Raw genomic sequence first — 112743 nt, forward strand, 5'->3', positions numbered from 1 at the left:
TGGCGGGCGGGCGTGGAACTCCGTATTGGGCTCGATGGTGAGCTGGTACCAGGACAGGTGGCCGGGGTCGAATGCCAGGGCTTGCTCAAGATCACTCAGTGCCTGTTCAGGTGTCTGCCCCGGCAGGCCGTGCATCAGGTCCAGGTTCACGCGGGGAAAGAGCCCGATGGCGGCTTCGGCCGCACGCTCGGCTTCATCCGGGCTGTGAATCCGGCCCAGCCGCTGCAGATGCTCGGCATTGAAACTCTGGATACCGATCGACAGGCGGTTGATCCCGGCCGCACGGTAGCCTTCAAACCGTGCCTGCTCGAAGGTGCCCGGGTTGGCCTCCAGCGTGATTTCCGCATCGGACTCCAGGGCGATCCGTGAACGGATGCCATCCATCAGGCGCTGCAGGGCGGCGGCGCTGAACAGGCTGGGCGTTCCCCCGCCGATGAAGATGGAGCCCAGGGGGCGTTCGGCCGCATGACTCAGTTCGGCGCTCAGGTCATCCAGCAGGCTGTCCACATAGGCCTGCTCGGGCAGTGTTTCGGGGGCCGCATGGGAGTTGAAGTCACAGTAGGGGCATTTGCGGACACACCAGGGGATGTGGACGTACAGCGAGAGGGGTGGCAACTGGCTCATGTGTGTTTGAGCCAGGGGCCGATGGCATCGATGAACTGGCGTACCGCCTTGCCGCGGTGGCTGTACTGCTGCTTCTGCTCCGGGTTGAGTTCGGCACTGGCACAGTCGAGCTCGGGCACCCAGAACAGCGGGTCATAGCCAAACCCGTTGTGGCCCCTTGGCTCGGTCAGAATGCGGCCTTCCCAGGTGCCCTGACAGATCAGCGGCGTCGGGTCTTCCGCATGACGCATGAACACCAGTACGCACTGGAAGCGGGCGCTGCGTCTGTTTTCAGGTACCTGAGCCAGCGCCTGCAGCAGCTTGGCGTTGTTTTCGTCATCGCCGCAGCCCTCTCCGGCATAGCGTGCGGAGTAAATGCCCGGGGCCCCGTTGAGGGCATCCACTTCCAGCCCCGAGTCGTCGGCCAGCGCCGGCAGGCCGGTGATTCGGGCGGCATGGCGCGCCTTGAGGATGGCGTTTTCCACAAAGCTGAGACCGGTTTCGTCCGCGTCATGTACCGCAAAGTCGGATTGGGGCATGACTTCGATACTGAGCGGGGCAAAGATTTCACCAAACTCTTTCAGTTTGCCGCGGTTGCCGCTGGCCAGAACAATCTTGTCAATCATGGGGTGCCTTGTTCAGTCGACGTAGAAACGCTGGTCGAATTCGATGGTGTAGGCCGGCTTGTTCGGGTCCGGCTGCACGTTGAGGTCGATGTTGAGCAGCTCATCTTCGGTAAAGCGGAAGCTGCCGATGTAGTAAAGTGCATCGCCCTCGTCGATCTTCTTGAACTCCAGTTGCTGTGCCTGGTTCAACAGGTTGGCGGCCTGCCCCGAGACGATGGCGCTCACCGGTTTTTTGCTGCCGTCATTCTGAATTTCCAGCACGGATACATTGACCAGTGCGCGATACTGACTGCGGACCAGCCCGTTGCGCTGCGCCACTTCCGGGGTGATGAAGCTGGAGTTGAAGGCGTTGTAGTGGATTTCGTAGCGACCATCCGAGATGGACTGCTCGGCCATCGCCAGCGGGGCGAACAGCGTTGCGGCCAGCGCCAGCAGGCGTACGGCGGGGGTTTTAAACAGGTGCATTCCGGTGTCCTCCTCTGTTCTGCGTCCTAGCGGGTAATGCGATAGATGGCGATTTCACCCAGCATATTGGGCCACAGCTTGATCCACCAGCGGTGACGGTGGCTGTGGTCGACGACGGTACGTTCAAGAATTTGGATATTGCGGTCAACACAGAGTTCCTCAAAGTCCTTGAAGGTACAGAAGTGGATGTTCGGTGTGTTGTACCAAGTATAGGGCAGAAACTTGGACACCGGCATCTTGCCGCGAAACGCCAGATATCCGCGCGCACGCCAGTGGGCAAAGTTGGGGAAGGTGACAATGCACTCGCGGCCGATACGCAGCATCTCGTCCACGATCTGGTCGGGGCGATGCATGCTCTGCAGGGCCTGAGTCATGATGACGGTATCAAAGCTGTCGTTGGCGATGGATGCCAGGCCGTCGTCGATATCCTTCTCGATCACGTTGACGCCGTTTTCCACACAGGCGGTCAGGTTGTCGTGGTCGATCTCAAGACCGTATCCGGTTACGTTTTTCTCGGTCATCAGGTGGGCCAGCAGCTCACCTTCACCGCAGCCAAGGTCCAGCACCCGCGAATCAGGCGCGATCCACTCGTTGATGATTTCCAGATCAGCGCGCATTGTCGTTTTCTCCTTTTGACTGGGGCAGGGCGTCGGCAATGCGGTTCATGTAACCGCCAAATACTTCCATGTAGCGTGGAATGGGGATGAGGAAGGCATCATGCCCTTGGGGTGCGTCGATCTCGGCATAGCTGACATCCTTGCGGGCTGCCACCAGCGCGTCGACCAGCTCCCGTGAGCGCTCGGGCGAGAAGCGCCAGTCCGTGGTGAAGGAAACCACCAGGAAACGGCTGGTAGCCGGAGCCAGCGCCGTTGCAAGGTCGTCGCCGTGGTCGCCGGCCGGGTCGAAGTAGTCCAGCGCCTTGGTCATCAGCAGGTAGGTGTTGGCATCGAAGGAGGAGGAAAAGCGCTCCCCCTGATACTGCAGATAGGATTCAACTTCAAACTGGGGGTTGAAGTCGAAACTGATCTTGCCGTCTTTCAGCTCACGGCCGAACTTGTCGCGCATGCCGTCATCGGACAGGTAGGTGATGTGACCGACCATGCGGGCCAGCATCAGACCGGTGCGAGGCACGGTGTCCTGCTCGTAGTAATGCCCCTTGTGAAACTCCGGGTCCTTGGAGATGGCCTGGCGTGCCACTTCGTTGAAGGCGATATTCTGGGCGCTCAGCTTGGCGGCCGAGGCGATCACGACACAGTGACGCAAACGCTCCGGATAGGTGATGGACCACTGCAGCGCCTGCATGCCGCCCAGACTGCCACCCACCACGGCAGCCCACTGTTCGACGCCCAGCCGGTCGGCGAGACGGGCCTGACTGTGCACCCAGTCCTGTACCGTCATGATGGGGAAGTCGGGGCCATAGGGCTTGTTGGTATCCGGGTTGATGCTGTTGGGGCCGGTGGAGCCGTGGCACCCGCCCAGGTTGTTCAGGCTGACCACGAAAAAGCGGTTGGTGTCGATCGCCTTGCCGGGTCCGATAGCCGAGTCCCACCAGCCGGGCTTGCGGTCTTCCATGCTGTGGTAGCCGGCGGCGTGGTGGTGTCCGGACAGGGCGTGGCAGATCAGTACCGCGTTGGAGGCATCGGCATTGAGTTCGCCGTAGGTCTCGACCATCAGGTCCCAGCTGTCCAGCGTACGGCCACAACTGAGGGGCAGGGGCTGTTCAAAATGGAACCGCTGAGGGGTGACCAGACCAACGGAGTCTTCAGGTATTACTGCAGGCATGAGGCTGTCTCGCTATGAAAGGTACATGGGTCGCTCGTGTCACAGGTGAGGAGGTGTCGAGCATCACATGTCGTAGTGCAGCACACGGCAGTGCAGCAGAAACCTGGCGGTATACACGTCCGAATCCTTAGTCAGTCCCGTGAGATATCAAGGGCATCGGGCCAGTGGCCCGGTGCGGTTATACGTACTCGTTTTTCGCGTCCCAGCTCACCGCTGATGATCTGAACATCGCGTTTGGGGACACCAAAGGCCTTGGCCAAAAAGCGTATCAGGGCCGTGTTGGCACGGCCCTCAATGGGCGGGGCCGCGATCCGGATCTTGAGACTGTCACCGTGGCGGCCGGCAAAGGCGTCATTGGAGGCCTTGGGCTGCAGGTGACAGCGCAGGATCAGGTCGTCGCCCTGCCATTGATAATACGCTGTCTCCATCTTAGAACGCCAGCAGGCGGCCCAGCTGGGACTGCAGGATCTGGATCACCAGAAAGATCAGGATGGGCGACAGGTCCAGCCCGCCAATCGGAGGGATGACCTTGCGTGCCAGTGCAAACAGGGGCTCGGTCAACTGCAGCAGCAGTTGTGGTGCCGGGTGTGGACTGTCCGGCGAAACCCAGCTGATGATCACCGCCCCGATCACGGCCCAGAAGTAGATGGTGAGAATGCTGTCGATCACCCCGACCACCGAATAGGCCAGCAGCTGAACGGCCGTCAGGGCACCGCTGATGTTGGCCAGGCTGACGATGATCAAGAGGGTGACGGCTTTTACCGCTACCGCCAGTACCAGCGGTGAGGCATCGAACCGTCCGCGGGGGCGGAACAGCATCTGCAGCGGGCGCACCGGCGGCTGGGTCAGCCTGACCACGGCCTGAGAGATGGGGTTGTAGTAATCGGCCCGTGCCAGTTGCAGCAGGAAGCGCAGCACCAGTATGAACGCATAGAGCTCGCCCAGGGTGCGAATAATCAGTGTAATCGGGTCCTGTCCCATGATCGGTCCTGTGTGTCGGTTAGGGGTCAGTCTTTGCAGAGCTCGTCAGCCATTTCCACCGCACGGTCGCGGCAGGCGGTCATCGCCTTTTCGACCATTGCTTCCAGCCCTTCGGCCTGGAAGGTCTTGATGGCACGTTCAGTGGTGCCGTTGGGTGAGGTGACCCGGCGACGCAGCTCGGTCGGGTCCACATCACTGCTGCTGGCCATGCGTGCAGCACCCAGCGCGGTTTGCAGGGTCAGGCCGCGCGCCGTTTCCTCACTCAGCCCCAGGCGGGTGCCGGCAGCGGTCATCGCTTCCATCATCAGGAAGTAATAGGCCGGGCCGGAGCCGGAAATGGCCGTGACGATATCCAGCTCCGCTTCAGTCTGAACCCAGAGCGCAACGCCAACCGCTTCCAGCACCTGAGTTGCCTGCTCACGCTGCAGGTCGCTCACCCGGGCGTTGGCAAACAGACCGCTGGCTCCGGTTTGGACCAGAGACGGGGTATTGGGCATGCAGCGAACCACGGCCGCGTCGCCGCCCAGCCAGCGGTCCAGTGCGTCCAGGCTGATTCCGGCCGCGATGGAGACAAACAGCGGGCGGTGTGTCTGAGCCGCGCCGGCCAGTGCGTTGACAACCGTCTTCATGATCTGGGGCTTGACGGCCAGTACCACGATATCGGCCGCGGCAACGGCTGCCTGGTTATCGGTGGTGGTGTTCAGCCCCTGTGCGGCCAGGTCCTCAAGGCGAGCCGCATCGGGCTCTGCCGCCCAGATACTGGATGCCGCGAAGCCGTTTTCAAGCAGACCCCCGATGATGGCGCGGGCCATGTTGCCGGCCCCGATAAATGCGATGACAGGTTGTTGGCTCATGTAACGACTCCTTGATCAGGCCTGTGAGTTGGGGGATGTGTTGGGGTAGTGGCGCGGTCCGAACAGTGCCGTACCGATACGGACGATGGTGGCGCCCTCTGCAATGGCGGCGGCCAGGTCACCGGACATGCCCATTGAAAGCGTATCCAGTTGTGGCAGCTCGGCCTGCAGGGCTTCCAGCTGGCCTCGCACACGGGCAAAGGTGGCACGCTGGCGGTCCGGGTCGGTTTCCGGCTCCGGGATGGCCATCAGGCCACGCAGGGCCAGTCCCGGCAGTGCGGCAACCTGCCGTGCAAGCGCCGGCAGCTCTGCGGGTGCGCAGCCGGACTTGCTGTCCTCGCCGCTGATATTGACCTGCAGACAGATGTTCAGCGCAGCCTTGTCGGCAGGGCGCTGTTCGGATAACCGGCGCGCAATTTTCAGGCGGTCGACGCTGTGCACCCAGTCAAAATGCTCGGCAATGGCGCGGGTCTTGTTTGACTGAATCGGCCCGATGAAGTGCCAGCACAGCTCCAGATCCGCCAGCGCCTCGATCTTGTCCAGCGCCTCCTGCAGGTAATTCTCGCCAAATGCGACCTGGCCACAGGTGTGCAGCTGGCGTACTTCATCGGCGGTACGGGTCTTGCTGACGGCCAGCAACTGCACCTCTTCAGGGGCGCGTCCGGCGTTTTCACAGGCTTCGACGATCTGACGACGAACGCTGTCATACTTGTCTGCTAACATAATCACCTATGATTAATGTTAATGACGGCTGTCATTGGCAGGTTATGCCTATTCTGCTAGAACACTAAAGTTTAATAGAAGCTGCTCCGGATCTCGACTGCTTATGGATATTACAGAACTTTTATCATTCGCCGTACAACAGGGTGCCTCCGATTTGCACCTGACCGCCGGCATGCCGCCAATGATTCGTGTCGACGGTGATGTACGCCGAATCAAACTGCCCGCGCTGGAGCACAAGCAGGTGCATACGCTTGTCTATGACATCATGAACGACAAGCAGCGCAAGGATTACGAGGAGAACTACGAAGCCGACTTCTCCTTTGAGGTGCCCAAACTGGCCCGTTTCCGTGTCAACGCCTTTAACCAGCACCGCGGGGCTGCCGCTGTCTTCCGAACGGTTCCCAGCAAGGTGCTGACCATGGAAGACCTGGACATGGGCAAGGTGTTCCGGGATCTGGCCGAGCAGGCCCGAGGTCTGGTACTGGTGACCGGTCCTACCGGCTCCGGTAAGAGTACGACCCTGGCGGCGATGGTGGACTATGTCAACGAAACCCGTTCTGACCATATCCTGACCATCGAAGACCCGATCGAATTCGTGCACGAGAGCAAGAAGTGCCTGATCAACCAGCGTGAGGTGCATCGTGATACCCACAGCTTTGCCAACGCGCTGCGCTCGGCACTGCGTGAGGACCCGGACGTGATTCTGGTGGGTGAGATGCGTGACCTGGAAACCATCCGGCTGGCACTGACCGCAGCGGAAACCGGTCACTTGGTGTTCGGCACCCTGCACACCACCTCCGCGGCCAAGACGATCGACCGTATCATCGACGTGTTCCCGGCGGCGGAGAAGGATATGGTGCGCTCCATGCTGTCCGAATCCCTGCAGGGTGTTATTTCCCAGACCCTGCTCAAGCGGGTGAAGGGGGGCCGTGTGGCGGCACACGAGATCATGATCGGGACGCCGGCGGTGCGTAACCTGATCCGTGAGGACAAGGTGGCGCAGATGTACTCCGCGATTCAGACCGGTGCGGCCTACGGCATGAAGACACTGGATCAATCGCTGACCGAGCTGATGCAAAAGGGTATCATCTCCAAGGAACTGGCGCGCGAGAAAGCGAAAAACCCGAGTGCCTTCTGAGCCTGAGCAAACAGGAGTGAGACAGTGGATTTTACCCAACTATTGAAAGTCATGGTGGACCGGGGCGCGTCCGACCTGTTTGTCACGGCTGGCGCGGCGCCCTCCATCAAGATCGATGGCACCATTCGTCCCCTGACCAAGGAGACGCTGAAGCCGAGTCAGACCCGTGCGCTGGTGTACAGCACCATGAACGACAAGCAGTTGGCAGAATTTGAAGGCACCAGCGAGTGTAACTTTGCCATCAGTGCACCCGGCATCGGACGTTTCCGTGTCAGTGCGTTCATGCAGCGCAATACGCCGGGGATGGTGTTGCGTTCGATCAACACGCACATTCCCAGCATGGACGAGCTGAACCTGCCGGACGTGCTGCGGGATCTGTCCATGACCAAGCGTGGTCTGATTCTGTTCGTGGGCGGCACCTCGACCGGTAAATCGACCTCGCTGGCATCGATGATCGACTACCGCAACGATAACCACGCCGGTCACATCATCACCATCGAAGACCCGATCGAGTATATCCACAACCACAAGAAGAGCATCATCACCCAGCGTGAAGTGGGGATCGATACCGAATCCTTCGATGTGGCGCTGAAAAACACCCTGCGCCAGGCGCCGGACGTGATCCTGATGGGTGAGATTCGGTCGGCGGAAACGATGAAATATGGTCTGGCGTTTGCGGAAACCGGGCACCTCTGTCTGGCGACGCTGCACGCGAACAACGCCAACCAGGCACTGGACCGCATCATCTCCTTCTTCGGCCCCGAGCACCACGATCAGGTCTGGATGGACCTGTCGCTGAACCTGAAGGCGATTGTGGCCCAGCAGCTGCTGCCGACCGTGGATGGCAAGGGCCGCCGTGCCGCGATCGAAGTCATGATCAACACGCCGCTGATTCAGGATCACATCCGCAAGGGTGAGGTGCATGAGATCAAGGAAGTGATCAAGAAGTCCACCAACCTGGGCATGCAGACCTTCGACCAGGCGCTGTTCAACCTGTATCGCGATGGCGTGATCACCTACGAGGTGGCGCTGGCCCATGCCGATTCGGCCAACGACCTGCGCCTGATGATCAAGCTGGATGCGGATACCAACGGCAAGGCAGATGTGCCGAAGGAATCCGATATGCCAAGCTTTACGCTGCAGGATGACGATGATGACCTCAACCTGGAAGGCGAGATCGACGTCAAGGGCATGTAACTGCGGCGCATGACCGTTGCCACAAAAAAGGGAGCCCCCTGACGGAGGCTCCCTTTTTTCATGCCGTGAAGTGATCAGCGGCGGAACACGATACGCCCGTCCATCAGGGTCGCGTTGACCCGGCCTTTCAGCGTCTGGCCGAGGAAGGGGGTGTTCTTGCCGGCGGATCTCAGGGTGTCGTCACTCACCACCCATTCGGCGTTGGGGTCGAACACACAGATGTCCGCCTGAGAGCCGATTTCCAGCGTGCCGGCCTCAATCCCCAGAATCCGTGCCGGGGCCGAGGTCAGCGTCTCGATCAGCTGGGGCAGTTCGATCAGCTCCTGCTCGATCAGCGACAGGCTCAACGGCAGCAGGGTCTCCAGACCGCTCATGCCCGGCTCGGTGGCGGCAAAGGGCGCCTGCTTGGCGATGGGGTCATGTGGCTGGTGGTCGGAGCAGATCGCGGCGATGGTGCCGGTCACCAGCCCCTGACGCAGGCCGGCTCGGTCGAGCTGACTGCGCAGCGGGGGCTGCAGGTGGTAGGCCGCATTGAAGCCGCTGACGCTTTCGTCGGTCAGCAGCAGGTGGTGCACGGCCACGTCAGCCGTGACGTTGAGGCCGCGTTCGCGTGCCGCCTCGATCATGCGGACCGAACGTTCGCAGGAGAGCTGGCCGAAGTGGGCCCGGACACCGGTCTGTTCGACCAGCAGGAGGCAGCGCGACACTTCGATGGTTTCGGCGGCTTCGGGGATGCCGTTCAGGCCCAGCCGGGTCGAGGTGGTGTCATCGTGCATGCAGCCGCTGGCAACCAGCGTGTTGTCCTGCGCCTGGAACACCACCAGCAGATCATGGGTGGCGGCGTATTCCAGACAGCGCAGCAGGGTCTGGCTGCTGCTGAAGCCGTTACGCATGTTGGTAAACGCGACACAGCCGGAGCTGGCCAGGCCGTGCAGGGGGGCCAGCTGTTCGCCTTCAAGCCCCTGGGTCAGCGCGCCCATCGGCAGCACACGGGCAAAGCCCACGTCGGCTGCCCGGTCCTGAATCATTTCGGCCACGGCCGTGGTTTCGACGATGGGCTGGGTGTCCGGTGTCACCACCAGCGTGGTGATCCCGCCGGCCGCCGCCGCCGCGGTTTCACTGGCGATGGTGCCCTTGCGGGTCTGGCCCGGCTCACGCAGTGTGGTGCACAGGTCGATCAGGCCCGGACAGACGATCTGGCCCTGGGCGTCGATCACTTCGTCCGCTTCAAAGCCGGCGGGGGCTTCCCCCAGTGCGGTGATTTCGCCGTTCTGAATATAGAGGTCCGCCACCTGATCCCACTGCTGGGTCGGGTCGATGACGCGTCCCCCCTGAATCATAATGTTCATGCCTGCTCCTCCTGATCCGATTCACCCCGCTGTGAGAGCTGTCCGCTCATCGCCTTGGACATCACGGCCATGCGAACGGCGATGCCGTTGGTGACCTGATCCAGAATCAGGGAGCGCGGCCCGTCGGCCACTTCCGATTCAATCTCGACGCCGCGGTTGATCGGGCCCGGGTGCATGACCACGGCATCGGGCTTGGCATAGGCCAGCTTGTCGCGGTTCAGGCCGTAGAGCTTGTAGAACTCGGACTCGCTGGGCAGCAGGGCACTCTGCATGCGCTCCTTCTGCAGACGCAGCATCATGATCACGTCCACATCGCGCAGGCCCGGCGCCATCTCGGTGTAGACTTTTACACCCAGTGCTTCGATATGGCGCGGCAGCAGCGTTTTGGGCGCAATCACGCGGATCTCGTTGGCACCCAGGGTGCGCAGGGCATGGATCTGCGAACGGGCCACACGGGAATGCAGAATATCGCCCACAATCGCCACCTTCAGGGGCGCAAAGTCGCCCTTGTGGCGGCGGATGGTCAGCATGTCCAGCATCGCCTGCGTGGGGTGTGCATGGCGGCCGTCACCGGCATTAATGACGGCCACGTTGGGGGTCACGTGCTGGGCAATGAAGTGGGCGGCGCCGCTATCGGAGTGGCGCACTACGAACATGTCCGCGTGCATCGCCTCCAGCGTCATCAAGGTGTCCTTGAGGGTTTCCCCTTTCTTGGTGGACGAGGTGTTGATGTTCAGGTTCAGCACGTCCGCCGACAGGCGCTTGGCGGCCAGCTCAAAGGTCGAGAGGGTGCGGGTGCTGTTCTCGAAAAACAGGTTGGCAACGGTCTTGCCGCGCAGCAGCGGGACCTTCTTGACCTGCTGCTGGCTCATGTCCACAAAGGAGTCTGCGGTATCCAGAATTTCGGTCAGCAGTTCACGGGGCAGTCCTTCCGTGGTGAGGAAGTGACGCAGCTGTCCGTCGGCGGTCAGCTGAATGCTGTTCGGGTCGTTGGCCTCAGGCATGGTGATGTCTCTTGTCGGTTCAGTCACGCTGGCGAATGGTCAGCGACAGGGGATCGGGTCCGTTCAGTTTGACGACCTGGTCGGGGCCGAGGGCAAGAGTGCCGCCGATAACATCCGCCTGAATCGGCAGCTCGCGGCGCTGCAGGTCGAGCAGGGTGATCAGGCTGACCGAGGCCGGGCGACCGTAGTCGAACAGCTCGTTCAGGGCTGCGCGGATGGTCCGGCCGGTCATGATCACGTCGTCCACCAGGATGATATGGCGCCCCTCTGTCGGGCAGGGCAGCTGGGTCGGCTGCACTTTGGGGTTGATGCCGGCCTGGGTGAAATCGTCGCGGTAGAAACTGATATCCATGACGCCCAGGGGGCTGCTCAGCTCCAGCTGCTGATGCAGGCGTTCGGCAAGCCAGACGCCGCCGGTGCGGATGCCGATCATCAGAGGGTCATCCAGGCTGCGGTGGCTGATCAGGGCGCGGGTTTCGCGTGCCATCTTGTCGAGCAGCGCGTCAACGCTCAGAGTGCCCGATACCATAGAGGTCCTCCAGTCGGGTGTGGCTTGGAATGCGTTCGTCGGTGTTGAACCAGTCTTGCAGGATGAGCTGGGCTGCCAGCCCGTCTACGGACTCCTGCTTGAAGTTGGTACCGCCGCCGGCATCCAGGTGGATGCGCTTGGCTTCGGCCGTGGTCAGGCGCTCGTCGCAGAGAAAGCAGGGAAGCTGGTACCGGTCCTGAATACGGTTGGCGAACTTGCGCGCCCGGCGTGCCATCTCGCTGATGGTGCCGTCCATATTCAGGGGGATGCCCACGACCAGGGTGTCGGGTTTCCACTGCTTGATCAGGGCGTCGAGTGCGTCCCAGTCAGGAATGCCGTCGCGGGCCCGGATCGGATCGATCGGGTTGGCGCTGGCGGTCAGGCTCTGGCCAATGGCCAGACCGATGCGGGTGGTGCCGAAGTCAAACCCCAGCACCAGTTGAGTGTCACAGCTCATCCAGTCGTTTCTGTCAGGCGTGTCCGGCGTGTACCGGCAACAGGTTCAGATTGATGCCCAGTGTGGCCGCTGCGGCCTGCAGGCGGTCCTCAAGGGGCAGGTAAAAAAGTATATCTGAATTTGCCGGACAGCTTAACCAGAGGTTGTCACGCAGTTCCTGTTCCAGCTGCTCGGGGCCCCAGCCGGCGTAGCCCAGTGCAACCAGAAAGGTATCAGGGCCTTCGCCCCGTGCGATCGCTTCCAGAATGTCGATAGAGGTGGTCAGGCTCAGTTCGTCGTTGATGGGGTGGCTGGACAGCCATTCCTGGCCCGGTTCCTGGCGGTGCAGCACGAAGCCACGGTCATCGCGGACCGGGCCGCCGTTGAAAATCGGCCGCCCTGACAGAATGCCGGTGTGGTTTTTCAGTTCCAGATGTTCCAGCAGGTCGCACATGCGGATACCGCTGGGCTTGTTGACGACGATCCCCATGGCGCCATATTCGCTGTGGTCGCACAGGTACACCACCGTGTCAGCAAAGGTGTCGTCATGCTGGTGTGGCATGGAGATCAGGAAATGATCGCGCAACGATGTGGGTGGCTGTGTCATGGTGGTGAGCTCTGCGTTGCTGGGTGACAAGTTAGGCTTAGTACACCCGGGCCTGTTTCTCAAATCGCCAGGTACGAATGATTTCAAGTCGATCCACCTTTTTTCGCATCTCGACCGGAAAACTCTGGAAGGGTGACGCCAGCTGGACGATGCGAATGGCTGCGTCATCCAGGATCGGGTGACCGGAGGAACTGAGAATTTCCACGTTCACCACCTTGCCGTCCGGGTTCAGTGCGACCAGCATGCGCAGGCGGCCCTGAATGCCCTGGCGGCGGGCCTGATCGGGATAGTTCAGGTTGCCGACGGTTTCGACACGACGACGCCAGTTGTCCAGATAGGCCGCGTATTCATGCTGGCGCGTGGCCGCCGAGGTCAGTCGCAGCACGCGTGGCTTCTGGGAGCGGGTTTCGCGCTGCAGGTCGAGCTGGGCCTGAAGGCTGGCCATCTCGAGGCTGCGGGCAAGCAAAGAGGTCGATGCTGAAGGGGTGGTGGGCGCGGATGGCGCGGCCTGCTGTTCGCGCCGGCTGTCCGGTTTGGGTGACGGCGTACGCTGCACCACCTGTGCCTTGGGTTTGGGGCTGTCGGTCCCTGCCTGTACCTGTGCATCCGGAGAGGGCTCGGGCGCGGGGGCCGGTGGCTGTGGCTGTTCACGAGCCGTATCGGGGGCCGGGGGTTGCTGGGCGGCCTGCAGGTTGGGGCTGTCGCTGGCGAGCGGTGCCTGCTCGGTGGTGGTGGGCGTGGCTACCACGTCTTCGGTGCCACTGCCGGCCTGGTTGTGCTGGGCAATGAAGTCCGCCTTCTCCGGCGCGTCTTTCTGCGCATGCTGGGCCAGGGTGACATCGAGGGTATGCTGGGGTGGCTTGCGCTCGGGCAGCGAAAAGCCGAGCGCAAGCAGCAGGACGCCGTGTACAGCCGCCGCCAGGAACAGCATGAAACCGAAGTTGTCGCTGTTCAGGTGGTGCGAGAGCGGCAGACGGGCGCCCGGCGTGCTCATCGTGAGGCCAGTTCCTGCTCGATACAGTTCATCAGCTCCATGCCGATGTCGAGGTTGAACTGATCATCCAGCTCACGGATGCAGGTGGGGCTGGTCACGTTGATTTCGGTCAGGTAATCCCCGATCACGTCCAGACCGACAAACAGCAGCCCCCTTTCACGCAGGGTCGGACCTACCTGTTCCGCGATCCAGCGGTCGCGATCACTCAGCGGGCGGCCTTCGCCACGACCACCGGCGGCCAGGTTGCCACGGGTTTCGCCGGCCATGGGGATACGCGCCAGAGCATAGGGAATCGGTTCACCGTTGATCATCAGAATGCGCTTGTCACCCTGCTTGATCTCGGGAATGTACTTCTGTGCCATGATGGTCTGGGTACCGTGTGCGGTCAGCGTCTCGATGATCACGCCCAGGTTGGTGCCGTCTTCACGGACATGGAAAATGGACGAGCCGCCCATGCCATCCAGCGGCTTGAGGATGACGTCCTTGTGCTCGGCGTGGAACTGGCGGATCAGGTCGGCACGACGCGTGACCAGCACCGGCGGGCAGCACTGCGGGAAGTGGGTGGCGAACAGCTTTTCGTTGAAATCACGCAGGCTGCCGGTGCGGTTGACGATCAGGGTGCCCTGCGCTTCGGCCATCGCCAGCAGGTGAGTGCTGTAGATGAACTCGTTGTCGAACGGCGGATCCTTGCGCATCAGGATCACGTCCAGGTCGGTCAGGTCGCGGGTGACATACTCACCCCGCTCGAACCAGTTGTTCGGGTCCATGGCGACCTGCAGCGGTGCCATCTGCGCCTTGACCTGTCCATCACGCAGGAACAGGTGCTGCTGCTCCATGTAATGCAGTTCCCAGCCCTTGCGCTGTGCGGCCCACAGCATGGCCAGTGAGCTGTCTTTTTTGTAGCTGATGGCTTCGATGGGGTCCATCACCACGCCGACTTTAAGTGTCATGCTGATTTCCTGTGCTGAATAGGATGTCAATCTTACCCCAGGTCACCCCAGAGGTAGTGCAAAATGGCGCAGGCCGCGACCGGGGCGGTTTCCGTACGCATCACGCGCGGTCCGAAGGCGACCGGCTGGAAGCCTGCGGCCAGTGCCGCGTCCACTTCGGCCTCGGTCAATCCGCCCTCGGGGCCGATCAGCAGGGCGACCGAACCCGGTTTTTCCATCGTCTGCAGGGGCTGAGCGGTATGGTGGTGCAACACCAGCTTCAGATCGGCGTCGACCTGCTCAATCCAGCTCTGCAACGGCGATACGCTTTCGATACGGGGCACGCGGGTGCGCAGGCTCTGTTCGCAGGCGCTGATGGCTACCTGCTGCCAGTGACGCAGTCGCTTGTCTTCACGGTCGCCCTTGAGCTTCACCTCACAGCGTTCGCTGGTGAGCGGCGTAATGCGGCTGACGCCCAGTTCAGTGGCCTTCTGTACCGCAAAGTCCATGCGCTCCCCGCGCGACAGTGTCTGGCCCACGTGGATCTGCAACGGGGATTCGACCGCAGGGGTTTCGGTCTGTTCCAGCTCGGCAAATGCACTGCGCTTGCTCACGTCCACCAGCCGCGCCAGGCACTCTACGCCTTCACCGTTGAAGACACGGATGGGGTCACCGTCGTTCATGCGCAGTGCGCGCACAACGTGCTGGATGCTGGTATCGGACAGCTCGATCCGGGTACCGGCAGAAAGTGTCTGGGCTTCGTAGACGCGGGGTATGCGCATGGCGGTCCTGCTGACTGAAAAGTTCAGCGGCTATTATGGCGCAGGGCGGGCGACGGATGCCAGTGAGGCAGATTGTCGTATGTGCAGAGCGGTGTTTTCGCGGGCGGAGCGAGCTCCCGCAGTCAGGCTGTGGGAGCACACTCCGTGCGCGCAGGGCGCTGAGGCTTAGAGGCCTGCAGCGTCCTTCAGTGCGGCGGCCTTGTCGGTCATTTCCCAGGGGAAGGCCGTGAAGGTGTCGTCGCCGACGGTCATTTCAAACGGATCGCGCCCGAAGTGGCCATAAGCCGCGGTCTGACGGTACATCGGGTGCAGCAGATCCAGCATGCGGGTGATCGCGTAGGGGCGCAGGTCGAAATGCTCGCGCACCAGTCCGATAATCTTCTCGTCACTGATCTTGCCGGTACCGAAGGTATTGACGGACACGGAGGTCGGCTCGGCTACGCCGATGGCGTAGGACACCTGGATTTCACAGCGGTCCGCCAGGCCGGCGGCCACAATGTTCTTGGCTACGTAACGACCGGCGTAGGCCGCGGAGCGATCGACCTTGGACGGGTCCTTGCCGGAGAAGGCGCCGCCACCGTGGCGGGCCATGCCACCGTAGGTGTCCACGATGATCTTGCGGCCGGTCAGACCACAGTCACCCACCGGGCCACCGATGACGAACTTGCCGGTCGGGTTGATGTGGAATTGGGTACCCTTGTGCAGCAGTTCCGCCGGCAGGACGTGCTTGATGATCAGCTCCTGCACCGCTTCCTGCAGGTCTGCCTGGGTAACGTCCGGGTTATGCTGAGTGGACAGAACCACCGCATCGATGGCCACCGGCTTGCCGTTTTCGTAGCGGCAGGTCACCTGGCTTTTTGCATCGGGGCGCAGCCAGGGCAGCAGGCCGGACTTGCGTGCTTCGGCCTGACGTTCCACCAGACGGTGGGAGAAGGTAATCGGCGCCGGCATCAGCACGTCAGTTTCGTTGGAAGCGTAACCGAACATCAGGCCCTGATCGCCTGCACCCTGATCTTCCGGCTTGCTGCGGTCAACGCCCTGAGCAATATCCACGGACTGCTTGCCGATGATGTTGATCACACCACAGGTTTCGCCGTCGTAGCCCACATCCGAAGAGGTGTAGCCGATATCACAGATCACGCTGCGAACCAGGTCTTCCAGGTCGATCCAGGCAGAGGTGCTGATCTCGCCGGAGACAATGGCAACACCGGTCTTGACCATGGTTTCACAGGCCACGCGGGCGTACTTGTCTTCCGCGATGATGGCATCCAGCACCGCGTCAGAAATCTGGTCGGCGATTTTGTCCGGGTGTCCTTCAGACACGGACTCGGATGTGAACAGGTTGTATTCGCTCATTTCCGGAAACAATCCTCACTGGGGTTCTCAGGTGCGCCCGCGCAGAGATCCGGGCGACGCAATAGACGTTGGGTCAAACCGGCTATTTTAACGTCAGCCCCGGGCGCTTGCATAATGATCACCCGCTTTTTACTTGAAATTTTTGCGTTCAGAGCATGAAAAACCTTCCAATTGCGCATTTCGATTTGAAGCTGGTCGCTATCTGGGTGAAAATTGCGCTTCAAAATTTCACGAATCCGTAAACCTCAGTTGGGTCCAGCCCCAGGAGTAGATGAATGTCCTCTCGTCGAGAACTTGCCAATGCGATTCGCGCATTGAGCATGGACGCCGTACAAAAAGCCAAATCCGGTCACCCGGGTGCCCCGATGGGCATGGCGGATATCGCCGAAGTGCTGTGGAACGATTTCATGAAGCACAACCCCGGCAACCCGCACTGGTACGACCGTGACCGCTTTGTGCTCTCCAACGGCCATGGCTCCATGCTGATCTACTCGCTGCTGCACCTGACCGGCTATGACGTGGGTATCAACGACCTGAAGAACTTCCGTCAGCTGCACAGCAAGACTGCTGGTCACCCGGAATACGGTTACTGCCCGGGTGTTGAAACCACCACCGGCCCGCTGGGTCAGGGCATCACCAACGCCGTGGGCATGGCGGTGGCTGAAAAGGCGCTGGCGGCACAGTTCAACCGTGACGGCCACGAGATCATCGATCACTACACCTATGCCTTCATGGGCGATGGCTGCCTGATGGAAGGTGTCTCCCATGAAGCCTGTGCCCTGGCCGGCACGCTGGGTCTGGGCAAGCTGGTTGCGTTCTGGGATGACAACGGCATCTCCATCGACGGCGAAGTGGAAGGCTGGTTTACCGACGATACGCCGGCACGCTTCGAGTCCTACGGCTGGCAGGTGATTCGCGATATCGACGGTCATGACAGCGACCAGATCCGTGAGGCGATCGAGCAGGCGCGCGCCAACACCGAACAGCCGACCCTGATCTGCTGCAAGACCATCATCGGCTTCGGTTCACCGAACAAGCAGGGCAAAGAGGATTGCCACGGTGCGCCGCTGGGTCACGACGAAATCATGCTGACCCGTGACCAGCTGCAGTGGGCGCACCCGGAATTTGAAGTGCCGGAAGAGCTGTACGAGCTCTGGGATGCCCGTGAAGCCGGCAGCCATGCCGAAAACGAGTGGAACGAGCGCCTGAGCGCCTACAAGTCTGCCTACCCGGAACTGGCAGATGAGCTGCTGCGCCGTCTGTCCGGCGAACTGCCGGCTGACTTCTGTGAGAAAGCCGATGCCTGGATCGCTGAGGTGGCTGAAAAGGGTGACACCATCGCGTCCCGCAAGGCGTCACAGAATGCCATCGAAGCCTTTGGCCCGATGCTGCCGGAATTCATGGGCGGCTCGGCCGACCTGGCCGGCTCCAACCTGACCCTCTGGTCCGGCTCCAAGGGCCTGACCCGTGACGACGCCAGCGGCAACTACATCCACTACGGTGTACGTGAGTTCGGCATGAGCGCCATCATGAACGGCATCGCTCTGCACGGCGGCTTCATTCCCTACGGTGCCACCTTCCTGGTATTCATGGAGTACGCCCGCAACGCGGTGCGCATGGCCTCCCTGATGAAGCAGCGTGTGCTGTTCGTGTATACCCACGATTCCATCGGTCTGGGTGAAGATGGCCCGACCCACCAGCCGGTTGAACAGATTGCCAACCTGCGCCTGACGCCGAACATGGAAACCTGGCGCCCCTGTGATGCGGTTGAATCCGGTGTTGCCTGGAAAGCGTCCGTGCAGCGTACTGATGGCCCCAGTTCACTGATCTTCTCCCGTCAGGGACTGCCGCATCAGCAGCGCGGCGGTGACCAGATCGCAGCGATCGAGCGCGGTGCCTACATCCTGCGTGACACCGACGGCACGCCGGACGCGATCCTGATCGCCACCGGTTCCGAAGTGGCGCTGGCGATGGACGCGGCTGAAGCTCTGGCGGCCAAAGGCAAGCAGGTACGCGTGGTGTCCATGCCCTGTACCGAGCGTTTCGACAAGCAGGACGCTGCCTACAAGGAACAGATCCTGCCGGCAGCCGTGACCGCACGTGTGGCCGTGGAAGCGGCACATGCCGACTTCTGGTACAAGTACGTCGGCCTGAACGGCGCCGTTGTGGGCATGCGCAGCTTTGGTGAATCCGCTCCGGCGGGTGAACTGTTCAAGTACTTCGGCTTCACTGTCGACAACGTTGTCGAGACCGTTGAAGGTCTGCTCTGAGTGGAACTCCGGGGGCCTCGTGCCCCCGGCAGTCTGATGACCCCATGAGCTATCGTATCGCGATCAACGGTTATGGCCGTATCGGGCAGGGTGTCCTGCGAGCCCTCTATCAGCGCGGACTGGAGTCCGAGCTGCAGGTTGTGGCGATCAACGAGCTGTCGGACCTGGACACGCTCACCTACCTCACGCGCTATGACACCACCCATGGTCGTTTTCCCAAGCCGGTGGATAACGATGGCAGTGCGTTGTTGATCAACGGTGACCGCATTCAGGTCTTCAGCCAGTCGGAACCCGAGCAGGTGCCCTGGGGCGAGCTGGGGGTTGATCTGGTGCTGGAGTGCTCCGGGGCGTTCAGAACCCGTGAGGATGCCGAGCGGCATCTGCACAGTGGTGCCAAGCGCCTGCTGTATTCGCACCCGGCGCAGGCCGATATCGATGCCACCATCGTGTTCGGCTACAACCAGAGCAGTCTGAAGGCGGAACACCGTATCGCCTCGGCCGCTTCCTGTACCACCAACTGTATCGTGCCGGTGCTGGACCTGCTGGATCGTCATTTCGGGATCGACAGCGGGGTGACCACGACCATTCACTCGGCGATGAACGACCAGCCGGTGATCGACAGCTACCATCGCAGCGATCTGCGTCTGGCACGCAGTGCCATGCAGTCGATTATTCCGGTGGATACCGGGCTGGGCCGCGGGATTGATCGCCTGTTGCCGCACCTGGCGGGCCGCTTTGAATGCCTGCATGTGCGAGTGCCCACGATCAACGTTTCGCTAATGGACCTGTCGGTCAACCTGCAGCAGGATACCGACCCGAGCAGTGTGAACGCCATGCTGCGTGCGGCGGCTGACAATGAACTGGCCGGTTTGCTGGGCTATACCGAAGAGCCGCATGCCTCGATGGACTTCAACACGGACCCCCACTCGACCGTAGTAGACGGGACCCAGACCCGTGTGTCGAGTGGACGGCTGCTGAAGCTGATGTGCTGGTTTGACAATGAATGGGCGTTTGCCAACCGGATGCTGGATGTATCCCGTTACTGGCTGACGCTCAAGGACTGAATCTCTGAATCAACAAACACAGGAACACCTCTGATGAGCGTATTGAAGATGACGGATCTGGATCTGGCCGGCAAGCGCGTGCTGATCCGTGAAGATCTCAATGTTCCGGTCAAGGACGGTCAGGTGACCTCCGATGCCCGCATTCGTGCCTCCCTGCCGACCATTGAACAGGCCCTGAAAGCCGGTGCCAAAGTGATGGTGATGTCTCACCTGGGACGTCCGACTGAAGGTGAGTACGAAGAGCAGTATTCGCTGGCGCCGGTGGCGGAGTATATCGGCAAGCTGCTGCAGCGCCCGGTGCCGCTGATCAAGGATTGGCTGGACGGCGGTGTCGAGGTGGACGAGGGCGAACTGGTCCTGCTGGAGAACGTTCGCTTCAACCTGGGCGAGAAGAAGGATAACGAAGAACTGTCACGCCAAATGGCCGCGCTCTGCGATGTCTACGTGATGGATGCCTTCGGTACCGCGCACCGTGCGCAGGCCTCGACACATGGTGTTGCGAAGTTTGCACCGGTTGCCTGTGCCGGTCCTCTGCTGGCCAATGAGCTGGATGCGCTGGCCAAGGCGCTGGATAAGCCGGCCCGTCCGATGGCGGCGATCGTCGGCGGCTCCAAGGTCTCCACCAAACTGGAAGTGCTGAATGCGCTGTCCGAGAAATGTGACCAGCTGATCGTGGGTGGCGGTATCGCCAACACTTTCCTGGCGGCAGCGGGCAAGCCGGTCGGCAAGTCGCTGTGCGAGCATGACCTGATTCCGGCGGCGCAGGCGCTGATGGAAAAGGTGAACATTCCGTTGCCGGTGGACGTTGTGGTGGCGAAGGAGTTTGCCGAGACTGCGGAAGCGACCATCAAGTCGGCCGACGATGTGGCCGAGGACGAAATGATTCTGGATATCGGCCCCGAGTCTGCCAGGAACCTGGCGGAGCTGCTGACCAGCGCCGGTACCATCATCTGGAACGGCCCGGTGGGCGTATTTGAATTCGACCAGTTTGGTGAAGGCACCAAGGCGCTGTCACTGGCCATCGCCGACAGCAAGGGCTTCTCCATCGCAGGGGGCGGTGACACCCTGGCGGCGGTGGATAAATACGACATCGCTGATAAGATTTCCTACATCTCCACCGGCGGTGGTGCTTTCCTCGAATTCGTTGAAGGCAAGGTGCTGCCGGCTGTTGCGGTACTGGAAGAACGCGCAGCCAAGTAAGATTTTTGATTAACCAATTTAAAGGGTGAAACCATGGCTCTGATCTCCATGCGTCAGCTGCTGGACCATGCCGCCGAATACGGCTATGGCATTCCGGCGTTCAACGTCAACAACCTGGAGCAGATGCGTGCGATCATGGAAGCGGCGGCCAAGACCGATTCGCCGGTGATCGTTCAGGCCTCTGCCGGTGCGCGCAAATACGCGGGCTCCAACTTCCTCAAGCACATGATTCTGGCAGCCATCGAGGAATTCCCCGATGTGCCGGTGTGCATGCATCAGGACCACGGTACCAGCCCGGCGGTGTGCCAGCGCTCCATCGCGCTGGGCTTCTCCTCCGTCATGATGGACGGTTCTCTGGGCGAAGATGGCAAAACTCCGACCAGCTACGAATACAACGTGGACGTAACCCGTCGTACCGTCGAAATGGCACACGCCTGTGGCGTATCCGTGGAAGGTGAACTGGGCTGCCTGGGCTCGCTGGAAACCGGACAGGCGGGTGAGGAAGACGGTATCGGTGCCGAAGGTACCCTGTCTCACGACCAGATGCTGACCGATCCGGATGAAGCGGCTGACTTCGTCAAGCAGACCAACGTGGATGCCCTGGCCATTGCCTGTGGTACCTCGCACGGTGCGTACAAGTTCACCCGTCCGCCGACAGGCGACATCCTGGCGATCGATCGCATCAAGGCGATCCATGACCGCATCCCGACCACTCACTTGGTGATGCATGGCTCTTCGTCCGTGCCGCAGGAGTGGCTGGCCGTGATCAACCAGTTTGGTGGTGAAATTCCGGAAACCTACGGTGTGCCGGTCGAGCAGATCGTTGAAGGGATCAAGTACGGCGTGCGCAAGGTGAATATCGATACCGATCTGCGCCTGGCCTCCACCGGTGCCGTGCGCCGATTCCTGGCCGAAAACCCGGCCGAGTTCGATCCGCGCAAATTCCTCAAGGCGACCATGCAGGCGATGACCGAGATCTGTGTTGCTCGCTATGAAGCCTTCGGCACTGCGGGTCATGCCAGCAAGATCAAGGCGGTGTCGCTGGAAGACATGTCCGAGCGTTACATGACCGGTGAGCTCGACGCCAGGATCAACTGATCGGCCTCAGAGAGACCCCGAAACCCGGCTCCGGCCGGGTTTTTTTATGCCTTCAATACTGAGTGTTACCGAATAGGTACACTGTAACCTTTTGAAAATAAATGATTATTTGCAATGGGTCTTCATTTGTCTGCAAAATGCCGACACTTAACCGGGGATGAATGGTTTCAGCAGGCGAAGAAAACCGTTAATCATCCAGTAAGTATTTGAAAATTAACAAAATATATAACTTGGCACAGGGTTTGTAACAGGGCCGGTGAGTGTAATTAATGGAGTAAGCACAATGATACGTTTCACCCTGGTTCTCACCCTGATGCTGACCTTCATCGGCCTGCCGATGGCACTGAAACCCTTCCTGTTCCAGTCAGAGCCGCGTCTGGTGATTCTCAATACCGACGAGACGCCTCACGTGGTCAACCCGCGTGTGACCGAGCGGGTGACGCCAGTCGATGCCCAGCCGATGGAAGGGCCGCAACTGACCCTGTATCGCCCGTTTGCGGACGAGCTGATGGCGGCAGACTCCTGATTCGGGGGGGCAGCGCAGTCTCCGGAACTCGTCTGCAGCGCACTGGCAGGGTATCCTTGGCACCCCCTGAAGAAGTGTCGTAAAAGGATCCTCATGGTTTATCTTGTTGCCGTAACCCTGCTGTGGGCTGTCTCGTTCAGTCTGATTGGCGAATACCTGGCCGGTCAGGTTGACAGTTATTTTGCCGTCCTGACCCGTATCCTGCTGGCGGCGATGATCTTTATTCCCCTGCTCCGGCCTGCCCGGTTGCCCGCCGGGCTGATGGCCGGGGTCACGTTGGTGGGGGCGTTGCAGTTCGGCCTGACCTATATCTGTCTGTATCAGTCCTTTGAGTACCTCAGCGTACCCGAGGTGTTGCTGTTCACCATCTTTACGCCCTTGTATGTAGCGCTGATCGACAACCTGCTGCAGCGCCGCTTCAGTCTTGGACCCTTGGTGTCCACGGCGGTGGCAGTGCTGGGTGCGGCCATTATCCGCTATGACGGCGTCAGTGATGACTTCATTCATGGCTTCCTGTTGCTGCAGCTGGCGAATATGGCGTTTGCCGCCGGCCAGGTGGGGTATGCACACCTGGTGCGTCACTATCAGGTCGAAGGGCGGGAGCTGTGGCACAGCTTCGGCTTTTTCTTCGTCGGGGCGTTCCTGCTGGTGCTGCCGGCCTGGCTGCTGCTGGGCAACCCTGAACGCATGCCGCAAACGGCATTGCACTGGGGTGTACTGGCCTGGTTGGGACTGGCGGCTTCCGGACTGGGCTTCTTCTTCTGGAACAAGGGCGCAACGCTGGTCGATGCGGGGACGCTGGGCATCATGAACAACGCACTGGTGCCTGCAGGGCTTGTCGTGAACCTGCTGATCTGGAACCGTGATGCCGATCTGCCAAGGCTATTGATTGGCGGTGCCGTGATCGCTCTGTCGCTGTGGGTGAATGCGCGCTGGAGCCATTGGGTGGGTGTACGCTCCAGGTGGGCCTGACGGCTACACTATACTCAAGCAAACGTTGCGAGGGGCTTAATAGTGCGTTGGCAAACCGATACGGATCAAGGTGTACATCTCTCCGAGCTGATCAGTGCCCTGTCGCACGCGCTGGATATGACCGAGGGGCAGCCACCGGGCCATTGTATGCGGTGCTGCTGGATTGGCATGCACCTGAGCGAACAGCTCTCGCTGAGTGAAGAGGAGTGCTGGGAGCTCTATTACACTCTGTTGCTCAAGGATTTGGGGTGTAGCAGCAATGCAGCTCGCATTTGCGAACTGTACGGTGCCGATGATTTGAGCTTCAAGCGTGATTTCAAATGGGTGGATGGCAGCCTGGGGCAGGTGGTTCGTTTCATGCTTCAGCACACCGGGCGCAATGAAAGCATGGCCAATCGTGTGCGTCGGCTGCTGAAGGTAACACGTGAAGGCGAGCGATTTGCGGATGAGATGATTACCACGCGGTGTGAGCGTGGTGCCGCCATTGCGCGTGATCTTGGCTTCAGTGAGGCAGTGGCTCAGGGCATTCACAGTCTGGATGAGCACTGGTCCGGTCGCGGGCGACCTGAAGGGCTGGAGAGTGAAGCCATTCCGCTGTATTCACGCATTGCTCTCCTCGCCCAGGTGGTGGATGTCTTTCATACTGCGGCCGGTCCAGAGGCAGCTCTGAAAGAAGCACGCGCCCGCAGCGGCCAATGGTTTGATCCTGCTTTGGTGGCTGCCTTGGATACCGCCGCCATTCAGCCCGGCTTCTGGGAAACGCTTTCCAGTGATCATTTGCAGGCGCAGGTGCTGTCCCTGTCACCCAGGAGTCATCGTATCGAGGTAGATGATGATTACCTTGATCGTGTGGCGGCTGCCTTTGGTCAGGTTGTGGATGCCAAAAGCCCCTATACGGCCGGTCATAGTGAACGTGTGGCTTTGTACACTGACATGATCTCGGATGACCTGGGGCTGGAGCCGGCACGCAGGCGGTGGCTTCGTCGTGGAGCCTTATTGCACGATGTCGGAAAACTGGGCGTGAGTAACAGTATTCTGGACAAGCCCGGCAAACTTGATGATGAGGAGTGGGCGCAGGTTCAGCAGCACGCGGGTTTTACCGAGGACATTCTGGGGCGCATAGCGGCTTTTGCGGCATTGGCGAGAACGGCAGGCGCACACCATGAAAGGCTGGACGGAAAAGGCTATCCACGCGGGCTGACAGCTGACGAAATTTCACTGGATACGCGCATCATCACAACCGCCGACATCTTCGATGCCATCACGGCAGAGCGTCCCTATCGAGGGGCGATACCCGTCCCCAAGGCGTTGTCCATCATGGAAGAAAGCCTGAATACGGCGCTGGACAGTCGGTGTCTGGAAGCACTCAAGCGTGCACTTGAACGGCTGGAACTACAGGGTGAGGATACAGTGTTGGGTGCCTGAGGAGGGACAGAACCAAAAGGCTCTGTCCCGGCGTCTACTCAGTGTACCAGAGCTGATGCACCTGCCAGCGGGCGGCGCGGTTTCAGCAGGCTGACCACGTTCTTGTACATGGACTTGAGGGCGTTGGCCAGCATTTCAGCGCGTTCGCGGCGCGCCTGTTCAACATAGTAATCCACGTCTACCATACCTTGCTGTGTCATTACCATGCGGTTGTAGTCGGACATTTTAGAGTAGAGCTCCTTAATTGGCTGTTGATTTCGGAGCTAATACTAAGGTCTAATCGAACGGACGACAAAGGATTCATTTTCAGGCTATAGTTGAAAAAAACTAAACAGTCCGGAGAGCACCGCCATTCGCCGTTTACCGCCGCTTAATGCCCTGCGCAGCTTCGAGTCTGCAGCCCGCCTGCAAAGCTTTAATGAGGCGGCCGATGAGCTGTGCGTTACCCCGTCTGCCATCAGTCACCAGATCAAGTCGCTTGAAGAATTTTTAGGTTTGAAACTGTTCCGCCGGGAGCGGCGGCAGGTGAGTCTGACCGCAGCCGGTGAGCGTTATCTGCCCTCCATCCAGCTGGCGCTGGACGAGGTCGAGAGTGCTACACGCCGACTGATGACATCACCCAACCTCAGCGCCGTTAATATCAGCGTGGCGCCCGCGTTTCTGTCGCGCTGGCTGGTGCCCAGGATCAGCCGCTTTCAGGAGCAGTATCCGGATGTGGAGCTGCGCTTCAGTGCGACCACCGGTTATATCGACTTTGTGCACTCGGACACGGACATGGCCGTGTATTACGGGGAGGGCAACTGGAGCGGTGTGGATATTCATTTTCTGCGCCATCTGGCCTCAACGCCGGTGTGCAGCCCACGCCTGATGGAAGGCCCGACCGGTCTGAGCCGACCGGAAGACCTGTTGCAGAAAACGCTGATTCACGTGAGCGGCCGACGGCAGGAGTGGTCACAGGTACTGCGGCAGCTTGGTGTTCGCGCTACGGGCCTGACCCGTACCATGTCGTTCTCCAGTACGGCACTGGCGGTATCGGCGGCGATAGAGGGGATCGGCATCGCCCTGGCAGACAAGGCGCTGGTGCAGCGAGAGCTGGAGTCCGGACAGCTGGTAGTGCCCTTTGATATCACGCTGGACAAGCCCAAGGGCTTTTATCTGGTGTATCAGGAAAAACGCCCCCTGACCTATGGCATGGAGGCGTTTCGTGACTGGATTCTGGCAGAGATGCAGCAGGACATGGCCCCGCCGAGCGGGGCCACCCCGGCCGCTACACCTTGAAGCGGCCCAACTGCTGGCTCTGCTTCTGGCTCAGCTCGTTCATGGTGTGACACAGGCCGGTCTGTTCTTCGGCTGCTTCCGACACCTGCTGACTCAGATCCCGAATATTGGTGGTGTTGCGGTTGATCTCCTCGGTGGTGGAGCTCTGCTCTTCCGCCGCGGTCGCAATCTGCACCGTCATTTCGTTGATGGACTGAATGCTGTCACGGATGCTGGCCAGAGATTCGCTGGCAGTATTGGCGTGACTCTGGGTTTCCAGCGCACGATCCGTGTTGTCACGAATGCTGGACTCCGCCGTTGCAACCCCTTGCTGAAGCTGCTCGATCATGCCGCGAATCTCGGTCGTGGACTGCTGGGTACGTGACGCCAGTGCCCGGACCTCATCGGCCACCACCGCGAAGCCACGGCCCAGATCCCCGGCGCGTGCTGCCTCAATGGCCGCGTTAAGGGCGAGCAGGTTGGTCTGCTCCGAGATATCCACGATGGTGGTCAGGATAGACTCGATGTTGTTGCTGTAGTGGGTCAGCTGGGTGATGTTCTCCATCGCCTTGTTCATGTCGGTGACCAGCGTATCGATGGCATGGCGTGTCTCATCGACCACCTGAGCGCCGTCCTGTGCCGAGCTGTCAGCCTGGCGCGCCGCTTCGGCAGTGGTTTGGGCGCTCTGGGCCACTTCCTGAGCCGTGGCAGACATTTCATGCATGGCGGTGGCCAGTTGGTCCAGTTCACTCAGCTGCTGGCGAATGTAGGAGGTAGAGGTGGACGCCGAGTCGGCGGTATCCCCCGCTTTGCCTTGCATGATATCCGCCTCGCGCTTGATCTCGGAGATCAGCTCCTGCAGGTAGTCGATAAAGCTGTCGAAGGCGCCGGCCAGCACACCGAATTCGTCCTTGGTGTTCAGGTTCAGGCGTTTGGTCAGATCGCCTCCGCCCTGGCTGATTTCATTCAGCGTGGTGCTGAGTGTGCCAAGCGGCTTGAGGATGCGCTGCATCAGCAGATAGAGCACGGCGCAACTCAACAGGGTGCTGAGTACCGCACCGACGATGGCCCACATGCCGAACTGATTGGCTTCAGCCATCACCTTGCTCTTGTCCAGCATGACACCGATCAGCCAGTCGCTGCCCGGCAGATTTTCGACCGGCGTAAAGGCGGTCAGGTGTTCGTTGCCACCGATGCTGACAGGTTGCAGAGTATTGGAGAGCTGCGGCATGGTCTGGTTGTCGATCAGGGTGTTGAACGTTTTGCCGTTCAGCTTCGCATCCGGGTGGCTGATGATCTTGCCGTCCCGGTCGATCAGGAAGGTGTAGCCGGTGTTGTTGAAATTGACCTGGTTCAGCGTATCGGCAATTACCTTAAGGCTGATGTCGCCACCAAACGCGCCTTTAAATTCACCCTTATCAGTCAGGTTGGTGACGGCCGAAATCAGGATTTCGCCGGTGGCTGCATCGGCATAGGGGTCGGTCAACACGGCCTGGTCGTTGTTACGGGCATAGGGGTACCAGGGGCGCTTTCGAGCATCCCAGCCTTCCGGGTTCCAGCTTGGGTCATTGGTGATGGGTGCGCCATCAGTGTCCAGACCACCAAAAACCAGAAGGAAATTTTCCTTCAATACCTGGGAGGAGAACACCAGCTCAATGGTATCCATGCTGAAGTCCTGGTCGATGGTCTGTGCCATCAAATCAATTAGACCCAGTCGGGCATTGAGCCAATAGCTGATTTCGTGACTGAGCGTATTGGCAGACTCGCGAACATTATCGGCGGCCGTGTTGTACAGCGCATTGCGCACCGAGTTGTACTGGAACAGCGAGAAAGCAGTGAATGCAATCACCACCACCAATGAAGCCGCCAGCGCGACTTTATGAGCAACCTTCATGTGTGGAACCCCTTTTAATCCGTTTTGTGGATGCAGGCGGGACCTTCCTTGGCGTGACCTGAGCTTTCAGTAAAGTTTAATGCGCCCATCTGCGCAAATACGTAGCCAACCCGGTACATTCAACGGGCTGTGACTGTCCTTTCGGCACCTGATATCAAGGATGGTCGATTCTCGGCCGTTAGACAAAGTCTGCAGTGATTGCGCACCGGTCGGGCGGGCATACGTCTAAAGTCTAATTTGTATCACAGTGACACCCATGCCGACAGAGGTGTGTGAAAAAAGTGACAGTTGGTTAATATGTTCATTGAATGTCGGAGCGCCCGGGCATGTCATTCTGCGTAAAACATTGGAGTCAGGCGGGTGGGCAAGAATAGAATGGGCACATCTTTTGTGCACAGGTGAAGCATGTCGACGACTAACAGCCAGCCCTTTTATCAGCTGACCCCCGATACCGTGATCGATGCCGTCGAATCACTGGGGTATTGGTGTGATGGCCGCTTTCTGGAACTGAACAGTTATGAAAACCGCGTCTATCAGGTGGGCCTTGAAGACGATACGCCGCTGATTGCCAAGTTTTACCGCCCGGGGCGCTGGAGTGATGCGCAGATTCTGGAAGAGCACCAGTTCTGTTATGAGCTGGCGGAGCAGGAGCTGCCGGTGGTGGCGCCGATCCGGTCCGAGTCCGGCGAGAGCCTGCTGCATTTCAAGGACTACCGCTTTGCGCTCTATCCACGACGTGGCGGGCGCGCGCCCGAGCTGGCCGACCCCGATCATCTGTTTCGTCTGGGGCAGACCCTGGGGCGCTTTCATCTGGTCGGGCAGACTCGGCCATTCACGGAACGGCCAGCACTGGATATCCGGTCCTACGGTATCGACAGTATTGAGCTGATTGCGCGTGACTTTATTCCGTCCTCACTGCGAGATGCGTACACCAGTCTGGCAGAGGACCTGTTAAGCGGTATCGAGGTCTGTTACCGGGCAGCGAGGGATATCCGCTCAATCCGCGTGCACGGAGACTGCCACGGCGGCAATATTCTCTGGCGCGACGATACGCCCAACTTTGTCGATTTCGATGATGCGCGCATGGCGCCTGCCGTACAGGATCTCTGGATGTTGCTGACCGGTGATGATCGCCAGCAGCAACAACTACAGCTGTCCGAGGTTATCGAGGGCTATACGGAGTTTGCCGAGTTCGACCCGCGCGAGCTGCATCTGGTGGAAGCCCTGCGTACGCTGCGCATGTTGCACTACAGTGCCTGGCTGGCGCGCCGCTGGGACGACCCGGCGTTTCCACGCAGCTTCACCTGGTTCAATACGGAACGGTACTGGGGTGAGCACATCCTGCAGTTGCGCGAGCAGCTGGCGGCCATGCAGGAGCCGCCACTGACGCTGCTGTAGGGGTTAACGCGGCGGGTCGAGCTGGTTGTTGATGCTGGCATTGACGCGGAACCAGCCGGCGATGCTGAAACGGTCGGTCTTGGCCGGCAGCACTTCATGCGGGAAACGCTCGCTGAGGAAGATCACAAGCGTGCCCATGCGCGGCACCACTGTTGCGATGGTTGCGTCGCTGTCCGGCTCGGGCCAGATCAGCAGTTCGCCGCCCTGTGTCTCGTCCCATTGAGGGTTGAGGTAGAGCACGGTGGTCAGAACGCGGTTGGTTTGCCCCCGAAAGGCATCCAGATGGCGTGCATAAAATGCCCCTGCCGGGTAGTGGGCGAAGTGGGCTTCGTAATCAAACAACCCCATGAACAGACGGCGGTTCAGGCCCTCGCGAAGCCCTTCCATCCAGTCCAGATAGGCTGTTTCGGCCGGATGCTGACGGTTCAGCCAGCGGATCTGATCACGGCGAATGCGCCCGTGCAGCTGGTGGTCCTGATCACGGCCAATGCCGGCCCGGTGAAAGGCGTCATCGTCCTGTGCGCGTACATGCTGGTAGAGGTCCTGTAACAGGCTCTCCGGCAGCGCGGATGGCAGAATCAGATAGCCGTTTTCGACCAGTTCATCAGCGATTCGGTCATACAGGCTGGAGGTGAGGTCGAGTTCGAGCTCGGGGGGTGAATACACGCATGCATCCTCCTTGTTGGAAGATGACTGTATACTGTGAATAGCGTCTAATGTCAGCAAAAATTCAAGCAAACAGGTGATAAATGTCATCTTCTTTCTGTAAGTGCCTGATCCTCAGTATCCCCCTTTCACTGTTGGGGTGTACCGAAAGTGCTGTTGGCGAGAAGCAGATGACGGTCAAGGCATCGGCCTACAATTCAGTGGTTGCGCAAACCAATGACAATCCAACGCTGGCAGCCTGGGGTGACCGGCTCAAACCCGGCATGAAAGCCGTGGCCGTTTCACGGGATCTGATCAGGCAGGGGCTGACCCATAACACGCTGATCGAAATTGAAGGTCTGCCGGGCAAGTACCGCGTGCTGGACAAGATGAACAAGCGCTGGACCCGCAAGATTGATATCTACATGGGGAAGGACGTGGAAGCCGCCCGCGAGTGGGGCGTGCGTGAAGTGAAGATTCGCTGGACGCCCCAACCCACTGAAGGCTAGTCAGGGCTCGATGCGCTGGCCGTCCCAGGCGAAGACCTGGCCGCTCTGCTCCGGCGTCAGACCATCGAGCACCCGCAACAGGGATTCGGCCGCGAATGTCGGCGTAAACAGCTTGCCTTCGGGGACGCGGGCCTGAAACGGCTGTGACAGCGGCGTATCCACGGTGCCCGGGTGCAGCCCGGCGACCACCAGTTGTGGCCAGCGCCGTTTGGCTTCGATAGCGGTACAGCGCAGCAGCATGTTGAGCGCCGCCTTGCTGGCACGATAACTGTACCAGCCACCCAGCCGGTTATCCCCGATACTGCCAACGCGAGCCGACAGTGCCGCAAACAGGGCCCGCCTGTCTTTGGGCAGCAGCGGAATCAGATGCTTGGCCAGCAGCGCTGGGCCCAGGGCGTTAATCTGCATCTGCTGATGGAAATAGTCCGGTGTCAGTGCCCGCCAGCTTTTTTCCGGCTGTTGATCCTCGGTATGCAGCATCCCCGTGGTTGTCAGCACCAGTTGAGGACTCTCATCCGACAGCTGCCGTGCGGCCGCAGCGATACTGGCTTCGTCAGTCAGATCTATCTGCCCCAGCCTGAGCCGGTCGCCATGCCGGGCCTGCAAGGCTTCGGCATCCGCGGGCCGGGTGCGTGACAGGGTGTACACCCGGCTGACCTGGGTATCGTTGAGCAGACAGTCCAGCACTGCACGGCCGATCCCGCCGCTGGCACCGACCAGCACCACACAGACGGGGGCCTCAAAGGCGGTCAGCAGGCTCATAAAGCCTCCCGGTAGTGGTTGAAGATGGTATGCACATCGACCTGTGCCCCCAGCCGTGCGGCGAGCATGTACAACCCGCCCATCTTGCGATGCAGGAACAGGACATCCGCTGGCGGTGTATGCCAGGCCTCGGGGTTGCTGCTGATCGCCATGCCTTGCGCATGGATGCGCTGGGCCAGGTCAGAGGTGCCGAAATCGTAGGGGCCGGGCGTGCGCAGGGGCTCGGTGGCTTCCATGAAGATATCCAGCACCACCTGGCGGTTGGCGGCGTCGTGACGTTGGCCGAAGAAGCCCAGCTGTTCCAGTGCCGCACCCAGTGCCGCTGCATCCTGATCCGTTGCGGCACAGATTGCCCGGCCGTACTGACTGACGAACTCGGCGGAAAAATGGCGTACAGCACCAAAATCCAGCAGTACCAGCCTGTCCTGCTCCAGGTTGTACTGGTAGTTGGCCGGGTTGGGGTCGGTTTGCACAGTGCGCAGCTGGAACAGCTCACAGAAGAACAGCTCCAGCAGCAGCGCCGGAATGTGGTGTTGCAGACCCGGTTGCCGATCGGCGGCATCGGTCAGGCTGATGCCGTCGAGAAAATCCATGCACAGCATCTGTTCGGTGGACAGCTCGATATCGACGCCGGGCAGGGCCAGTGCGGCACGGTGGCGGAACTGTGTCAGCGCGTCGGCATAGCTCAGCAGTGCTTGCTGCTCATGCAGGTAATCGGTCTCCAGCCGCAGCTGGTGCTTGGCTTCCTCAACCAGCGCATCGATATCCAGATCTCGTGGCAGCAGGCCGCTCAGGCGCAGCAGTGAAACCACGTTGTCGATATCACTGTCGATGCTGCGACGGACCCCGGGGTACTGAATCTTGATCGCCAGCTCACGCCCCGCGTGGGTTCGGCCCCTGTGCACCTGACCGATGGAGGCGGCGGCCACCGGCTCGAAACTGAACTGGGCCAGACGCCGATCCCAATCCTGGCCCCAGTTCTGTTCCAGCACGTCCACCAGCTGGGCGGCCGGCATGATGACGGCATCATCGCGCAGACGCTCCAGTACGGCAGCCAGTTCCGGTGGCAGCAGGGCACCGGAGTCCATGGAGATCAACTGACCCAGTTTCATCGCCGCTCCGCGCATGCGAGCCAGTTTGTCAGCCACCTGTTCCAGGTTCCTGCGGCTGAGCAGCAGCTCGGACATCACGGGGCGTTGGCCGCGCAGCCAGTGCTTGCTGCTCTCCGTGACCAGGTTGCCCGCGACCCTGCCGGCCAGTCCGGTCAGGCTGGCCATCCGCGAAATACGGCTGCTGGGCACTGCGGCTGCACGTCTTGGCTTGTTATCGGCTGAGTTCATTCGGTCTCCTGAGCATCCGGCCCGGGTCTGTCTGAGGTATGATGCAGCTTACGCACAGGTGTGTGGTTTGGATGTATCAGCAAGGTGGTATCGCAGCGATGGAGTACGAGTTTCGGCAGGACCTGTACGGTCAGCCAGAAGCCATTGTGGAATTGGAGCAGGCACTGTTCGGGCGCTGGCTGGGTGAGGCGTTGGGCGCGGATCTGGCACAGGCTGAGGCGCTGCTTAAGCAGGCGCTGTCGATACAGCAGACGCGCCGGGGACAGCATGTATGGCATGGGCGGGAGCTGAGCCTGCAGCTGGATACCGACAGTGCTCGGGTCTGGCTGCATGCCGAGGATGAAGCATCGCTGCTGGATGAGGGGTTTGGCTGGTCCGATGCGGAAGCCGAGGCCGGTCTGGACGACTTTATCGAGCTGCTGCAGGGTTGGATGGATTATATTCGGGATTGCGGCTAGGCAGTGACGGGAATTCACTGCTAGAATTCCGAGTAATTCACTCAGCTATAGTGTAACGGAGAGCAGATCATGAGCATTCAGATCGGTGAAACCATCCCCAATGTAGAGTTGCGCGTCATGGGTGCCGAAGGCCCGGAACCCGTCAATACGGCTGACCTGTTCGCAGGCAAGAAGGTGGTTTTGTTTGCCGTACCGGGCGCATTTACGCCGGGCTGCTCCCTGACACACCTGCCGGGCTTCGTGGTCAAGGCTGACGAAATCAAGTCCAAGGGCGTCGACAGCATCATCTGTACGGCGGTCAATGATGTGTTCGTGATGGACGCCTGGGGCAAGGATCAGAATGCGGACGAGATCATCATGCTGGCAGACGGCATGGGTGATTTTGCCAAGGCACTGGGACTGGATCAGGACCTGAGCGCCGTTCAGTTCGGTGTGCGCAGCCAGCGTTACGCCATGATCGTGAATGACGGCAAGGTCGAGCTGCTGAATATCGACGAGAAGGGTATCGACAAGAGCAGCGCCGAGACCATTCTGGCGGCACTCTAAGCGCCGACCCTTCGGTTAGTAAGAACGCCGACCTGTGCAGGCAGGTCGGCGTTTTTTATGGGCGTCAGCTCAGGTCCAGTGCCCGCGCATGATGACGCAGGTGGTCTTCGATAAAGCTGGCGATGAAGAAGTAGCTGTGGTCGTAGCCCGGCTGAAGACGCAGCTCCAGCGGATGACCGGCTGCCTCGCACGCCGCTTTGAGCGCCTCGGGCTTGAGCTGCGTCTGCAAAAAGTCATCGGCCTCGCCCTGATCCACCAGCAGGGGCAGTTTCTCGGTGGCGTTGGCGATCAGCTCACAGCTGTCCCAGGCGCTCCAGCTGGCGCGGTCTTCGCCCAAGTAGCCGGTCAGGGCCTTTTCACCCCAAGGGCAGTTCATCGGGTTGCTGATCGGCGCAAAGGCTGAAACGGACGCATAACGGCCCGGGTTTTTCAGGGCGCAGATCAGGGCGCCGTGTCCGCCCATGGAGTGGCCGCTGATGGCGCGCTGGCGGGTGACCGGGAAGTGCTGTTCGATCAGTGCCGGCAGTTCGTCGGTCACGTAGTCATACATGCGATAGTGTGCGGACCAGGGGGCCTGGGTGGCGTTAACGTAGAAACCGGCTCCGGAGCCGAAGTCGTAGCTGTCGTGCTCACCGGGCAGGTCGGTGCCGCGCGGGCTGGTGTCCGGCGCCACGATGGCCATGCCCAGCTCGGCGGCGATCCGTTGTGCACCGGCTTTCTGCATGAAATTCTCATCGGTACATGTGAGGCCCGACAGCCAGTAGAGCACCGGCACCGGTTGGGTTTGCGCCTGTGGCGGCAGGTAGATGGCAAAGATCATCTCCGTACCGGTGGCGGTTGAAGTGTGTTTGTAGCGCTTGAGCCAACCATCGAAGCATTTGTTACTGGCGATCAGCTCGGGGGCTTGTTGTGACATGAGTGGTCTCCTGAGTTAGGTATGCGTTCTGATCGAGTATGTCGATTGGTGCGGGCTTTGGAGGCGACACTGTCGCTCGACACGCGGTAAATCCGTCCCTGGACGCTCGGTGGCGCCATCCCTGGCGCCAGCGGTCGATCAACAGCATCGCCTCCACGCTCGTCAGTTCTGTGCCAGATCCGACGTGAGACTTGAACCTGCTATCCACTTCCCATCTTCAGTAATGCAGGGCTGGCACAGACTATCGATGGACGGGGTGGCCTCGTCTGGCTGACCCTCTGCCGCCAGGGATGGCGGCAGGGAGCCCCCATGGATGGGTTTACGGCGTGTCAGACAGATGAGGTGACCACGGCCAAGGGCACCACCAGAATCGCCGCCAAATCACTGATCGAACAGAATCACCGAGCGGATGCTCTTGCCTTCGTGCATCAGGTCGAACGCCTTGTTGATATCCTCAAGGCCCATGGTGTGGGTGATGAACGGATCGATCTCGATCTTGCCGTTCATGTAGTCCTCAACGTAGCCCGGCAGCTGGCTGCGGCCTTTCACGCCACCGAAGGCAGAGCCTTTCCAGACACGGCCGGTGACCAGCTGGAACGGACGGGTCGAGATCTCTTCACCCGCACCGGCCACGCCGATGATGATCGACTCACCCCAGCCCTTGTGGCAGCACTCCAGTGCCTGACGCATCACCTGTACGTTGCCGATACACTCGAAGGAGTAATCCACACCGCCGTCGGTCATGTCGACGATCACCTGCTGGATCGGGTCGGAATAGTCCTTCGGATTGATGCAGTCGGTGGCGCCAAACTGACGTGCCATCTCGAACTTGTCTTCATTGATGTCGATGGCGATGATGCGTTCGGCTCCGACCATGCGGGCGCCCTGAATGACCGACAAACCGATGCCGCCGAGGCCGAATACGGCCACGGTGGAGCCCGGCTCAACCTTGGCGGTATTTTTCACCGCCCCGATACCGGTAGTGATGCCACAGCCCAGCAGGCAGACTTTCTCCAGCGGCGCATCCACGTGGATCTTCGCCAGCGAAATTTCCGGTACCACGGTGTACTCGGAGAAGGTGGAGGTGCCCATGTAGTGGTAGAGGGTTTCGCCGTTCAGCGAGAAGCGGCTGGTGCCGTCCGGCATCAGGCCCTGGCCCTGAGTCGCACGTACGGCCTGACACAGGTTGGTCTTGCCGGAGAGGCAGAACTTGCACTTGCCGCACTCGGCGGTATAGAGCGGGATCACGTGATCGCCCGGTTTCAGCGTGGTCACGCCGGGGCCGACTTCTTCCACCACACCGGCACCTTCATGGCCCAGAATCGAGGGGAAAATGCCTTCCGGATCAGCGCCGGACAGGGTGAAGGCATCGGTATGGCAGACGCCGGTGGCAACGATGCGCACCAGTACCTCGCCCGCCTTGGGGCCCTGAACATCCACTTCTTCGATTGTGAGCGGGTCGCCTGCTTTCCAGGCAACGGCAGCGCGTGATTTCATCTTGCATCTCCTGTTTCGTTGATGGATGCAGTCTAGTCCCGGAATGGCACTGTGATAATGGCACCAATCGAAAAGCATTTTTGCTCAGCAGCAATAATTCTGGCATATAGAGGGCAACCGGGAGTGCGGAGAGCGACATGCGAAACTGGGAAGCGATAGAAGCCTTTGTGGAAGTGGTGCAGCAGGGCAGTTTTTCGGCGGCGGCACAGAAGCTGAAGGTCTCCCCCTCGCATGTGAGCCGGCTGGTGGCGCGTCTGGAGGCGGAGCTGAACACACCGCTGCTGTACCGTACCACCCGCAAGTTCCGCCTCAGTGAAGCCGGTGAGCGTTACCATCAGCACTGCCGTGATCTGCTGCAGGGCTTCGCGGCGGCAGAAGAGTCGCTGGCGGGGTACCAGGCGGAACCCTCGGGGACGCTGAGGGTGACCTGTGCCACCACCTTTGGCGAGCGTTTTCTGGCACCGCAACTCAATGACTTTGTGCTGAAGTACCCCCGCATCCATCTGGATCTGCATCTGACCAATCGCCAGACTGACCTGATCAGCGAAGGCTACGATCTGGCCGTGCGGATGGGCACGCTCAAGGACTCCTCACTGCTGGCGCGGCGACTGTGTGACCGGCGCGAGTACCTCTGTGCCAGCCCCGAGTATCTGTCCCGTCACCCCATGCCGCATACCCTGTCCGAGCTGAGCCGACACAACTGCCTGCAGGGATCGAATACGACCTGGCTGTTCAGCGACAATGGACAGCGGCGGGAATTGAAAGTAAGTGGCAACTGGCGCTCCAACTCGGGGCCGGCGCTGCTGGATGCGGTGCGCAAGGGGCTGGGGATCGCGCAGTTGCCGGACTACTACGTGGAGCCGGCGCTGGCGCGGGGGGAACTGGTCTCCATGCTGGAGCAGTACCGCTATCCGTTCAGCGGTGTCTGGCTGGTATATCCACAGGCACGGCAGCGTTCGCCCAAGCTGCAGCTGCTATGTGATTTCCTGCTGGAACGTTTTGCCAAGGGGTTGCCCTGGTAGGGCTACTTCACATCCAGCAGCTTTTCCGAGGGCTCGCGCGGGTGCTCCTCCCAGCGAATGCGGATGCTGAGCTGATGGCGGGTTTCGTCCTCACTGGCGGATACCTTCAGGTGCAGCAGGCCTCCCGGCGTCAGCTCCAGGGTCTGGTCGCCGTCACTGAATTCCAGCTTGCCCTTGCCCAGGCCGCGTGCGATGGCCTTCAGGAGCCCCTGAATGGACTTGCCGTCCTGATAGGACTCATGCACGAATTCGTTTTTGGATGGCATGTCGGATCTACTACCTCGCCGCGTTGAACGTCTCGGGGCGGAACACCTTGGCGAACGGGTAATCGTTACTGATGCCGAGGATATGCCGCTTGGGATGAATGATCGTGGCACCACAGCCCACGCCACGCAAGCCCTCCTGCCTGCGTGAGTGCCGGTCCAGCGTAATATCCGCTTCCAGGTGCAGCAGCCCCTGCTGCAGTGCCAGCCGCTGTCCGCGGGTGCGATTGATATGGCCGTGCACCAGTGCGCGGATACCGCTGCTCTGAACGGCTTCGACACCGGCCTCGGTCAGTGGCAGGTCGGCGGCACGGTATTTGGTCCTGAAGGTGTTGGCCAGCGAGCTGTAGTAGAAGCTGAACAGATCCCCCTTAAGTGCCTTGCGAAAGCGCTTGTTGACCGTTTTTAGGCCGCGCCGGGCGATCAGTGCTCCCATGGCATCATCCAGCCCCGCATGCAGAAACAGAAAAGAGCCTCGCTTGCGCACCAGTTGCATGCGTTTGAAGAACCAGTAGAACTCGCCCCTGGGCTTCAGAAACAGCTTCTGACAATGCCGGGCCACGGCGTAGACGGTACGGATATCCATGCCGGCGGCTTCACAGTGACGCTCGAAGCTGTCCGCCTTGCTGCGCATCTTTTTCAACTCCCGGGCGATGCCGGCTTCGGTCAGAATGCCGCGGGCATGGTCGGGAAAACGCTCGAACCAGTCTTCACCGGGCAACAGTCGTTTGCGGCAGGTGTCGGCATCAGGAACGCCCTTGAGCCAGTTCCGACCGGGCTCGGCATCCAGTACCTCGCGAAACAGCGGGATCACCTTCTTGCCCATGCGGGCGAACAGGTGCGCATTGCCGGTGTGGCGCTTTTGCTGCATGGATCTCAGGCCCATCATCAGGCGCAGATCATGGTTGCCGGCCAGCAGCGTGACGCTGGCGCCGGTGTCATACAGCCGCTTGAGGCTGCGCAGCATCTGCAGATTGCTCGGTCCCTTGTCGAGGCAGTCACCCCCGATAATGAACTCGGCCTTGCGGCCTGCCTTGGTCAACGTGAAGTGACCGCTGCCTGCGGTGTCCTTGAGCTTCACGCCACCACTGGCCACCAGCGAGGCCTCGAATGCCTGTGGATCGGCGTGCGGATCGGAGATGAAGATCACCGGTCGCCTGGGCCAGTGCCAGTCGTCATCCAGCTGCAAATTCGCCGAGGGGCTGGTTAGATTGCGCAGGCTGCTGTCGGCCGATCCCTTTTCCAGCGGCCAGTCACAGCAGGTGAGTGGCAGTCGGGCACGAATGTCGGCGTGCTCGGGGCGGGACTTGATGGTGGGCAGAGCGGGGCGCGGCATGGCATCCTCGGGCAGCAACGCCCTGTTCAGTCGGGGCGTTCGGTGGTTTGGCGCTGTTTCCAGTCGCCACTGTGGTGGCGCCAGCCGGACAGCGGGTTCTGTTCCAGCACCACGGGCCGGGCGTGGTACATGCTTAACCGCCTAATATCGTCGAATTGTATGACATTCAGATGATAGGCCGCGTGGCGAAAGGCGGCGCCGTGTCCGAACAGCAGCTGCAGGCCGGGTGTTTCACTGGCCGCACAGAGGCGCAAATGTCCGGCCACACGGGCACCGGCCTCCAGCAGGGATTCGGCCCCTTCCAGTGGCAAACGGTAGTGGCTGTTGGACTTCCAGTCGGCGGGTGGCGCGTCAAAGCGCGGGTCCCGGGCCAGGATCTGCTCGATCTCGCCGATGGTCAGGTTGGCGGCGGAGCCCAGGCGGCGTTCACACAGGTCCGATACGCTGGTCAGCCGCGGGGCCGAGGGGAAATAATCAGCCAGCTCGTCCATAAAGATCTGTGCAGTCTCCCAGGCACGCAGCAAGGTTGAACAGTGCACCTCGGGGCTGAGTAGAATATCCTCCCGATCCAGCCAGTCACCCCAGCGCCGCGCCTGCTCACGCGCCTCGGCGGCACCTGATTCGGTCAAGGGATAGGGTTGCAGCGCGCTCGGTGTATCGGGGCGCTGCTGGTAGTCACCGTGGCGAATGAGGGCGAACAGTCTATTCATGGTGCAGGCGCTCCTGCAGGGCCTGAATCAACGGCTCAAGCCCGGTAAAGTTGCTGTGCCGGGCGGCGTCTTCCGGGCTGATCCACTGACACAGGCGGCTGTCATGCCACCACTTGTCGTCTGCCGGGGCCGCCGTCACCTTGAGTGGGAACAGGGTGATGCGACACTCCCCACCCCACTTGGCATGCCTGATATCGCCCAGTGGAACGGGGTCGATCTCGCCGCGAATGCCCATCTCCTCCAGTGCTTCCTTCTCGGCCGATTCGGCCGCGCTCAGGCCCGGCTCAACGATCCCCTTGGCCAGCTTCCAGCGTGGGTTGTTGACGCTGCGGAACATGAGCAGCTGCAGCGTGCCCTGCTCAAGCCGGTATGCCAGCACACCGGACTGGGTGTAGTAGTAGGCGGGGCGGTCGCGCCAAAGGGTTTGGCCGTTGAACTGCACATCAAACTTCTGTGGCAGGCTGCGGGGGCGCACCAGTTGTTGCAGCTGCCAGCAGCCCGGTGCCAGGCTCTGCTCGGCACTCAGGTGGGCGAGGGTCGCGGTGGGCATCAGCTTGCCGTCTTCGGGAATGGCGAGTGGCTCTTCCAGCAACTGCTGCAGCAACTGTTCCAGCCCCGGATTGTGTGCCACCAGCAGAGCGCGCTGACAGCGTTTCAGCAGAGGCTGCAGGCTGTTCCACATCTGCTCCGGTGTGGCGAGATAGAGGCTGTCGTCGAACTGAATGCGCGGGGCGGGAATGCCCATCACCTTGGCACATTTCTCGGCGGTCAGGCGGGCGCGCTCGGCGCCGGAGCTGATAATGCAGTCCGGCTTCAGGCCCTGACGCTCGAGCCAGTGGCCGATCCGCTGAGCGTCCCGTTTGCCACGGGTTTTCAGTGTGCGCGGATAGTCGCCCTGTGGGTGAGCGGCTTCGGCCTTGCCGTGTCGAAGCAGCAGCAGTTCAGCCATGCGTCAGTCCCTCCCGTGCATACCAGTGGACCAGATGGTCAAAGTCGGCACGGCCACTGGCCTCATACACATTCAGACGGCTGAGCCGCTCCCGATAGTCGGCTTCCGGCGGCAGGGTGGGGGCCGACAGAAACTCGCCCGCCGCATTCTGATAGAAGGCGCCCGGGGATTTCATGATGCCGGGCAGCAGGTCGCTGCGCGCCTCGAGGTTGACTGGCTGGATCTGGCAGGGTTCATCGCTGGCCGGAGACCAGTTGAGCAGGATGAGGTCGTGCAGCGGAGCGCTGAGCACCAGGCTGCCGGGGCCATAGTAGTCTTCCACCGGCACGTCGGATTTGAATTCCAGCTCCCAGAGCGCTTCGGGTGTGAGCGCGCCAAATTCGGCCTGACGGGCCGGGCTTAGAATCGGGCGCAGGCGCGGGTTGTGCAGCAGCGTCCCCGGGTTCACCCGAGGCAGTTTGGCCACGCCGGTGCCTGTCAGTCCGGTCGCGGTGGGAGACACGAACAACCGGTCGTTGGTGATAAAGCGCGCTTCGGGCAGCTCCATCAGGCGCAGCATCAGGGTCGATTTGCCACCGCCGGAGCTGGCCGCCACCGCTACCCCGCGCCCGCCCACGGACAGGGCCGCCGCGTGGCAGATCAGGCCGCCCTGTTGTTGCAGGTGGTTGATATGCTGGTTGTTGATAAAGTTGACCGCCTGCGCCAGATGTTCCTGCGCCGGTCCGATCAGAACCGGATCCTGCTGGCGCTGCAGCATCAGCATGCCGGTCTTGACCTTGCGAATCAGGCGCTGGCCGTGGGGCAGATCGACCACCGCTTCCTTGAGACCGCTCTTGCCGGTTTCGCGTGGCCAGTCACGCCAGTCCAGATCCGGTTTGATGGCCGGCTGATCCAGCATCCAGATCTGAACCTGCGGCCTGGTGTGTGTCTCTGAGGGCTGTGGATAACTGCGATAGTAGTGGCGCAGGGCGTCGATCAGCGCAGGACTGTTACTGTTGACCTGCAGCCGGAAGTCTTCCAGTCGCAGCTGGAAGGCTGCAGTACATTGGGCCTTGGCGGCTTCCAGTGCCTGAGTGTCGAGCGGGTTGTTCAGCATGCCTGCTCCTGTTCCAGCGTGTGCAGAATCCAGTCCCGGTAGGCGGCGGCTGCATCGATCCCACAACCTTCCAGCGCACCACGGAAGCCGCCAAAGGCCGAGACTTCAAATACCACGGGGCCCTCATCGGTCAGCGCAATATCCACGGTGGTGAAGTCGAGTTCAAAACAGCCTTGCGCACGTTGGCCCAACTCGATCAATGCCGCGTCCGGCTCAAAGGCTTCGTAGCGACCGCCACTGTGAATGGTGGTATTCCAGGCATCGCCGCTGCCCACCCGAGCGTAGGTACAGAGGTAGTTGCCGCCCACGAATACCATGCCCAGGTCTCGCCCGGACAGGTCGAGTTTCTTCTGAATGTAGAGCATGGGATTGTCGGCTGCAAAAGCCTCAAGCCGGGCTTTCAGGTCGGCATCACGGACGTCCAGCAGCGTCATGCCGCGTGCCTTGGTGGAATAGAGCGGCTTGAGTACGGCGCTGCCAAAATCTTCCACGGCGGTTTGTGCAGCCGACAGCGATTCGGTCACGCGCGTCGGCGGCAGGGGGATACCGGCACCGGACAGGCTTTGTGTGCCACTGAGGCGGTCAATCAACTGCAGCAGACTGCGGCAGGGGCTGAATACGCGCACACCCGCCTGCTCGGCACGGCGCAGCAGTTCAATGCGGTCCAGCGTCGCCGGGGTGTAGACCTCGCTGATCTTTTTCACCACTAGGCCATCCAGCTCGGTGAGGTCGGTGCCTTGATACAGCAGGCGTCCAGTGTCCAGTTGCAGTTCCACCTGGGCCATATCGATCACCAGCCGGAAGCCGGTGCTGGTTTCAAGAGCGTCGGCCAGGGCTTCGGTAGACCATTTGCCGGGGACACCGACCACGCCAATACGCAGATTACTCAAGGAACAACTCCTTCAGGGGCAGTTTGAAACGGGTTTCCTTGCCGGGCCTGGTCGCGCTGATCTGTTCCATCAGGTAGAGCGCGCGCAGATACATGCGTCCGGCCAGAGACTTGTCGAAGATGAATCGGGTTGAGGTGATAAAGGAGCGTGCCAGACCGATCGCCAGACGCAGATCAAAGGTGTCATCCTGCTGCTGGCGGGCAAAGCGGCGACAGGCCGTGAACAGGGCACGGGCCACGGCCATAAGGCGGCGCCGGCGTTCGGGCTCCAGAATCTGTAAGCGGTAGATGGACACCATCAGTACCGAGATGTCCTGACAGTAGTCCAGATAGCGTGAGCGGTGCAGGTCGATAAAGAAAATCCGCTTTTCGGTCGGGTCGTAGATGATGTTATCCACATTGAAATCCCCGTGGATATAGACCGAAAAGGGCGGCGGGCAGCGCGCTTCCACTTCTGCCGTCTGGTTGACCAGTGACTGCAACGAGGGCAGCGTTTCGCCGCAGATCTGCCGGGCCGGGCGATCAAACTCCGGGTGCACCGACAGTATGGCCGGCAGACGCTTGTCGAGCTGGCGCATGAATTGCGCCGGCTCCGGTGTCTTGTTGCGGGTTTCGCGCCAGATAGAGCGCAGGGTCCGCATCAGCTGACGGCTGGCCTGCTCCAACAGCTGCTCGTCGTCGGCAAACAGCAGGGACTCAAGCGTCTGCCCCGGCAGATGTTCGATCAGCATGGAGGCCGAGCCATCCTTCTCGGAGTGCGCGAGGATGCGGGGTGCCAGGCCGGGATAGATCTCGTGCCAGCTTTCCACGCCCTGCACTTCCTCGACTACCTTGCCGGGGTCACCTTCCTTGTAGATCGCCAGATAGCGGCTGGAGCCGTTCTTGCGAATGCCGGCAATGGCGCTGCCGGAGCGGGTTTCGGCCAGCGTACTGATATCCAGTTTCTTGAGCGGTTTTTGCAGCTCGGCGGCGGCCTGTCGGATGTGCGACAGGTTGGACAGGTTTACGCTCTGCCCCAGGTTGGCGGACAGAATCGCCTCGGCCATCTGCTCCAGCGCCAGTACCATCTGGCGCAGGGAGAAACAGGCAAACAGGGACGACAGCAGCCGGGCCGGCTCCTCCGTCGAAGACTTGATGAGCAGTTCCCGTTGCAGTGTTTCGCAGGTTTTCAGCATGCGGTCGCTGCGCTGCTTCAGACGCACCGCCGCGTGGGTATCCGCCTCGAACAGGCCGGGCTCGATCAGTTCCAGCGCAGAGATGATGCGTTTCACCAGGCGACGGAACTGTTTGCGCTTGGGGGGCGTGGGCAGTTCCTTGTCGGCGTGCCGGGCAAATTCGCGCATGCAGCCGCGGGCCGCATCGGTCAGGTGTTCCAGTGCCTGGGCCAGATTATCCACCGCCCGCATGCGCACTTCCTGCTGCACCGGCTTGCGGCTGCGACTGAGCGAGCGCACGGTGCCGCGTTGTACGCGCATGCGCAGGTTACTGACATAGCCACGGCGTGATTCCAGTGTGGCCAGAGGGCCCATCGCCGGGGCGCGGAAAAAGTGCGCCAGTTGCTGGAGCTGGGTGTCGACCTCGCTCACCAGAAAATGGAGGTTTTCCTGTATGATCTGACTCAACGCACTCATGGATGCCGGCTGCCACAACAATTCGCGTGTCACTATACGTTAATGTACTCGACCCTAACATGACAGGAACATGACGTTGGCGTTAAAGCTGGTACTGGCGAGAGAGAGGATTGCATGCCCCGTTTCCTGATGACGCGACCGGTTCAGATACCGGACACCCTCAAACTGACGCGCTACCAGAAACTGCCGGAGCTGGGCCCGCGGGTCCTGTTTTTCAGTGGCGGCTCGGCGCTGAACGGACTCTCCCGCACGCTGAAAGCGTACACCCACAACTCCATTCATCTGGTGTCGGCGTTTGACTCCGGTGGCAGCTCGGCAGTGTTGCGCAAGGCGTTCGACATGCCCGCCGTCGGGGACCTGCGTTCGCGTCTGATGGCGCTGGCTGATGAAACCGTACTGGGGCACCCGGAGATTGTGCGCCTGTTCAGCTACCGCCTGCCGAAAGAGGCCGACGCCGACAGCCTCAAACACCAGCTCAACCGTATGGAACAGGGCAAGGATCCGCTGGTGCGCTGTATCCCCAACCCCATGCGCAGCCTGATCTGCCATCATCTGGGCTACTTTCAGCAGGCGATGCCGGACGGGTTTGATCTGCGCGGGGCCAGTATCGGAAATTTGATCCTTACCGGCGGGTATCTGAACAACAACCGCACCCTGGATCCGATCATTTTCCTGTTCTCCCAGCTGGTCAATGTGCGGGGCACCGTGCGCGCGATCTCGGGGGATGAACGCCAACTGATGGCAGAGCTGGAAGATGGTTCCTGTGTGATCGGGCAGCACCTGTTGACCGGCAAGGAGGTGGCGCCTATCCGCAGTGCCATTCATCACCTGTCACTGGTGCGGTCGCAGAAAAAGCCCAAGCCGGCCGGCTCCAAACTGCGCAAATCCAACCGTAAGCTGCTCGCTTCGGCTGAATTGATCTGTTATCCGCCCGGCAGCTTTTACAGCAGTCTGGTCGCCAACCTGTTGGTCAGCGGTGTCGGAGAGGGCGTGGCGGATAACCCCTGCCCGAAAATCTACATTCCCAACCTGGGGCAGGACCCGGAGCAGTTCGGGATGACGCTCAGGCAACAGGTGGATGCACTGATTGCGTATCTGCAGGCGGATCTGGCAGAGCCGGTTCCGGTCTCTCGCCTGCTCAATCTGGTGCTGCTCGACAGCCGTTACCTGTCGGGTGTGGACGAGACGTTCAAGGCGCATCTGGATACACTCGGTATCCAGCTGGTTGATATGGACCTGACGGATCCGGCGCAGCCGGAGGTGTACGACAACGAGAAGCTGGTGTCGGCGCTGCTGTCGATGACCTGAGTGGCGGGCATAAAAAAGCCGCCCCGGAGGGCGGCAAAGTCAGCAAGTCGCTGAAGAGAGATAAGGAACACTGAACGGATCTGATCAGTTGCGGATCAGGTGATCGAAAGCACCCAGTGCCGCGGTGGCACCCGATCCCATCGAGATCACGATCTGCTTGTACGGTGTCGCGGTCACATCCCCGGCGGCGAATACACCCGGCATGGAAGTGGCACCGTGGCTGTCGATCACGATTTCGCCACGCTCGGTCAGCTCCAGGCTGTCTTTCAGCCATTCGCTGTTCGGCATCAGACCGATCTGAACGAAGATACCGGCCACATCCAGCACGTGGGTTTCGTCGGTGCGACGGTCCTTGTATTTCAGACCGATCACCTTGTTGTCATCGCCCAGTACTTCAGTGGTCATCGCCTGCTTGATGATGGTCACGTTCGGCAGGGACTCTGCTTTTTTCACCAGTACATCATCGGCGCGCAGGGTATCGGCGAACTCCAGTACGGTCACATCTTTCACGATACCGGCCAGGTCGATCGCCGCTTCGATGCCGGAGTTGCCACCCCCAATCACGGCAACGCTCTTGCCCTTGAACAGCGGGCCGTCACAGTGCGGGCAGTAGGCGACGCCCTTGCCACGGTACTCCTGCTCACCCGGTACGTTCATTTCACGCCAGCGGGCACCAGTGGCCAGAATGACACTGCGGCTCTTCAGCGTGGCACCGCTGGCCAGCTCTACTTCGATCAGTTCATTTTTGGTCAACTTGGCCGCCGACTGCTCGGTGATGATGTCGACTTCATACTCTTTAACGTGCTGCTCCAGGCTCGCAACCAGTTTCGGGCCTTCGGTGTAGGGCACGGAGATGAAATTCTCGATACCCAGCGTATCCATCACCTGGCCACCAAAACGTTCGGCCACGACACCGGTGCGGATGCCCTTGCGTGCGGCGTAGATGGCAGCAGAGGCACCCGCCGGGCCGCCACCGACGACCAGTACTTCGTACGGATCGCGTTCGTTCAGTTCAGCGGCCTTTTTCTCGGCAGCACCGGTATCCAGCTTGTTCACGATCTCGGACAGGGTCATGCGGCCCTGGCCGAAGTGTTCGCCGTTCAGGTAGACGGACGGTACGGCCATGATCTGACGCTCATCCACTTCTTCCTGGAACAGGGCACCATCGATCATGGTATGAGTGATGTTCGGGTTCAGGACCGCCATCAGGTTCAGTGCCTGCACCACATCCGGACAGTTCTGGCAGGACAGCGAGATATAGGTCTCGAAGTGGAACTCACCCGGCAGGTTGCGAATCTGCTCCTGCAGCTCGGCGTCCGCCTTGGACGGGTGACCGCCTGCCTGCAGCAGCGCCAGTACCAGCGAGGTGAACTCATGGCCCATCGGGATACCGGCAAAATTGACGCGCGGCGCTTCACCTGCGGCGCCTACGGCCATGCTCGGTGCACGGCGGTCATTGCCGGCCTTGACGCTGATCTTGTCAGACAGCTCGGCAATTTCACCGGCGAGCGTTTCCAGCTCACGTGATTTGTCGGTGTCGTTTGTGGTCAGGCTCAACTCGATCGGAGCCACGATGTTCTGCAGGTAGGTGTTCAATTGCTGCTTCAGGTTTGCATCCAACATAGCGAGTGTTCCCTCAATACCAAAAGTTCAGTCTTAGTCCTCGAATGGGCTGTCCGCCTGGTGGATCTCCTGTTGCGGCGGTGGTGCTCATTCCGAATATGTGGCTATCTTAACTACTTGATTTTCATGCGTGAAATTAATCGTAGTTAATAGGTTGATAGCTTTGTTTAATCACGAAATCAGCGCATCATAAATTTGGGTCATACATACAAAAACGCCACCCAAAAAGGGTGGCGCATGTGCGAGCCTTGCGGCTCGCGATCCGATCTGTCACTGGCCAGTGCTCGCCAGAGACCAATACGGATTTAGATCTTGCCGACCAGGTCCAGAGACGGAGCCAGAGTCGCTTCACCTTCTTTCCACTTCGCCGGGCAAACTTCACCCGGGTGAGCAGCAACGTACTGAGCGGCTTTAACCTTGCGCAGCAGGTCGTCAGCGTCACGGCCGATGCCTTCAGCAGTGATTTCAACTGCCTGGATAACGCCTTCCGGATCGATCAGGAAGGTCGCGCGGTCTGCCAGGCCCTGGCCTTCACGCATAACACCGAAGTTGTTGGTGATAGTACCGGTCTGGTCGCCGACCATGTAGTACTGGATCTTGTTGATGGTTTCAGAAGCGTCGTGCCACGCCTTGTGGGTGAAGTGAGTGTCGGTAGACACGGAGAATACTTCAACACCCAGTTTCTGCAGCTCTTCGTACTTGTCTGCAACGTCGCCCAGCTCGGTCGGGCAAACGAAAGTGAAGTCGGCCGGGTAGAAGAAGAATACAGCCCACTTGCCTTTTACGGTTTCTTCGGTGATTTCAACGAACTCACCATTTTTGAACGCAGTCGCCTGAAACGGTTTGATCTCAGTGTTAACGATACCCATGTGATTGAATCTCCTGAAGATTTACTGGGTTGCTGTGAAAATATGTGGCTATATTAGCCCGTGAGTCGCGATTCGTGAAATTGATGATGTCGATAGGGGTGATAGTTAAAGGCTATAAATCTTTCTATCGCCCATCCATGCATCGCATCCTAGTATGCTCGGCTAATTGACAAGATGCCACCTTCGCACACTCACTCAGGCCCGAACATGGCCCGGTGCAGCAGGCCGAAATGTTGAAAGGTGTAATCGGCCAAATGAGCATAGTCGGGCAACTCGGTAAAGTTGACCAGACAGGCACTCATGTGTGCGTTGCGGCCGGCTTCCAGATCATATCGATAATCGCCCACCATCAGCATGCTTTGCGCGGGCAGTGCGAAATCCCGCGCAATCTGAAGCAGAGCATCAGGATCAGGCTTGGGTTTGGACTGCTCGCGTGTGACCACACGCTCAATCGGAATGTCGTTGCGCGCCATCTTAAGTCGGGTGGACTGCTCTGAATTCCGTGTCACGATCGCCATCGGAATCCCCTGCGCATCACATCTGTCCACGAAGGCCTTCGCACCCGGTATCCAGTCAGACTGTTCGGCGTCACGCTGCTCGTGGCGATGAATGACTGCCATGGCTGCCTGTTGTTTATGCTCAGGTAAACCCTCTAGAAACGTCAGCACATCCGCTTCGGGCGGGCAGCCGATCTCCTGCTTGATCGCCCGAAAATTCAGTGAGGACGACACCAGTGTGCCGTCCAGATCGAAAATAATGCCTTGGATGTGTTTCACGGTGAGGCCTTGAGGTCTGGTCGCTTGAGTGGCAAGAAAGACTATTTCTCTTTCAACTCTTATGCTTACGTGGGCATTGCAAGGATTGGTTCATGTGATGGAACACCCCGATATTAACGGTCTTTGAGTATCTGTATTGGTTAGGGTCCTTGGTCACTAGGTACTTGTGCCATCAAGGCTGCTATTAATGAAGATCTGTTCTCGGTGCCAGTCCATCAAGCGAGCGTCAGGGCTGAATCGTTCAGGTAATTCAATGGCTTGCCCCTCAAGGTTGTAGAAATTTGCAGTGATAGCAGGGTCCGTTCTAGTTAGTTGTGGCGAGACAACTAAGCGCCAGTTCTCATCAAAGGTAATCAACCCCTGATCAAAAGCCCGGTCGTAGAGTGCAGACAAACAGAGCCCGTTGCTTGGGTTCAACCGATTAGCGGGATCTTGGCTCCAGGGCACGATATGACTGGCAATTAATAGGCGTTCTTCGGAAAGCCCGGTCAGACAGCAACGATTAGCATAACTGGACAGTACAGCACGTCTGAAAAAGGACTGCCCCACACGTTGTTGAATGACTTGTGGACGGGTAGTACCCGCCCGTATTTCTGTGGTGTTGAGCTCTAACGCCTCGGGCGCGGATGTTTTTGTTAAGCCTGCTTTGATTTGATCGCATTCCAGTACAAGTCCTTCCCAGTCAGAGTGGAAAGCGTCCCAAGTTTCACGGTCTAGCTTCGAAGCGTTGCTAAAGCCCTTTCGGCCCGATGCAAGAATCGCCGGATCCAAGCTGGCCAGGTTCACCAGTTTCATTGCGACCGCAGAAGGGGTTCGGCCAATCAACTGAGCCAGTTCGATAATAGCCGGATTATTCCGGTGCAAGCGGCCATAGGGCAGCTGGCAGTAAAGGTGAAAGGCGAGTTTAACTTCGTTAGGTGTCCAATCATTCCGTGACATCGAGGCTCCGTTATTCATGTGAACGGCTTTTGTAATAGTCAGAAGCTTATCATGCTGTTTGAACGCCCCTTGTTTCAACTCATCCACACCCATTCCCCACCCAAACTTATTCACACCTGCATCGCAAATAAAATCTGTTGATATCTTCATTGAAGTGGGGCGCTGTTTCTGTTCCATTTTTTCGAGGGCATGAAACTTACCCCCAGAAACCTTGAACACCTCTGTGGAAAACCTCATGACAACTGTGCTTCGATCATCTCTTAACCCCTTGAAATACGGGGTTTGCAGAAATGGTCAGGGTTTATTCAATTCGTGTTCAAAAATGGATGCACGGACAAAACCTTGCGCGAAAGTCAGAGCTAAAGCTGTGCACAAGCCTGTGTCTACCTGTGTACTTTCCTGTGTGTGAAGTTATGCACTGATTAGTTTATGACCGACCCTGGCCGGTAAGAGGAGGGGGCTCTGTGGTATTTCCATTGCCAATAGCTATCATGGATAAAGAAACTATAAATTTAAATAAATAGTCAGGGTTTATTAGGATTAAGTCATCAATAGCTCAGAGGAGATGCACCATGACCTTGATTTTACGTTACTTGAATACCGCTTCTGCCAACTCTCAGGTGCCTTCGCGTGAGAGTCATTCACAGGAGGCGTCAAAGCCGGTGTGCACGGAGTGTAATTACGCTGACAATTACTACGGAGACCAGGTTTGCGTGGCCGGGTCACGTTGAGTGGCTGGGTCTTCAAAGTAGATCACTCGGTTACGGCCGGCATTCTTGGCTTCATAGAGCGCCTTGTCGGCCTGTCGCAGCAGCGTTTCGGCTGACACGCTGCCCGCCTGTCCGGTGCTCAGGCCTGCCGAGAGTGTAACGGGGCCGATGGGCAGGTTGTTGAAATGGAAGTCGGCCGCTTCCACCGTTGTCCGGAGCTGTTCGGCCCGGGCTTTGGCGTCCTCAAGGCGGGTGTCCGGCATGACGATCACGAACTCTTCACCGCCGTAGCGGCAGATAATGTCACTGCTCCTGAAGGTGGAAATCAGCTGCTGTGCCACCTGTTGCAGCACCTTGTCGCCGGCGGCATGCCCAAAGGAATCGTTAAGTCGCTTGAAGTGGTCGATGTCGCAGATAACCAGTGAGATATCCGACTGGTTGCGTGCGCCGCGGGCCAGCTCGTGCTCGAGCATCTGATCCAGATAACGGCGGTTGTGGACACCCGTGAGGGCGTCTTCGTATGAAAAGCGGCTCAGAGCCTGCTGCAGCGCCACCTTGGACAGGGTCAGGTTGATGCGCTCGATGCCACGCGTAAACAGGATTTCCAGCGTGTAGGGGCTCAGGTTGTCAAACAGGCCGATATCCGGGTCCAGGTTAAGCCAGAGCATGCCGGTCTGCACCCCTTCATCCCCGGGCGTGTCATAGTGGATCGGGAAGCGTTTCCAGTGCTGACTCGGCGCTTTGAAGCTGGCGGGGTCCAGCTGCTCGGGCAGGTGCTCCTCGCTGTCCCATTGTGCGACGCGATGCAGCTGGTAGTCGTTGTTATCCTGTAAATAGTAGGCACCGGGCACCGGCGAGCAGAGCCCGCGGATCTGATCACTCAGACATTGCAGCGCCTGGTGAATGTCCCCGGTGGATTCCATGCTGGCGACCAGTTCATCCAGCGTACCGCGCTTGCGGTTGCCAAACTCCAGTGCCTTGACGCGTCGGGCGTCCTGTAGCGCCATTTTTTCCAGCTCCCGGGTGCGGTCGTTGACCCGCTCTTCAAGGCTCAGGGTCAACTGCGACAGGGCACGTCGGGTTCGGTTGAAGTGATGCACAGACAGCGCTATCAGGGCGAAGGCAAACACCAGTGAGCCCCAGCCGACCGGTACGTCCATCCAGGGAGCCCAATTATGTGCCACGGCCATATCCCACAGCAGCAGGGCCGTGAGCAGTCCGGTGGCCAACAGCAGCGTGCGCTGGTCAGGGGTGGCGTTGCGCCATTGGCGTGTTACCACGAACAGCATGGGCGGAATGCAAAGGGTAAACAGCAGGTCGAACGGAGGATAGGTGTTGGCCACGCTGGTCAGGCCGATGGCGGAGAGCAGCATGGCCGCCGAGAAATAACTGCCAAAGACCAGCATCAGCAGGTTGAACAGGCGTCTGTGATGTGGGCCGTACCAGCTGCGCAATAGCATCAGCAACGCAATGGGCAGCAGGTAATAACTGCCCGCTTCCACATAATCCCACATCAGTGGCTGGTTCAGTATCAGTTGCTTGGCCTGGCTGCCACTGAGCGCAAGCCCGGCGTTGCAGACCGAGAACAGTGCCAGTGCCAGCAGGTTTTTGCGTTCTGCATTGAGCAGGGCAAACAGCAGGCAGAGCAGGCCGATCAAGAGGCTGAAGGCGGTGATCGTCAGTCCATCGAACGATTGCTGCAGCACCTGCTGGTAGAGCTTCATCCGCTCCATGATCTTGACCTCGCCCCAGAGGCCGATGTCCAGATAGTTGCTGAAAATACGGAAATAGATCGGTTTCCCGGCCGCGTTCTGTGGCAGAGGGATCATATGCCAGGGCCAGCCCTGAAAGGTGCCCTGGCCTTGCTCATCAAACTCACCGTAATGGTAGATGCGCTCGCCCTCCAGGTAGACCTCCACAATCAGGTCAACGCTGAAGATATACATCACCGGGTCGTTCAAGTTGCCTTCAGGCAACACCGTGCGATACCAGACGTTTTGTCGGTCATTCCGGTCGGGTGGGTTGGAGGGAAAGTCGATGCTGTGCCAGGCATCCGGGGCCGGCTCAAGGGTCCAGGCAGGTACGTCGTTTACGAAGGGGGAATCACCCCAGCGATATTCCCAGTTTTGATCCAGCTGCACGGGCTCGGCGCCCAGGCGGGCGCCAAATAACAGACAAAAGGAGGCCAGCAGCGCAAGCACCGCAATAATGGGGGGCCGGTGTCCTTGTCTTAAAAAGCGCATCAGCGGGTCTTGTACCTGCCGTTCCTGATACCCGCAGTATATACCCTTACTGTGAAAAGGGTGTGAATGAGAAACGCGAAGTCTTCATCGGTTAATCAACTCGACAGGGCTCTCCCTGTTCCTGCGCTGCCTTTGCTTCACACAGGCGGCTCGCCAGCTCGTTGAAGCCGTATCCACCCGGTCGGTTCATGATCTCATGGGGGTGAGCCTGCATCCGGGGGAGCCAGGGATGAATGTTGGCCACGCCGAAGGTGTGTTTCAGATAGGCAAACATGGATTCGTCATTGGCCGAGTCACCGATGTAGGCAACTTCCTGCTGAATGCGCTCATCATCCAGGCCAAACCGCTCCTTCAACAGCCGCTCGGACATGGCCTGTTTACTGTAATCACCGAACCAGGCATTGATATGAATCGAGCTCACTCGTGCCTGAGCACCGGCCTGGTGAAAGGTGGAGACGACCTGCTGCAGCTGATCGGAGGTGATGCCCTGAACGTCCTGATTGTAGTCCAGCGCGACATCGGCCAGACGGTACGACTGGTCTTTCGCCAGTGTGATGTCGGGCACTCGACACAGGGCGGCTTGTGCCAGTGTCAGCAGGGTCTGCTGGCGTTGAGCACGCAGGCTTGGGTCATCCCAGCTTTGCAGCGCTACATGGCCCTGTGGATCGCGGTGGAAGTAGAAGGCACCGTTTTCACCGATCACGGCCGGGATGGGCCAGAGGCGTATCATCTGGTCACACCAGCCGGCACAGCCTCCGGTCACCGGCACAACGGTGATCCCGGCATCAGCCAGCCGGTACAGGGCTGAGAGGGTTTCCGGCAGCAGACGCCCATCGGTGGTGAGGGTGTCGTCCACATCGGTCAAAAGATAGCGAATATGGCTGAGGTCATGCATCCATCTGCCCTCCGGTTTGAATGAGGCCCACAGCGTGTTCCCGAAGTGCATGTTCCAGCTGAATGTCAGGCAGAGAATCGCATACCAGCAGGTCGATGCTGTCGAACCCGGCCACCTTGACCATTGGGCTACGGCTCCATTTGCTGGCATCGGCCAATAGCACGCGTTGACGGGCGTTGCGCAATATGGCGCGGCTTACGTTCGCTTCCTGGGGGTCAAAATCCAGCACGCCATCGTTCGGATGCAGGCCACCGGCCCCGACAATGCCGAAATCGACCCGGTACTGGTCCAGAGTGCGGGTAACCGGTTCGCCCACCATGTCGCGGTCGTTATGGCGCAGGTGGCCTCCGATCACCAGTACCTGAATCGCCGGGTATTCACAGAGGACACCGGCCACATCCAGGTTGTTGGTCAGCACACGCAGGCGCTGGTGTTGCGATAAGGCTCGGGCCAGGTGGGCGACGGAGGTGCCGATGCCCAGCATCAGGGTGGAGCCATCGGGAATACGCGCGGCCAATGCCTGCGCCATCTTGTGCTTGACGCCCGCATTGAGCTGTTCGCGGCTGCCGTAAGACAGGTTCAGGGCACTGGCGGGCAGGCTGACGCCGCCATGAATACGTCGCGCCAGCCCCAGTTCGCAAAGCTGATTCAAGTCCTTGCGGATCGTCTGGGTGCTGACCGAAAACTGTTCGGATAGCTGTTCGACCTCAAGTTCACCCCGGTGGTTGAGCAGGGCAAGGATGTGGTCCTGGCGTTCATTCAACATCATGAATCTCGTTAAACCGTTGCGGATAGTCAGTGATCACGCCATCCAGCCCCCAGTGCCAGAAGGACGCGATCTCGGCAGGTTCATTGGCCGTCCAGCAATACAGCTTGAGTCCGCTTTGCTTGATGGCCTGTACGCGCAGATAGTTAAGCTGGCGCCAGTGAACGTGCAGGCTGAACAGTGCCAGCTGCTGTGCCTGCTGATGCCAGTCACAGGGCAGGTCATCCACCAGCAGGCCACGGCGCAGGAGTGGGGCCTGCAGCTGGCATTCCGCCAACAGGGAGCGACTGAAGCTGGAGATCAGCAACTGCTCGCTCGGGAAGGCGGTTTGGTCCAGTGCTGCCAGCACGGCGGATACCAGGGTCGGTGCAGGCAGGCCATGATCCTTGATTTCCAGATTCAGACCGAGTCCAAGCCGGTGCAGCAGGACAAGCGTGTCGGTCAGAAGGGGCAAGGGCTCAGTCGGCCAGTCTGGCAGCCGTGCTGCCATATTCAGGCCATCCAGTTCGGCCGGCAGGCACTGTTGCAGCAGTTCATTGCGATTACCGCAGCGGCCAGTGGTGGCGTCATGGCTCACCACCGGTGTGCCATCGGCCAGCAGGGTGACATCCAGCTCGATCCAGCCTACGCCGATCTCGGCCGCCTTGCGAAAGCCGCCCAGGGTGTTTTCCGGGGCCAGACTGGGCACACCGCGGTGGCCCGTCACGCGGGACGGGGTGTTCAGTGAAGTCATCTTTCAGTTGATCCGTTGTTGGCGTTGGGCGCAGAACAGGTGGAGTTCATCGCAATTAAATCCCAGGGATAACCGTGTGCCGAGCGCACAGCTGTGACTGCCCTTGAGACGCACAATCAGTTCCTGATCCAGCCCCGGCACCTTGCCATGCACCAGCGTATCGGCTCCCAGCTGTTCCAGCAGGCTCACGTCCAGTTCAATGCGATGTGGGTAGTCCGGACCGCGATGAAGGTGCTCGGGTCTCAGGCCCACGATCACGTCGCCGTTGAAATTCACCTTCTGTTTCAGCGGAATGCTCAAATCGCCCAGGCGCAGATGGTTGTCGGCCAGCACGCCGGAGGTGAAGTTCATGCTGGATGAGCCGATAAAGCCCGCCACAAACGGGGTTTGCGGGCGCTGGTAGACCTCCAGTGGTGAACCTATCTGCTCTGCGCACCCGGCGTTCATCACCACCAGACGGTCGGCCAACGTCATGGCTTCGGTCTGGTCATGGGTTACATAGACGGTGGTGGTGTTGAGTCTGCGCTGCAGGCGCTTGATTTCGATCCGCATCTGGCCACGCAGCTTGGCATCCAGGTTGGACAGGGGTTCGTCAAACAGGAACACCTTGGGCTGACGCACGATGGCACGGCCCATGGCGACCCGCTGGCGCTGGCCGCCGGAGAGCTGGCGCGGTGTTCGGTCCAACAGGTGCCCCAATTGCAGCATCTCGGCGGTGGACTCCACCTGCTGACGAATCTGCACCTTGGGCACCCCGCGATTGCGCAGGCCGTAGGCCATGTTGTCGAACACACTCATGTGCGGATAGAGCGCGTAGTTCTGGAACACCATGGCGATATCGCGCTGCGCCGGTTCCAGCCGGTTTACCTGCTGCTCGCCGATGTGCAGATCGCCATCGGTGATGCTTTCCAGCCCCGCGATCATGCGCAGCAGGCTGGACTTGCCACAGCCGGAAGGGCCGACCAGTACGATCAACTCGCCGGGTTCCACATACAGGTTGAGACTGTGAATGGCCTGATGGCCGTTGGGATAGGTTTTGCCAATATTGGCCAGCGATAGATTGGACATCATTATTTCTCGGTTTCAACCAGGCCCTTGATAAACAGGCGCTGCATCAGAATGACCACCAGCACCGGTGGCAACATGGCCATCAGCGTACTGGGCATGACCAGGTGCCAGGCGACTTCGGCATCGCCGACAGCCAGCATGCGCTGAATGCTCATCACCACGGTGTAGTAGTGCTCATCGGTGGTGATCAGCAGCGGCCAGAGGTATTGGTTCCAGCCGTAGATGAACATGATCACGAACAGCGCCGCCAGATTGGTGCGTGACAGTGGCAGCAGGATGTCGATGAAGAAGCGGATTGGCCCTGCGCCATCCATGCGCGCCGCTTCGATCAGTTCGTGTGGCACCGTGAGGAAAAATTGGCGGAACAGAAAGGTCGCCGTGGCACTGGCGATCAGCGGCAGGATCAGGCCGGAGTAGGAGTTGAGCAGACCCAGGTCAGCCACCACTTCAAATGTCGGCATGATGCGTACTTCCACCGGCAGCATCAGGGTGATGAAGATCAGCCAGAACGACAGCATGCGAAAGCGGAAGCGGAAAAAAACGATGGCGTAGGCGGCCAGCATGGAGATCAGCAGCTTGCCGATGGTGATGCCCAACGCCATGATCAGACTGTTACCCAGCATGCTGATCAAATTCACGTTGAGCGTTTTCTGACCGGTTTCCAGCCCCAGCGCCATGGCGTAGTTGAGCACAAAGCGATCGCCGGGCCAGAGTGGCACGGTGCCGCTGTTCAGGGCTTCCGGGGCATGGGTGGAAGCCACAAAGGCGATCCAGATCGGAAAGGCCACCACCAGTACACCCAGACACAGAATCAGGTGACTGATCAGATTAAGCAGAGGACGGTTTTCGATCATCAGTACTGCACCTTGCGTTCGATATAACGGAACTGCACCACGGTGAGTGCGCCGACAATGGCCATCAGGATCACCGATTGGGCGGCGGATGAGCCCAGATCCAGACCGTTGAAGCCGTCATCGAACACCTTGTACACCAGGATGCTGGTGCTGCCGCCGGGGCCGCCCTGGGTCACGGCGTGGATGATGCCGAAGGTATCGAAGAAGGCGTACACCACGTTGATCACCAGCAGGAAGAAGCTGGTGGGGGAGAGCAGCGGGAACAGAATGGTCCAGAAGCGTTTCATCGGTCCGGCGCCATCGAGTGCCGCGGCTTCAATCAGCGAGCGCGGGATCGCCTGCAAACCGGCAAGGAAAAACAGGAAGTTGTAGCTGATCTGTTTCCAGGCGGCGGCAATGATCACCAGCAGCATCGCCTGGTCACCGTTGAGAAAATGGTTCCAGTCGTAGCCCAGCTGCTCCAGAAGATAGCTGAGAATGCCGATGCTGGGGTTGAACATGAACATCCACAGCACGCCGGCCACGGCAGGGGCCACAGCGTAGGGCCAGACCAGCAGAGTGCGATAGACACGGGCACCGCGAATCACCTGATCGGCCATAACGGCCAACAGCAGTGCACCGCCCATGGACAGAGCAGTGACGCCGATACTGAAAATAAAGGTGGTGGCAAAGCTGCGGTGATAGATCTCATCCTGCAGCAGCACACTGAAATTCTCGAACCAGACAAACTCGGTGGACAGGCCAAAGGCGTCCTCCATCAGGAAGGACTGCCAGACTGCCTGAGCCGCGGGCCAGAGAAAGAACACCAGCGTGATCGCCAACTGCGGCAGCAACAGCAGCCAGGGCAGCCAGCGATGGTTGAATACGGGTTGGCTTTGCATGGAATCTCCGAAACGTGCAGAAACGGCAGGGCCGACTGGCCCTGCCTGTCACGGTATTAGCCGTTCTGACGCTCGAACTTGCGCAGCAGCTTATTGCCACGCTCAACCGCACGGTTCAGGGCGGCTTCGGCGCTGTCCTTGCCGGACCAGACGTTTTCAAGTTCTTCGTTGATGATGTCGCGAATCTGTACGAAGTTGCCCAGGCGCAGGCCCTTGGAATTGGCGGTCGGTGTGACAGAGGTCATCTGGGTGATCGCCACGTCGGTACCCGGGTTCTGAGCGTAGAAGCCCTGCTCACGGGTCAGCTCGGCCGCATCATGGGTGATCGGCAGGTAACCGGTGAACTGGTGCCAGTCGGCCTGGATTTCCGGGGACGACAGGAAGCTGTAGAAGCGTGCTACACCCTTGTAGTCATCCTTGTCATGGCCCTGCAGGGTCCAGAGGGTGGCGCCGCCGATGATGCTGTTCTGCGGCTGCTCGATCGCCTCACCCCAGGTGGGCAGCTGAGCAACGCCGAACTCGAAGCCCTTGGCGTTGTTTTTCACCCCGGCGTAAGAGGCGGAGGAGTTCATGTACATGGCACATTCGCCGCTGTAGAACTTGGGCGCGCTGTCAGAGCGACGACCGCCGTAGCTGAAAATGCCTTCTTTCTGCCAGTCGGCCAGCTGCTGAACGTGTTTCACGTGCAACGGGCTATTGAACGCCAGTTCCGTGTCCAGACCGGCAAAGCCGTTGTTTTCGGTGGCGAAGGGTACGTTGTGACGGGCGCTGAAGTTTTCCAGCTGCACCCAGGACTGCCAGCCGGTGGTGAAGCCACAGTCGTAGCCGGCTTCCAGCAGCTTGCGACCGGCTTCGCCCATCTCTTCCCAGGTTTTGGGCGGCTCGACACCGGCCTTGGCCAGGGCATCCTTGTTGTAATAGAGCACCGGGGTGGAGCTGTTGAACGGCATGGACAGCATCTTGCCGTCGTTGCTGGTGTAGTAGCCGGTGACAGAGGCGAGATAGTCACGGGGGTCGAACGCCTGACCGGTATCTTCCATCAGCTGATACACCGGATAGACAGCGCCTTCGGCGGCCATCATGGTGGCGGTGCCTACTTCGAATACCTGCACAATGTGCGGCTGTTCCCTGGCGCGGAAGGCTGAAATCGCCGCCGTCATGGTCTCGGTGTAGTTACCCTTGAACACGGGGACAACCTGGTAGTCATCCTGGCTGGCATTGAACTTGTCAGCGATCTCATTGATCTTCTCGCCCAGTTCGCCGCCCATGGCGTGCCACCACTGAATCTCGGTTGCTGCCTGTACCTGTGCCGCCATCACTGACAATGTCAGTGCTCCCACTGTCTTGCGCAACATGGTTTCGCTCCATCCATTTGTTTAGAACAGCCATCAGGGCGAGCAACGTGTGGCACCGCCCGGTTCGAGATGCATTGCAACAAATGGATGTTTCATTTGATTGTCAGTCTGCTTTCAAATGAAAGTCAGTCTGGTGACAGCGGTGTTAAGTGAAGGCAGGTGCGGGTTCGCTGGCCTGTTCCAGCTCCTTCAGAGTCGCGTCCAGCACCGGCGAGATGGGGGCGTCCAGCTTGAGGCTCAGCAGTTCATCGGCACGGGTCCTGCCGAGTGTGAGGGCGGCGATGGGTTTGTTCCATTCGCTGGCGCGGCGGCAGAAGCGGAAACCGGAATAGACCATCAGTGAGGAGCCGATCACCAGCAGGGCATCGGCCTGCTGAAGCGCTTCCAGAGCATCCACGACGCGCTGTTTGGGTACGTTATCGCCGAAAAACACCACATCAGGCTTCAAGATGCCGCCGCAGCTCGGGCAGCCAGGAATACGGAAACCACTGAAATCCACTTCCAGGTCTGCATCGCCGTCCGGAGCGGTGGCGGCGCTCAGTTGGGTAAAGTCGGGGTTAAGCACTCCACTGCGTTCGTGCACCTCATCCCGGGTGCATGTGAAGTCACAGCTCATGCAGATGACACGGTCAGAGCGTCCATGCAGGTCAATGACGCGCTGGCTGCCGGCACGCTGGTGCAGACCGTCCACATTCTGGGTCACCAGCAGGTCGATATGCCCTTGCTGCTCCAGTCGGGCCAGGGCGGCATGCGAGGGGTTGGGCTGTGCATCCCGCATCACCGGCCAGCCCACCAGACTACGGCCCCAGTAGCGCTTGCGGGTATGCTCGCAGCGCATGAAATCCGGGTGCTGCACCGGCTGCTTGCGTTTCCAGTCGCCATTCTTGTCGCGGTAGTCGGGGATACCGGAATCGGTACTGATGCCAGCGCCGGTCAGTACCAGCAGGTGTGGATGGCGATGGATGAAGTCAGTCAGTTCAGAGTGAGGCATGGTCGTATCCGTTTAAGCTCTGACAGTTCGGTGTGCGCCGGTCAGCTGCCTTATGGTAGCAAGGGACTGCTTCAATGCTCCATATAGATCAGCTCATCCACCGGATAACCGGCTTCGCGTGCTGTGTTGACCAGTTGCTCCAGCGTCTCTGTATCCATCTGTGGCGAACGTGAAAGTATCCACAGGTAGTCCCGATCCGGGCCGCTGACCAGCGAATATTGATAGTCTTCGTGGTCCAGCGCCATGATCACGTAGGCGCCATAGAAAGGCCCGAAAAAGGAAACTTTCAGGTAGCCGGTATCAGGGTCCTCGACAAAGTAGGCCTTGCCTTCGGCTTCGCGCCATTCTTTCTTTTCAGCATCATAGCCCCGGTTGATCACCCTGACGCCACTATCCTCACGCAGGCTGTACTGTGCCTGCACCTGACTCAGGCCACGCTCGAACGCATGATCGAGCCGAGCAATTTCGTACCAGGTGCCCAGGTATCGGTCGAGTTCAAAGTTCTGCACCGGTTCGACACGGTCCGGCAGGCTGGTACAGGCGGTGAGCACCATCAGCATCAGCCCTGAAAGCAGTGCGCGCATGAAAATTCCTCGCATCGGTAGGTCATGATCTCAGCTTAGTTGCTATACGCCGGCGTCAGGATCTGGACCATCCCGGGAACAGCTGCTCGCAAAGTTTCGATCAAATTGATCAATAGGGCTGCGTTGATGGCCCCTGCAGGGTGTATGAAAATATTCACCATCAGTATGTGGCCGGTCATCAGGCCTGCCGCCATGCGACCGAGCAATTTTAAGGAGTCTGCCCATGTCCGCGCGTCAACCCACCCTGCTTGTCCCCCACGGGGCCGGTCCCTGTTTCTTCATGGACTGGAATCCAGCCCACGCCTGGGACCGGATGGCCGAATATCTGAGCACCATTCGTAATCATCTGCCGGAACCGCCCAAAGCGATTCTGATGGTATCGGCACACTGGCTGGAAGCGGAATTTCGGGTTACCACCCATGCCAGCCCTGAGCTGATTTATGACTATTATGGATTCCCCAGGCACACCTATGAGCTGACCTATCCTGCTCCCGGCGACCCTGCGCTGGCGCAGCAGGTGGTGGATCTGCTCGGTGAGGCAGGGCTGGCGGCATCCGGTGATGCGCAGCGCGGCTTTGACCATGGCATGTTTATTCCGCTGAAACTGATGTTTCCCGCCGCCGATATCCCGGTGGTGCAGCTGTCGCTGCGACAGGACATGGACCCCGAAGTTCACGTGAAGGCCGGACAGGCGTTGGCCTCCCTGCGTGATCAGGGGGTATTGATTGTGGGCAGCGGCATGAGTTTTCATAACATGCAGGGGTATGGCGATCCGCGCTTTGGGCCGGTGTCCGATCTGTTTGACCACTGGCTCAAGCAGACGGTTGAAGCCCCTGCCGCGGAACGCAATCAGGCTCTGAGTCAGTGGTCCGAAGCGCCCAATGCACGGCTGTGTCATCCGCCGCGGGCGGAAGAGCACCTGATTCCCTTGATGGTGGCCGCCGGTGCCGCAGGCGACGATGCAGGTCGTCAGGTGTTTACCGACCGGGTACTGGAAACCCGGCTGTCCGGCTTTCAGTTTGGCTAGAGGAGCAGGCATGTCCATTCAGGTCGCGGTCTATGGCACGTTGAAACGGGGTCAGAGCAATCACCATTATCTGGCGGGCGCCGCGTTTCGTGGCGAAGCCCGACTGGAGGGTTTTGCACTCTACGATCTGGGCCCCTGGCCAGCCGTGAAGCAGGCCAGAGGGGTGGTGCAGGTGGAAGTCTTCCAGGTGGACGCCGAGATGTTTGCCGCGCTGGATCAGCTGGAGGATTACTGCGCCCATGCCCCTGAAACCGGCCTTTATGACCGCATTGAAGTGGACACGCCCTATGGCCGGACCTGGCTGTACCTGTACAACCACGAGGTTCAGCCCGAACAGCACCTGCCCGGGGGCAACTGGGTCGGGCGTCAGGGCTCCATCCAGCGCTGAATCCAGCGTCGTACCGGGGAATCTGCCTGCATCGCTTCAACGGCGCCCATGCGATAGTGCTCGGTGTAGGGTTTGAATCCGGCTCCCGGCATGCGGTCGTAGGGGCAGTCCTCGGTCGGGTCCACATACAGAATGGTGGCTGCGCCGCTGCTGCCCTGCCAGGCCTGGAGGCAGAACTGCACCACCGACTCGCTGCTGCCGATCACCAGCACCAGGTCGTGTCGGGTCAGGGAGTTCATCAGCTCAAACAGGTCGCGATAGACCGGTGCGACCTCGCCGAAAAACACCACATTGGGTTTGAAGTGGGGCGGGTGCGCCGCATGATCAAACGCCTCGTAGCCGATCGGCTCGATCCTGCCGTCCGCCAGGTTGACCAGCTCCAGCAGGTTGCCGTGGATATGCTCGACCTGAGGGCTGCCGGCCCGCTCGTGCAGGTCGTCCACATTGGTGGTCATCAGGCGTACCCGTTCACCATAGGCCTGTTGCAGCTCAGCAAGGGCGCGATGAGCGGCGTTGGGCTCGACTCCACGCAGGGCAGTGCGACGTGCATTGTAGAAGGCGTGCACCAGAGCGTAGTTCTGCTCGAAGGTGTCGATGTTGCAGACTTCGTCGATGCGGTGGTTATGCCAGAGGCCGTCAGGGCCGGTGCGAAAGGTAGGGACGCCGGACTCGGCGGAGACGCCGGCGCCGGTAAAGATGATCAGGCGTTTTTGCATGGGGCTGGACCTCGTTGTTGCGCCTGTTCGAGTGTACCAGCCCTGTGGATGAAAAGTGCACCGGTAACCGGGGCTACCGGTGCAGGTTGAGACCCGATCAGCTCAGGTTGTAGATAAAGACCACCAGTACGGCGATCGGGGTCACGAACTTCAGGGTGTTGTACCAGAGGCTGAAGCCACCGGCAGACAGCGAAAGTTCGTTTTCCAGAGCCTGCTTCGACATGAACCAGCCGACCAGTACCGCGACCAGCAGACCGCCCAGCGGCAGCAGGATGTTGGCGGTCAGGTAATCCAGCAGGTCGAAGATGGTCTTGCCCTCGAACATGGCAAACATGCCCAGCGGGGTGACATCAGACCAGAGGTTGAGCGACAGGATAGAAGCGATGCCCAGTGCCCAGCAGACAAAACCGGCGATCAGGGTACTGATGGTACGGTTCATGCCTTTCTGCTCTTCCAGCCACTCCACCAGCGGCTCCAGCAGTGAAATGCCGGAGGTCCAGGCTGCAAATACCAGCAGCACGAAGAACAGGGTTCCGAACAGGGTGCCCATCGGCATCTGGCCGAACGCCAGCGGCAGGGTCTGGAAGATCAGGCCCGGACCGGCCCCCGGCTCCATGCCGTTGGCGAAGACGATCGGGAAGATGGCCAGACCGGCCAGCAGTGCCACACCGGTATCCATCACGGAAACGGTGATGGAGGCCTTGGCGATGGAGACGTTTTTCGGCAGGTAGGAACCGTAGGCCATCATCACGGCCATGCCGAGGCTGAGGGTGAAGAAGGCGTGACCGAGCGCGACCAGCACGCCGGAGGTGGACAGCTTGGAAAAGTCAGGCTGGAACAGGAAGCTGACCGCCTGGCTGAAGTGACCGGAGGTCATGGCATAGCCGACCATGATCAGCAGCAGTACGAACAGACCTGGCATCAGGATGCTGGTCGCACGCTCAAGACCGGAGCTGACCCCGCGGGCGACAACCACCATTACCAGTGCCATGAACAGGGTGTGCCAGCTGAGTAGCGTCATCGGGTCGCTGAGCAGGCCGGAGAAGATTCCGCCCACGGCTTCGGCGGTCTGTCCGCTGAACTGGCCCGATGCGGAGGTGCCCACATAGGACAGCGCCCAGCCACCGATAACTGAGTAGAACGACAGAATCAGGAAACCGGCCAGAACGCCCACGGCGCCCACCAGTTTCCACAAGGGGTTGAGCTTGTCCCGCTCGGTGATCAAACGCAGACTGTTGACCGGGCTGCGGCCACCTCGGCGACCGATCAGCACCTCTGCCATCATGATCGGGATACCGACCGCGGCAATACAGATCAGATAGACCATGACAAAGGCCCCGCCACCGTGCTCACCGGTGATGTAGGGGAATTTCCAGATGTTGCCCAGCCCGACGGCCGAGCCGGTTGCGGCCAGAATAAAGGCCAGTCGTGAGGACCAGAAACCACGTTTGCTGACGGTGCCCTCCTGGACACCGGTCGCGGTGGCGGAAGAAGAGTAGGACATAGCTGTCTCCTGCTTGGGTTTTCTTGTTTTCGGGGGACAGGAGCCGACCGGAGCCGGCTCAAGTATGAATGTTCAACACCTCAGGCAATCAGCCGGCCTTGGCCAGCGTGCTGTCCTGCTGTGCGGGAACATGGTCAAAGCGCTCTTCGGCCAGCTCGTTGGCGATGACGCCGGCGGGGCGGGCATCACGGTCGGAACGGACAAAGATTTCGCTCAGGGTGTCGCCGATGGTTTCCACGTGGGTGCGGACCGTCTCCGGCTCATAACCGGTGCGGCTGTGGAACACATCGATGATGCCGCCGGCATTGATGACAAAGTCGGGGGCATAGAGGATGTCGTGCTGCATCAGCAACGCATCGTGATCGGGGCGTTCAAGCTGGTTGTTGGCGGCACCGGCCACCACTTTGGCCTGCAACTGGGGAATGCTGGTGTCGTTCAGTACGGCACCGAGGGCGCAGGGCGCGACCACATCCACCGGCAGACGCAGGATCTCGTCGGCGCTGACCGGAGTTGCGCCGAACTCTTCCACCGCACGGTCCATCTGATCCTGATGGATGTCGTACACCCAGAGCTGGGCACCGGCTTCGTGCAGGTGGCGCGCCAGTCGGTAGCCCACGTTGCCGATCCCCTGTACCGCAACCTTGAGGCCGGTCAGATCGGTGCGGCCGAGCTTGTGGCGCACGGCGGCTTTCAGGCCGACAAAGGTGCCGTAGGCGGTGGCCGGCGAGGGGTCGCCGTCGCTGGGTTTGCCGTCAAAGCCGATATGTGCGTCCACACCGGCGACCTGAGTGGTATTGCGGCCCATGATCTTCAGATCTGCCACGCTGGTGCCTGAGTCCTCGGCGGCGATGTAACGTCCGCCCAGCTGCTCCAGGCAGCGGCCCATGGCTTCCATCAGCTCTTCAGTCTTGTGCTTGCGCGGATCGCCGATGATGACGGACTTGCCGCCGCCCAGATCCAGGTTGGCCAGCGCGGACTTGTAGGTCATGCCCTTGGACAGGCGCAGCACATCACGCAGGGCTTCCTCGTCACTGGCATAGGGGAACATGCGGCAGCCACCCAGTGCCGGGCCGCGTGAGCTGTTGTGAACGGCCACAATGGCCTTGAGTCCGGTCTTGGGGTCGCTCAGAAAGCAGACCTGTTCGTGGTTATCGAATTCGGGATGTGAAAATACGTTCATGGTGTTTCCTTCAAAATCAGTGGCCCCGCAGTGCCGCGCAGGCACTGTTCAGGGCGAAAAATCGGGTGTTGGCGTCTCGGTACCGTCGGTCAGGCAGTGGCCCCATCCAGATCAGCCGTTTCAGCGCCGAGCGCGCTGCGCAGTTGCGCACGCTCCTGCCGGGCGGCCTCATAGGCGGCTTCCTTGACCGGGCCATAGCCGCGGATTCGGCTGGGCAGGGATGCCAGCGTGCGCGCGGTGGCCAGCTGGTCTGCGTCCAGATGCTGAATCAGCCAGTGGATATCGGCCTCGTACTCGCGGATCAGGTTGCGCTCCAGGCGACGGTCCGCGCTGTAACCGAACAGGTCCAGCGGGGTGCCGCGCAGGCCTCGCATGCCGGCCAGCAGCTTGAAGCCGCGCTCCATCCAGGGACCGAACTTGAGCTTGCGCGGGCGACCGCCTGCCTTGTTGCGACTGAGCAGCGGGGGTGCCAGGTTGAACTCCAGCTCGTAATCGCCTTCAAACTCTTCCTCCAGCTGGCGGCGCAGGCTGCCGTTGCTGAACAGGCGCGCCACTTCGTACTCGTCCTTGTAGGCCAGTACCTTGGCGTAGTTCTCGGCGACCGCCCGAACCAGAATGGCGTCACCGCCCGCTTTCGATTGAGTCGCCTGCTCCACCTTGCGCACCAGTGATTCGTAACGTTTGGCCAGACGGGTGTTCTGGTAGTCGACCAGATGGCGCTTGTTGCGCGCGATCACATCTTCCAGCGAGTCCAGCACCTGCAGCGGGTTGCCCTTGGGTTTGGGGAATGCCAGTGCCTGCACCGCGTCCAGATCGTAGGCCGCACGGCGACCCCAGAGGAATGCCAGCTTATTCTTGTCCACGGCCACGTTGTTCAGTTCGATGGCACGCTCGATCGATTCCGCTTTCAGCGGCAACAGCCCCTGCTGGTAGGCGAAACCGACCGTGAACAGGTTCACCGCCATGCCATCACCCATCAGGGCCTTGGCCAGTGCGCCGGCATCGAAGAACCAGCTGCCGTCTGCGCGGCAGGCCTCACGGATGCTGGCTTCCATGGACTCGCCCGGGTACTGCAGGTCCGGGTTGCGGGTAAAGGCAGCCGGCATGGCGGTTTCGGTGTTCACCACGCTGCGCGAGAAGCGGTTGTCCAGCTTGGCCAGCGCCTCATCGCTGGCGGCTACCATCAGGTCAAACGCCAGCATCAGATCGGCTTCACCGGCGGGGATACGCACGGCATGGATATCCTCCTGACGGTTGCCGATACGGATATGGCTGACCACGGCACCGAATTTCTGCGCCAGACCGGCCTGATCCAGCACCGCCACGCCCTTGCCTTCCAGATGCGCGGCCATGCCGAGCAGGGCACTCACGGTGACCACACCGGTGCCGCCCACGCCGGTCATCAGAATGCTGTAGGGATCGTGCTCGCCCTGGTAGCGGGGTTCCGGCAGTGCATCAAAGGCCACGTCCTGGCTGACGCCGGCGGGCTTTTTCAGTTTGCCGCCCTTCACGGTGACAAAGCTGGGGCAGAACCCGCGCACGCAGCTGAAGTCCTTGTTACAGGCGGACTGGTCGATGCTGCGCTTGCGACCCTGTTCGGTCTCCTTGGGCAGAATCGACAGGCAGTTGGACTGGATACCGCAGTCGCCGCAGCCTTCGCAGACATCGGCGTGGATCATGACGCGCTGGTCCGGGTCCACCATGCTGCCGCGCTTGCGGCGACGGCGCTTCTCGGCGGCGCAGGTCTGATCGTAAATGATGACGGAGCAGCCTTCGATTTCGCGCATTTCGCGCTGGATCGCATCCAGATCATCACGGTGATGGAAGGTGGTGCGGTCGGCGAAGTCGGCCCGTGAGGGGTACTTGTCGATATCGTCGCTGACCACCGCGATGCGGCGCACCCCTTCACCGTAGAGCTGGTGACTGATCTGCTGCACGGTGAGTGTGCCGTCGACGGGCTGACCGCCGGTCATGGCCACGGCATCGTTGTAGAGAATCTTGTAGGTGATGTTGGCACCGGACGCGATGGAGGCGCGGATCGCCAGCAGGCCCGAGTGGAAGTAGGTGCCATCGCCCAGGTTCTGGAACACGTGCTTTTGCGAGGTGAAGGGCGCCTGGCCCAGCCAGGTTACGCCTTCGCCGCCCATCTGGGTGAAGGTATCGGTGCCGCGCTCCATCCAGGTGGCCATGTAGTGACAGCCAATCCCGCCCAGCGCACGGCTGCCTTCCGGGACCTGAGTGGAGGTATTGTGCGGGCAGCCGGAGCAGAAGTGCGGGGTGCGTTCCAGTCGCTCGCGCGGCTGGGCCAGGCTGGATTCCTTCTCGGTGAGAAAATCCAGACGTTCACGCAGCTGATCGGTGCAGTAGCGATCGCGGATGCGGCTGGCGATGGCGCGTGCCACCATGGCCGGCGTCAGTTCGGAAATGGAGGGCAGCAGCTCCATACCCTGCTCATCGCATTTTCCGATGATGCGCGGGCGCTGCTGGTCCTGCCAGCCATAGAGCTGGGTGCGGATCTGATCTTCGATCAGGCCGCGTTTCTCTTCCACCACCAGAATTTCTTCCAGCCCCGAGGCAAACTCGAAGATGCCCTCCGGCTCCAGCGGCCAGGGCATGGCGACCTTGTAGACGCAGAGACCGATCGTTTCACGCTCGGCTTCGCCCAGCCCCAGATCGGACAGGGCCTGAATGACATCCAGATAGGATTTGCCGGTGGTGACGATGCCGATGCGTGGCTGGCTGGCGCTCAGAACCGTCTTGTCGAGACGGTTGGCGCGGCAGAACGCCTTGGCGGCGGCCAGCTTGTAGCGATGCAGGCGTTCTTCCTGCTGCAGCGGCTTGTCCGGCCAGCGTGCGTTGAGGCCATCTGCGGGCAGCTCCACGTCGGTCGGGATCTTGATGTCGATGTGGCTCAGTTCCAGATTGGCGGTGATGGAGGAGTCCATCACTTCCGCCAGTGCCTTGAAACCGACCCAGCAGCCACTGAAGCGTGACATGGCCCAGCCATAGAGGCCCAGATCGAGAATTTCCTGTACGCCGCTGGGGTTGAGGACCGGCATGGAGGCATCCATGAAACCGTAGTCGCTCTGATGCGGCAGAGTGGAGGACTTGCAGGCATGGTCGTCGCCCGCGATGGCGAGGACGCCCCCGTATTGGGAGGAGCCGGCGGCATTGGCATGCTTGAATACGTCGCCGGTACGGTCGACGCCCGGCCCCTTGCCGTACCAGAGGGCAAACACGCCATCGTATTCGGCGCCCTCGAACATGTTCACCTGCTGGGAACCCCAGACGGCGGTAGCGCCCAGGTCTTCGTTCACACCGGGCAGAAAGTGAACCTTGTGCTGTTTCAGGTAGTCCTTGGCTTTCCACAGGACCTTGTCAAAGCCGCCCAGTGGCGAGCCGCGGTAACCGGAAATAAAACCGGCGGTATTGAGGCCGTTCAGCTGATCGAGCCGGGCCTGCAGCAGCGGGAGTCGTGCCAGTGCCTGGCTGCCGGTCATGTAGACCGGGCCGGATTCGCGCTCCCATACGTCGTTGAGACTGACATCACGCATAGCGTCACCTTTTTCCTAAGAGGCCGGATGCAGACACAGGGGTGCCCTGACCGGACCGTGAACCGGAAACTGTTGGAACGGATTCAGCAGAGCATCAGACGCAGGTGGTCTGAGGCTTGGGCGTCAGTGCGCCGGCGAATCCTGTGGAAAAAGATGAAGCTGGAGGTGAAACGGATAGACTGCGCCCAGTGCGCAGCAGGGCTGGAGAAGCCATGTGCAGTGTCATAGTGAAATCCTCTACCACCTGCCCGGATCACGGTGCTGGCGGCTTAATCTTGTTTTTGTTGTACGGATTTTGGCCGTATTGGCGATTTCGGTGTCCGATTGCCCTTATGGGGATCGAACGCAAATTAACCTAGAGACTTTTCCATGCAGGGTCAATGGCTATTTTGTGACCATGACAATCACGGCAACATGAACCTCTCAACGTGTCGGTGGAGGCGGTGCCGGGCGCAGGGGTATACTGACGCGCACGCAAACAGACCGAAGAGAACACAATGCTGGACCTCTCCATCGGCCCTCTCAGGGTGCAAACACTGGTAGAACAGTTTGAGATGCTGGGCGCGACCGCGGTCGTGCAGGGGCCGGTTTTGCAGGTGTCACAGCAGGACTGCCACTTCGCGTTCTGCTGGGAAGAGGCCCCCGGGGACTGGTGCACGCGGTCGCTGGCGATGGCACCAGAGATGCCTGTGCTCATCATCAGCCTGGATCAGGCACTGGCAAGTCTGCAGGGCAGCGGTGCTGACGCATCGTACTGTCGCCTGGTGCAGGTCGACACGGCAGAAGCGGCGTTTGCGGCCCACCGGCAGGCGCTGGAAGCGGGGGAGGTTGAGCGCGTGCTGTTCTGCCTGTCGGTACAGGACAGTAACAGTACGCTGGTCTGTGATTACATCGTCTGACGGCCGGGGCTGCAGGCAGCCCCGGGCTCGGCAGAATCAGGCCGCCGGTGTTCGACTCTCGTCCTTTTGCTGCTCCACCGGCTTATGGGTTTCACCCAGCACCTCGGCCAGGGTGCCGCGGGTCAGTTGACCGGTAAGCTGACCATCCTCATCCACCACCGGTAGCGGGTAGTCCGCGTCCAGCGTGTTGGGGATCACGGTTTCCAGCACCGCATGCGGGTCCACCGGTTCCACATCCTCGTAGAGTGCGGCATCGAGCTTGGCGTCCTTGTTGTCCTGATAGGCCTGCTCCAGGCGTTCGGCCTTCACCACGCCCTGATAGCCGCTTTCATTGACCAGATAGCCATAGTCACGCCCGAAGCCTTTCATCTGGCTCAGTGCATCGGCGATGGTATCGGCCGTGATGCGGTAGGCCGGGTCTTTCATCACCGTTTCCACCGTCAGGGCACGCGCCCGGTTCACATCGTGTACGAAGGCTTCCACGTAGTCGGTGGCCGGGTGCAGCAGGATCTCTTCCGGCTCGCCCTGCTGGACGATCTCACCATCCTTGAGAATGGCGATGCGGTCACCCAGACGCAGGGCCTCGTCCAGATCGTGGGTAATGAAGATGATGGTCTTGTGCAGTTTCTCCTGCAGCTGGACCAGCTGGTCCTGCATTTCCGAGCGGATCAGCGGATCCAGCGCGGAGAAGGCTTCGTCCATCAGCAGAATTTCGGCATCGGTGCAGAGCGCTCGAGCCAGGCCCACACGCTGCTGCTGGCCGCCCGACAACTGGGCCGGATACTGTTCCTCGTAGCCTGCAAGGCCAACGGTTTCCAGCCACTGGCGTGCGCGGGAGAGGGATTCCGACTTGTCGACGCCCTGAATACGCAGGCCATAGGCCACGTTTTCAACCACGGTCTTGTGCGGCAGCAGGCCGAAGCGCTGGAACACCATCGACATCTTGTGGCGGCGGAACTGCTCCAGCTCCTTGGGGTTCAGCTGCATCACATCGGTGCCTTCAACCTTGATAACGCCCTCTGTTGGGTCAATCAGTCGGTTGAAGTGACGGATCAGGGTCGACTTGCCGGAGCCAGACAGCCCCATGATCACGAAGATTTCGCCCGGGTTGATGCTGAGATTGATGTTTTTCAGCCCCAGTGTGTGGCCCGTGGCGGCCAGGATTTCGTCCTTGCTTTTGCCCTCGTGCACCAGCGACATGTGCTTGTCGGGGTTGTTGCCGAACAGCTTGTAGAGGTTCTCAACCTGAATCAGGGGATCAGCCATTATCCATACCTCCCAGATGACGCTGTGTACGCTTGGCGTACGCCTGAGATACGCGGTCGAAGATGATCGCCAGTGCCACGATGGCAAGGCCGTTCAGCAGACCCAGGGTGAAATACTGGTTGGTGATTGATTTCAGTACCGGCTGACCCAGACCGGATACACCGATCATGGAGGCGATCACCACCATCGACAGGGCCATCATGATGGTCTGGTTGATACCCGCCATGATGGTCGGCATGGCCAGCGGCAACTGTACGCCCACCAGCCTCTGCATGGGGCTGGCGCCATAGGCGGTGGCGGCTTCCAGTACATCCTTGTCGACCAGCCGTATGCCCAGGTTGGTCAGTCGGATGACCGGCGGAATGGCATAGATGATAACGGCAATAACGCCGGGGATCTTGCCGATACCCAGCAGCATGACCACGGGAATGAGGTACACGAATGCGGGCATGGTCTGCATTACGTCCAGCACGGGCGTAATCAGAGTCTGCATGCGGTCGGACCGGGCCATGACAATGCCGATGGGTACCCCCAGAATGATCGCCATCAGGGTACAGACAAGTATGATGCTCATGGTACTCATGGCATCTTCCCACATGCCGAAGTAGCCGATCAGCGTGAAGGAAACAACAACACCCAGACTCAGCTTCCAGGAGCGGCTGGCCAGATAGGCAAGGCCTGCCACGATGGCGATGACCAGCCACCAGGGCGTGGCCAGCAGCAGCTTTTCAAACCAGACCAGGAAAGAGAGCAGGGGATCGAAAAAGGCTTCGATCATCTCGCCGTGTTCGCGCGAGAAGTCACGATAGGCGGTATCAAGGGTTTTTCGGATGTCACGCAACTCGGATCGATCAAGCTGCGGGACCTCGGTTAGCCAATTGGATTCGGCCATGACGGATCTCCAGTCAGGACCGGGGCGGGCCGGATGGCCCGGCGCCCGGTATCAGAGCATTGCAGACTTACAGGGCATCCTTGACCTTGGTGGCCACATCGGCCGGCAGCCATTTTGTCCAGACATCTTCATGCTCGAGCAGGAAGTATTCCATGGCGTATTCACCATCGGCCTGGTTGTCTTCCATCCATGCCAGCAGGCTGTTCATCTGATCGTTGGTGAACGCGCGCTTGCTCAGGTAGTCATAGGCAGCGGGTGCGCGTTCGGCGAAGTCAGCAGTGGTCACGGTCTGCACCGGCGAAGGCGGATACATGGTGACGGTCGGCTCGGTACAGTCGGCGCTGGTGATGCAGTTGACGAAGGCGTCTTCATCCACGCCACTGCCGAAGTCCACTTTCACCATGTCGTACTTGCCCAGTACTGAGGTCGGCGCCCAGTAATAACCAAACCAGGCTTCTTCGCGTTCGTATGCCTTGGCGATGGAACCGGCAAGGCCGGCACCGGAGCCCGGATCCACAATCTCGAAGCCTGCTTCATCCAGGTTCAGCGCACGGAACAGGTTGCCGGATGAGATCTGGCAGTTCCAGCCCGCCGGGCAGCCGTAAAACGCTGAAAGGTCTGGGTCTTCCGGGTGTTCAAACAGTTTGGCGTTTTGCTTGATGCCTTCGATGGTGGCCAGGCTCGGGTCTTTTTCGACCATGTAGGCCGGTACCCAGAAGCCCTCTTCACCGCCATCGGACAGGGAGTGACCGGCATAGGTCAGACGGCCTTCTTCCACACCCTTGTCGAGCGCTTCCTTGAGCGAGTTGCTCCACATTTCAGGTGCAATGTCAGGCTCGCCCTTCTCGATCATGGAGGTGCCGGTGGGCATGGTGTCGCCCGGGACCAGAGACGCATCGCAGCCGTAGCCGTGTTCAAGGATGAAACGGTCCACGTTCGCGATCAGGGTCGCGGAGCTCCAGTTCATGTCCGCAATTTTGACAGTTCCGCATTCGCTGGCGTTCGCGAAGGAGCTGCCAATGACCAGGGGGAGTGCGGCAACTAGTGCTGTTGTTTTGAGTGCCTTCTTCATGTTCTCTCCGGTTTTTTGGTCAGAAATGAGCGTTTACAAATTAATATTACAATCTAATATTTAGAGTTCAAATGTTTTGCAATCGAATGAAAATATTTTTGTCATCCAGTGGAGACACCGCACTGATACGGACAAACCCGTTTGATTCGATTGGTTTTAACCAAGCAAAAAGTGAACCAGAATGATTGATCCCCAGGATAAAGAGGCCCGATGGCAGACCATTCTTGTCTGCCTGCGACAGATCATGCGGGCTACAGACCTGCACTCGAAGCAGGTCAAGAAAGCCTGTGACTTGACCCTCCCCCAGGTCTTGTTGCTGCGCTCGATTCTTGAGCAGGGGGATGTAACGGTGAAGCGCCTGGCCTGGGAGATTTCGTTGAGCCAGGCAACGGTCACCACCATTCTGGATCGGCTGGAAGAGCGCGGACTGGTTGAACGCGTGCGCAGTCTGACTGACCGTCGTATCGTTAATGCGCGCTTGACGGTGCTGGGGCACGAAAAGCTGACGACTGCCCCCCCATTGCTGGATGAGGGGTTCATGCAGCGTTTCGGCAACCTGCCCGAGTCAGAGCAGATCCGGCTGACTCAGGCGTTGCGGCAGATGGCGGGTCTGTTGGCCCGGGAGTGAGGTTACATCTGTGATTGCAGGTAGTTCTGCAGTCCAACCCGATTGATCAGACCCAGCTGCTGCTCCAGCCAGTAGGCGTGATCCTCTTCGGTGTCGGCCAGCTGCTGGCGCAGCATCTCACGGGTCTGATAGTCCTGCTCCTGTTCACAGAGCGCGATCACCTGTTTCAGGTTGTGTGCAACACGGTACTCGGTATCCAGATCATGCTGCAGCATCTCGGGTACGGTCTTGCCCACGTTGATCGGGTCGCGAGTGACCAGATCGGGTGTGCCTTCCAGGAACAGGATGCGCTCAATCATCAGCTTGGCGTGCGCCTTTTCGTCTTCAAACTCGTGCGCTATGCGTTCATAGAGCTTGTTCAGCCCCCAGTCGGCATACATCTCGGAGTGGATGAAGTACTGGTCCATCGCCGAAAGCTCGCCCGCCAGCAATTTGTTTAGTGCATCGATGATTTTCGGGTTGCCTTTCATGGTCTAGTCCTCCTCGATGGCTGACTGCAGGTAGTTCTGAATGCCAATTTCGCTGATCAGGTGCTGCTGCGCTTCGATCCAGTCCACGTGGTCTTCTTCCTGCTCCAGAATCTCCACCAGCAGGGCGCGGCTGACGTAATCCTGCCCGGCTTCGCACTGGGCGATGCTGTCCCGCAGCAGTTCCAGTTGCTCCATCTCCAGCGTCATGTCGCCCTGCAGCATCTCTTCGGTGTCTTCGCCGATACGCAGACGTTCCAGATGTTGCAGGTTGGGCAGTCCTTCCAGAAACAGAATGCGCTCAATCAGCTTGTCGGCCTGTTTCATGTCCAGAATGGATTTTTCGTAGGCCTTGTGGTTGAGCTTTTCCAGCCCCCAGTTCTTGAAGATGCGCGCATGCAGGAAGTACTGGTTGATCGATGTCAGCTCAAGGGTCAACACCCGGTTGAGCTGCTGCACCAGTGCAGGGTCGTGTTTCATGTGTTCCTCCTTGGAGGTTGGCAGCCAGCCTTTGATGTATGGCTCAGTGTAGTGGCAACCCTTTCACAGTGCACAGAAGGTTGTCCAGACCCAGGTTACGGACAGGTGGGCCAATCTGAGCCACTATCAAAAGAAATTGTTGCAAATAAGAATGATTATATTTAAGATTAACCCTGTTCATTGACAGGTCTGACTCACTAAAGAGTACGGCAGTGTGCTCAAGGTGATTGGTGCCACCTCCCAACTCCCCGGGAGGTGGCTTTTTTTTCGATTTTACTCATCTTCACTTGAAGAGCGCGGTTTGACCTGCCCTGCCTGACTGCCTATTATCCCGCCTGCTTCCGGTGTGCTGAACAGCTGTTCAGGACTTAAACGGGAAGTCGGTGCGTGTCTGAAAATTCCTGACAGCCACAAGGCCGACGCTGCCCCCGCAACGGTAGAGGCGTGAGCGATAACGAAAAGCCACTGTACCCTGAGGTATGGGAAGGCGTTGTTGCTCCTGGCTGAAAAGCCTGCCGCCTGAGCCCGGAGACCGGCCAGAAGCCATTCGTCGGAATCGCGGTGGGCGATCAGCACGGACCCTGCCATCCTCCATGGCGGAGCGTCTGTCTGTGTAACCCCGTCACCGCGGCCGTGAACCCCAATGGCGTGCGGGTGGGCGCGCACAGGAATCATACAGACAGATCATGAAACAGTTTTCTTTCCCGGCAGCGCTCCTGCTGGGCACATCCGTTGTGGCCGTTCAGGCCCAGACCAATCCCGATACACTGCTGGTGACGGCAACCCGCACGGCGCAGACTGCCGATCAGGCGCTGGCGGCTGTCAGCGTGATTGACCGGGCAACGATCGAGCGCTCGCAGGCGCAGACCGTAACCGACCTGCTCGCACAGACGCCGGGCGTGGTGATCACCAACAATGGTGGTCGCGGCAAAGCGACCTCGGTTGCCCTGCGCGGTACGAGCTCCAAGCAGGTGCTGGTACTGGTGGATGGCATCAAGGTGGGCTCGGCCACGCTGGGCACCACGGCCTTCGAGCACTTGTCCGTCAACCAGATCGAACGGATTGAGGTGGTCCGCGGGCCTCGCTCCTCATTGTATGGCTCCGAGGCGATCGGAGGCGTGATCCAGATTTTTACCCGCAAAGGCCCGACGGAGCAGCCGTTTCGTGTCAGTGCCGGGGCCGGCAGTGATGACAGCCGCGAAGTGACGCTGGGAGCCTCCTGGGGCAGTGCGCGGGGCTGGTACAATCTGAACGTCAGTGATTACCGCACCGATGGGTTCAATGCCAAGACGCCGGGGTCCTACGGCTACCACGAGGACAAAGACGGCTATGACAACCGTTCCTATGCCCTGAGCGGGGGATACCGTTTCACCGACCGCATTGAAGCACGTTTGAACTGGTCACAGAATCGGGGTGAAAACCAGTACGACGGCGGTAACAGCTATGATGACTACCGCAGCAAATCCCGCCTGCAAACGCTGGGAGGCGCGCTTGAACTCAAGCCGTCTGATAGCTGGTTTCTTGAGCTGAGAGCCGGCCAGAGCCAGGACCGGTCTACGGTCTACGGTGACGGCGCCTATGACAGTCACATCGATACCACCCGGGATCTGGTGAGCCTGCAGAGTGAACACTTCTTCAGCCGCAGCCAGCTTACCTGGGGCGTTGACTACGAGCATGACGATATCAGCAGCAGCCAGTCCTACGCGGTCACCGAGCGCGACAACCTGGGCGTTTTCGGCCTTTATCAGCTGTTTCTGGGGCGACATGATCTCGCCGTCAGCCTGCGCCGCGATGACGATGAGCAGTTTGGCGGCAAGACCACCGGCTCCATCGCCTGGGGGGTAGAGCTGCCCCGCAATCTGCGCCTGACCGCGAGCTACGGCACGGCCTTCAAGGCTCCGACCTTCAACGAGCTGTATTGGCCGGATCAGGGCTGGTACAAGGGAAATCCGAATCTGGTACCGGAACAGTCCAGCGCCTATGAGGTGGGTCTGAGCGGTGAGCATGCCGGCATCAACTGGGCAGCTAACGTCTACCAGAACGATATCGACCACCTGATCGCCTATGACTCGACGATCAGCTCGCCCAACAATGTCGATCAGGCCCGGATTCGGGGCCTTGAGCTGATTGCCTCAACACGCATTGCAGGCTGGGAGCTGGGATCGAGCCTCGACCTGATGGACCCCAGGGATCGTGAAGACGACTCGCTGCTGAACCGGCGGCCCCGCAAGGCGTTTACTCTTTCCGCCGACCGTGATTTCGGTGCCTTTGCACTCGGCGGGACGCTGCAGGCGGTGGGCAAGCGCAAGGATGGCAGCGACTGGCTGTCCGGCTACACCACTGTCGATCTGCGCGGCAGCTATGCACTTGGCCGCGACTGGTCACTGAAAGCCAAGGTCGAGAACCTGCTCGATGAGGACTACCAGACGGCGAAAGACTATAACCAGCCGGACCGCACGTACTGGGTGTCGTTGCATTACGCCCCCTGAACAGGCTGCCGAAAATCTATCTACGTTGCCGATTGCTGCGTTAAAAACAGGCTCAAAATGCTCATTTAGTTTACTAAATTCCGCTTTTCCGCCTGTTTTTGCCCGGGCGGCGTTCCGCTGGCCTCATCGGCCTCGATAACGTTTTTCAACAACCTGTTAACCTGAAGGATAACGATCATGATCACCCTGTCATCACGCGCCCAGTTGCTGAGCGGGCTTGGCCTGATTCTGCTGCTGGCGCTGACGCGGGGACATCACTTTGCCTCGGTTGAACACCTGCCCAGCGCGTCCTGGGCGGTGTTTTTCCTGGCCGGTGTGTTCCTGCGTCCCCGGTGGAGTTTTCCACTGCTGTTTCTGGAAGCGGTGCTGCTTGATCTGAGCTATTACGGCTGGAGCGGTGCGGCCGCTCACTGCATCACCCCGGCGTATGCGCTGCTGGTACCGGCCTATGCCACCCTCTGGTATGCCGGTCGTGTGTACGCGCGTCTGCATCAGGACCGTTTTTCTACCCTGGCTCCCTTGCTGCTCACACTGCTGGTGGGGGCTTTTGTCAGCAACCTGTTTTCCAGCGGCGGGTACTACTTTTTCTCGGGCAACTTCGAGACCACCAGCCTGGCCGGTCTCTGGGGACGTATCGAACAGTACTTCCCGGGCAAGCTGCCGGCGCTGCTGGGGTATACCGCCGTGGCGTCCATGTTGTATACCCTGTCCCGTCAATATAAAACCTGTCAGGAGTTGATCCGCACATGAGCGATGACCCGACCCGCAACGAAGACCGTGACGAGCGCCACAAGGCGCGAATGGAACGCAAGAAGGCCGTGGTCGATCAGGCGATCGCCCGTGCCGACTGTGATCAGGGCGTACTGCTGGTGCTGACCGGCAACGGCAAGGGCAAAAGCAGTTCCGCCTTCGGCATGCTGGCGCGAGCGCTGGGTCACGGCATGCAGGTGGGCGTGGTGCAGTTCATCAAGGGCAGCTTCAGTACCGGTGAAGAGGCCTTCTTTCGCCGCTTCCCCGAGGTGCGCTACCACGTCATGGGCGAGGGCTTTACCTGGGAAACCCAGGATCGTGAGCGTGATGTGCAGGCCGCCGCGGCGGCCTGGGAGCAGGCCAAAGCGCTGCTGGCCGATCCCGAGGTGTCGCTGGTGGTGCTGGATGAACTCAACATCGCGCTGAAGTACCAGTACGTGGATCTGGACGAACTGCTGGATGCGCTGCGCCGGCGCCCCGAAATGCAGCATGTGGTGATCACCGGTCGAGGAGCGCCTCAGGCGCTGATCGATGTCGCCGACACGGTCACCGAGATGCAGGTGGTCAAGCATGCGTTCAAGGATGGCATCCGCGCCCAGAAGGGCGTCGAGCTTTGAGCAGTAGACAGGCAGAAGTACGGCACTGTCCGGCGCTGCTGATCGCCGCGCCGGCCTCGGGTCAGGGCAAGACCACGGTCACGGCAGCACTGGCGCGATTGCACCGCAATCAGGGCCGCAGGGTCCGCGTGTTCAAAACGGGGCCTGATTTTCTGGATCCGATGATCCTGCGCCGGGCGGCCGGTACCGAAGTGGAGCAGCTGGACCTCTTTATGGGCTCGCCCGCGCTGTGCAAACAGCAGCTGTGGGCAGCGGCCGGTGAAGCGGATCTGATTCTGATCGAAGGGGTGATGGGGCTGTTTGACGGCAGCCCCTCCAGTGCCGACCTGGCCGAGCTGTTCGGCATTCCGGTGCTGGCGGTGATCGATGCCGGCGGCATGGCGCAGACCTTCGCCGCGCTGGCCCACGGTCTGGCCAGTTTCCGTCCCGGTCTGCCGTTCAGCGGGGTACTGGGCAACCGGGTGGGCAGTGTCGGCCATGGTCGGATGCTGGCCGAAGCATTGCCGGCGAGTCTGCGCTGGTACGGTGCGCTGCCGCGTGACGAAGCCCTCAGCCTGCCCAGTCGTCATCTGGGGCTGGTGCAGGGCGATGAGATTGTTGATCTGGAGCCGCGCATTGAAGCCGCTGCCCGGGCACTGGAGGAGAGTGCCGGTACGGCACTGCCGCCGAATGTCGCCTTTGAGCCCCAGTCGCCAGGCCCCATCGAGTCGCAGCTGCAAGGCGTTCGCATCGGGGTGGCCCGTGATGCGGCCTTCTCCTTCATCTACCCGGCCAACCTGCGTGTGCTGGAGCAACTGGGGGCGGAGCTGACCTTTTTCTCGCCGCTGACGGATACCCGTTTGCCCGCAGTCGATGCGCTCTGGTTGCCCGGCGGTTATCCGGAACTTCACCTTGAAGCGCTGGCGGCCAATACCACGTTGATGGCAGAGGTGAAGGCTCACTATCAGTCGAACAAGCCGATTCTGGCCGAGTGTGGCGGCATGCTCTGGCTGGGTCAGGAGCTGACATCTCTGGAGGGCGAGTCGGCCCGTCTCTGTGGTCTGCTGCCGGCAAGGGCCCGGATGCAGAAGCGCTTTGCCGCGCTTGGGCTGCAACGGCTGCAGCTGGATGGTGCGGAACTGCGCGGCCACACCTTCCACCATTCAGCGACCGATACCGAATTGACACCCATTGCCCGTGGTACATGTCCCAATGGGCGTCGAGCGGCCGAGCCGGTCTACCGTCTCAAGCGCCTGACCGCGTCTTACATCCACCTCTATTTCCCTTCCAACCCGGCGGCTGTCGCTCAGCTGTTCCGGCCCTGAGCGCGCCATGCTGGCTTTGCAAGTGATCGCCGCCGTTCTGATCGACCGCTGGCTGGGAGAACCGGCCCGCTGGCACCCGCTGGTGGGGTTTGGTCGCTGTGCCAACGGGTTGGAGGCCCGCTTCAACCGGGGCGCTTCGCGCCGATTAAAAGGCCTGCTGCTGGTGGGGGTACTGGTGGCACCACCGGTGCTGCTGATTGCTGCGCTGACCCAGATACCGATTATCGGCGAGCTGATCGCCGTACTGGTGCTCTGGTTTACGCTGGGGCTGGAGAGCCTGAAGAGGCATATCCGTCCTATCCTGCGCGCCCTTTTGCGCGGTGACAGGGCCGAGGCGCGGCAGCGGACTGCCTGGATCTGCAGTCGGGATGCCGCCGAGCTGGAGGTGGAGCGTACAGCGGTGGAGTCGGTGCTGGAAAATGGCAGTGATGCGGTCTTCGGTGCCCTTTTCTGGTTCTGTATTGCCGGTGCGCCGGGGGCATTGGCGTTCCGCCTGATCAATACGCTGGATGCCTGCTGGGGCTATCGCAGCGAACGTTTCAGTCAGTTCGGCTGGGCAGCTGCACGGCTGGATGATCTGGTCGGACTGATACCGGCCCGGCTGACGGCCTTGAGTTACGCCCTCTGCGGCCACACCCGGCGAGCGCTGCATTGCTGGCGTACTCAGGCGCCCTTGCATGACAGCCCCAATGCCGGACCGGTGATGGCGGCTGGCGCAGGTGCCCTGAGGGTTCAGCTGGGCGGTCCGACCTGTTATCGCGGTGTCTGGGTCGAGAAACCGCTGCTGGGTGAAGGAGAAGCGGCGCAACCGCGTGATCTGTCCCGTGCGCTGCATCTGGTGGACCGGGCGCTGGGCCTCTGGATAAGCCTGATCGTGCTGCTGACTGCAGTAGAGGTATTGTTATGAGGGTGCGACCGAGAGATTCCGCACATATGCCCCCGGCGCCCGAGCATGGCGGTCGCCTGAACGCGGCGGTGGCAAAGTATGGCCTTCCACGCGAGCGGTGGCTGGACCTGTCCACCGGGATCAATCCCGATGGCTGGCCGGTGCCGCCGATCCCGGCAGCGGTATTCAACCGGCTGCCGGAAGAGGACGATGGCCTGCAGTCGGTGGCCAGAGCCTATTACGGCAGCCGCGATCTGCTGCTGGTGCCGGGCTCTCAGGCGGCGATTCAGGCGTTGCCCGAACTGCGCCTGTCACGAGCCGGCCGGGCCGAGGTCGGGGGGCTGTATCCGGGTTATGCCGAGCATGCCTATCGCTGGCAGCAGGCCGGGCACAGGGTCAGCCTGCTGGAAGCCGGGCAGATCGAGGCCCGACTGGACCGGCTGGATGTGCTGGTGCTGATCAACCCCGGTAATCCCGGTGGCCAGACGTTTTCGCGGCAGCAGTTGCGGGAGTGGCAGGATCGGCTGGCGCAGCGTGGCGGCTGGCTGTTGGTGGATGAAGCCTTCATCGATGCCACCCCTGAACATAGCCTGATCCAGGACCCCATGCCGGCGGGCCTGATTATCCTGCGTTCGTTGGGCAAGTTTTTCGGTCTGGCCGGCCTCAGGGTCGGCGCGGTCTGCGCCCATGCCGAGGTGCGCGCTGCGTTGGCTCAGCGAATCGGCCCCTGGGCAATCAGCCACCCGTCGCGCTGGATTGCCCGCCAGGCACTGGCGGATACATCATGGCAGCAGTCCATGCGGGCGCAGCTTGCACAGCAGCAGGCACGGTTGCAGGCCTTGTTGGCCGATACAATAGGCGAGCGAGGAGCCTCGATTAGTTGCACGTCGCTGTTTGCGACCGTCCGGACCGAGCAGGCGCCATTGATCGAGCAGGGTTGCGCTCAGGCGGGTATCCTTGTCAGGCGGTTTGAACAGCCGCCGGCGCTGCGCTTTGGTTTGCCGGGCACTGAAACAGAGTGGCAGCGGCTGCAACAGGTGCTAAGCGAGATCATTCGATGACCCAGAAAACACTCATGGTACAGGGCACCACCTCGGATGCCGGCAAAAGTACGCTGGTGGCCGGGCTGTGCCGGGTGCTGCAGCGGCGTGGCATTGCGGTGGCGCCGTTCAAACCGCAGAACATGGCGCTGAACAGCGCGGTGACGGCCGCGGGTGGCGAGATTGGCCGTGCCCAGGCGGTGCAGGCCCAGGCCTGTGGATTAAATCCGCATGTGGACATGAATCCGGTGCTGCTCAAGCCCTGCAGCGATACCGGTGCTCAGGTGATCATTCATGGCCGGGCCGTGAGCAACATGGAAGCCGGGCGTTACCACGACTACAAGACCGTCGCCTGGCAGGCGGTGGCCGAGTCGCACCAGCGCCTGTGTCACCAGTATGAAGCGGTGCTGGTGGAAGGGGCGGGCTCCCCCGCCGAAATCAATCTGCGTGACCGTGATATCGCCAACATGGGCTTTGCCGAACGGGTCGACTGCCCGGTGATCCTGATTGCGGATATCGACAAGGGCGGTGTGTTTGCCCATCTGGTTGGCACTCTGGCACTGCTGAGTGAGAGCGAGCAGGCACGTATCAAGGGCTTCGTCATCAACCGGTTCCGTGGTGATATCGCGCTGCTGCAGTCCGGTCTGGACTGGCTGGAAGACTATACCGGCAAGCCGGTACTGGGTGTGCTGCCCTACCTGCACGGCCTGCATCTGGAAGCCGAGGACGCCATCAACGAAGAGCCTGATATCGAGCGTGCCGACAGAGTGCTGGATGTGGTGGTGCCGGTGTTGCCCCATATCAGCAACCATACCGACTTTGATCCGCTGCGATTACACCCGCAGGTGCGGCTGCACTTTGTGGGCCCTGATCAGCCCAGGCCCCCCGCCGATCTGGTGATCCTGCCGGGTTCCAAGGCGGTCAGGCCCGATCTGCACTGGCTGCGCGCTCAGGGCTGGGAAGACTATCTGCAACGCCACCTGCGCTATGGCGGTAAGCTGCTGGGCATCTGCGGTGGCTATCAGATGCTGGGTGAGCGTATCGCCGATCCTCTGGGGCTCGAAGGGGAAGCGGGGGAGAGTGCAGGCCTCGGTTATCTGCCCACCCGGACCCGGCTTGAAGCGGAGAAGGCTCTGCGCAACGTGACCGGCGAGTTGATGCTGGCGGGCGAGCGCGTGCCGATCAGTGGCTACGAAATTCACTCGGGCGTGACTGAAGTTGCGGATGGCTGTCCTGCACTGGTGCAGCTGGAACAGGTTCAGAAAACCGTGCCGGATGGTGCCTGCTCGGAAGATGAGCAGGTAGTAGGTACTTACTTGCATGGCCTGTTTGAAACCCCAGAAGTGACGCGGCTGGTGCTGCGCTGGGCCGGGCTGGACGGGGCCCAGGCGCTGCATTATCACCAGCTGCGCGAAGACGGCATCAACCGACTGGCCGATACGCTGGAGCAGCACCTGGATCTGGATGCGGTGATGGCACTGCTGGATCTGTCAGGGGAGAGGGCGGACGTATGACGGCCTGGCTGCGTACCGTCTGTTTCCTGCTGGCCTGTCTACTGTGCGTGCCGGCGCTGGCCCAGTCGCGAGCGCAGCGGGTGGTGTCGCTGGACCTCTGCATGGACCGGATGCTGGCGCTGCATGCCGACCCTGAACAGGTGGCGGCGCTGTCGCCGATGCACAAGCGCTTCCCCTTGCCCTGGCCATTGGAGGGCTGGCCCAGCCACGACGGCTCGCTGGAGCAGGTGTTCAGCCTCAAGCCGGACCTGATTCTGGTGGGCCAGCACAATGCGCTGATGCTGCGTAAGCGCTTGCAAACCCTGCAGCAGCCGGTAGAACTGGTCACCCTGCCACGCAGCCTGAGCGATATCGAGGCCTATGAACGTCGGGTATTGGCCCTGATCGGACGAGATCCCGAACAGGCACGCCCGGCGCCCGCACCCCGACAACCGGCAGCCAATGCGCCGCGGCTGTTGTTGCTCGGGCCCAACGGGATCGGCACGGGCCCGAACACCTTTGAGGACCAGATTATCCGTCAGGCGGGCTGGCGCAATTATCTCACCGGGGTACGCTATGAGCGGCTGGATCTGGAGCGGGTGGTGACAGATCCGCCTGATGCCATTCTCTGGCACAGCCCGGATGCGGAAGCTCTGGCAACCCGCTTTGCCGAGCACCCGGCGCTGCGGCACAGTGTCACAGCCGAGGGCTGGCTGAGCACTGAAAACTGGCGCTGGCAATGTCCCGGTCCCTGGACCTGGGAGCTGATCGAACAGTTGCGACAACCCTTAGAACGTCTTTCACACAACAAGAGGACGCCATGACTCCCGCCCTGACTCTGCTGATGCTGCTGACCGCCCTGGTGTCGCTGCATGTGGGCTCCACCGATATCGCTTTGCTGGACGGGCTCTGGCAGTGGCTGCACGGCACCGACAGCGCAGCGGCCATCGTCATTGGCGATATTCGTCTGCCACGCACCTTGCTGGCACTGACCGTGGGCGCGGCGCTGGGAATGAGCGGTGCGGCGCTGCAGGGGCTGCTGCGCAACCCGCTGGCGGACCCGGGACTGACCGGGGCCAGTCAGGGCGCGGCGCTGGGCGCGGCCAGCGTGTTCTACTTCGGCCTTTTTCCGGCGGCCGGTGCGGCGGCCCCGGCATTGGCCGGGTTAATCGGGGCGGGTATCGCCATGTCACTGATGCTGCTGCTGGCGGGGCCTTCGCGTCAGGCGATGGTGATCATGGCGGGGTTGGCCATTTCCACCCTGACCGGCTCGCTGCTGGCGGCGGTGCTCAACTTTGCGCCCAACCCCTTCGCCCTGTCGGAGCTGGTGTTCTGGCTGCTCGGTTCCGTGTCCGAGCGCGGGCTGGATCATCTGGTCATCCTGCTGCCGGCCCTGTTGATCGGGGGTGGCCTGATCTGGAGCCAGCGCCGTCTGCTGTTGGGCCTGAGTCTGGGTGAGCAGGTGGCGCAGAGCATGGGGCTGTCCTATACCCGCGGCAGTCGGCTGATCATCCTCGGCGCAGCCCTGCTGGTGGGTGCCTCGGTGGCGGTCGCCGGTGCCATCGGTTTTGTTGGCCTGCTGGTGCCGCACCTGGTGCGACCGCTGGTGCGCAATCGACCCGATCGCATCCTGATTCCGGCGGCACTGGCCGGGGCCATTCTGGTCTGTCTGGCGGATATTATCGTGCGCGGTATGCCGCCGGGGCGTGAACTCAAGCTGGGGGTACTGACTTCGCTGATCGGCGCGCCCCTGTTTATCTGGCTGGTCTGGCAGGAGCGCAAGAAATGGCTCTGATTTCAATTGAGCAGGTGCAGCTCGACAGCCGCCTGGCGGGCATCAACCTGACACTGCAGCCGGGGGAGCTGCTGGGCGTGATCGGCCCCAACGGGGCAGGCAAGTCCTCGCTGCTGGAGTGCATCGCCGGGCTGCAGCCCTATGGTGGTCATATCGCACTGGACGGTGAAGAGATCACCCGGCTGCCGGGGGCCAGGCGAGCCCGGCGCATCGCCCTGTTGCCGCAGCGCTGTCAGAGTGCCTGGGCGCTGAAAGTGGCCGATGTGATTGCGCTTGGGCGTCTGCCCTGGGGCGATGAAGACGCAGCGCTGATCCAGCAGGCCGCCGATCAGACCGGCGTGGCCGAATGGCTGGAGTCCCGGGTGGATCATCTGTCGGGCGGTGAGCAGGCGCGGGTCTGGCTGGCACGGGTACTGGCCGGTCAGCCCGATATCATTCTGGCTGACGAGCCTCTGGCCAGCCTGGATCTGCATTATCAGCAGCGGGTACTGGAGCTGTTGCGGCAACATGCCCAAGGGCTGCGCAGTGTTATTCTGTCGATCCACGATCTCAATCTGGCGGCGCACTGGTGTGACCGGCTGGTGCTGCTGGATGCCGGTCGCATCCATGCCGTGGGGGCGCCGCAGGAGGTGCTGACACCGGCGGCGATCCGGCAGGTGTATCAGGTCGAAGCGCAGGTGGATTTCAGCAGCGAACGTCCCCTGATCCGGGTGTTGGGATGAAGCAGGCAAACAGTTCCAGACAGGAAGATACGATGAACCCGAACCCCTGGCAGTTCAGTGAAACCGAACGTGCGGGCGTTTACCGCGCCATCCGTGAGCGCCGTGACATGCGCCATTTCAGCGGCGAACCGCTGGACCCCGATATCCTCAAGCGCCTGTTGCAGGCCGCTCATCAGGCCCCCAGCGTTGGGCTGATGCAGCCCTGGCGGTTTATTCGCATCACCGATACCCGCTTGCGCGAACGCATTCGTGGTCTGGTGGAGCAGGAACGCCAGGCCACGGCCGATGCCCTGAACGCGCGCGAAGCCGAATTCCTCCGTCTCAAGGTGGAAGGCATGGACAAGTGCGCCGAGGTGCTGGTGGTGGCACTGATGGATCAGCGTGAAAAACACATTTTCGGTCGCCGCACTCTGCCCGAGATGGATCTGGCATCGGTCTCCTGTGCCATCCAGAACCTCTGGCTGGCAGCCCGTGCCGAAGGGGTTGGCGTGGGCTGGGTGTCGCTGTTCGACCCCGAGGCGCTGGGCGATCTGTTACAGATGCCCGCCGGCAGCAAGGCTGTCGCCATCCTCTGCATCGGCCCGGTGGAGCGGTTTTACGAGCGCCCCATGCTGGAGCAGGAGGGCTGGGCCGAGGCGCAGCCGCTGGAGGCGTTGCTGGCGGAGAACCGCTGGCCGGAACAGGACAATGAGGAGTTGCAAACATGAAGATCACCGTATTCTGCGGTGCCCGTCACGGCGCCGATCCCGTATACCAACAGGCCGCCATCGAGCTGGGGCGCTTCTTTGCCCGGCAGGAGATCGAGCTGGTGTTTGGCGGCGGGCATGTGGGGCTGATGGGCACCATCGCCGATGCCGTGCTGGAGGCGGGCGGTCGCGCCCACGGCGTGATCCCGGAGTATTTGCAGTCCCGAGAGCTGGCGCACTCGGGCTTGACCGCGCTGGAAGTGGTGCCGGACATGCATGCGCGCAAGGCGCGGATGGCGGAGCTGGCCGACGCCTTTGTTGCCTTGCCCGGTGGCATTGGCACGCTGGAAGAGCTGTTTGAGGTCTGGACCTGGGGCCAGCTGGGTCATCACGCCAAGCCGGTGGTGCTGTATAACGTCAACGGCTTCTACGACCCCCTGCTGGCGTTTGTTGAGCGGATGCAAAAAGAGGCCTTTCTCAAGTCGGACCACGTCGCCATGTTGAAGGTGGTGGATACGCCGGAAGCCCTCTGGAGTGCGTTATCGGACTATCAGGCGCCGAACGATAGATGGTCATGAAAAACAGATAGATAGGCCGTTCAGACGGAGCGGCTGCCTGAATTTGTGAACAAAAAATGATCATTTTGTTTGACAGCTCGGCTTGAATCCGCAGATGATTGTGCAGTGCACAATAATGCGGAGGGGCTGTGATGAAGCCACTTGAGCTGAGCCTGGCACTGCAGGGCGGCGGAGCCCACGGTGCGTTCACCTGGGGCATGCTGGATGGTCTGTTACAGCAGCGGCCATTCACGCTGGATGGTATCAGCGGTACCAGCGCCGGAGCCATGAACGCGGTGTTGCTGGCGGCCGGTTGGCAGCAGGGAGGACCTGAGAGTGCACGCGCACTGCTGTCCCGCTTCTGGCATGGACTGATGCTGCCCGGGCCTCTGGACCCGGCAGGCATGAGCCAGCACTGGTCACTCTGGTGGCGCGACATGACCAAGCATCTCTCGCCCTATGACCTGAACCCTTTCGATATCAATCCCCTGCGCGATCTGCTGAACGAGCTGATCGACTTCGAGGCGCTGCGACGACAGCCACCGTGCAAACTGTTCATCGCGGCGACCCATGTTGAAACCGGGCGCTTGCGCCTGTTTCGAGAACACGAACTGACCGCGGAACACCTGCTGGCGTCCGCCTGTCTGCCGGAACTGTATCAGGCGGTCGAAATTGACGGCGAGCACTACTGGGACGGCGGTTTTGTCGGCAATCCGGTGGTCTATCCGCTGGTGTTTGACTGTAACGCCCCCGATCTGCTGCTGATGCTGCTGCATCCGAGGCAAGGCGGGCAACTGCCGACCCATGCGCAGGGCATTGCCGACCGGGTGGCAGAACTTGGCTTTCAAACGACCTTTCTGCGCGAAATGCGCGCGTTGGCGGCGATGAAAAAGCGCCTGCAATACCGGCTCTGGTTACAGGGCCGGGTAGAGCGGCGTGTGCGGCGGTTGCGGTTCCATCAACTGGGCCCGGATGAAGGGCTCAGCCGCCTGCACCGCAACAGCAAGCTGGATACACGCAAGGCGTTTCTGCTGGCTCTGCGCGAACAGGGGCGGTCGCGGATGCAGCACTGGCTCACATCGGAAGGGCACTTGCTGGGACAGAAGGCCAGCTGTGACCCGGTGGCAGAGTTTCTGTAGCCCGGGATCAAGGTTACACTAGGTTTTCATGCCCTCCTGTTCCACGTCTGCATGGAGACCACCATTGATTCGACTCATTCTGGGCGGTGCCCGTTCCGGCAAAAGCCGGTTGGCTGAACAGCTGGCGGATGCCTCGGGCGCAGCCGTCACCTACATTGCGACCGCGCAGCCCCATGACGAGGAGATGCAGGCGCGCATCACCCGTCATCAGGCCGATCGCCCGGCCCACTGGATCACCCTGGAAGAACCGCTGTCCCTGGCCAGCACCATCCTGTCGCAGCAGGCACCGGACCGCTGTTTGCTGATTGACTGCCTGACCCTCTGGGTCACCAATCAGCTGCTCGATGAGGCAGACCTTCAGGCAGAACGTCAGGCGCTCTGTGCCGCGCTGGAAAATGCCCGTGGCGAGGTGATCCTGGTGAGCAATGAGACCGGCATGGGCGTGGTTCCCATGGGAGAGCTCAGTCGCCGCTTCAGCGATGAAGCGGGCTGGCTCAACCAGTCGGTGGCGGCACTGGCCGATCAGGTTATTCTGACCGTGGCCGGCATCCCGATGGTGGTCAAGGGACCGGCACTGGAGGGGCAGGCATGAGCTGGTTGACCCAACCGGTCGCGGCGATCGACCACGCGGCCGAGGCAGAGGCGCAGGCACGCCAGCAGCAGTTGACCAAGCCGTCGGGATCGCTGGGCCGGCTGGAACAGCTGGCGATCCGTTTGGCGGGCATGCAGGGGTGCACCTGTCCGCAGATCAAACGGGTGCGCATGGCCGTGTTTGCCGCGGATCACGGGGTCGCTGCCGAGGGAGTTTCCGCCTATCCACAGGCGGTCACCGCCGAGATGGTGCGCAACTTCGCCCGAGGCGGGGCGGCTATCAATGTGGCCGCCCGGGTGCTGGAGGCCGAGTTGCAGGTATGGAATCTGGGCACGGTGGCGCCGCTGGAGGCCTTGCCGGGGGTTCAGCACCGCATCATTGCACCCCAGTCCGGCAACCTGCTGCATGGCCCGGCCATGAGCGAGGGCCAATTGCAACAGGCTCTGGAAGTGGGGCGCGATGCTGTTCTGGAGGCCGAGTGTGATCTCTTTATTGGCGGTGAGATGGGGATTGCCAACACCACCGCCGCAACGGCACTGGGGGTCGCACTGACCGGCCTCCCGGTGGTTGATCTGGTTGGCCCGGGGACCGGACTGGATCAGGCCGGCCTTGCACGCAAGGCTCGAGTGATTGAACAGGCATTGCGGCGCCACGGCGATGACCGTGATCCCCTTGCATTGCTGGCATCTCTGGGCGGCTTTGAGATAGCCGCGTTGACGGGGGCCTGTCTGGCGGCCGCGCAGGCAGGCATTCCGGTGCTGGTGGACGGCTTCATCTGTACCGTTGCGGCCTTGCTGGCCTGCCGCTACCGCCCGGAGGTGGCAGACTGGCTGGTCTTTGCGCATCATTCTGCAGAGCCGGGGTATAGGTACCTGTCCGAGGCGTTGCCCTCTCGCCCCCTGCTGGACCTTGGTCTGCGGCTGGGTGAAGGCAGTGGTGCCGCGGTTGCCGTGCCGTTGCTGAGAATGGCCTGTGAACTGCACGCGGGGATGGCCACCTTTGCCGAGGCGGCCGTGTCGGAGAAGAGCCCATGAAAGAGCTGCAAATGGAATTGCTTCGCCACGGTGAAACCGAGGCCGGTAAATGCTTCCTGGGCCGCACCGATGCGGCGCTGACAGCCGAAGGCTGGCAGCAGATGCGGGAGGGGCTGCAGGGCCTGTCGCCGGCCGATTTTGATCTGATTATCAGCTCGCCGCTTCAGCGCTGTCAGGCGTTTGCCCACCACTGGGCCGGTCCTGAGGGCTTTGTGATCGACACGCGACTGCGGGAATATGATTTTGGTGACTGGGATGGCCGTACGGCAGCCTGTATACATGCCGAAGCGCCCGAGCAACTGGGGGATTTCTGGCAGGATCCCTGGCATTGTCCACCTCCGGGGGCGGAGCCCCTGCCTGCCTTTTTTGCTCGCCTGACAGACGTGGTGGATGAACTTCAGACACGGCCCGCCGAGCGCGTATTACTGATCTGTCATGGCGGCGTGATTCGTGCCCTGCGCTGTATCCTCAACGGCCTGCCGGTCAGTGACATGCTGGCGTTTCCGGTCGCGCACGGTAGCCTGCACCGGCTCAGGGATGCGCGCCGATGAAAGGGCACTGGCAAGCGTTTCTTTGTGCATTGCAGTTCATGACGCTGATCCCGGTTCGGCTGTCCGGCTTGCCGGATGCGCACACTCAGGCTCGGGCCGTGCTCTATTATCCACTGGCCGGTGGGCTGCTGGGGGCGTTGCTGGTGCTGACGGCGCAGGCCCTGTCGGGGCTGCCGGAAGGGGTTGCGGCTGCACTGCTCGTTGCGCTCTGGGCAGGTCTGACCGGGGGGTTGCACCTGGATGGGCTGGCCGACAGTGCCGATGGCTGGATGGGCGGTCTTGGCGACCGCGAACGTACCCTCAGGATCATGAAAGATCCCCATATCGGTGCCAGTGGTGCCCTGGCCCTGGTGGTGCAGCTACTGCTCAAGTGGAGCCTGGTCTCGGCCATGATCGGCGGTTCACTGCTCTGGCCATTGCTGCTGGCGCCTATTGTTGCGCGTGCCGGCGCACAGGTCTTGCTGGTGACAACTGCCTATGTTCGTGCAGGAGGCATCGCTTCGCACTATATTGCACAGGTCTCCAGACAACCTGTACTAATGTGCGTACTGGGGGTGTCCCTGTTGCTCCTGCTGTCGCACCCGATAGCACTGTTGCTGGCGGCAGCTGTGCTTTACCTGCTGCGCCGGGCCATGATCAGGCGCCTGGGCGGTATGACCGGGGATACGTTGGGCGCGGGTATCGAGCTGCTCGAAACACTCATATTGTGCGCTTTTGTGGCGCTGCCGCTGACTTGATCTGAAAGGGAAGGCCGGAAAGTCGATGATGGTTTCAAGGTACATTCGCATGCTTGCCCCGCTGCTGGCTCTGAGCCTTCTGGCAGCGGGCAGCGTGTATGCTGACGAAACGCGCCTTGTCCGTGTCGGGGTGTACAGCAATCCGCCCAAGTTGTTGATGGATGAGCAGGGCAACCCCTCGGGTATTCTGGGGGAGCTGCTGATACGGATCGCAGAGGAAGAGAACTGGCAGCTTCAGCCGCTGGCCTGTGACTGGCACCAGTGTCTGGAAATGCTGGAAGCAGGCGAGCTGGACCTGCTGCCGGATGTGGCTCGATCCCGGGAACGGGACGCTCGGTTTGACTTCCACACTGAGCCAGCACTGAACAGCTGGTCAAAAGTGTATGTCCCTGCTGGCAGGCAATTGGAGTCTGCTTTGGCGCTGGATGGCATTCGGTTGGCGGTTCTGGAGGGCTCCATTCAGCTGCGCTATCTGCAGGACATGGCGCAAGGGTTCAATATCCAGCCCGACTTTGTTCCGGTCCGCAACTACGAAGCGGCCTTTAGCGCCGTTCAGCAGGGCGATGCCGATGCGGCTGTGGCCAACCACTTCTTTGGTGAATATCATGCTCAGCGGTTTAACCTGGAAGGCACCTCTCTTCTGTTTCAGCCCAGCCAGCTTTATTACGCCACCGGAGAAGGCCACAATGCCGATCTGCTCCAGCGCATCGACCGCTGGCTCTCGGCCTGGCGCTCGAATACCCGGTCGGTCTTTTACGATATTCTGCACCGGTGGGCAGGCACGGAGCATATGTCTGAGTGGCCCCACTGGCTAATGCCCAGCCTGGTGGGTCTGGTGCTGGCGCTGGCTGTCATGGGCGCCTTTATGGTGCTGTTGCGCACCAAGGTGCGCGCACGGACACAGGCTTTGGTAACACGCGAAGCCCAGCTGCAAGGGGTGCTGGCAGGGGTGGATGCCTGTATTTACAACAAGGATGCTGAGCTGCAGTACACCTACGTGAACCCGGTTTTGTGCCGAATGCTGGCCCATGATGAGATCGACATCCTGGGTCAGACGGATGCACGCTTTTTCGATTCTGAAGACTGCCGTCTTTTACATGCGCATGATCGGGAGGTACTGGAGTCAGGGGAGCGTCGGGTGCATGAAGAAGAGCTTTTCAGCCCCCTGCATGGAGAAAAACGCTGCTATCTGTCGGTACGTGTACCCCTCAGTCGGCCTGATGGGCGAGTCTGGGGCATCTGTGGCGTATCCACGGATATCACCGAACAGCGTCAGCAGCAGGCGCGTATTCACCAGCTCTCCTGGTATGACTCACTGACGCGCCTGCCAAACCGGCGCTACCTGCTGCAAAAGCTGGAGCAGTCCCGTACCCGTGCCGAGGACGCCTCTTCTGATGGAGCCGTTCTGCTGTTGGACCTGGATCACTTCCGAGACCTGAATGATGCGCTGGGGTATGCCGCGGGGGATGAGCTGCTGCGACAGGTGGCCAGCCGCCTGACCGACCGCCTCTCAGACCAGATTATTCTGGGACGGCTGGGCGGGGATGAGTTCCTGCTGGTGCAGGAGGGGCTGAGTACGGATCGGAAACAGGCGATGCAGACGGTGGAAGGGCTGTGCCGGCGTGTGCTGGCGCTGATGGAAGAACCGTTCAATCTCAGTGCTCACCGTCACCGCGGTGGGGCACGTATCGGCGTTAGCCTGTTTTCGGATCTGGATGCCAATGCCGAAGGGCTGGTGCGCTGTGCAGAGCTGGCCCGATATGACGCTCAGAATACGGAAGAGGCACGCTTCCGCTTCTTCGACCCGTCCATGCAGGCGGAAGTGCAGCAGCGGGCGGAGCTGGAGGCGGGCATCCGTGCCGGTCTGGAACGCAATGAATTTACCCTCTGGTACCAGCCGCAGTACGACCGCTACCGAACGCTGTTGGGACTTGAGGCGCTGGTGCGCTGGCATCACCCGCAGAAGGGGCTGGTATCACCCGCCGAATTTATTCCGGTGGCCGAATCGACCGGGCTGATCATTCCGCTGGGTGAACAACTGCTGGAGCAGGCCTGTCGCCAACTGGTGGCCTGGGCGGAGCATCCACAGCTTTCGCAGGCGCGTGTTGCGGTCAATATCAGTGCCCGACAGATTCATACACCTGATTTTGTTGAGCGCGTATCGGCGATTTTGGAACGTACCGGGGCAGAGCCTTCCCGGCTCGAGCTGGAAGTGACCGAGAGCATGCTGGTGCAGGATGTGGACAACACCATCGACAAGATGCGTCGGCTCAGACGGTTGGGGGTGCGCTTTTCACTGGATGATTTCGGCACCGGTTACTCCTCACTGATCTTTCTCAAACAGCTGCCACTGGACAAGCTGAAAATTGATCAGGGGTTTGTGTTCGAATTGCTGACCGATGCCAACGATGCCGCTATTGTCAGGGCGATCGTGGCGCTGGGCCAGAACCTGGAACTGGCCGTTATCGCCGAGGGTGTGGAAACCCTTGAGCACTGTCATACACTCGAAGCCATGGGCTGCCATGAATATCAGGGCTATTTTTTCAGCAAACCGCTGCCGGCCGCAGAGCTGGAGCAATGGCTGATTACCTCGGCCCCGACTCCTGCCCGGCCTTAAGCCCGGCCAGGGGTACTCTGAGGGAGGGATTTCGCGGCGTAATGGATCTCGGAAAAAGGGGTGCGCAGGGCGCACCCAAGGCAGACGCCACTCAGGCTCCGGGGATTTGAGTCAGTTGCGTGATGTGTGACTAGAGGTTGCCTCGTTTCATTTGATCGGCAATATAGTCAGCCTGGCGAATAGCCAGAGCAACGATGGTGAGGGTGGGGTTTTCGGTACCACTGGTGGTGAATTGACTGCCATCCGAGATAAAAAGATTCTGGATTTCATGGCTCTGACCCCAGCGGTTTACGACCCCGTCACGCGCATGCCGGCTCATTCTGTTGGTACCCATGTTATGACTGGCCGGGTAGGGGGGCAGGTAGTTGACCTTTTTGGCCCCCACGGCCTCCAGCAACTCTGTGGACCTGTCATAGGCATGGTTACGCATGCGGGTATCGTTGATATGATCGGTCTTGTAGACAACCGGTACCGGCAAACCATACTGGTCTTTTTCGGTAGGGTGCAGCGTAATGTTGTTGGACTCTACCGGCATATCCTCACCGCAGATCCAAAAGCCCGCCATACGGTCATAGTTGGCCAGAGAGTCGGCCAGCTCCCGCCCCCAGCCGGACTTTCCGGGGTTGAGAAAAGCAGACATGAAGGGAAGCCCCAAATGGAGGACTTCCAGTTCATAGCCGGCGACGTGCCCACGGCTGGGATCGTTGTCCTTCCACTCATGGACGATGCCGGGTACAACGGTGCTTTTGTACATATGAACGGGCTGCTCAAACTCCCCGTATACGCCCGCCGTGGTGTGGGTCATATAATTCTGGCCTACCTGGCCGGAACCGTTCGCCAGACCGTCAGGGAACATGGGCGACGCTGAGTTGAGCAACAGTCGGGGTGACTCGATTGAGTTGGCTGCCACGGACACCAGACGTGCCTTTTGGAAATGCTGGTTGCCATCTTTATCGGCGTAGAGTACGCCGGTGACGTTGCCCTGTTTGTCGTGCTCAATGCGCAGGGCCATTGACTGCGGCCTTACCTCGACCAGCCCCGTCGCCTCGGCCCTGGGGATCTCCGTATACATGGTGGACCATTTGGCACCAATGCGGCAGCCCTGCATACAGAAGCCGTTGACCTGACAGGAAGGGCGGCCGTCCCGGATTTGGGTGTTGATCGCCAGCGTAGCCTGTTCGCATTTTGCTCCAATGCGCCGAGCACCTTCTTCTATTACCTTGTAATGGCTGCTCTTGCCGTGGAAGGGCATACCGGTGGCTTCGGTGCCGCAGACCCCCATCTTCTGCTCGGCCTTGTAATAGTAAGGATCAAGCTCTTTGAGTGTGATGGGCCAGTCGAGCACGTTGGCACCGGGAACCGTGCCGTTTTCCGTGCGCATGCGAAACTCGTGTTCCTGGAATCGCATGGCCACGCCTGCCCAGTGCATGGTGGCACCGCCGACACCCTTTACGATCCAGGCGGGAAGGTTGGGGAAGTCTTTTGCCAGGCGGGCGGGGCCTTCCAGGTAGCGTTTATCGAGCCACGAAATCTTGCCGAACATCTTCCACTCATCGTTCTCGATATCGTCCAGTTTGAAGCGTTTGCCTGCTTCAAGCACGACAGACTTGATACCCTTCTGTGCCAGTTCGTTTGCCAGAGTGCCGCCACCTGCACCGGAGCCGACAATCACGACCAGGCTGTCATCATTGAGATCAAATTTTGTATTCATCACGTGTCACACCTCTCAAAGCCAGTCGATCTTGTCGTAACCGCGGTTGATGTAACCCCCTTTCTGCCAGGCAGAGCCGCCGTAACCGAAGCGAGGCCAGAGTTCAGGGTTGTTGTAGATCCCCATCATCAGGTCGCCTTTGATGCGCTGAAAGAAGGGGCTCTCCTCAATGGCTCGCAGTACGAGCACACGGTCGGATTCATGCTCCAGTTCGAGGAAATTGCGGCTGAACAACTGCTGGCTGCGCTGGTCGAGAGCCTTTACGCCTTCGGCCAGCATTTTTTTAAGAGCCATGTCCTTGCCGGCTTTTCGCGCCAGTGGTGTCAGCACGGCGGCGTAGTATTTGTTTTCAAGGGTGTCATGAGGGTAGATGTCACGCGCCATACGTAACAGCGTTGCGCTGGCATGCTCACCTACGGCTGATGCCGCCCAGGCAGCGGGTGTGAGCAGGCCGCTGCTGATGATGCCGATGCCTGCAACTGCGATACCGGATCGCCCGAGGAAGCGCCGGCGCCCCAAGTCGGTTGGCTGTTCTTTTGATGTTCTTTTCATGATGACTCCATTTCTACTTGTTATTGGATGTCCTGGTATTGCGTGCCTGTGCCAACTAGAGCGTCGACACGTATTGGGTGAATCTCGCCTCAAGTTGGGCAATCGTTTCGACCAGCAGTCCTGATCGTGCGGGTAGCAGCTCAGACAGGGCAACATGACGATCGCCCTGAATAGAAGCTTCCATTCCACACTGGTGGTAAAAGGTATTGCCTGCCTGCCAGAGCCAGTCCAATTCGGCTTCACAGAGCACGACCGCATGAGACAGAACGGCAAATTCGTTGCTGGATTCCGAGATGCCGGGATCAAGTTGTCGCCAACGCTGGGCGGTGCCGGCCAGCTTGCGACCCTCGACCACCAGGTTGTAATCGCCATCGCAGAAGGCGCCGTTTACGGATGCGCACTCAGCGGTAATGCCAAGTTCAGCCAAATATCCGATCAAGGGGTGGCACAGGGTCATGTAGCTGTCTTCGATAGCCCCCTTGTGGCGTTTACTGCGGAACGCCAGTGCCACATTGATCAGGCCCGGTGACTGTGGGGTCAGGTCGCCACCGGTGGCGCGCACCTGAACCGGCCAGCCATCCAGCGCCATGCGTGCAGAGGCCATGGCGAACTGCGGACGACGTGTCAGACGCTGTGGGACCACCAGCGACTTGCTGCAGCGCCAGATCAGAAATCCGGCTCGAATATCGCCTCGGCTGACAGCAGAGAGGAGGGCCATCTCCCGCCTCAGCCCTTCGGATGGCGGGAGAACCTCCTCTGCTCGATGATCAGGGAGAGAAAAGGAGCCGAGCGCAGGTGCATGCATGGCGTTACCCTTTCTCGATCAGGTTACAGAGGTCGGTTAAAAAGGCTGCGGCCGGGGCGCCATCCACTGCTCGATGGTCAAAGCTCAGTGACAGCCCCATGATACGGCGCGGCTCGATACTGTAATCCGGCATGACCCGAGGTTTCAGGCGTGTTTCACCGATACCCAGAATGGCAATTTGTGGCAGATTGACGATGGGCGTGAAATGCTGGACACGGGAGAGTCCCAGATTGCTCAGCGTGAAGGTGCCGCCGGTCATCTCCGGGACTGTCAGCTTGCCGTTTACAGCCCGTTGAGCCAGCGCCTTGCGCGCTTCGCTTCGCTCCATCAGAGAGAACTCGCCAGCGTTGAACAGGGTGGGTGCTGCCAGCAGGTTGCCGGGCAATGCCATCGCAAAGCTCAGGTGGATGGCATCATGCAGGCGGATCTCCTTGTCCTCCACCCGGCCATTGAGCTCAGGGTGCTCGCCAAGCGTTGTGATCACTGCCTGGGCCACCAGGTCCTCGATGGAAACCTTGACCCCTTTGCCAGCCAGCCGTTCCTTGGTTGCAAACAGCTCGGTAGCATCGCACTCGGCGTGGTGGGTCAGCTGAGCGGCCTCATCCAGGCTGCGGCGCATGTTGTCGGCGATCATCCCCCGCATGCCACGCATGGGAATGACCTTGTCCGGAGTCTGGTCGATCCTGGATTGTGCGTTCATATCACCTTCCTCAGTCGATAGTGGCAACGAGGTCGCCCTTGTCGACCACGTCGTCAATGTCCTTGATGATCTTCAACGTCCCGGAAGCGGGGGCGGAAAGCTCATACTGGATCTTCTGAACCATCAGCTCGGCGATCATCTCGCCCTCGCTGACATCACCGCCGTCACTGGCAAGCCAGCTGGTGATCACGGCTTCGCTGTCTTCTTCCCAGAGGTTTTCCGGTACACGTACTTCAGTGCTCATGTGTTTTTCTCCATCAATTCGTAAGCGGCAATAATCTTGTCGGCACTGGGCAGTGCCCACTGCTCCATGGGGCGGGTAAAGGGGATTGGAATATCGGGATAGGCGACACGCTGGGGAGCGGCCTTGAGCGGAATGCCCTGTTCGGCAACGCTGCAGATGATCTCGCTGGTGAGGCCGTAGCTTTGATAATCCTCATCCACGACGATCAGACGACCGGTCTTGCGTACTGATTCAATCACGGTTTCGCGGTCCAGCGGCACCAGCGAGCGCAGGTCGATCACCTCGGCACTGACACCGCGTTCGGCCAGCTTACGCGCGGCTTTGATGCCGTGGTGAACGCCGGAGGTGATGCCGACGATGGTGACATCGGTACCTTCCCGGACAACGGCTGCTTTACCGATGGGTACCGTGTAAGTCTCCTCGGGCACATGAACAATGGCGTCTTTCTCGGTACCGAGCCAGCCCATCCCCTGGAGAGCCTTGTGGAACATGAAGATGACCGGGTTATTGTCGCGAATAGCGGCGGTCATCAGTCCCTTGGCATCGTAGGCGTTGGAGGGCGCTACCACTTTCATGCCCGGCAGGTGGGCAAAGGTGGCGTGCAAACACTGGGAATGTTGGCCTGCGTCCGAATAACCGCCGCCGGTGGAGGTCATCAGCACGACCGGCACCTGCACATTGCCGCCGGAGAAATAGGTGTTCTTGGCCATCAGGTTGTAGATGGCATCGAAGCAGACGCCGAAAAAGTCGACGAACATCAGCTCCACAATCGGGCGCATGCCATCCGAGGCAGCGCCCACAGCTGCGCCCATAAAAGCGGTTTCCGAGATAGGCGTATCGCGGACGCGTTCGCTGCCGAACTCATCGTGAAGGCCACGGGTGTTACCGAACACCCCGCCCAATGGGCCGATATCTTCGCCCATGACAAAAACGCGTTCATCTGTGCGCATCTCCTGTGCGATAGACTCGGCCATGGCACGGGCGATAGTCAGTTTTCTTTCTTTAGTGGCAACGGTCATGGTGTTGCTCCTTCTTTCTGTTGTCTGATACCGAAATGCCTGTTTCAGGCGGCCTGGTCCGGGCTGACGATGATCTTCACGTGGCGATCCTTATGGGCGACCAGCTCTTCAAAGCCCTTTTCCAGGATCTCGCCGATCTGGATGCGGCCACTGATCAAGGGCTGCACATCAATGCGACCGTCGTTGATCATGGCGATAACATCAGCAAATTCACCGTTGTAGGCCAGAGAGCCAATGACCTGCTTTTCGGTGGCAACAATCTCGAAAAAGTTGAATGCACTGGGTTCCTCGAAAACACCCACCAGCACAGCCTTGCCACCTTTGCGAATCAGGTCGAGCGAGAGTTTGGCGGTGTCCTTGTGGCCGATGCACTCGAAGGCGATATCAGCGCCATAGCCCCGGGTGAGCTGCTGCGTCTGTTCAATGGCATCCGTCTTGGACGGGTCGATCACTTCATGTGCGCCTACTTCCAGTGCCTTGGCCTTGCGGGCTTCGGACATTTCCAGTGCAATGACTCGGGATGCGCCCGCTGCACGCGCACAGATGATGGTGCAAAGGCCGATGGTGCCGGCGCCCAGAACGACGACCGTTTTCCCCAGCAGGTCACCGGCTTTTTTCACGGCGTGCATGCCGACGGCAAGGGGCTCAATCAGGGCGCCTGCCTCCGTGGGGAACCCCTCGGGAAGGGCATAGAGCAGATCAGCCGGTACGTTGACGTATTCGGCAAAAGCGCCGTTGTTCATCAGCCCTGTGAAGGCCAGGGTTTGGCACAGGTTATATTGACCGCGCTTGCAGTAATCACACTCACCACAATGCTGGCAGGCATCGGCGGTGACAGGGTCACCCGGACTGAAGCCGGTCACTCCATCGCCCAGCGCAGTGATTTCGCCGCTGAATTCGTGACCCAGGATGCACTGGCCACTGATGCCGGTGAGCGGGTGGGGCTCGTCCGTGGGGATGAATACGGGCCCGGCCACATACTCATGCAGATCCGAGCCGCAGATGCCGCACCAGTGTACTTTGATCTGCACCCAGCCCGGCGGGGGGTGGTCGGGCAGGGGAACGGATTCGACACGGATGTCTCGGCGACCATGCCATACGGCCGCCTGCATGCTGGATGTCTGGCTCATTGTTGTTATCCTCTTATCGCCATCAATCAATTAAAGGGTCAGACAAAGACCTGTTCCATCGCTTCCTCAGGGGCCGGGTATTCACTGTCGCGGGCGAACTGGATCGCCAGGTCCACACGCTTGTGCGCCCTGTGAACCAGTTCCTGGTCCTGTTCCTCACTCCAGTTCTCTTCATCAATCAGGTGCTGGCGCATTTTGGGGATAGGATCACGGGCATACAGTGCGTCTTTCTCGCCTTTGGGGCGGTAGCCCTCGGCATCGCCCATGAAATGGCCTGCGAGGCGGAAAGTCTCGATCTCAATCAGTGACGGCCCTTCACCACGACGGGCGCGGTCAATCGCCTTGCCGGCAACCTCGAAGATGGCCAAGGGATCGTTGTCGGGCACGAAGTGGCCGGGAATACCGTAGGCGGCAGCGCGGGCATCGTTGTGCTCAATGGCAGTGGACGTGTTTTTTGCGACCGATATGCCCCAGGCGTTGTCCTCGATGACAAAAACCACGGGGAGCTTCCAGACGGCGGCAAGGTTAATGGACTCATGGAAGGCGCCCTGATTGGCGGCCCCTTCACCGATGAAGGCAACGGCAACCCCGGCCTTTTTCTGCAGATGGCGGGACAGGGCTGCTCCAACGGCGGGTCCCATACCCTCGGCAATGATCCCGGAGCAGGAGAAATTTACGTCGGCATCGAAAATATGCATATGACCGCCTCGACCACCGCTCAGACCTGACTTCTTGCCGAAGATCTCGGCGGTCATGCGATCCAGATCCACGCCTTTGGCAATGGCGACATGGTGGGGGCGGTGAGTAGAGGTAACGATATCTTCGGCATCCAGGTGCGCACACACACCGACGGCACAGGGCTCCTGCCCATTGGAAAGATGCATCTCGCCGGGAATGGGGCCGTTGGCCATGTTGAATGCGGGAGATTTGCCTTCCATATAGATCTTTTCGATGCATTCCTCGAAATAACGGCTGGTATGCATCTGTTCGTACATCCAGAGCTTTTGATTCCGGTTTGGCTTCATGACGGAACCCCTCCTTGTTTTTTTATGATTGGAGTAATCGACCAGTGGGTGCGGGTCACCTCGTGTCTTGCCGGGTATAGGGCAAGCCCCGTGCCGTTTTTCATAAGATATTGATATATATGGATTGTTTGGGTTTTGTGATCGATTTATGCGACAGAGTGTCGCAATCTGTTGATACACAGTGGCTCAGACGATGCGACGGTGTGTAGAAACCGCCGTGCGGGTGGACAGGTGGTTAAGTAGCCCCCTATGATTAAAGGATAACTATAAATACAGAGGCCTCTTGTCAGGCAGTTATGGGCACTTACGGTCGAGACCAGCATGTACTGCTGCCGTCACAGCGTGATCAGGCAGAAATACCCACGCAGATACGCGGATCCTGGGAGCGTTGTATTGATCAATACAAGCTGGAACCGGGGCGTGCTCTGTTGCCTCCACGCCTGAGTGATCGGGAGCTGCAGCGTGAACGAAGTGAGTTCGACAGCTTGCTGAATGTGGCAGAGCCGGTTTTTCAGCGTCTTAGTCAGGTAGGTGGAAACTCGGGCTACTGTGTGCTGGTGACCAATGCCCGGGGTGTGATACTCAGGCAGTATATAGACTCGCAACAGGGTGAAGAGCTCAAAGAGCATGGAATGCGGACCGGCACAGTCTGGACCGAGGAGCAGGTTGGCACCAACGGGCTGGGGACTTGCCTGGCGACGGGTGAAGCACTGACGGTGTACGCTCAGGAGCATTTTGGTCGCGAACTGCGTCGCTTCAGTTGCTCGACTGCACCGATCATCGCGCCTGATGGAGAGATGATCGGTGCGCTGGATATTTCCACTTACGCACAAGGTGACAAACAGCTGCAGGGGCTGGCACAGAACCTGGTGTGTGACAGTGCTGATCAGATCGAAGCGGCCATGTTCAGGTATGCCTTTGGCACTGATTATCTGCTGGCCATTAACGGAGGTCCTGCAGGAGACCCTTCCCTCAGCAGCGCTCTGATTGCTGCCAACGACAGCGGAACCCTTATCGGTATTACCACGCCAGCCTTGATGCTGCTTGGTGTCAGTGATCGTTCGATGGTGATCGGACTGAACCTGACAGACCTGTTCGGCTTGACTCTGGAAATGCTTCATCGTGGCCCCTGCCGGCTGGAGGGGGGACAGGGCGATGGGATGCAGACCCTGTGGCTAAGTTGCTTCGACCCTCGTGTGGCAATGGCACCTTCCCCCACGAAAGACATCCAAACCACTGCCCGGTCGCTCAACAGCGTTCCTGACAATCCACTTATGCAGTTCGCCGGGGGAGACCACCGGTTGGCACGCAACGCCGAGATTTGCCAGCGCGTTATCAATCGTAATATCAATATCCTGTTGCAGGGGGAGACCGGTACCGGCAAAGAGGTTTGGGCCCGTGCCATCCATGACAGCAGCCAGCGTGCTGACAAGCCCTTTGTGACGCTGAACTGTGCTGCGATTCCCGAATCCCTGATTGAAAGCGAGCTGTTTGGATATAGCGCCGGCACGTTTACCGGTGGCCTTAAAGGCGGCAAGGTCGGCAAAATACAGGCCAGTCACGGTGGAACGCTGTTCCTGGATGAGATTGGTGATATGCCGCTTGCACTCCAGGCTCGTCTGCTGAGGGTACTGGCCGAAGGTGAGATTACGCCCCTGGGTGAGATCGAAGCCGTGCCCATTGATCTGCATGTCATCACGGCAACACACCGGGATCTGAAGCAGCTGATCAGTGATGGCGCATTCCGTGAGGATCTCTATTACCGTATCAGTGGGGTCCGTGTTGAGCTGCCGGCGCTCCGCGAGCGGGCGGATAAAACAGAACTGATCGATAGAATACTCCGAGAAGCCAGTTCACAGGCGATAGAGCTTTCATCCGAGGTGCGCCGGATACTGACAGAGCATGAGTGGCCGGGAAATATCAGGCAACTGAAAAATGTTCTGCAGTTTGCCCTGTGCATGTGTGACGGCGAGCGCATTCTTCCGCAGGACCTGCCTGAAGAGCTGTTTGTTGGAAGCGGGGCGGAACAGCCGGAGCTGCACTCGCATGGGCCGTTTGAAAAGCCTCCTGAGCGTGTGGTGTCTCTGGGCATCAATGCCCGATGCTCTGATGACCCGGCTGAACGCGAGGCCCTGCTAAGGGCACTCGAAGCGAATCGCTGGGTTGTATCAAGGGCTGCCAAGTCGCTGGGTATCAGCCGCTCAACCTTGCACCGTAAAATCAAGAAATACGGCCTGAGCTGACACGCGTGCTCACCTCAGGCTCGCCCTTGATGATGACCTCAGCTTTACACTAGTCACTGGCTGCCCGGGTCACCGCAAAAGGACGCTTGCGTGCCAGAGTCCTGAACAGGGCCGGCACGAAATAGAATGACAGCAGCGTCGTCATCAGTGTGCCGCCGGCGATGGCGACCGCAAAGGGCGGCCAGAACCCGCCACCCGCCAGAATCAGCGGCATGAAGCCGCCCACCGTGGTGATCGTGGTGGAGCTGATGTGTCGGGTACAGCCTGCCACGGCGGAGGTGATCGCCCCGGATTCGCCCCGGCAGGCGTTGGGATCCGCTTTCAGCTCGGCCAGAATCACAATCGCCGCGTTGATCGCCAGCCCCATCAGGCCCAGCAGGGCAATGATCACGGTAAAGCCGAACGGATAGCCGAACAGCCAGACCGTCAGAATGCCCAGCCCTGCCGCCTGGATGGCAGAGGCAAAGATCACCAGACTGATGCGGAAGGAGTTGAACGAGAGCACCACCACCGTGATCAGCAGCACCAGAATAACCCCGACGTTTGCCATCAGGTTGCCCACGGCGCTGTCGCGCTTGGAGGCCTCCCCACCGATCTCCATCCGATACCCGGCCGGTAACGTGAAACCGGCTTCGGCCAGTGCCTGCTGATAGGCGGCCAGCACCTGACCGGGCAGCACGCCGAATGCCGGATAACCTTCAATCACGTTGACCCGTTCACCATCCCGCCGGGGAATGGCGCCCTGAGTGGAGACCAGCTCGACCTCGGCCAGTGACTGCAAAGGGATATTACCCGCAGCCGGTGTCTGCAGATGCAGCTGAGCCAGCGTATCGGGCGCATCGCGCCGCGCACTGTCGACTCGTACCCGGATCGGCAGCGTTTCGGTGCCCTGCAGCAGGTCGCCCGCATGCAGGCCCTGCAGGGCACCACGCAACTGACCGGCCACATCCTGCAGGGTTAACCCGACCAGACGCGCCGCATCTTCATCCACGGCCAGACGCACCTGAGGTGTACCGGCCTGAAGGGTGGTGCGGGTGTGCACCACATCCGGGATGCCCGCCAGTATGCGCCGCGCTTCGTCGCCCAGTGTACGCAACCGCTCCAGCGACGGACCGAACAGACGCAGTTCCACCGGCGCCTTGAACGGCGGGCCCTGATCCAGCTGGCGCACCAGTATCTGTGCTTCGGGCAGGGCCGCGTTGAGCCGTGCCTGCAGCAACGGAATCAGGCGGTTGGCGCTGGTGAAGTGATCGTTGGTGACCATCGCCTGTGCATAGTTGGGCTCGTCTTCATTCAATGGCATCAGGTTGTAATAGAACAGCGGAGCGCTGGCCCCCAGAAACCAGGCGACCTGCTCAATCTCATCGTGCTGGTTCAACAGGCTGTCGATCTGCCGGGTCACCTCACGTGTTTGCGCCAGGCTGGCCTGAGGCGGCAGGTGAACTTCAATGTGGAACATGTCCCGATCAGACGGCGGGAAAAACTGTTCCGTCAGCTGGCCGGCACTCCAGAAACCGGTCAGGGGCAGTATCAGGGTCAGCGCCAGTGTGATCAGGGGATGCTTGAGGGCCCAGCGCAGGCTGAGTCGGAATTGGCGGCCGAGTTGTGGCAGATGGATGCCGGTGTGATACCAGTGATCCTCGCCCCGGTGACCGCTTTTCAAATAGCGACCGGCAAGGGCCGCAATCAGGGTATGGGACAGCAGCCAGGAGCCCAGCAGTGCGAAGATCACGCTGATGGCGATGCCACCGACAAACTCTCCGGCCGGGCCCGGCATGAGCACGATCGGCATGAAGGCCAGCACGGTGGTGAGGGTGGAGCCCAGCAGCGGCAGCCAGAAATGACGCACCGAATTCAACACCGCACTGCGGGCGGATTCACCCTGTTGTCGGCGGTGTTGCACGCTGTCGACCATGACGATGGCGTTGTCGATCATGATACCCAGCGCAACGACCAGACCGGTGACCGACATCTGATGGATCGGCAGCCCATAGCCGTTCATGCAGGCCAGCGTGAACAGGGTGGTCAGGGGAAGTGCCAGCGCGGTAATCAGGGCGGCCCGCAGGCCCAGAGTGATCAGCAGTACCAGCAGGATGATGACAAACCCCTGGCCGATGTTGATCACCAGCTCGGTCAGGCGTGTTTCGGTATAGCCGCTCTGGTCGAACAGGATACGGGTGTGGATGTTGGCCGGTATGCTCTGGCTGAACAGCTCCAGACGCTCACGTGCCAGTGCTGTCCACTGGTCGACTCTCAGGTGGGGCAGCATGCGCACGCCCACGACCAGGCTCTGCGCGCCGTCGACCCAGGCTTCATCCCGCGCGGGCTGATGTACACCGAGCGAGACATCGGCGATGTCGCGCACGCGGGTCAGGGCGCCTTCGTTATCCCGCTGCAGCGGAATGGCGCGAATCCGCTCCAGACTGTCCAGCGCACCTGTCAGTGCGACCTGCAACTGCACCTGATCATTGCTGATTTCACCGGCCGAGGAGCGCCCGTCTGCCCGGCCAATCGCCGTGGCGATCGCGGGCAGGGTCAGGCCGCGCTGACCGGCCTGTTCCGGATCGATGGTGACCTGTATTTCCTCTGCCTGCTGGCCGAAACGCTCCACATAGTCTGTCCCCGGCAGGGCCCGCATGCGACTTTCCAGTTCATCGGCATAGCGGCTCAGCGTACCCATGTCGGGCCCGCCGGCCCCCTGCCATTCCAGCCCGATCAGCAGGGTAAAGGCGTAGCCCCTCTGATCTTCCAGCTGCGGATCTGTGCTGTTTGTCGGCAACTCGGATCGCACGTCATCCAGCAGGTCGCGCGCACGGGACCAGACCGGCTGCACATCGGTCACCCGGTCCTGCAACTCGATGCTGACCATGGAGACGCCCAGACGGGAGGTAGAGGTGATCTCCTTGATTTCCGCCAGCTCGCGCAGTGTGTTCTCGATCGGTTCGGACACCTGTGCCTCGACCCGTTCGGCACTGGCACCGGGCAGCTGGGTGATAACGGTGGCCATCCGGGCCAGTACCCGCGGGTCTTCCTGACGCGGGAGGGTGTGCAGGGCGGCACTGCCGGCAACCACCAGCAGGGCGACCAGCAGAGCCAGCAGCCGGCCGTTGAACAGCATCGATCCCATCATGGCTGAGCGGCTCCTGCACTTGTACGGGGTGCCGGGGCTGCCGTCTGGCCGGGCACGACTCGGTGCAGGCCACTGGTGATCAGTCGCTCATCGGGCGCGAGTGCACCTTCAATAAAGGCATGGGTGGCGTTGGTATGCAGGATGCGGACATCGCGGGCTTCGACGCGATTTTCTCCGTTCAATACGTAGACCTGCCAGAGCCCACGCACGCTGTCGGTCAGCGCGCTAATGGGTACACGGAACCCTTGCGTTTCCTGTACCTGTTCAAGCACCAGATGGGCCAGTGTGCCCTGTGGCTGTTCCAGCGGGGAGACAGGCTGCAGCCGTACGCTGAGTGTGCGACTGGCCGGGTTCAGCTCGGCACCGATCTGTATCAGGGTGGCGTTGAGGCGTTGCTGCTCAACCTCAACGGTATACCGGGCACCGACCTGCATCTGTTGCGCCAGCTGCGCGGGCACGCCGATCAGGATTTCGGTCTGGTCCCGGGTCAGGAGCTGCAGTACGGGCTGACCTGCTGCGAGCACGGTGCCCTGATCGGCCAGCCGCTTGCCCACACGGGCGTCAAAGGGGGCTGTCAGTACCGCCTTGTCCTGCTGCAGCCAGTTCTGGGCCAGCGCCGCATCCGAGACTTCAAGCGCCGCCCGCAGGGCCTGGGTTTCGGCCTCCAGTTCGTCCTGCCGCTGACGCGAAGCGAATCCCTGGGGTTCAAGGCTGTTCAGCCGCTGCAGACTCTTGCGGGCCAGCGAGAGCCGGGCGCTGATCTCCTGACGCTGAGCGCGCAGCCGGTCTGCTTCGCGCTGTAACAGGCGGGTATCCAGTTGTGCCAGCCGCTGGCCCTGCGTGACCCGGTCGCCCGTATCCACCAGCACCTGCTCCAGCGTACCGCCGGTTTCAAATCCCAGCGCACTGCTCTGGGCGGCTGTCACCTGCCCGGCATAGCGGTGTTCCACGCTGAATTGGCTCACCGGCTTTAATGGCTCAACGCTGACTGCGAGCGGGGGATCGTCCGTCTGGCTGACGTCGGTACTGTCACACCCTGTCAGCATTAAAGAGATGATCGCCATCAAAAAGGCGATGTATCCGGGCATCTTCATGCATCACTTCCGGCTATAATGGTAGTTGGACCTTTGAGTCCAGTTTATGTTTATGAGACTGGACTGTCTAGTTTGATTTTGGAGAGAGACGTGAGACCCAGTAGCCTGGCCAAACGAGAGCAGATTCTTGAAGCGGCCTCAATGCTGTTTGTAGAGAAGGGATTCACGGATACCAGTATGGAAATGGTGGCCCAGCAGGCCGGTGTATCCAAGCAGACCGTGTACAGCCATTTTGGCTCTAAAGATGACCTGTTTACCGCTGCAATCCAGTGCAAATGCCAGCGCTATGAGCTGGCCGACCTGTTTGCAGCGACCGAGGGCAGCCTGCGCGACCGGCTGCTGAACATCGGGCGCCGCTTCGTCAGCCTGCTGCTGTCGCAGGAAGCCCGTCAGGTGCACCGTACCTGTGTAGCGCAGGTCGATACACAGCCGGAAGTCGGCGCACTGTTCTTTGCCGCCGGACCGCAAACCGTGATTGCGGGGCTGACCGAGATGCTGGAGCGCGAGGCCGAACAGGGTGGGCTCCGGCTTGAGCATGCCCGCCATGCCGCCATCCAGTTTCTGATGATGATGCAGGGCGAGGCCAAGCTGCGTTCTGAACTGGGCATTGAGCCTCAGATCAGCGACGAGGAAATCGATGCCTATATTGTCCGCAGCGTGGATCTGTTCCTGAGAGGCCTGGGCGCCGACTGACACTTCTTGCCGGCGCCACTCAGCTCGCTCCACGCGCCCGATGATTGCCTATACTGCAAGCATCAAAGGAGGTGGAGCATGCGGGTTGATCTGCGCCGGGCACTATTACTGTTCCTGTTAGCCATGCTGGCCTGGGTGCCCCAGGCGGGCGCCCAGTCCACGTCTGCGCCTCAGAGCGCGGTGTGGGTATTGCGTCTTGAGGGCGTGGTCGGTCCGGCCAGTGCCGACTATCTGGTTCGCGGGCTTGAGGAAGCCGCTGCCGCCGGTGCGCGGGCCGTGCTGCTGGAGATGGATACCCCCGGGGGACTGGACCTGTCCATGCGCCAGATGATCAGTGCCGTGCTGGCATCGCCCATTCCGGTCATTGGCTACGTGACCCCCGGCGGGGCGCGGGCTGCCAGTGCCGGCACCTACCTTCTCTACAGCTGCCATCTGGCCGCCATGGCGCCCGCCACCAACCTCGGTGCGGCAACCCCGGTCAGTATCGGGGGGCTGCCCTCGCCCCGTTCCCCCTCACCCGAAGATGGCGCCGACACACCGCAGGAGGCTGCCCCTGATGGGGCGATGCAGCGCAAGATCATCAATGATGCCGTGGCCTATATCCGTGGTTTGGCGGAACTGCGTAACCGCAATGCCGACTGGGCGGAAGAGGCGGTGCGCAAGGGCAGCAGTCTCAGTGCTCAGGCCGCGCTGGAGCAGCAGGTGATCGACCTGATCGCCGTTGACCGCAGGGCACTGTTTGAGCAGCTGGACGGGCGCGTTATTCAAGTGGGCGAGCGCGAGCTGACGCTGGACCTGTCAGACGCGCCGCTGTTTGAATACCTGCCGGACTGGCGCAGTGACTTTCTGGCCATCATCACCAACCCCAATGTGGCCTATCTGCTGATGCTGATCGGCATCTACGGTTTGATCTTTGAATTTTCCAATCCGGGCTTCGGCGTGCCGGGCGTACTGGGCGTGATCAGCCTGATGATTGCGCTCTATGCGTTTCAGGTACTTCCGATCAGCTACGCGGGGCTGGGTCTGATGCTGCTGGGCATCGGCCTGATGGTGGCCGAGGCCTATGCTCCCAGTTTCGGGATTCTGGGGATTGGCGGTGCCATCGCCTTTACGGTGGGCTCCATCATGCTGATGGATACCGAATTGCCGGCCTACAAGATTGCCTGGCCGGTCATTCTGGCGCTGGGGTTCAGTACCCTGCTGGTGGCGTTCGGCATTGTGGCCATGGCGCTGAGAGCACGTAACCGGCCTCAGACGCTGGGGACAGACGCCGCCCTGGGGCAGTGGCTGGAGGTGGAAACCTGTCGTGACGGCCAGGCGCTGGTCCGTTTTGAAAGTGAGCTTTGGCCGGTCGACTGCGACCGCCCCCTGCAAACGGGTGATCGGGTCTGTGTCACGGGCAGTGCCGGCCTGCACCTGATCGTGGAAAAACAGGAGACCTGATATGTTCGGCTTCCCCTACTTTATGACGACACTGGCCGTTCTGGCCGTACTCCTGCTGTTGTCCATGTTCCGCATCCTGCGTGAATATGAGCGCGGGGTTATTTTCCTGCTCGGCCGCTTTTACCGTGTGAAAGGGCCCGGGTTGATCATTGTTGTTCCCGTGATCCAGCAGATGGTCAGAGTCGATTTGCGCACGCTGGTGATGGATGTGCCCACCCAGGACGTGATCTCGCGTGATAACGTGTCGGTGCGGGTGAATGCGGTGATCTACTTCCGGGTGGTCGACCCCGAACGGGCGGTGATTCATGTGGAGAACTATCTGGAAGCCACCAGCCAGTTGTCACAAACCACCCTGCGCTCGGTGCTGGGTCAGCACGAGCTGGACGAAATGCTGTCAGAGCGCGATCAGCTCAACTCGGATATCCAGCAGATACTGGACAAGCAAACCGATGCCTGGGGTATCAAGGTGGCCAACGTGGAGATCAAACATGTGGATCTGGATGAAAGCATGATCCGCGCCATCGCCCGTCAGGCAGAAGCGGAACGTGCCCGCCGGGCCAAGGTGATCCACGCACAGGGTGAGCAGGAGGCCTCGGAAAAACTGCTGCATGCGGCGCAAACTCTGGCACAGCAGCCACAGGCCATTCAATTGCGTTACATGCAGACCTTGACCGAAATCGCCGGTCAGAACAGCCATACCATCGTGTTCCCGCTGCCGGTAGACCTCTTCAGTCATCTTGAAGAGGCGCTGACCAGGGGCAAGACACCTGACTCCGGGGCTGGCTCCCCATGAAAAACGCGGGTATGTTTCCGGTATAATGGGAGTCATCATTCAGGCAACCGCTCACCTTTGAGTGATCCTGACAACTACCGTGGTTACGGGGGATAGCGTGCAGTCAGCAAATGAGCAGGAAATCGATCTCAGCCTGGAAGAGTTGGATCATATTCTGGGGCTGCAGCAGGCCATTTGTGGACTGGTTGCATCTGACACCCCTTATCTGGATGTCATCAATGAGACCTGCCGCATGGCGGAGCAGCTGCTGCCGGGCTCGGTGGCCTCATTCATGGCACTGGATGACAATACCGGAAAAATGGACGTAGTGGCTGCCCCCAGCGTGCCGCCCGAGGGGGTTGAGCGCCTGTCAGGTCTGCGTCCGGGACCTCAAAGCGGCTCCTGTGGCAACGCGGTGTATCGTAACGAACCCGCCTTCATCAGCAATACGCTGGACGATCCCCGCTGGGAAGATTTGCGTTCGATTGCAGTGGATTTCAATCTGCTGGCCTGCTGGTCCATGCCGGTACGAGACGAGCGGGGGCAGGTGATTGGCTCTTTTGCGCTCTCTTCTTTTGAACACCGAAGCCCTTCCAATTTTCATATGCGGCTGTTGGAAGTGGGGGCAGCGCTGATCTCGATTGCACAGGTGCGCCAGGCCCAGCATCAGCGCCTGCAGGCAGAGCGCGAAATTCTGGTGTACCGACTGGAGCACGATCCGCTGACAGGATTGCCCAACGCACAGGGACTGTTGCAGGCTCTGGCGCAGACCGGAGATGAAGCCTGTCTGGTCTTGATTAACCTGAATAACCTGGGCCTGATAAACGCCCGTTACGGACTGAAAACCGGTGACCGCCTGTTGCGAGCCTTTTCGGTTGCGCTGGGGGAAATTGCCGGAGACGGTCGCGTGTTCCGGGCCAGCGGAGATGAATTCGCTCTGTTGTATGATCAGCTGCGCAGTCCTGATGATGAACTGGAACGGCTGCGGCAGCGCTTTTTCAAGTCACCGGTGCCACTGGGCGACTTGAGTTTCTACGTCACCTTCAATGCCGGTATCTCAACGGGCGGTGAAGACCTGCTCAGGTGTGCCATGGTGGCGCTGAAGCAGGCGCGTCTGCGGGGCAAAAACGCCACCTACCGCTATAACGTACGCGAGGATCAGCCGGATCCTCAGCAGCAGCTCGACTACATCGGCTGGAGTGCGCGCCTGCATGAGGCGCTGCAAAGCGGCGGCGTGCGAGCCTGGTATCAGGGGATTCGCGACAACTCTGACGGCGTTATTCGCAAGTGGGAAGCGCTGGTGCGGCTGGAGCACGAGGGGGAAGTCTATGGGCCGGGTCAATTCCTGCCGGTGGCTGAACTGATCGGCCTGATGCCGACTATCACGCGTCTGGTGCTGGAGCAGGCAGTGGACCAGCTGTCGCGGCAGTCCGGCGCCATCTCGGTCAATATCACCGAAACGGATCTGGAACTGGGCTATCTGCCGGACTTTCTGGAGCAGCTTGTGGTTACCCGCGGGGTGGATCCGAACCGGCTGATTCTGGAGATCCATGAAGGAGTCAGCAGTGGCAGCAAGCAGGCGTACGTGGAGCAGCTTCAGCTGCTCAAACGTCAGGGCTATCAGCTGGCCATCGATGACTTCGGCACCGAATATTCCAACTTCGAGCGCATTCTGGAACTCGAGATCGATACCCTTAAGATCGATGCCAAGTACATCCGCAACCTGCATCAGGATGCCACCAGCTATGAAATTGTGCGGGCGATCGTTTTCTTCGCCCGTAATGCGGGCATCCGCACCGTTGCAGAGTTTGTCCACAGCCCTGATGTGCAGGCTGCGGTGGAAGCGCTGGGCATCGAAGAGTCTCAGGGCTTCCTGGTCAGTGAACCCGCGCCCGTGCCGGCTCAGTGATCGTCGTAGTGAATGATCGACAGCAGCTGGATCGGGACCTCCAGCAGCTCTTCCGGGCCGTGCGGAATCTCGGCATCGAATGAGAGGGCGTCACCCGGTCCCATGTCGTACAGATGGTTGCCGTGACGGTAGCGAATCTGGCCTTTCAACAGATAGATGAACTCCTGTCCCGGGTGCGAGAAGGTGGGAAATACCTCGCTGGCGTCATCCATGGTGATCAGGAAGGGCTCGTAGCTCTTCTTCTTGCCGCGGTGGTAGCTCAGCAACTGATAGGTGTGGCCCTTCTCGGTCCCGCGGCGCACCACTTCCATCCCTTCCCCGGCCCTGGTGAGCTGTGCCGTGCCTTCGGGCCGGTCATAATCGGTGAACAGCTGTGAGATCGGCAGGCCAATGGCGTCGCAAAGACGGCTGAGGGTATCCAGACTGGTGGAGACCTGGGCATTTTCGATCTTGCTGACCATGCCCTGACTCAGCCCTGCAATACGGGCGACATCGATGATTTTCAGGCCCTGCTCGGTGCGCTTGCTCTTCACGCGCATGGCAATGTACTGCTCCAGCCGCAGCCTTG

General features: G+C 60.4%; 109 protein-coding genes and 1 riboswitch (2 of these 110 only partly in view). Of the genes, 43 read left to right on the forward strand and 66 right to left on the reverse strand.

The genetic code is table 11. The features are described 5' to 3' along the window. The 9 genes from hemW to H9C73_RS00610 all read right to left on the reverse strand — a co-directional run. Positions 1 to 624: the 5' portion of a radical SAM family heme chaperone HemW gene (hemW, locus tag H9C73_RS00570; protein WP_209285825.1), read on the reverse strand. The gene continues 522 nt to the left of window position 1, outside the view; 624 of the gene's 1146 nt are visible here — the first part of the coding sequence; its start codon is at positions 622 to 624; its stop codon lies off the left edge, out of view. Next, entirely contained in the window at positions 621 to 1229 is a 609-nt protein-coding gene (gene rdgB / locus H9C73_RS00575; RefSeq protein WP_209285826.1) for an RdgB/HAM1 family non-canonical purine NTP pyrophosphatase, read from the reverse strand. The genes hemW and rdgB overlap by 4 nt, the downstream gene beginning before the upstream one ends. 12 nt (positions 1230 to 1241) lie before the next feature. Further along, complete coding sequence (locus tag H9C73_RS00580) at positions 1242 to 1694, reverse strand: DUF4426 domain-containing protein (RefSeq protein ID WP_209285827.1); 453 nt, start codon at positions 1692 to 1694, stop codon at positions 1242 to 1244. Positions 1695 to 1720: 26 nt separating this feature from the next. Next, complete coding sequence (gene metW, locus H9C73_RS00585) at positions 1721 to 2311, reverse strand: methionine biosynthesis protein MetW (RefSeq protein ID WP_209285828.1); 591 nt, start codon at positions 2309 to 2311, stop codon at positions 1721 to 1723. Continuing rightward, entirely contained in the window at positions 2301 to 3476 is a 1176-nt protein-coding gene (metX, locus tag H9C73_RS00590; protein ID WP_209285829.1) for a homoserine O-succinyltransferase MetX, read from the reverse strand. Before metX ends, metW begins: the two co-directional genes overlap by 11 nt. A 131-nt stretch (positions 3477 to 3607) precedes the next feature. Continuing rightward, positions 3608 to 3904, reverse strand: coding sequence for a DUF167 family protein (locus H9C73_RS00595; RefSeq protein WP_209285830.1), 297 nt, complete (start codon positions 3902 to 3904; stop codon positions 3608 to 3610). 1 nt (position 3905) lies between these two features. Beyond that, entirely contained in the window at positions 3906 to 4457 is a 552-nt protein-coding gene (locus H9C73_RS00600) for a YggT family protein (RefSeq protein ID WP_209285831.1), read from the reverse strand. A gap of 26 nt (positions 4458 to 4483) precedes the next feature. Next, positions 4484 to 5311, reverse strand: a complete 828-nt coding sequence (gene proC, locus H9C73_RS00605) for a pyrroline-5-carboxylate reductase (RefSeq protein WP_209285832.1) — start codon at positions 5309 to 5311, stop codon at positions 4484 to 4486. 15 nt (positions 5312 to 5326) lie between these two features. After that, positions 5327 to 6034 carry a YggS family pyridoxal phosphate-dependent enzyme gene (locus tag H9C73_RS00610; protein WP_209285833.1) on the reverse strand — a complete coding sequence of 236 codons (708 nt, stop codon included), beginning with the start codon at positions 6032 to 6034 and terminating at the stop codon, positions 5327 to 5329. A 103-nt stretch (positions 6035 to 6137) separates the two neighbouring features. Here H9C73_RS00610 and H9C73_RS00615 point away from each other — a divergent pair, with 103 nt between their 5' ends. Together H9C73_RS00615 and H9C73_RS00620 are read left to right on the forward strand one after the other, a co-directional pair. Then, complete coding sequence (locus tag H9C73_RS00615; RefSeq protein WP_209285834.1) at positions 6138 to 7172, forward strand: type IV pilus twitching motility protein PilT; 1035 nt, start codon at positions 6138 to 6140, stop codon at positions 7170 to 7172. 24 nt (positions 7173 to 7196) lie between these two features. After that, entirely contained in the window at positions 7197 to 8369 is a 1173-nt protein-coding gene (locus tag H9C73_RS00620) for a PilT/PilU family type 4a pilus ATPase (protein ID WP_209285835.1), read from the forward strand. 74 nt (positions 8370 to 8443) lie between these two features. Here H9C73_RS00620 and H9C73_RS00625 read toward each other — a convergent pair whose 3' ends face one another. The 9 genes from H9C73_RS00625 to metK all read right to left on the reverse strand — a co-directional run bounded on the left by H9C73_RS00625 (position 8444) and on the right by metK (position 16355). After that, on the reverse strand, positions 8444 to 9718 hold the full coding sequence (locus H9C73_RS00625) for a dihydroorotase (protein ID WP_209285836.1): 1275 nt from the start codon (positions 9716 to 9718) through the stop codon (positions 8444 to 8446). Further along, the gene (locus H9C73_RS00630; protein ID WP_209285837.1) at positions 9715 to 10722 is read right to left on the reverse strand and encodes an aspartate carbamoyltransferase catalytic subunit; all 1008 of its coding nucleotides are present in this window, start codon (positions 10720 to 10722) and stop codon (positions 9715 to 9717) included. Before H9C73_RS00630 ends, H9C73_RS00625 begins: the two co-directional genes overlap by 4 nt. 19 nt (positions 10723 to 10741) lie before the next feature. Next, complete coding sequence (pyrR, locus tag H9C73_RS00635; protein ID WP_209285838.1) at positions 10742 to 11251, reverse strand: bifunctional pyr operon transcriptional regulator/uracil phosphoribosyltransferase PyrR; 510 nt, start codon at positions 11249 to 11251, stop codon at positions 10742 to 10744. Continuing rightward, the gene (gene ruvX, locus H9C73_RS00640; RefSeq protein ID WP_209285839.1) at positions 11226 to 11708 is read right to left on the reverse strand and encodes a Holliday junction resolvase RuvX; all 483 of its coding nucleotides are present in this window, start codon (positions 11706 to 11708) and stop codon (positions 11226 to 11228) included. Before ruvX ends, pyrR begins: the two co-directional genes overlap by 26 nt. 13 nt (positions 11709 to 11721) lie before the next feature. Further along, complete coding sequence (locus H9C73_RS00645) at positions 11722 to 12294, reverse strand: YqgE/AlgH family protein (protein WP_209285840.1); 573 nt, start codon at positions 12292 to 12294, stop codon at positions 11722 to 11724. Between the two features lie 37 nt (positions 12295 to 12331). Beyond that, positions 12332 to 13288 (reverse strand): energy transducer TonB, encoded by a 957-nt coding sequence (locus H9C73_RS00650; RefSeq protein WP_209285841.1) that lies wholly within the window; start codon positions 13286 to 13288, stop codon positions 12332 to 12334. Further along, positions 13285 to 14238: a glutathione synthase gene (gene gshB, locus H9C73_RS00655; protein ID WP_209285842.1), complete on the reverse strand. Its 954-nt coding sequence runs from the start codon at positions 14236 to 14238 to the stop codon at positions 13285 to 13287. The genes H9C73_RS00650 and gshB overlap by 4 nt, the downstream gene beginning before the upstream one ends. Positions 14239 to 14270: 32 nt before the next feature. Next, on the reverse strand, positions 14271 to 14999 hold the full coding sequence (locus H9C73_RS00660) for a 16S rRNA (uracil(1498)-N(3))-methyltransferase (protein ID WP_209285843.1): 729 nt from the start codon (positions 14997 to 14999) through the stop codon (positions 14271 to 14273). Between the two features lie 165 nt (positions 15000 to 15164). Further along, positions 15165 to 16355, reverse strand: coding sequence for a methionine adenosyltransferase (gene metK / locus H9C73_RS00665; RefSeq protein WP_209285844.1), 1191 nt, complete (start codon positions 16353 to 16355; stop codon positions 15165 to 15167). Between the two features lie 275 nt (positions 16356 to 16630). Here metK and tkt point away from each other — a divergent pair, with 275 nt between their 5' ends. The 7 genes from tkt to H9C73_RS00700 all read left to right on the forward strand — a co-directional run bounded on the left by tkt (position 16631) and on the right by H9C73_RS00700 (position 24910). Further along, positions 16631 to 18625: a transketolase gene (gene tkt / locus H9C73_RS00670; protein WP_209285845.1), complete on the forward strand. Its 1995-nt coding sequence runs from the start codon at positions 16631 to 16633 to the stop codon at positions 18623 to 18625. Between the two features lie 44 nt (positions 18626 to 18669). Next, the gene (locus tag H9C73_RS00675; RefSeq protein ID WP_209285846.1) at positions 18670 to 19689 is read left to right on the forward strand and encodes a type I glyceraldehyde-3-phosphate dehydrogenase; all 1020 of its coding nucleotides are present in this window, start codon (positions 18670 to 18672) and stop codon (positions 19687 to 19689) included. Between the two features lie 33 nt (positions 19690 to 19722). Continuing rightward, a complete protein-coding gene (locus H9C73_RS00680) occupies positions 19723 to 20889 on the forward strand; it encodes a phosphoglycerate kinase (protein ID WP_209285847.1) in 1167 nt (388 codons plus the stop codon). Between the two features lie 33 nt (positions 20890 to 20922). Further along, the gene (fba, locus tag H9C73_RS00685; RefSeq protein WP_209285848.1) at positions 20923 to 21987 is read left to right on the forward strand and encodes a class II fructose-bisphosphate aldolase; all 1065 of its coding nucleotides are present in this window, start codon (positions 20923 to 20925) and stop codon (positions 21985 to 21987) included. A 283-nt stretch (positions 21988 to 22270) separates the two neighbouring features. Next, positions 22271 to 22513 carry a hypothetical protein gene (locus H9C73_RS00690; RefSeq protein WP_209285849.1) on the forward strand — a complete coding sequence of 81 codons (243 nt, stop codon included), beginning with the start codon at positions 22271 to 22273 and terminating at the stop codon, positions 22511 to 22513. Between the two features lie 93 nt (positions 22514 to 22606). Then, a complete protein-coding gene (locus tag H9C73_RS00695) occupies positions 22607 to 23485 on the forward strand; it encodes a DMT family transporter (protein WP_209285850.1) in 879 nt (292 codons plus the stop codon). 42 nt (positions 23486 to 23527) lie between these two features. Next, positions 23528 to 24910, forward strand: a complete 1383-nt coding sequence (locus tag H9C73_RS00700; RefSeq protein WP_328797910.1) for an HD-GYP domain-containing protein — start codon at positions 23528 to 23530, stop codon at positions 24908 to 24910. A 38-nt stretch (positions 24911 to 24948) separates the two neighbouring features. Here H9C73_RS00700 and H9C73_RS00705 read toward each other — a convergent pair whose 3' ends face one another. After that, complete coding sequence (locus tag H9C73_RS00705; protein ID WP_209285851.1) at positions 24949 to 25134, reverse strand: RSP_7527 family protein; 186 nt, start codon at positions 25132 to 25134, stop codon at positions 24949 to 24951. 127 nt (positions 25135 to 25261) lie between these two features. Between H9C73_RS00705 and gcvA the strand changes: the two genes are divergently transcribed. After that, positions 25262 to 26188 (forward strand): transcriptional regulator GcvA, encoded by a 927-nt coding sequence (gene gcvA, locus H9C73_RS00710; RefSeq protein ID WP_209285969.1) that lies wholly within the window; start codon positions 25262 to 25264, stop codon positions 26186 to 26188. On the opposite strand, the gene H9C73_RS00715 is transcribed toward gcvA, so the two are convergent. After that, positions 26178 to 28061 carry a methyl-accepting chemotaxis protein gene (locus H9C73_RS00715; protein WP_209285852.1) on the reverse strand — a complete coding sequence of 628 codons (1884 nt, stop codon included), beginning with the start codon at positions 28059 to 28061 and terminating at the stop codon, positions 26178 to 26180. The genes gcvA and H9C73_RS00715 overlap by 11 nt on opposite strands. A 405-nt stretch (positions 28062 to 28466) precedes the next feature. Here H9C73_RS00715 and H9C73_RS00720 point away from each other — a divergent pair, with 405 nt between their 5' ends. Next, entirely contained in the window at positions 28467 to 29459 is a 993-nt protein-coding gene (locus H9C73_RS00720) for a serine/threonine protein kinase (RefSeq protein ID WP_209285853.1), read from the forward strand. Between the two features lie 3 nt (positions 29460 to 29462). Here the strand turns inward: H9C73_RS00720 and H9C73_RS00725 are convergent, their stop codons facing one another. Beyond that, on the reverse strand, positions 29463 to 30125 hold the full coding sequence (locus H9C73_RS00725; RefSeq protein ID WP_328797911.1) for a 2OG-Fe(II) oxygenase: 663 nt from the start codon (positions 30123 to 30125) through the stop codon (positions 29463 to 29465). A gap of 83 nt (positions 30126 to 30208) precedes the next feature. On the opposite strand from H9C73_RS00725, the gene H9C73_RS00730 reads away from it, so the two are divergent. Next, positions 30209 to 30613, forward strand: a complete 405-nt coding sequence (locus tag H9C73_RS00730; RefSeq protein ID WP_236013992.1) for a 3D domain-containing protein — start codon at positions 30209 to 30211, stop codon at positions 30611 to 30613. Here H9C73_RS00730 and H9C73_RS00735 read toward each other — a convergent pair whose 3' ends face one another. Both H9C73_RS00735 and H9C73_RS00740 read right to left on the reverse strand, forming a co-directional pair. Next, a complete protein-coding gene (locus H9C73_RS00735; protein WP_209285855.1) occupies positions 30614 to 31375 on the reverse strand; it encodes an SDR family NAD(P)-dependent oxidoreductase in 762 nt (253 codons plus the stop codon). After that, complete coding sequence (locus tag H9C73_RS00740; protein ID WP_209285856.1) at positions 31372 to 32715, reverse strand: ABC1 kinase family protein; 1344 nt, start codon at positions 32713 to 32715, stop codon at positions 31372 to 31374. The genes H9C73_RS00735 and H9C73_RS00740 overlap by 4 nt, the downstream gene beginning before the upstream one ends. A gap of 71 nt (positions 32716 to 32786) precedes the next feature. Between H9C73_RS00740 and H9C73_RS00745 the strand changes: the two genes are divergently transcribed. Then, positions 32787 to 33173 (forward strand): YacL family protein, encoded by a 387-nt coding sequence (locus tag H9C73_RS00745; RefSeq protein WP_209285857.1) that lies wholly within the window; start codon positions 32787 to 32789, stop codon positions 33171 to 33173. A 69-nt stretch (positions 33174 to 33242) separates the two neighbouring features. Beyond that, complete coding sequence (locus tag H9C73_RS00750; RefSeq protein ID WP_209285858.1) at positions 33243 to 33719, forward strand: peroxiredoxin; 477 nt, start codon at positions 33243 to 33245, stop codon at positions 33717 to 33719. Between the two features lie 64 nt (positions 33720 to 33783). Here the strand turns inward: H9C73_RS00750 and fghA are convergent, their stop codons facing one another. Both fghA and H9C73_RS00760 read right to left on the reverse strand, forming a co-directional pair. Next, entirely contained in the window at positions 33784 to 34635 is an 852-nt protein-coding gene (gene fghA, locus H9C73_RS00755) for an S-formylglutathione hydrolase (protein ID WP_209285859.1), read from the reverse strand. Between the two features lie 381 nt (positions 34636 to 35016). Continuing rightward, positions 35017 to 36132, reverse strand: coding sequence for an S-(hydroxymethyl)glutathione dehydrogenase/class III alcohol dehydrogenase (locus tag H9C73_RS00760; RefSeq protein WP_209285860.1), 1116 nt, complete (start codon positions 36130 to 36132; stop codon positions 35017 to 35019). 137 nt (positions 36133 to 36269) lie between these two features. Between H9C73_RS00760 and H9C73_RS00765 the strand changes: the two genes are divergently transcribed. Continuing rightward, positions 36270 to 37154, forward strand: coding sequence for a LysR family transcriptional regulator (locus H9C73_RS00765; RefSeq protein ID WP_209285861.1), 885 nt, complete (start codon positions 36270 to 36272; stop codon positions 37152 to 37154). A 2-nt stretch (positions 37155 to 37156) separates the two neighbouring features. Here H9C73_RS00765 and H9C73_RS00770 read toward each other — a convergent pair whose 3' ends face one another. Genes H9C73_RS00770 through H9C73_RS00800 form a run of 7 tightly spaced genes read right to left on the reverse strand, consistent with a single transcriptional unit; the run spans position 37157 to position 44028 of the window. Further along, on the reverse strand, positions 37157 to 37420 hold the full coding sequence (locus H9C73_RS00770; protein WP_209285862.1) for an amphi-Trp domain-containing protein: 264 nt from the start codon (positions 37418 to 37420) through the stop codon (positions 37157 to 37159). A gap of 10 nt (positions 37421 to 37430) precedes the next feature. Next, the gene (locus H9C73_RS00775) at positions 37431 to 38753 is read right to left on the reverse strand and encodes a metallophosphoesterase (RefSeq protein ID WP_209285863.1); all 1323 of its coding nucleotides are present in this window, start codon (positions 38751 to 38753) and stop codon (positions 37431 to 37433) included. 26 nt (positions 38754 to 38779) lie between these two features. Further along, positions 38780 to 39463, reverse strand: coding sequence for a histidine phosphatase family protein (locus tag H9C73_RS00780; RefSeq protein ID WP_209285864.1), 684 nt, complete (start codon positions 39461 to 39463; stop codon positions 38780 to 38782). Continuing rightward, positions 39456 to 40412, reverse strand: coding sequence for a histidine phosphatase family protein (locus H9C73_RS00785; protein ID WP_209285865.1), 957 nt, complete (start codon positions 40410 to 40412; stop codon positions 39456 to 39458). Before H9C73_RS00785 ends, H9C73_RS00780 begins: the two co-directional genes overlap by 8 nt. Further along, on the reverse strand, positions 40405 to 41508 hold the full coding sequence (locus tag H9C73_RS00790) for an HprK-related kinase B (RefSeq protein ID WP_209285866.1): 1104 nt from the start codon (positions 41506 to 41508) through the stop codon (positions 40405 to 40407). Before H9C73_RS00790 ends, H9C73_RS00785 begins: the two co-directional genes overlap by 8 nt. Next, positions 41502 to 42398, reverse strand: coding sequence for a GAK system ATP-grasp enzyme (locus H9C73_RS00795; protein ID WP_209285867.1), 897 nt, complete (start codon positions 42396 to 42398; stop codon positions 41502 to 41504). The genes H9C73_RS00790 and H9C73_RS00795 overlap by 7 nt, the downstream gene beginning before the upstream one ends. After that, positions 42391 to 44028 (reverse strand): phosphotransferase family protein, encoded by a 1638-nt coding sequence (locus tag H9C73_RS00800; protein WP_209285868.1) that lies wholly within the window; start codon positions 44026 to 44028, stop codon positions 42391 to 42393. The genes H9C73_RS00795 and H9C73_RS00800 overlap by 8 nt, the downstream gene beginning before the upstream one ends. Positions 44029 to 44142: 114 nt before the next feature. Here H9C73_RS00800 and H9C73_RS00805 point away from each other — a divergent pair, with 114 nt between their 5' ends. After that, entirely contained in the window at positions 44143 to 45336 is a 1194-nt protein-coding gene (locus H9C73_RS00805) for a GAK system CofD-like protein (protein WP_236013993.1), read from the forward strand. 84 nt (positions 45337 to 45420) lie between these two features. Here the strand turns inward: H9C73_RS00805 and ahpF are convergent, their stop codons facing one another. The 14 genes from ahpF to H9C73_RS00875 all read right to left on the reverse strand — a co-directional run bounded on the left by ahpF (position 45421) and on the right by H9C73_RS00875 (position 60623). Then, positions 45421 to 46959, reverse strand: coding sequence for an alkyl hydroperoxide reductase subunit F (ahpF, locus tag H9C73_RS00810; RefSeq protein WP_209285869.1), 1539 nt, complete (start codon positions 46957 to 46959; stop codon positions 45421 to 45423). A gap of 305 nt (positions 46960 to 47264) precedes the next feature. Further along, positions 47265 to 47822 carry an alkyl hydroperoxide reductase subunit C gene (gene ahpC / locus H9C73_RS00815; RefSeq protein ID WP_456238093.1) on the reverse strand — a complete coding sequence of 186 codons (558 nt, stop codon included), beginning with the start codon at positions 47820 to 47822 and terminating at the stop codon, positions 47265 to 47267. A gap of 197 nt (positions 47823 to 48019) precedes the next feature. Further along, a complete protein-coding gene (locus H9C73_RS00820) occupies positions 48020 to 48604 on the reverse strand; it encodes an HAD family hydrolase (RefSeq protein WP_209285871.1) in 585 nt (194 codons plus the stop codon). Between the two features lie 156 nt (positions 48605 to 48760). Continuing rightward, positions 48761 to 49762, reverse strand: a complete 1002-nt coding sequence (locus H9C73_RS16305; RefSeq protein WP_209285872.1) for an HNH endonuclease — start codon at positions 49760 to 49762, stop codon at positions 48761 to 48763. A 475-nt stretch (positions 49763 to 50237) separates the two neighbouring features. Further along, positions 50238 to 52496, reverse strand: coding sequence for a GGDEF domain-containing protein (locus H9C73_RS00830; protein ID WP_209285873.1), 2259 nt, complete (start codon positions 52494 to 52496; stop codon positions 50238 to 50240). A 91-nt stretch (positions 52497 to 52587) separates the two neighbouring features. Then, positions 52588 to 53391, reverse strand: coding sequence for an HAD-IIB family hydrolase (locus tag H9C73_RS00835; protein ID WP_209285874.1), 804 nt, complete (start codon positions 53389 to 53391; stop codon positions 52588 to 52590). Next, positions 53384 to 54157 (reverse strand): DeoR/GlpR family DNA-binding transcription regulator, encoded by a 774-nt coding sequence (locus tag H9C73_RS00840; protein WP_236013994.1) that lies wholly within the window; start codon positions 54155 to 54157, stop codon positions 53384 to 53386. The genes H9C73_RS00835 and H9C73_RS00840 overlap by 8 nt, the downstream gene beginning before the upstream one ends. Further along, on the reverse strand, positions 54147 to 54890 hold the full coding sequence (locus H9C73_RS00845) for a glycerophosphodiester phosphodiesterase family protein (protein ID WP_209285876.1): 744 nt from the start codon (positions 54888 to 54890) through the stop codon (positions 54147 to 54149). Before H9C73_RS00845 ends, H9C73_RS00840 begins: the two co-directional genes overlap by 11 nt. 3 nt (positions 54891 to 54893) lie before the next feature. Beyond that, positions 54894 to 55958 carry a sn-glycerol-3-phosphate ABC transporter ATP-binding protein UgpC gene (ugpC, locus tag H9C73_RS00850; protein ID WP_209285877.1) on the reverse strand — a complete coding sequence of 355 codons (1065 nt, stop codon included), beginning with the start codon at positions 55956 to 55958 and terminating at the stop codon, positions 54894 to 54896. A gap of 2 nt (positions 55959 to 55960) precedes the next feature. Continuing rightward, complete coding sequence (gene ugpE / locus H9C73_RS00855; RefSeq protein ID WP_209285878.1) at positions 55961 to 56812, reverse strand: sn-glycerol-3-phosphate ABC transporter permease UgpE; 852 nt, start codon at positions 56810 to 56812, stop codon at positions 55961 to 55963. Continuing rightward, positions 56812 to 57693 (reverse strand): sn-glycerol-3-phosphate ABC transporter permease UgpA, encoded by an 882-nt coding sequence (gene ugpA / locus H9C73_RS00860; protein ID WP_209285879.1) that lies wholly within the window; start codon positions 57691 to 57693, stop codon positions 56812 to 56814. The genes ugpE and ugpA overlap by 1 nt, the downstream gene beginning before the upstream one ends. Before the next feature lie 56 nt (positions 57694 to 57749). After that, a complete protein-coding gene (ugpB, locus tag H9C73_RS00865) occupies positions 57750 to 59048 on the reverse strand; it encodes a sn-glycerol-3-phosphate ABC transporter substrate-binding protein UgpB (protein ID WP_209285880.1) in 1299 nt (432 codons plus the stop codon). A gap of 145 nt (positions 59049 to 59193) precedes the next feature. Next, complete coding sequence (locus H9C73_RS00870) at positions 59194 to 60039, reverse strand: NAD-dependent protein deacetylase (protein WP_209285881.1); 846 nt, start codon at positions 60037 to 60039, stop codon at positions 59194 to 59196. 71 nt (positions 60040 to 60110) lie between these two features. Next, complete coding sequence (locus H9C73_RS00875) at positions 60111 to 60623, reverse strand: lipocalin family protein (protein ID WP_456238092.1); 513 nt, start codon at positions 60621 to 60623, stop codon at positions 60111 to 60113. 223 nt (positions 60624 to 60846) lie between these two features. Between H9C73_RS00875 and H9C73_RS00880 the strand changes: the two genes are divergently transcribed. Together H9C73_RS00880 and H9C73_RS00885 are read left to right on the forward strand one after the other, a co-directional pair. After that, positions 60847 to 61650, forward strand: coding sequence for a DODA-type extradiol aromatic ring-opening family dioxygenase (locus H9C73_RS00880; RefSeq protein ID WP_209285883.1), 804 nt, complete (start codon positions 60847 to 60849; stop codon positions 61648 to 61650). Positions 61651 to 61660: 10 nt separating this feature from the next. Then, positions 61661 to 62038: a gamma-glutamylcyclotransferase family protein gene (locus H9C73_RS00885; RefSeq protein ID WP_209285884.1), complete on the forward strand. Its 378-nt coding sequence runs from the start codon at positions 61661 to 61663 to the stop codon at positions 62036 to 62038. On the opposite strand, the gene H9C73_RS00890 is transcribed toward H9C73_RS00885, so the two are convergent. The 4 genes from H9C73_RS00890 to H9C73_RS00905 all read right to left on the reverse strand — a co-directional run bounded on the left by H9C73_RS00890 (position 62017) and on the right by H9C73_RS00905 (position 68992). Beyond that, entirely contained in the window at positions 62017 to 62754 is a 738-nt protein-coding gene (locus H9C73_RS00890) for an SIR2 family NAD-dependent protein deacylase (protein ID WP_209285885.1), read from the reverse strand. The two genes, H9C73_RS00885 and H9C73_RS00890, sit on opposite strands and share 22 nt — an antisense overlap. A gap of 97 nt (positions 62755 to 62851) precedes the next feature. After that, positions 62852 to 64258 carry a sodium-dependent transporter gene (locus H9C73_RS00895; protein WP_209285886.1) on the reverse strand — a complete coding sequence of 469 codons (1407 nt, stop codon included), beginning with the start codon at positions 64256 to 64258 and terminating at the stop codon, positions 62852 to 62854. Between the two features lie 88 nt (positions 64259 to 64346). After that, complete coding sequence (locus H9C73_RS00900) at positions 64347 to 65438, reverse strand: Glu/Leu/Phe/Val family dehydrogenase (RefSeq protein ID WP_209285887.1); 1092 nt, start codon at positions 65436 to 65438, stop codon at positions 64347 to 64349. Positions 65439 to 65527: 89 nt separating this feature from the next. After that, positions 65528 to 68992, reverse strand: coding sequence for an indolepyruvate ferredoxin oxidoreductase family protein (locus H9C73_RS00905; RefSeq protein ID WP_209285888.1), 3465 nt, complete (start codon positions 68990 to 68992; stop codon positions 65528 to 65530). Positions 68993 to 69489: 497 nt separating this feature from the next. On the opposite strand from H9C73_RS00905, the gene H9C73_RS00910 reads away from it, so the two are divergent. Continuing rightward, complete coding sequence (locus H9C73_RS00910; protein ID WP_209285889.1) at positions 69490 to 69891, forward strand: hypothetical protein; 402 nt, start codon at positions 69490 to 69492, stop codon at positions 69889 to 69891. A 36-nt stretch (positions 69892 to 69927) separates the two neighbouring features. On the opposite strand, the gene H9C73_RS00915 is transcribed toward H9C73_RS00910, so the two are convergent. The 3 genes from H9C73_RS00915 to H9C73_RS00925 all read right to left on the reverse strand — a co-directional run bounded on the left by H9C73_RS00915 (position 69928) and on the right by H9C73_RS00925 (position 73121). Beyond that, complete coding sequence (locus H9C73_RS00915) at positions 69928 to 71157, reverse strand: quaternary amine ABC transporter ATP-binding protein (RefSeq protein WP_209285890.1); 1230 nt, start codon at positions 71155 to 71157, stop codon at positions 69928 to 69930. Then, on the reverse strand, positions 71150 to 72049 hold the full coding sequence (locus H9C73_RS00920) for an ABC transporter permease (RefSeq protein ID WP_209285891.1): 900 nt from the start codon (positions 72047 to 72049) through the stop codon (positions 71150 to 71152). The genes H9C73_RS00915 and H9C73_RS00920 overlap by 8 nt, the downstream gene beginning before the upstream one ends. Before the next feature lie 67 nt (positions 72050 to 72116). Further along, positions 72117 to 73121, reverse strand: a complete 1005-nt coding sequence (locus tag H9C73_RS00925; protein ID WP_209285892.1) for an ABC transporter substrate-binding protein — start codon at positions 73119 to 73121, stop codon at positions 72117 to 72119. Positions 73122 to 73302: 181 nt separating this feature from the next. Here H9C73_RS00925 and H9C73_RS00930 point away from each other — a divergent pair, with 181 nt between their 5' ends. Next, entirely contained in the window at positions 73303 to 73749 is a 447-nt protein-coding gene (locus tag H9C73_RS00930) for a MarR family winged helix-turn-helix transcriptional regulator (protein ID WP_209285893.1), read from the forward strand. A 2-nt stretch (positions 73750 to 73751) separates the two neighbouring features. On the opposite strand, the gene bfr (H9C73_RS00935) is transcribed toward H9C73_RS00930, so the two are convergent. Together bfr (H9C73_RS00935) and bfr (H9C73_RS00940) are read right to left on the reverse strand one after the other, a co-directional pair. Further along, complete coding sequence (gene bfr / locus H9C73_RS00935) at positions 73752 to 74219, reverse strand: bacterioferritin (RefSeq protein WP_209285894.1); 468 nt, start codon at positions 74217 to 74219, stop codon at positions 73752 to 73754. A gap of 3 nt (positions 74220 to 74222) precedes the next feature. Then, the gene (gene bfr / locus H9C73_RS00940; protein WP_209285895.1) at positions 74223 to 74696 is read right to left on the reverse strand and encodes a bacterioferritin; all 474 of its coding nucleotides are present in this window, start codon (positions 74694 to 74696) and stop codon (positions 74223 to 74225) included. A 325-nt stretch (positions 74697 to 75021) separates the two neighbouring features. Continuing rightward, positions 75022 to 75251, forward strand: a riboswitch (cobalamin riboswitch). A gap of 131 nt (positions 75252 to 75382) precedes the next feature. Between bfr (H9C73_RS00940) and btuB the strand changes: the two genes are divergently transcribed. The 18 genes from btuB to H9C73_RS01030 all read left to right on the forward strand — a co-directional run bounded on the left by btuB (position 75383) and on the right by H9C73_RS01030 (position 93705). Further along, complete coding sequence (btuB, locus tag H9C73_RS00945; RefSeq protein ID WP_209285896.1) at positions 75383 to 77185, forward strand: TonB-dependent vitamin B12 receptor; 1803 nt, start codon at positions 75383 to 75385, stop codon at positions 77183 to 77185. Positions 77186 to 77362: 177 nt separating this feature from the next. Further along, entirely contained in the window at positions 77363 to 77935 is a 573-nt protein-coding gene (locus H9C73_RS00950; RefSeq protein WP_209285897.1) for a hypothetical protein, read from the forward strand. After that, positions 77932 to 78552, forward strand: a complete 621-nt coding sequence (cobO, locus tag H9C73_RS00955) for a cob(I)yrinic acid a,c-diamide adenosyltransferase (RefSeq protein ID WP_209285898.1) — start codon at positions 77932 to 77934, stop codon at positions 78550 to 78552. The genes H9C73_RS00950 and cobO overlap by 4 nt, the downstream gene beginning before the upstream one ends. Next, positions 78549 to 79856, forward strand: a complete 1308-nt coding sequence (locus H9C73_RS00960) for a cobyrinate a,c-diamide synthase (RefSeq protein ID WP_209285899.1) — start codon at positions 78549 to 78551, stop codon at positions 79854 to 79856. Before cobO ends, H9C73_RS00960 begins: the two co-directional genes overlap by 4 nt. A gap of 7 nt (positions 79857 to 79863) precedes the next feature. Next, positions 79864 to 80763, forward strand: coding sequence for an adenosylcobinamide-phosphate synthase CbiB (gene cbiB, locus H9C73_RS00965; RefSeq protein WP_209285900.1), 900 nt, complete (start codon positions 79864 to 79866; stop codon positions 80761 to 80763). 26 nt (positions 80764 to 80789) lie between these two features. Further along, the gene (gene cobD / locus H9C73_RS00970) at positions 80790 to 81803 is read left to right on the forward strand and encodes a threonine-phosphate decarboxylase CobD (RefSeq protein ID WP_209285901.1); all 1014 of its coding nucleotides are present in this window, start codon (positions 80790 to 80792) and stop codon (positions 81801 to 81803) included. After that, positions 81800 to 83296, forward strand: a complete 1497-nt coding sequence (locus H9C73_RS00975; RefSeq protein ID WP_209285902.1) for a cobyric acid synthase — start codon at positions 81800 to 81802, stop codon at positions 83294 to 83296. The genes cobD and H9C73_RS00975 overlap by 4 nt, the downstream gene beginning before the upstream one ends. Beyond that, the gene (locus H9C73_RS00980; RefSeq protein WP_236013995.1) at positions 83293 to 84099 is read left to right on the forward strand and encodes an ABC transporter substrate-binding protein; all 807 of its coding nucleotides are present in this window, start codon (positions 83293 to 83295) and stop codon (positions 84097 to 84099) included. The genes H9C73_RS00975 and H9C73_RS00980 overlap by 4 nt, the downstream gene beginning before the upstream one ends. Beyond that, a complete protein-coding gene (locus H9C73_RS00985) occupies positions 84096 to 85070 on the forward strand; it encodes a FecCD family ABC transporter permease (protein WP_209285903.1) in 975 nt (324 codons plus the stop codon). The genes H9C73_RS00980 and H9C73_RS00985 overlap by 4 nt, the downstream gene beginning before the upstream one ends. Continuing rightward, the gene (locus H9C73_RS00990) at positions 85061 to 85792 is read left to right on the forward strand and encodes an ABC transporter ATP-binding protein (RefSeq protein WP_209285904.1); all 732 of its coding nucleotides are present in this window, start codon (positions 85061 to 85063) and stop codon (positions 85790 to 85792) included. Before H9C73_RS00985 ends, H9C73_RS00990 begins: the two co-directional genes overlap by 10 nt. Positions 85793 to 85824: 32 nt before the next feature. Then, positions 85825 to 86499: a 5,6-dimethylbenzimidazole synthase gene (gene bluB, locus H9C73_RS00995; RefSeq protein WP_209285905.1), complete on the forward strand. Its 675-nt coding sequence runs from the start codon at positions 85825 to 85827 to the stop codon at positions 86497 to 86499. Continuing rightward, a complete protein-coding gene (locus H9C73_RS01000) occupies positions 86496 to 87056 on the forward strand; it encodes an LOG family protein (protein WP_209285906.1) in 561 nt (186 codons plus the stop codon). Before bluB ends, H9C73_RS01000 begins: the two co-directional genes overlap by 4 nt. A 131-nt stretch (positions 87057 to 87187) precedes the next feature. After that, positions 87188 to 88174: a patatin-like phospholipase family protein gene (locus tag H9C73_RS01005; protein ID WP_209285907.1), complete on the forward strand. Its 987-nt coding sequence runs from the start codon at positions 87188 to 87190 to the stop codon at positions 88172 to 88174. 64 nt (positions 88175 to 88238) lie between these two features. Beyond that, complete coding sequence (cobU, locus tag H9C73_RS01010) at positions 88239 to 88766, forward strand: bifunctional adenosylcobinamide kinase/adenosylcobinamide-phosphate guanylyltransferase (RefSeq protein WP_209285908.1); 528 nt, start codon at positions 88239 to 88241, stop codon at positions 88764 to 88766. Beyond that, positions 88763 to 89800, forward strand: a complete 1038-nt coding sequence (gene cobT, locus H9C73_RS01015) for a nicotinate-nucleotide--dimethylbenzimidazole phosphoribosyltransferase (protein ID WP_209285909.1) — start codon at positions 88763 to 88765, stop codon at positions 89798 to 89800. Before cobU ends, cobT begins: the two co-directional genes overlap by 4 nt. Further along, positions 89797 to 90351, forward strand: a complete 555-nt coding sequence (gene cobC, locus H9C73_RS01020) for an alpha-ribazole phosphatase family protein (protein ID WP_209285910.1) — start codon at positions 89797 to 89799, stop codon at positions 90349 to 90351. The genes cobT and cobC overlap by 4 nt, the downstream gene beginning before the upstream one ends. Beyond that, positions 90348 to 91088 carry an adenosylcobinamide-GDP ribazoletransferase gene (cobS, locus tag H9C73_RS01025; RefSeq protein ID WP_209285911.1) on the forward strand — a complete coding sequence of 247 codons (741 nt, stop codon included), beginning with the start codon at positions 90348 to 90350 and terminating at the stop codon, positions 91086 to 91088. The genes cobC and cobS overlap by 4 nt, the downstream gene beginning before the upstream one ends. Before the next feature lie 25 nt (positions 91089 to 91113). Continuing rightward, positions 91114 to 93705 carry an EAL domain-containing protein gene (locus H9C73_RS01030; protein WP_209285912.1) on the forward strand — a complete coding sequence of 864 codons (2592 nt, stop codon included), beginning with the start codon at positions 91114 to 91116 and terminating at the stop codon, positions 93703 to 93705. A gap of 130 nt (positions 93706 to 93835) precedes the next feature. On the opposite strand, the gene H9C73_RS01035 is transcribed toward H9C73_RS01030, so the two are convergent. From H9C73_RS01035 to H9C73_RS01070, 8 genes are read right to left on the reverse strand one after another with little or no spacing between them, the layout of a single operon-like run. Beyond that, positions 93836 to 95416, reverse strand: coding sequence for a GMC family oxidoreductase (locus H9C73_RS01035; protein WP_209285913.1), 1581 nt, complete (start codon positions 95414 to 95416; stop codon positions 93836 to 93838). 15 nt (positions 95417 to 95431) lie between these two features. Beyond that, positions 95432 to 95968, reverse strand: a complete 537-nt coding sequence (locus H9C73_RS01040; RefSeq protein WP_209285914.1) for a twin-arginine translocation signal domain-containing protein — start codon at positions 95966 to 95968, stop codon at positions 95432 to 95434. 55 nt (positions 95969 to 96023) lie between these two features. Beyond that, a complete protein-coding gene (locus H9C73_RS01045) occupies positions 96024 to 96773 on the reverse strand; it encodes a lipoate--protein ligase family protein (RefSeq protein ID WP_407944001.1) in 750 nt (249 codons plus the stop codon). Positions 96774 to 96777: 4 nt separating this feature from the next. Beyond that, positions 96778 to 97473 carry a 2-oxo acid dehydrogenase subunit E2 gene (locus H9C73_RS01050; RefSeq protein WP_209285916.1) on the reverse strand — a complete coding sequence of 232 codons (696 nt, stop codon included), beginning with the start codon at positions 97471 to 97473 and terminating at the stop codon, positions 96778 to 96780. 10 nt (positions 97474 to 97483) lie between these two features. Continuing rightward, positions 97484 to 97717: a biotin/lipoyl-containing protein gene (locus H9C73_RS01055; RefSeq protein WP_209285917.1), complete on the reverse strand. Its 234-nt coding sequence runs from the start codon at positions 97715 to 97717 to the stop codon at positions 97484 to 97486. After that, a complete protein-coding gene (locus H9C73_RS01060) occupies positions 97714 to 98736 on the reverse strand; it encodes an alpha-ketoacid dehydrogenase subunit beta (protein ID WP_209285918.1) in 1023 nt (340 codons plus the stop codon). Before H9C73_RS01060 ends, H9C73_RS01055 begins: the two co-directional genes overlap by 4 nt. 44 nt (positions 98737 to 98780) lie before the next feature. Then, complete coding sequence (locus H9C73_RS01065; RefSeq protein ID WP_236013996.1) at positions 98781 to 99866, reverse strand: 2,3-butanediol dehydrogenase; 1086 nt, start codon at positions 99864 to 99866, stop codon at positions 98781 to 98783. A gap of 38 nt (positions 99867 to 99904) precedes the next feature. Continuing rightward, positions 99905 to 100891, reverse strand: coding sequence for a thiamine pyrophosphate-dependent dehydrogenase E1 component subunit alpha (locus H9C73_RS01070; RefSeq protein ID WP_209285919.1), 987 nt, complete (start codon positions 100889 to 100891; stop codon positions 99905 to 99907). A gap of 296 nt (positions 100892 to 101187) precedes the next feature. On the opposite strand from H9C73_RS01070, the gene H9C73_RS01075 reads away from it, so the two are divergent. Continuing rightward, on the forward strand, positions 101188 to 103134 hold the full coding sequence (locus tag H9C73_RS01075) for a sigma-54-dependent Fis family transcriptional regulator (RefSeq protein WP_209285920.1): 1947 nt from the start codon (positions 101188 to 101190) through the stop codon (positions 103132 to 103134). A 49-nt stretch (positions 103135 to 103183) separates the two neighbouring features. Here the strand turns inward: H9C73_RS01075 and H9C73_RS01080 are convergent, their stop codons facing one another. Next, positions 103184 to 106264, reverse strand: a complete 3081-nt coding sequence (locus H9C73_RS01080) for an efflux RND transporter permease subunit (protein ID WP_209285921.1) — start codon at positions 106262 to 106264, stop codon at positions 103184 to 103186. Further along, on the reverse strand, positions 106261 to 107358 hold the full coding sequence (locus H9C73_RS01085; protein ID WP_209285922.1) for an efflux RND transporter periplasmic adaptor subunit: 1098 nt from the start codon (positions 107356 to 107358) through the stop codon (positions 106261 to 106263). The genes H9C73_RS01080 and H9C73_RS01085 overlap by 4 nt, the downstream gene beginning before the upstream one ends. A 90-nt stretch (positions 107359 to 107448) precedes the next feature. Between H9C73_RS01085 and H9C73_RS01090 the strand changes: the two genes are divergently transcribed. From H9C73_RS01090 to H9C73_RS01105, 4 genes are all read left to right on the forward strand, one after another. After that, positions 107449 to 108051 (forward strand): TetR/AcrR family transcriptional regulator, encoded by a 603-nt coding sequence (locus tag H9C73_RS01090; RefSeq protein WP_209285923.1) that lies wholly within the window; start codon positions 107449 to 107451, stop codon positions 108049 to 108051. Positions 108052 to 108129: 78 nt separating this feature from the next. Then, a complete protein-coding gene (locus H9C73_RS01095; RefSeq protein ID WP_209285924.1) occupies positions 108130 to 109494 on the forward strand; it encodes an NfeD family protein in 1365 nt (454 codons plus the stop codon). 1 nt (position 109495) lies between these two features. Further along, on the forward strand, positions 109496 to 110287 hold the full coding sequence (locus H9C73_RS01100; RefSeq protein ID WP_209285925.1) for a slipin family protein: 792 nt from the start codon (positions 109496 to 109498) through the stop codon (positions 110285 to 110287). Between the two features lie 97 nt (positions 110288 to 110384). Continuing rightward, positions 110385 to 112175 (forward strand): EAL domain-containing protein, encoded by a 1791-nt coding sequence (locus H9C73_RS01105; RefSeq protein WP_209285926.1) that lies wholly within the window; start codon positions 110385 to 110387, stop codon positions 112173 to 112175. Here H9C73_RS01105 and H9C73_RS01110 read toward each other — a convergent pair. Then, positions 112169 to 112743, reverse strand: the 3' portion of a protein-coding gene (locus H9C73_RS01110; protein WP_209285927.1) for a helix-turn-helix domain-containing protein. 19 nt of this gene lie beyond the right edge of the window; 575 of the gene's 594 nt are visible here — the last part of the coding sequence; its start codon lies off the right edge, out of view — the gene reads right to left on this strand; the stop codon is at positions 112169 to 112171. The genes H9C73_RS01105 and H9C73_RS01110 overlap by 7 nt on opposite strands.

Source organism: Marinobacterium alkalitolerans, assembly GCF_017776525.1.
GTDB classification, from domain to species: domain Bacteria; phylum Pseudomonadota; class Gammaproteobacteria; order Pseudomonadales; family Balneatricaceae; genus Marinobacterium; species Marinobacterium alkalitolerans.

Excerpts from the sequence above, each read along its gene's own strand:
- rdgB (WP_209285826.1), bottom strand. The coding sequence starts at position 1,229 with ATGATTGACAAGATTGTTCTGGCCAGCGGCAACCGCGGCAAACTGAAA.
- H9C73_RS00580 (WP_209285827.1), bottom strand. The coding sequence starts at position 1,694 with ATGCACCTGTTTAAAACCCCCGCCGTACGCCTGCTGGCGCTGGCCGCA.
- metW (WP_209285828.1), bottom strand. The coding sequence starts at position 2,311 with ATGCGCGCTGATCTGGAAATCATCAACGAGTGGATCGCGCCTGATTCG.
- metX (WP_209285829.1), bottom strand. The coding sequence starts at position 3,476 with ATGCCTGCAGTAATACCTGAAGACTCCGTTGGTCTGGTCACCCCTCAG.
- H9C73_RS00595 (WP_209285830.1), bottom strand. The coding sequence starts at position 3,904 with ATGGAGACAGCGTATTATCAATGGCAGGGCGACGACCTGATCCTGCGC.
- H9C73_RS00600 (WP_209285831.1), bottom strand. The coding sequence starts at position 4,457 with ATGGGACAGGACCCGATTACACTGATTATTCGCACCCTGGGCGAGCTC.
- proC (WP_209285832.1), bottom strand. The coding sequence starts at position 5,311 with ATGAGCCAACAACCTGTCATCGCATTTATCGGGGCCGGCAACATGGCC.
- H9C73_RS00610 (WP_209285833.1), bottom strand. The coding sequence starts at position 6,034 with ATGTTAGCAGACAAGTATGACAGCGTTCGTCGTCAGATCGTCGAAGCC.
- H9C73_RS00615 (WP_209285834.1), top strand. The coding sequence starts at position 6,138 with ATGGATATTACAGAACTTTTATCATTCGCCGTACAACAGGGTGCCTCC.
- H9C73_RS00625 (WP_209285836.1), bottom strand. The coding sequence starts at position 9,718 with ATGAACATTATGATTCAGGGGGGACGCGTCATCGACCCGACCCAGCAG.
- H9C73_RS00630 (WP_209285837.1), bottom strand. The coding sequence starts at position 10,722 with ATGCCTGAGGCCAACGACCCGAACAGCATTCAGCTGACCGCCGACGGA.
- pyrR (WP_209285838.1), bottom strand. The coding sequence starts at position 11,251 with ATGGTATCGGGCACTCTGAGCGTTGACGCGCTGCTCGACAAGATGGCA.
- ruvX (WP_209285839.1), bottom strand. The coding sequence starts at position 11,708 with ATGAGCTGTGACACTCAACTGGTGCTGGGGTTTGACTTCGGCACCACC.
- H9C73_RS00645 (WP_209285840.1), bottom strand. The coding sequence starts at position 12,294 with ATGACACAGCCACCCACATCGTTGCGCGATCATTTCCTGATCTCCATG.
- H9C73_RS00650 (WP_209285841.1), bottom strand. The coding sequence starts at position 13,288 with ATGAGCACGCCGGGCGCCCGTCTGCCGCTCTCGCACCACCTGAACAGC.
- gshB (WP_209285842.1), bottom strand. The coding sequence starts at position 14,238 with ATGACACTTAAAGTCGGCGTGGTGATGGACCCCATCGAAGCCATCAGC.
- H9C73_RS00660 (WP_209285843.1), bottom strand. The coding sequence starts at position 14,999 with ATGCGCATACCCCGCGTCTACGAAGCCCAGACACTTTCTGCCGGTACC.
- metK (WP_209285844.1), bottom strand. The coding sequence starts at position 16,355 with ATGAGCGAATACAACCTGTTCACATCCGAGTCCGTGTCTGAAGGACAC.
- tkt (WP_209285845.1), top strand. The coding sequence starts at position 16,631 with ATGTCCTCTCGTCGAGAACTTGCCAATGCGATTCGCGCATTGAGCATG.
- H9C73_RS00675 (WP_209285846.1), top strand. The coding sequence starts at position 18,670 with ATGAGCTATCGTATCGCGATCAACGGTTATGGCCGTATCGGGCAGGGT.
- H9C73_RS00680 (WP_209285847.1), top strand. The coding sequence starts at position 19,723 with ATGAGCGTATTGAAGATGACGGATCTGGATCTGGCCGGCAAGCGCGTG.
- fba (WP_209285848.1), top strand. The coding sequence starts at position 20,923 with ATGGCTCTGATCTCCATGCGTCAGCTGCTGGACCATGCCGCCGAATAC.
- H9C73_RS00690 (WP_209285849.1), top strand. The coding sequence starts at position 22,271 with ATGATACGTTTCACCCTGGTTCTCACCCTGATGCTGACCTTCATCGGC.
- H9C73_RS00695 (WP_209285850.1), top strand. The coding sequence starts at position 22,607 with ATGGTTTATCTTGTTGCCGTAACCCTGCTGTGGGCTGTCTCGTTCAGT.
- H9C73_RS00705 (WP_209285851.1), bottom strand. The coding sequence starts at position 25,134 with ATGTCCGACTACAACCGCATGGTAATGACACAGCAAGGTATGGTAGAC.
- H9C73_RS00715 (WP_209285852.1), bottom strand. The coding sequence starts at position 28,061 with ATGAAGGTTGCTCATAAAGTCGCGCTGGCGGCTTCATTGGTGGTGGTG.
- H9C73_RS00720 (WP_209285853.1), top strand. The coding sequence starts at position 28,467 with ATGTCGACGACTAACAGCCAGCCCTTTTATCAGCTGACCCCCGATACC.
- H9C73_RS00730 (WP_236013992.1), top strand. The coding sequence starts at position 30,209 with ATGTCATCTTCTTTCTGTAAGTGCCTGATCCTCAGTATCCCCCTTTCA.
- H9C73_RS00735 (WP_209285855.1), bottom strand. The coding sequence starts at position 31,375 with ATGAGCCTGCTGACCGCCTTTGAGGCCCCCGTCTGTGTGGTGCTGGTC.
- H9C73_RS00740 (WP_209285856.1), bottom strand. The coding sequence starts at position 32,715 with ATGAACTCAGCCGATAACAAGCCAAGACGTGCAGCCGCAGTGCCCAGC.
- H9C73_RS00745 (WP_209285857.1), top strand. The coding sequence starts at position 32,787 with ATGTATCAGCAAGGTGGTATCGCAGCGATGGAGTACGAGTTTCGGCAG.
- H9C73_RS00750 (WP_209285858.1), top strand. The coding sequence starts at position 33,243 with ATGAGCATTCAGATCGGTGAAACCATCCCCAATGTAGAGTTGCGCGTC.
- fghA (WP_209285859.1), bottom strand. The coding sequence starts at position 34,635 with ATGTCACAACAAGCCCCCGAGCTGATCGCCAGTAACAAATGCTTCGAT.
- H9C73_RS00760 (WP_209285860.1), bottom strand. The coding sequence starts at position 36,132 with ATGAAATCACGCGCTGCCGTTGCCTGGAAAGCAGGCGACCCGCTCACA.
- H9C73_RS00765 (WP_209285861.1), top strand. The coding sequence starts at position 36,270 with ATGCGAAACTGGGAAGCGATAGAAGCCTTTGTGGAAGTGGTGCAGCAG.
- H9C73_RS00770 (WP_209285862.1), bottom strand. The coding sequence starts at position 37,420 with ATGCCATCCAAAAACGAATTCGTGCATGAGTCCTATCAGGACGGCAAG.
- H9C73_RS00775 (WP_209285863.1), bottom strand. The coding sequence starts at position 38,753 with ATGCCGCGCCCCGCTCTGCCCACCATCAAGTCCCGCCCCGAGCACGCC.
- H9C73_RS00780 (WP_209285864.1), bottom strand. The coding sequence starts at position 39,463 with ATGAATAGACTGTTCGCCCTCATTCGCCACGGTGACTACCAGCAGCGC.
- H9C73_RS00785 (WP_209285865.1), bottom strand. The coding sequence starts at position 40,412 with ATGGCTGAACTGCTGCTGCTTCGACACGGCAAGGCCGAAGCCGCTCAC.
- H9C73_RS00790 (WP_209285866.1), bottom strand. The coding sequence starts at position 41,508 with ATGCTGAACAACCCGCTCGACACTCAGGCACTGGAAGCCGCCAAGGCC.
- H9C73_RS00800 (WP_209285868.1), bottom strand. The coding sequence starts at position 44,028 with ATGAGTGCGTTGAGTCAGATCATACAGGAAAACCTCCATTTTCTGGTG.
- H9C73_RS00805 (WP_236013993.1), top strand. The coding sequence starts at position 44,143 with ATGCCCCGTTTCCTGATGACGCGACCGGTTCAGATACCGGACACCCTC.
- ahpF (WP_209285869.1), bottom strand. The coding sequence starts at position 46,959 with ATGTTGGATGCAAACCTGAAGCAGCAATTGAACACCTACCTGCAGAAC.
- H9C73_RS00830 (WP_209285873.1), bottom strand. The coding sequence starts at position 52,496 with ATGCGCTTTTTAAGACAAGGACACCGGCCCCCCATTATTGCGGTGCTT.
- H9C73_RS00835 (WP_209285874.1), bottom strand. The coding sequence starts at position 53,391 with ATGCATGACCTCAGCCATATTCGCTATCTTTTGACCGATGTGGACGAC.
- H9C73_RS00840 (WP_236013994.1), bottom strand. The coding sequence starts at position 54,157 with ATGTTGAATGAACGCCAGGACCACATCCTTGCCCTGCTCAACCACCGG.
- H9C73_RS00845 (WP_209285876.1), bottom strand. The coding sequence starts at position 54,890 with ATGACTTCACTGAACACCCCGTCCCGCGTGACGGGCCACCGCGGTGTG.
- ugpC (WP_209285877.1), bottom strand. The coding sequence starts at position 55,958 with ATGTCCAATCTATCGCTGGCCAATATTGGCAAAACCTATCCCAACGGC.
- ugpE (WP_209285878.1), bottom strand. The coding sequence starts at position 56,812 with ATGATCGAAAACCGTCCTCTGCTTAATCTGATCAGTCACCTGATTCTG.
- ugpA (WP_209285879.1), bottom strand. The coding sequence starts at position 57,693 with ATGCAAAGCCAACCCGTATTCAACCATCGCTGGCTGCCCTGGCTGCTG.
- ugpB (WP_209285880.1), bottom strand. The coding sequence starts at position 59,048 with ATGTTGCGCAAGACAGTGGGAGCACTGACATTGTCAGTGATGGCGGCA.
- H9C73_RS00870 (WP_209285881.1), bottom strand. The coding sequence starts at position 60,039 with ATGCCTCACTCTGAACTGACTGACTTCATCCATCGCCATCCACACCTG.
- H9C73_RS00875 (WP_456238092.1), bottom strand. The coding sequence starts at position 60,623 with ATGCGCGCACTGCTTTCAGGGCTGATGCTGATGGTGCTCACCGCCTGT.
- H9C73_RS00880 (WP_209285883.1), top strand. The coding sequence starts at position 60,847 with ATGTCCGCGCGTCAACCCACCCTGCTTGTCCCCCACGGGGCCGGTCCC.
- H9C73_RS00885 (WP_209285884.1), top strand. The coding sequence starts at position 61,661 with ATGTCCATTCAGGTCGCGGTCTATGGCACGTTGAAACGGGGTCAGAGC.
- H9C73_RS00890 (WP_209285885.1), bottom strand. The coding sequence starts at position 62,754 with ATGCAAAAACGCCTGATCATCTTTACCGGCGCCGGCGTCTCCGCCGAG.
- H9C73_RS00895 (WP_209285886.1), bottom strand. The coding sequence starts at position 64,258 with ATGTCCTACTCTTCTTCCGCCACCGCGACCGGTGTCCAGGAGGGCACC.
- H9C73_RS00900 (WP_209285887.1), bottom strand. The coding sequence starts at position 65,438 with ATGAACGTATTTTCACATCCCGAATTCGATAACCACGAACAGGTCTGC.
- H9C73_RS00905 (WP_209285888.1), bottom strand. The coding sequence starts at position 68,992 with ATGCGTGATGTCAGTCTCAACGACGTATGGGAGCGCGAATCCGGCCCG.
- H9C73_RS00910 (WP_209285889.1), top strand. The coding sequence starts at position 69,490 with ATGCTGGACCTCTCCATCGGCCCTCTCAGGGTGCAAACACTGGTAGAA.
- H9C73_RS00915 (WP_209285890.1), bottom strand. The coding sequence starts at position 71,157 with ATGGCTGATCCCCTGATTCAGGTTGAGAACCTCTACAAGCTGTTCGGC.
- H9C73_RS00920 (WP_209285891.1), bottom strand. The coding sequence starts at position 72,049 with ATGGCCGAATCCAATTGGCTAACCGAGGTCCCGCAGCTTGATCGATCC.
- H9C73_RS00925 (WP_209285892.1), bottom strand. The coding sequence starts at position 73,121 with ATGAAGAAGGCACTCAAAACAACAGCACTAGTTGCCGCACTCCCCCTG.
- H9C73_RS00930 (WP_209285893.1), top strand. The coding sequence starts at position 73,303 with ATGATTGATCCCCAGGATAAAGAGGCCCGATGGCAGACCATTCTTGTC.
- bfr (WP_209285894.1), bottom strand. The coding sequence starts at position 74,219 with ATGAAAGGCAACCCGAAAATCATCGATGCACTAAACAAATTGCTGGCG.
- bfr (WP_209285895.1), bottom strand. The coding sequence starts at position 74,696 with ATGAAACACGACCCTGCACTGGTGCAGCAGCTCAACCGGGTGTTGACC.
- btuB (WP_209285896.1), top strand. The coding sequence starts at position 75,383 with ATGAAACAGTTTTCTTTCCCGGCAGCGCTCCTGCTGGGCACATCCGTT.
- H9C73_RS00950 (WP_209285897.1), top strand. The coding sequence starts at position 77,363 with ATGATCACCCTGTCATCACGCGCCCAGTTGCTGAGCGGGCTTGGCCTG.
- cobO (WP_209285898.1), top strand. The coding sequence starts at position 77,932 with ATGAGCGATGACCCGACCCGCAACGAAGACCGTGACGAGCGCCACAAG.
- cbiB (WP_209285900.1), top strand. The coding sequence starts at position 79,864 with ATGCTGGCTTTGCAAGTGATCGCCGCCGTTCTGATCGACCGCTGGCTG.
- cobD (WP_209285901.1), top strand. The coding sequence starts at position 80,790 with ATGCCCCCGGCGCCCGAGCATGGCGGTCGCCTGAACGCGGCGGTGGCA.
- H9C73_RS00975 (WP_209285902.1), top strand. The coding sequence starts at position 81,800 with ATGACCCAGAAAACACTCATGGTACAGGGCACCACCTCGGATGCCGGC.
- H9C73_RS00980 (WP_236013995.1), top strand. The coding sequence starts at position 83,293 with ATGACGGCCTGGCTGCGTACCGTCTGTTTCCTGCTGGCCTGTCTACTG.
- H9C73_RS00985 (WP_209285903.1), top strand. The coding sequence starts at position 84,096 with ATGACTCCCGCCCTGACTCTGCTGATGCTGCTGACCGCCCTGGTGTCG.
- H9C73_RS00990 (WP_209285904.1), top strand. The coding sequence starts at position 85,061 with ATGGCTCTGATTTCAATTGAGCAGGTGCAGCTCGACAGCCGCCTGGCG.
- bluB (WP_209285905.1), top strand. The coding sequence starts at position 85,825 with ATGAACCCGAACCCCTGGCAGTTCAGTGAAACCGAACGTGCGGGCGTT.
- H9C73_RS01000 (WP_209285906.1), top strand. The coding sequence starts at position 86,496 with ATGAAGATCACCGTATTCTGCGGTGCCCGTCACGGCGCCGATCCCGTA.
- H9C73_RS01005 (WP_209285907.1), top strand. The coding sequence starts at position 87,188 with ATGAAGCCACTTGAGCTGAGCCTGGCACTGCAGGGCGGCGGAGCCCAC.
- cobT (WP_209285909.1), top strand. The coding sequence starts at position 88,763 with ATGAGCTGGTTGACCCAACCGGTCGCGGCGATCGACCACGCGGCCGAG.
- cobC (WP_209285910.1), top strand. The coding sequence starts at position 89,797 with ATGAAAGAGCTGCAAATGGAATTGCTTCGCCACGGTGAAACCGAGGCC.
- cobS (WP_209285911.1), top strand. The coding sequence starts at position 90,348 with ATGAAAGGGCACTGGCAAGCGTTTCTTTGTGCATTGCAGTTCATGACG.
- H9C73_RS01030 (WP_209285912.1), top strand. The coding sequence starts at position 91,114 with ATGATGGTTTCAAGGTACATTCGCATGCTTGCCCCGCTGCTGGCTCTG.
- H9C73_RS01035 (WP_209285913.1), bottom strand. The coding sequence starts at position 95,416 with ATGAATACAAAATTTGATCTCAATGATGACAGCCTGGTCGTGATTGTC.
- H9C73_RS01040 (WP_209285914.1), bottom strand. The coding sequence starts at position 95,968 with ATGAAAAGAACATCAAAAGAACAGCCAACCGACTTGGGGCGCCGGCGC.
- H9C73_RS01045 (WP_407944001.1), bottom strand. The coding sequence starts at position 96,773 with ATGCATGCACCTGCGCTCGGCTCCTTTTCTCTCCCTGATCATCGAGCA.
- H9C73_RS01050 (WP_209285916.1), bottom strand. The coding sequence starts at position 97,473 with ATGAACGCACAATCCAGGATCGACCAGACTCCGGACAAGGTCATTCCC.
- H9C73_RS01055 (WP_209285917.1), bottom strand. The coding sequence starts at position 97,717 with ATGAGCACTGAAGTACGTGTACCGGAAAACCTCTGGGAAGAAGACAGC.
- H9C73_RS01060 (WP_209285918.1), bottom strand. The coding sequence starts at position 98,736 with ATGACCGTTGCCACTAAAGAAAGAAAACTGACTATCGCCCGTGCCATG.
- H9C73_RS01065 (WP_236013996.1), bottom strand. The coding sequence starts at position 99,866 with ATGAGCCAGACATCCAGCATGCAGGCGGCCGTATGGCATGGTCGCCGA.
- H9C73_RS01070 (WP_209285919.1), bottom strand. The coding sequence starts at position 100,891 with ATGAAGCCAAACCGGAATCAAAAGCTCTGGATGTACGAACAGATGCAT.
- H9C73_RS01075 (WP_209285920.1), top strand. The coding sequence starts at position 101,188 with ATGGGCACTTACGGTCGAGACCAGCATGTACTGCTGCCGTCACAGCGT.
- H9C73_RS01080 (WP_209285921.1), bottom strand. The coding sequence starts at position 106,264 with ATGATGGGATCGATGCTGTTCAACGGCCGGCTGCTGGCTCTGCTGGTC.
- H9C73_RS01085 (WP_209285922.1), bottom strand. The coding sequence starts at position 107,358 with ATGAAGATGCCCGGATACATCGCCTTTTTGATGGCGATCATCTCTTTA.
- H9C73_RS01095 (WP_209285924.1), top strand. The coding sequence starts at position 108,130 with ATGCGGGTTGATCTGCGCCGGGCACTATTACTGTTCCTGTTAGCCATG.
- H9C73_RS01100 (WP_209285925.1), top strand. The coding sequence starts at position 109,496 with ATGTTCGGCTTCCCCTACTTTATGACGACACTGGCCGTTCTGGCCGTA.